The organism is Chitinasiproducens palmae (assembly GCF_900095735.1).
Lineage (GTDB): Bacteria > Pseudomonadota > Gammaproteobacteria > Burkholderiales > Burkholderiaceae > Chitinasiproducens > Chitinasiproducens palmae.
The window spans coordinates 1-111,175 of the sequence record NZ_FNLO01000016.1 but is presented as its reverse complement, the minus strand read 5'-3'; the positions used below and the strand labels follow the sequence as shown (position 1 = coordinate 111,175).

Genomic DNA, 111,175 nt, shown 5'->3' with positions numbered 1-111,175 from the left:
TCGGCGTGCAGCGGGTGACGCTCGATGCGGACCAGACCCTCGTCGAACGGCAGGTAGTGTTCGCTGTCGCCGGATTCCATCACGCCGCGACTGTCGGGCGACGACAGGTGTGCTGAATCAACGCGGTTGTCCAGCCAGTAACGCGGGATTGCGTCATGCAGGTGTCTGGAGAGATGGCGTGCCGCCGGCGGCGGCGCTTCGACGCGCCTTGCCAGAAATTCGACCGGCGCGCCGAACTGGAAGCGACCGTTCTCATCGATACGGACCGGGTAGCCGGCTTCGAGTGGCCGATCGATGTCGTACGCTTCGTAAGACACGCCGTCCCGCATCGAACGCAGCGCGACGTAACGGTGACCGATCCTCGCGAAGATGGACATGCCGCGAAGCTCGCTGAGTGGCGCCTGATAGAGCGTGTCGGATCCGTCAGGCGGCAGCAGCACGGGAGGCTCGTGTGCGACCGTAAGCCGTTCGAGGATGCGTGCATCCAGTTGCGCGCGCGTGCACGGCAGCGGACGCACCTTTAGTGCGTCGGCATCCGTCGCCAGGTCACTTGCCCGCCAGCCACCGGCATCACGAGCGTATTCGACAGGCATGGTGCGGCCGTCCAACGCCGTCGCCGTGAAGCGGCCCTCATGGACGCTCAGGTGCCAGGGCTCGCCATCGATTTCGGCGGTCGGCCCCGCGATCCCGAAACGGGTCTTGGCGGGCGGGGCGAGCTTTTCGACGATGACCTCGCCGGCGGCATTGCGCGGTGCCGCAGCGATCGCGGAACGCGCGAGGAAGGCCAGATTGGAAGTGGCATCGCTCACGATGCCGGGGCCAGGCGCGAGACCGTCCAGGTCGTCAGCGATCATCTGCAGCAGTGGCCCGACGAAATTCTGCGACAGGACGCTGGCCTGCGCTCCCGGCAGCAGCGAGACCAGTTGGCCGATCACCGAATCGATCGCCCCAAAGATCTGGCCGCACCGCGCTTGCTCGACAGGCGTCGGGCAGCGCCCCAGTCGGTAATGGAAATAGACGACTTGCGATTCGATGGCCATGACCGACAACGGGCTCTGCAAGGTTCTTCCGATCTGGCGCAGAACGCCCGCCGCCGACAGATGGGCGCGCTCCTCGATGCACGGAAAGTGCAACTTTTCGATCTCGACGTCGTCCGGCGGCGTTGGCTCGGTTGTCGTCGACGGGGCGGCGGGCAATACATGCGCATCGGGTCTCGGCGGCGCGACACGGTTGCGCTCGAATATGTCTCTGTGCCGGGCGCTCCATCGAGGTTGGGATGGCACGCTTGCGCCAGCATGCTGCCACGCTGGTGACGGAGGCGATGCAAGCAAACCAGTGAAAGCGTCTGGCGTGTCGGCGACCGTAGCCGAAAACGGAGGCCACCTCGTTGCTGCGAGCGCGCCGGCCGCGCCACCGAAAAGCAAGCCGAGGCCCAGCCATAAACCTTTTCCGCGATGGAAGCAGGGGGGCGCGGCGGGCCCGTCACGTTCGCTCGGTAACGGCAATGGCAAAGGCAAAGGCAGGTCGTATCGATCGAGCAGCGCCGCGGCGCAGCGATCACACGTGGCTGTTTCCGAAGCCGTCAGCCACCGCGCGTTCCATGCACGTTTGATCCGCGTCATCAGACTGGCTGGGGCGTCCGTTTCGGTCACGCGCCGATGCACAGTGCAGCCATTGCCGAGCTCCAACAGCGGAGCGTCGCGGCCATCGCACGGGCGATGCTGTTCTGTCGGCGGACGTCCACGGTAGTGTCGATGCGTCGCACTCGTATCGATCGGCATCACTGCGTTCTCGAAGGAAAGGGCGTTCATTCGAAACCGATACGCGTCGCAACACCGTCCGTTATCAACCAGATTGGCAGGTCCGCTCGGGCACCGCGCCGGCACGATTCGCATGCAGTCGACCGTGCGACAGCGACATCGTCGCGACCGGACAGAGGCGGCTTGGAAAGTTGCCGCCAATTTCGGCGAACGCCTCAGGGCTCAGCGCCGCATCGATGTGCCGGCGCGATGCAGTCACCGTCGATGCTGCATGCAGCCGGCGGCGTCGTAGCACGCCGCCGACCGGCGCGCGCGTGTCGTCGAGACGGTTGCGGGAACGATCGCGGGAGCAAGCGCAGGGACGGTCGCAGGAGTGGTCGCAGGAACGGCGCGGCGCGCCGGAGCGTCGCCGGACCGGGCTGATGTCCGCCAGCGACAAGTCGATTGCGCTACGGCAGCAATCCAATGCCGCGTGTGCTGCGGCAAACCGCGTGGGGCACGGTGTCGCGCTCGAGGTAGCGGCGACGTGTGCGGACACACTGGCCACCCGCGACGAGTGACTGCCCGGCGCGGCGCCGGGTGCGGGGCGGTGGGGCCTGGCAGCGCACCGCCGCGGCAGGCCTCACCGCCAGCGTCAGGCGCGCACCGTCGACGCCAGCAGGTCTTCGATGTGCACCGGCAGATCGCGCACCCGGATGCCCGTCGCATGATGCACGGCGGCGGTCACGGCGGCAGCGAACCCGGCCAGGCCGATTTCTCCGATGCCACGCGCGCCCAACTCGTTCAAAGCGTAGTCCGGGTAGTCCAGGAAGGTCACGTCGATGTCCGGCGTGTCCGCGTTCACCGCGACGATGTAATCGGCCAGATTGCTGTTGATCGGCGCACCGGTGCGGGCGTCGTAGCTGGTCTTCTCGAACATCGCCATGCCGATGCCCATCATGATCGCCCCCTCGATCTGGTTGCGGCCGGTCTTGGTGTTGATGACCTTGCCGCCGTCGATGAAGGTGACGACGCGGCGCACCCGCAGCCGCGCGATCGCCGGCTGCCAGCCGATCTCCACGAAATGCGCGCCGTAGGAGTGGATCGACACCTTGTCGGCACCGGGATCGGAACTGCTGTCGCCCGATTTGCCGCTGCCGCCGACGTGGCTGAGGCGCGCCGTCTGCAAGACCTTTTCGAACGGCAGGCCGCTGGCTGGATCACTGCCCTTGCGGTGCACGCGCCCGGCGGTGACGGTCAGGTCCTGCACCGACGCGCCGCTCAGGCTGCTGCGTTCCGCCTGGCTGGCGGCTTCCAGCAGCCGCGCGAGCGCCTGCTTGGCCGCCTGCGAGACGGCCGGGACCAGCGATGAGGTTGCCATCGAACCGCCCGACATCGGGCCGGACGGCAATTGCGAATCGCCGATATCGACCACCACGCGATCCAGCGGCACGCCGGTGTCGCGCGCGGCCATCTGCGCGAGCACGGTGTAGGTACCGGTGCCAATGTCCTGAGTTGCGCTCGACACCCGCAGCGTACCGTCCGCGTTGAACTGTACGTTCGCCTGCGCCGGAATGCGCTTGGCCATCCACGAGCACGAGGCAACCCCCCAGCCGAGCACTTCCTCGCCGTCGCGCATCGCGCCGACGCGCGGGTCGCGGCGCGCCCAGCCGAACTTGTCGGCACCGGCGCGCAGGCATTCGGCCAGGTGGCGCGAGGAGAACGGGACGCCCAGGCTTTCGTCGATCTTGGGCTCGTTGAGCAGGCGGAAGGCGACCGGGTCCATGCCCAGCGCCAACGCCATCTCGTCCATCGCCGACTCGACCGCGAACAGCCCCGGTACCGCCCCAGGGCCGCGCATCGAGGTGTCTGGCGCGATGTCGCGCCGCGCGTACGCGGAGGTCACGCGCAGGTTGGGCGTGCTGTAGAGGTAGGGTGTGGCCTCGCCGCAGTTTTCCTTGCGCTTGTCCTGCACGGGCGCATGCGTGATGTAGTCCTGCTGCAGCGAGGTCAGCCGACCCTCGCGCGTGGCGCTGAGGCGCATCCGCTGCTGCGTGTTCGGCCGGTGACCGACGGTCTCGAACATCATCTTGCGGCTCACGACCAACTTGATCGGCCGCTTCAGCTGTCTTGCCGCGGCCGCCGCCAGCACCGAGTGGGTCCACGGCCAGAGCTTGCCGCCGAAGCCGCCACCCAGGTACTCGGTGATGATGCGCACGCGTTCGTCCGGCACGCCCAGCATCTGCGCCATTGCGGAGCGATGGTTGACGATGGCCTGGGTGCATTCGTACAGCGTGAACGCGCTGCCGTCGTAGGCAGCGACGCTCGCATGCAGCTCGATCGGATTGTGCGTTTCGATCGGCGTCGTGTAGGTCGCGTCGAGGGTGACCGGTCCCGCAGCGAAGGCGGCGTCGACATCACCCCGCTTGCTGTCCTCTTCGGGCTTTTCCTGTGGCGACAGCTTCATCGACACGTTGGGACGCTCGCTGCGGTATTCGGCGTGGACGGCGGCGGCAGCGGCGCTGGCCTGCTCGAAGGTGTCCGCGACGACCAACGCGACGTACTGGCCGTAATAGCGGATCACGTCGTCTTCGAGCGGCGGCCTCGATTCGTCTATCTTGACCTTGCTGGCCTTGTTCACGCGATAGAGCGGACCGATGTTGCGCCGCGTGATGACGGCGCGAACGCCAGGCATGTGCTCCGCCGCCTGCGTGTCGAGGCGGATCAATGTGCCCTTGGCGATCGTCGCCGATACCGGTACCGCGGTCAGCATGCCAGGTAGGCGGCGGTCGGACGAATAGTGAGCGGCGCCGCTCACCTTCAGCGGCCCGTCGACGCGCGAATACGCGCCACCGATGACCGCCGAGATGTTCTTGTCTGGATTCTTCATCGTAGGTTCCTGCGGTGCGCGGTCAGGCGCTGGCTGTCTTGAGCGCGTGGATCAGGCAACGGCGTGCCAGTTCCACCTTGAAGCCGTTCTCGCTCTGCGGACGGGCGTCGCGCAGCGCGGCCTCGGCCGCGGCGGCAAAGCTGGCCTCGGTCGCGGGCTGGCCTCGCAATGCCGTTTCCGCGGCAGTGGCGTGCCATGGCTTGGTGCCGACGCCGCCGAGCGCGATGCGCGCGTCCCGTACCACGCCGTTCTCGATGGCGACAACGACGGCCGCCGAGGCGAGCGCAAACTCGTAGGAGGCGCGATCGCGCAGCTTCAAATAGGTACCGCGGCTGCCCGCTCGCGGCGGCGGCAGGACGACATGGGTAATCAGTTCGCCGGGCTGGAGCACGGTCTCGCGGTCCGGCGTCGTGCCGGGCAGCAGGAAGAAGTCGTCGATCGGTACGCGCCGCTCGCCTTGCGGGCCACTCACGACGACCGTCGCGCCGAGCGCGGTCAACGCGACGTTCATGTCCGACGGATTACTGGCGATGCAGTGCTCGCTGGTGCCCAGTATCGCCAGCGTGCGGTTGGCGCCGCCGATTGCGGGACACCCGCTGCCCGGTTGGCGCTTGTTGCATGGCATCGCCGTGTCGCGAAAATACATGCAGCGGGTGCGCTGCAGCAGGTTGCCGCCGGTGGTGGCCATGTTGCGCAACTGCGCCGAGGCGCCCGACTTCAACGCCAGCGAGAGCACCGGGTAATCGTTGCGCACGGTCGCGTCGTTGGCCAGGTCCGCATTGCGCACCAGGGCGCCGACCGAGAGCCCGCCGTCGGTTAGGCGCTCGATGCGGTTGAACGGCAGTTTGTTGATGTCGACGACCTGCGACGGCTGTTCGACGTCGAGTTTCATCAGGTCCAGCAGCGTCGTGCCGCCGGCTACGAAGCGCACCGAGGCGCCTTGCTGCGCGGTCGATGAGCGTGCGGCCGCGCCGATCGCCTGCGACGGATCGGTGGCGCGAAGGAAGTGGAAAGTGTGCATTGCCTTACCCCTTGCGGACGTGCTGTATCGCAGCGACGATGTTCTTGTAGGCACCGCATCGGCACAGATTGCCGCTCATCGCTTCCTTGACCTCGGCGTCGGACTGGCCCCACGGTTCGTTGAGCAGGCCGACCGCCGACATGATCTGGCCCGACGTGCAGTAGCCGCACTGGTAGCCGTCGTGTTCGACGAAGGCTTCCTGCATTGGATGCAGATGGTCGGGTTGGCCCAGGCCCTCGATCGTGGTGATCTCATCGCCCTCGTGCATGACCGCCAGGCTCATGCAGGCGTTGACCCGCCGCCCGTTGACGTGGACCGTACATGCGCCGCATTGGCCGTGGTCACAGCCCTTCTTGGTGCCGGTCAGCGACAGCGTCTCGCGCAGGCAGTCGAGCAACGAGGTGCGCGGGTCGATATCGACCTCGGTGTCGCGACCGTTGACCTTCATGTGAACCTTCACCGCGCCATCGGGCGCGGCGTCGTCACGCGGCGCGCCGGTGACCGCCGGCGCTTCGTGGACCGCGGGCAGCGCGGCATGGGCCGGACGGGCCACCGTGCCGGCGGCGACGCCGCTTGCGCCGACCCAGGTAAGGAAGGTGCGCCGGGTGACGGCGGTGCTGGCGGTATCAGCGGGAAGGGCGGTGATGGCGGAATCGGCGGGAACGCCGTGCCGCGGACCGCTGCCGGTCTGCTGGCAGGAATGTTTGGACATGGGGGGACCTGTGGGGAGAGCCGTCGAGCGCGGCCATGTCTCGAATCCAGCAAGATCGATGCCGCTGCTAGCCCCTTATTACCGCCACCACCGTCGCCGCCACCGTCGCCCCTACTGTGGCCAGCGCGACATGCCGCGCGAGCCCGTCCGATCGCAGACGGCGGCGCCAGACGCTGGCCGGCGAGCGGATGCCGCCCGTGGGCGCGGTGCATCGGATGTCGCCGGCGAGGCAGCGCGCCCGCCGCCGGAAGAGGGGGGGGCGGCCTGCCGCGGACACGCAGCGGGCCGCGCCGACGCGTCCACGCGCAGCCGTGAGGAACTCGTTCCGACGTGGCGCGTCTGAATGTCGGTAGCATCAAGCCCCGCCGCGCACCGGGCAGCGAAGCGTGGGGAGCGCCGCAGCGGAACGAAGGGGCGACCGGCGTCGCCCGCAGCAAGGCGCCGACGGTCGGCAAACGCCGTCGAACGGCGGCGGCTGCAGGGAAGAAGACGATTTTGCATCAAACACTTGCGCGCGCGTCGGCATTCGTTGTATAGTCGAAATCTTTTCCGTCCGCGCGACGGGAACGCCTAGCAAGTCTTGGCCGCTGGCGGCAGGGCGGGAACGCGGAACATCCCGGTCGACTGTCTCTCTTTTGCCTTTGTCGGCGGCACTGTGAAGTGAAAACGAAGTGGCCTGCGCTTTCCAAACCGGATTCGCGGGCGTTTTTTGTTGATGTTGTCTTTTAGCCCCGGCCAATCGCAGTCGGGAATGGAGAAAACAATGAGCCTTGGACTTGTCGGTCGCAAGGTTGGCATGACCCGTGTATTCACGCAGGACGGCGACTCGATCGCTGTCACCGTGGTGGACGTGTCGGACAACCGTGTAACGCAAATCAAGACCCTTGAAACCGACGGCTACACCGCCGTGCAGGTGACTTTCGGCAAGCGTCGCGCGACTCGCGTGACGAATGCGCTGAAGGGCCATCTTGCCAAGGCCGGTGTCGAAGCTGGTGAGGTGCTCAAGGAATTCCGCATCGATGCCGAGAAGGCTGCCTCGCTGAGCGCGGGCGCCACCGTCGACGTCGACCTGTTCGCGCCGGGTCAGCCCGTCGACGTGCAGGGCGTTTCGATTGGTAAGGGCTACGCCGGCACCATCAAGCGCTACAACTTCGCATCGGGCCGTGCGTCGCACGGTAACTCCCGTTCGCACAACGTGCCGGGTTCGATCGGTATGGCGCAGGATCCGGGTCGCGTGTTCCCCGGCAAGCGCATGACCGGTCACCTGGGCGACGTCACGAAGACGGTCCAGAACCTCGAAATCGTCCGCATCGACGGCGAGCGCAAGCTGCTGTTGATCAAGGGTGCCATCCCCGGCGCCAAGGGCGGCATCGTTTTCGTTACGCCGGCAGTGAAGGCGCGTCCGGCGGCGGAGGCGGCATAAGACATGGAACTTAAGTCTCTCAACGAACAAGGCCAGGCAGGCGCTGCCGTCAACGCATCGGACGTCGTGTTCGGTCGTGACTACAACGAAGCGCTGATCCATCAGATCGTCGTTGCCTACCAGGCCAATGCGCGTAGCGGCAATCGCGCGCAGAAGGACCGCGAGCAGGTCAACCACTCCACGAAGAAGCCGTGGCGCCAGAAGGGTACGGGCAACGCTCGTGCCGGTATGCGCTCGAGCCCGCTGTGGCGCGGGGGTGGTCGGATTTTCCCGAACTCGCCCGAAGAAAACTTCGCGCAGAAGGTCAACAAGAAGATGTTCCGCGCGGGTATCTGCTCGATTCTGTCGCAGCTCGCTCGCGAAGGCCGTCTGTCGGTGGTCGACCAGTTCTCGGTCGATGCGCCCAAGACCAAGCTGCTCGCAGAGAAATTCAAGGCGATGGGCCTCGACTCCGTGCTGGTGATCACCGACACGGTCGACGAGAACCTGTTCCTGGCGTCGCGCAATCTGCCGCATGTGTCGATTGTCGAGCCGCGCCACGCCGACCCGCTGTCGCTGATCCACTACAAGCAAGTGCTGGTCACGAAGGCGGCTGTCGCCAAAATCGAGGAGATGCTGTCATGACGGATGTTCGCAAAAACGACCATCGCCTGCTGCAGGTCCTGCTGGCTCCCGTTATCTCCGAGAAGGCGACGATGCTGGCCGAGAAGAACGAGCAAATCGTCTTCGAAGTCGCTCGTGACGCAACGAAGCCTGAAGTCAAGGCTGCGGTTGAACTGCTGTTCAAGGTTGAAGTGGAGTCCGTGCAGGTTCTGAACCGCAAGGGTAAGGCCAAGCGCTTCGGTCGCTTCATGGGTCGCCGCGCCAGCGAGCGCCGTGCGATCGTGAGCCTGAAGCCGGGCCAGGAAATCAACTTTGAATCGACGGAGGCCAAGTAATCATGGCGCTCGTTAAAGTCAAACCGACATCGCCCGGCCGCCGGGGGATGATCAAGGTCGTCAATGCCGACCTGTACAAGGGACGCCCGTTCGACGCGCTGACCTCGTCGCAGAGCAAGACGGCCGGCCGTAACCACAACGGCCACATCACCACCCGTCACAAGGGCGGTGGTCACAAGCAGCAATACCGTATCGTCGACTTCAAGCGCAACAAGGATGGCATCGTTGCGAAGGTCGAACGCATCGAGTACGACCCGAACCGTAGCGCGAACATCGCGCTGGTCTGCTACGCCGATGGCGAGCGCCGTTACGTGATCGCCCCGAAGGGCTTGACCGTCGGCCAGCAGCTGGTCTCCGGCTCGGAAGCGCCGATCCGCTCGGGCAACACGCTGCCGATCCGCAACATCCCGGTCGGTACGACGGTGCACTGCATCGAGATGATGCCGGGCAAGGGCGCGCAGATCGCGCGTTCGGCCGGTGCTTCGGCGATGCTGCTGGCCCGCGAAGGTCAGTATGCTCAGATGCGCCTGCGCTCCGGTGAAATCCGTCGCGTGCACATCGACTGCCGCGCCACGGTTGGCGAAGTCGGCAACGAAGAGCACAGCCTGCGCCAGATCGGCAAGGCCGGCGCGAAGCGCTGGCGCGGTATCCGTCCGACCGTTCGTGGCGTGGCCATGAACCCGGTGGATCACCCGCATGGTGGCGGTGAAGGCAAGACCGCTGCAGGCCGCGATCCGGTGAGCCCGTGGGGTACCCCGACCAAGGGTTACCGTACGCGTCGCAACAAGCGCACGAGCAATATGATCGTGCAGCGCCGCAACAAGAAGCGTTAAGGAGTAGGCAATGGCACGTTCAACTAAGAAAGGACCGTTTTGCGACGCCCATTTGCTGAAGAAGGTTGAGGCAGCTGCGTCGACTCGTGACAAGAAGCCGATCAAGACCTGGTCGCGCCGCTCGACGATCCTGCCGGATTTCATCGGCCTGACGATCGCGGTGCACAATGGCCGTCAGCACGTCCCGGTCTATATCTCGGAAAACATGGTTGGCCACAAGCTCGGCGAATTCGCGCTGACCCGGACGTTCAAGGGACACGCGGCCGACAAAAAGGCCAAGCGCTAAGGGGCTATTGAGATGGAAGTTAAAGCGATTCATCGCGGGGCCCGCATGTCGGCCCAGAAGACGCGTCTCGTCGCCGACCAGATCCGTGGCCTGCCGGTCGAGCGCGCGCTGAACGTCCTGACGTTCTCGCCGAAGGCTGCAGCCGTCGTGGTCAAGAAGGTCGTGCTGTCGGCCATCGCGAATGCCGAGCACAACAACGGCGCGGACATCGACGAGCTGAAGATCAAGTCGATCTACATCGACAAGGCCGGTTCGTTGAAGCGGTTCACGCAGCGCGCCAAGGGCCGCGGCAACCGCATCGAGAAGCAGACCTGTCACATCACTGTGACCGTCGGAGACTAAGGGGCCGATCATGGGACAGAAAATCAACCCGACCGGCTACCGGCTGGCCGTCACGCGTAACTGGGTCTCGCGCTGGTATGCGAGCAACGCCAACTTCGCGGGCATGCTCAAGGAAGACATCGACGTTCGCGATTACCTGAAGAAGCGTTTGAAGAACGCTTCGGTGGGCCGCATCGTCATCGAGCGTCCGGCGAAGAACGCCCGCATCACGATCTATAGCTCCCGTCCGGGTGTTGTGATCGGCAAGAAGGGCGAAGACATCGAGCAGCTGAAGGTCGAACTGCAACGTCGCATGGGCGTGCCCGTGCACGTGAACATCGAGGAAATCCGCAAGCCGGAAACCGATGCTCAGCTGATCGCCGATTCGATCACCCAGCAGCTCGAGCGCCGTATCGCTTTCCGTCGCGCGATGAAGCGTGCGATGCAGAACGCGATGCGTCTTGGCGCCCAGGGCATCAAGATCATGAGCTCGGGCCGTCTGAACGGCATCGAAATCGCCCGTACCGAGTGGTACCGCGAAGGCCGTGTGCCGCTGCACACGCTGCGCGCCGACATCGATTACGCGACGTCGGAAGCGCAGACCACCTACGGCCGTATCGGCGTCAAGGTGTGGGTCTACAAGGGTGACTACCTGGGTCGTCACGAAGCGCCGGCCGTCGAGGAAAGCGCCGACGAGAAGCGTGCCCGCCGCAATGCGCGTCCGGGCGGCGATCGTCGTCCGCGCCGTGACGGTGAAGGCGGTGGTCCGGGTGCACGTCGCGGTGGTCCGCGCCGAGGCGGCGACCGCCCGGCTGGCGGCGCGAAGACGGGAGAGTAAGACATGCTGCAACCGAAGCGTAGAAAGTATCGTAAAGAGCAGAAGGGCCGTAATACCGGTGTCGCCACGCGCGGCAACGCGGTCTCCTTCGGCGAATACGGCCTGAAGGCGGTCGGCCGTGGTCGTCTGACCGCGCGTCAGATCGAAGCCGCCCGTCGTGCGATGACCCGTCACATCAAGCGTGGCGGCCGCATTTGGATCCGGATCTTCCCGGACAAGCCGATTTCGCAGAAGCCGGCGGAAGTGCGGATGGGTAACGGTAAGGGCAACCCTGAGTACTACGTCGCCGAGATCCAGCCGGGCAAGATGCTCTATGAAATGGACGGCGTCTCCGAAGAACTGGCTCGCGAAGCCTTCCGTCTGGCTGCGGCGAAGCTGCCGATCCAGACGGTGGTTATCGCGCGACAGCTCGGCGCCTGATGGAGGAATGCAATGAAGGCATCTGAACTTCGCGCGCTGGACGACGCGGCCCTGAACAAGGAGCTGAGCGATCTTCTGAAGGCGCAATTCGGTCTGCGCATGCAGTTGGCGACGCAGCAACTCGCCAACACGAGCCAGATCAAGAAAACGCGCCGGGACATCGCCCGGGTACGTACCGTCATCAAACAGAAGGCTGACCAGAAATGAACGATACGGCAACTCAGTCGCTGAAGCGCACACTGGTCGGTCGGGTCGTCAGCAACAAGATGGACAAGACGGTCACGGTGCTCGTCGAGACCCGTGTCAAGCACCCGATCTACGGCAAGTACATCGCGCGCTCGAAGAAGTACCACGCCCACGACGAAAGCAACCAGTTCAACGAGGGCGACCTGGTGGAAATCCAGGAAACGCGTCCGATCTCGCGCACCAAGGCGTGGTCCGTGACGCGTCTGCTGGAAGAGGCGCGCATCGTCTAAGACGGCGCCACTGACTGGCCCGCTTCCCCAAAAGAAGAGGGCTTGCAAGGCCGCGAGTTAGATGCTAATATCGCGGTCTTTGCTTTTGCATGTGCGCCCACTGTTCTTGTGGGCGCAGTGAATTTAGGCGTTTTGGGTGCCGTGGCTCAAGCGGTGCCTGGAGCGTCAGGCGGCGACCGTCAGGTCGCAACCGTTCTAGCCCAAGCAGCCGGCAAGGCTGACGGGACCAAGACTGACCGCGCGCGTCATGGTGATGCAAGCGGATTAAGTTGGGAAAGTGAAATCATGATCCAGACCGAAACTCGGCTCGAAGTGGCCGACAACACCGGTGCGCGCGAAGTGATGTGCATCAAGGTGCTTGGTGGCTCGAAGCGTCGTTACGCCGACATCGGCGACGTCATCAAGGTCAGCGTTAAGGAAGCCACCCCGCGCGGTCGCGTGAAGAAGGGCGAAATCTACAACGCTGTGGTTGTACGCACCGCCAAGGGCGTGCGCCGCCAGGATGGCTCGCTGATCAAGTTCGACGGTAACGCCGCCGTGCTGCTCAACACCAAGCTTGAACCGATCGGCACGCGTATCTTCGGGCCGGTGACGCGTGAGCTGCGTAGCGAACGCTTCATGAAGATCGTTTCGCTTGCACCTGAAGTGCTGTAAGGAGTTGCGATGAACAAGATTCGCAAGGGCGACGACGTAGTCGTCATCGCTGGAAGGGACAAGGGCAAGCGCGGCACCGTGCTGGCAGTCGACAGCGAAAACAATAAGGTCGTCGTCGAAGGCCTGAACCTGGTCAAGAAGCACGTCAAGCCGAACCCGATGAAGGGAACCACGGGTGGCGTCGAATCGAAGGCGATGCCGCTGCACATCTCGAATGTGGCGCTGGCCGACGCCAACGGCAAGCCGTCGCGTGTCGGGATCAAGGTCGAGGACGGCAAGAAGGTCCGCTTCCTGAAGACCACCGGCGCGACGCTGGCTGCCTGACGCTCTGGAGTGACAAATGGCTCGTCTGCAAGAGTTTTATAAAGAAAAGGTCGTCCCCGAGTTGACCGAGAAGTTCGGTTACACCTCGGTGATGGAAGTGCCGCGTCTGCTCAAGATCACCCTGAACATGGGTCTGGGCCAGGCTGTGGCCGACAAGAAGGTGATCGAACACGCCGTTGGCGATCTGACCAAGATCGCCGGCCAGAAGCCGGTCGTGACGAAGGCTCGCAAGGCCATCGCCGGCTTCAAGATCCGCGAAGGCTACCCGATCGGCGCGATGGTGACGCTGCGCGGTGAGCGGATGTTCGAATTCCTCGACCGTCTGGTGACGGTTGCGCTGCCGCGCGTGCGTGACTTCCGGGGTGTCTCGGGTCGCGCGTTCGACGGCCGTGGCAACTACAACATGGGCGTGAAGGAACAGATCATCTTCCCGGAAATCGACTACGACAAGATCGACGCGCTGCGTGGGCTGGATATCAGCATCACGACCACCGCGAAGACCGATGATGAAGCGAAGGCCCTGCTTGCCAGCTTCAAATTCCCGTTCAGAAACTGAGGTTACCGTGGCTAAACAGGCACTGATCGAACGTGAGAAGAAGCGCGCACGTCTGGCAAAGAAATTCGAGCCGAAGCGCACGGCACTGAAGGCGATCATCGACGACACCAGCAAGTCCGAGGACGAGCGCTACGCCGCGCGCCTGGAGCTCCAGCAGCTTCCGCGCAACGCGAACCCGACCCGCAAGCGCAATCGTTGCGCGATCACGGGTCGTCCGCGTGGCACGTTCCGCAAATTCGGCCTGGCGCGTACCAAGGTGCGCGAGATCGCCTTCCGTGGCGAGATCCCGGGCGTGACGAAGGCCAGCTGGTAATAGGAGAACGAATATGAGTATGAGCGATCCTATCGCCGACATGCTGACCCGCGTGCGCAATGCGCAGATGGCGAAGAAGACGACCGTGCGCATGCCGTCGTCGAAGCTCAAGCTGTCGATCGCGAAGGTCCTGAAGGACGAAGGTTACATCGAGGATTTCGGTGTCGTCGCCGAGGGCGCGAAGCCGGAACTGGAAATCGCGTTGAAGTACTACGCGGGCGCCGCCGTGATCGAACGCATCGAGCGTGTCTCGAAGCCGGGTCTGCGCGTCTACAAGGGCCGCGACGACATCCCCCGCGTCATGGGTGGCCTCGGTATCGCGATCGTTTCGACCCCGCGGGGCGTGATGACCGACCGCGCCGCGCGTGCCGCTGGCGTCGGTGGCGAAGTCATCTGCTACGTCGCCTAAGGCAGGGAGAGAAACATGTCTCGAGTAGGTAAGAGTCCCGTTGCGCTGCAGGGCGCCGAAGTGACCCTGAACGACGACCAGATCGTCGTGAAGGGCCCGCTGGGCACCATCTCGCAGCGCCAGAACCGTCTGGTCACGATTGCGAACGACAACGGTACGTTGACGTTCCAGCCGGTCGACGAGAGCGTCGAAGCGAACGCGATGTCGGGCACGATGCGCGCACTGGTCGCCAACATGGTGACCGGCGTGACGAAGGGCTTCGAACGCAAGCTGACGCTGATCGGCGTCGGTTACCGTGCGCAAGTGCAGGGCGACAAGCTGAACCTGTCGCTCGGCTTCTCGCATCCGGTGGTGCACGCGTTGCCGGCTGGCGTCAAGGCTGAAGCGCCGACGCAGACGGAAATCATCATCAAGGGGATCGACAAGCAGGTCGTCGGCCAGCAGGCCGCCAAGATCCGCGGTTATCGTCCGCCGGAGCCCTACAAGGGCAAGGGCGTGCGCTATGCCGACGAGGTCGTGATCCTCAAGGAAACGAAGAAGAAGTAAGGGTGCCCATCATGGATAAGAAGCAGGCTCGCGCGCGCCGCGCACGCAGGACGCGTATCCTGATCGCCGACCGGGGCGTCCACCGCCTGGCCGTGCATCGCACGAATACGCACATCTACGCTCAAGTGTTCTCGCCGTGTGGCACCCAGGTGCTGGCCAGCGCGTCGACCGTCGAGGCCGAAGTGCGCCAGGAACTGGCCGAGAAGACCGGCCGGGGCGGCAACGCTGCAGCAGCGGCGCTGATCGGCAAGCGCATCGCCGAGAAGGCGAAGGCCGCCGGTATCGAGTCGGTAGCATTCGACCGTTCCGGTTTCCGTTATCACGGCCGCGTCAAGGCGCTCGCCGAAGCCGCCCGCGAAGCGGGGCTCAAGTTCTAAGGATTTGTCATGGCAAAGATGCAAACCAAGGTGCAGACGGAAGAACGCGATGACGGCTTGCAGGAAAAGCTGATCGCCGTCAACCGTACGACTTCCGTGACGTCCGGTGGCCGCCACATCCAGTTCTCGGCACAGACCGTGGTCGGCGACGGCAACGGCCGGATTGGCATGGGCAAGGGCAAGGCGAAGGAAGTGCCGCTGGCCGTCCAGAAGTCGCTCGAACAAGCACGCCGGAACATGTTCCAGGTGCCGCTGAAGGGCAAGACGCTGCAGCACGAAGTGCACGGCAAGCACGGCGCCTCGTCGGTGCTGCTGTTGCCGGCGAAGGACGGTACGGGCGTGATCGCCGGCGGTCCGATGCGCGCGGTGTTCGAAGTGATGGGCGTGCAGAACGTCGTCGCGAAGAGCCATGGCTCGACCAACGCGTACAACCTCGTGCGTGCGACGCTGGACGGTCTGCGCAAGCAGGCGACGCCGGCCGACATCGCTGCGAAGCGCGGCAAGTCGGTCGAAGACATTCTCGGCTAAGGAGTCAGTCATGGCTGAAAAGACCGTTACGGTCCAGCTCGTCAAGAGCTTGATCGGTACGCGCGACACGCACCGGGCGACCGTGCGCGGGCTTGGCCTGCGCCGCCTGAACTCGGTGAGTGTCCTGGAAGACACGCCCGCCGTGCGTGGCATGATCAACAAGGTCTCGTACCTTGTCCGCGTCATTGGCTAAGCGCCAGGGAACGACAATGGAACTGAACAATCTGAAACCGGCCGCCGGCGCGAAGCATGCGAAGCGTCGTGTCGGTCGTGGTATCGGCTCGGGGCTGGGCAAGACCGCCGGCCGCGGCCACAAGGGCCAGAAGTCGCGTTCGGGCGGCTTCCACAAGGTTGGCTTCGAAGGCGGCCAGATGCCGCTGCAACGTCGCCTGCCGAAGCGTGGCTTCACCTCGCTGACCAAGCGGTTCGTCGGTGAAGTCCGTCTGTCGGACATCGAGAAGCTGGGCACCGACGAAGTCGACCTGCTCGCGCTGAAGCAAGCGGGCGTGCTCGGTGAACTGGTGACCTCGGCACGCGTGATCGCCTCCGGCGAGCTGACCCGCAAGGTCGTGCTCAAGGGTCTGGTCGCGACCAAGGGCGCACGCGCCGCTATTGAAGCGGCCGGTGGTTCTGTCGGCGAGTGACGCGCGGGCCGCGGACCGGTCGATGACCGGTCCGCGCCGCGTTCACTGATTCGTCTCGGAGAAAGAGTTGGCCAACAGTCCGACTTTCGCTAAGACCGGCAAGGCGGGTCCGAAGTACGGCGACCTGCGTCGGCGGCTGGTATTCCTGCTGCTGGCGCTGATCGTCTATCGCATCGGCGCGCACATTCCGGTGCCGGGTATCGATCCCGACCAGTTGGCCAAGTTGTTCCAAAGCCAACAGGGCGGCATCCTCGGCATGTTCAACATGTTCTCCGGAGGCGCGCTGTCGCGTTTCACGGTGTTCGCGTTGGGCATCATGCCTTACATCTCGGCGTCGATCATCATGCAGTTGCTGGCGATCGTGTCGCCGCAGCTGGAGTCGCTGAAGAAGGAAGGCCAGGCAGGGCAACGCAAGATCACGCAGTACACGCGCTACTTCACGGTGGTGCTGGCGACGGTGCAGGCGTTTGGCATCGCGACCGTGCTGGAAAACCAGCCGGGTCTGGTGGTCGAACCGGGTCTGCTGTTCCGCCTCACGACGGTCATTACCCTGGTGACGGGGACGATGTTCCTGATGTGGCTTGGCGAACAGATCACCGAGCGCGGTCTGGGTAACGGTATCTCGATCATCATCTTCGGCGGTATCGCGGCAGGTTTGCCGAACGCGGTGGGTGGGCTGTTCGAGTTGGTGCGCACGGGTTCGATGAGCATCATCTCGGCGATCATCATCGTGTTCCTGGTCGCGGCGGTGACGTACTTCGTGGTGTTCGTTGAACGGGGTCAACGCAAGATCCTGATCAACTACGCGAAGCGGCAGGTCGGCAACAAGATCTACGGTGGGCAGGCGTCGCATCTTCCGCTCAAGCTGAACATGGCCGGGGTGATTCCGCCGATCTTCGCGTCGTCGATCATTCTGTTTCCGGCGACGGTGGCGAACTGGTTCAGCGCGGGGTCGGGCATGGGTTGGCTGAAGGACGTGGCGAGCACGCTGCGGCCGGGACAGCCGATCTACGTGATCCTGTATGCACTGGCGATAGTGTTCTTCTGCTTCTTCTACACGGCGCTCGTCTTCAACAGCAAGGAGACGGCGGACAACCTGAAGAAGAGCGGGGCGTTCGTGCCGGGGATCCGTCCGGGCGACCAGACGGCACGCTACATCGACCGGATCCTGACGCGACTGACGCTGGCCGGTGCGATCTATATCGTGTTCGTCTGTCTGTTGCCGGAGTTTCTGGTGCTGCGCTGGAACGTGCCCTTCTACTTCGGTGGCACGTCGCTGTTGATCATCGTGGTGGTCACGATGGACTTCATGGCGCAGGTGCAGTCGTATGTAATGTCGCAACAATATGAATCGCTGCTCAAGAAAGCCAATTTCAAGGGCGGCAACATGACGATGCGTTGAGCAACACAGGACTATGGCCAAAGACGATGTAATCCAGATGCAGGGCGAGGTGCTCGAGAACCTGCCGAATGCAACCTTCCGGGTAAAACTGGAAAACGGTCATGTCGTGCTCGGGCACATCTCGGGAAAGATGCGGATGCACTACATCCGCATCCTGCCGGGGGACAAAGTCACGGTCGAATTGACGCCCTATGACCTTTCGCGGGCGCGAATCGTGTTCAGGGCGAAGTGATTTCGAGGGAGTAAAATCATGAAAGTAATGGCGTCGGTGAAACGCATTTGTCGCAACTGCAAAGTCATCAAGCGCAACGGCGTGGTGCGGGTGATTTGCAGTTCGGATCAGCGCCACAAGCAGCGCCAGGGCTGACCTGGGCTCGACTCAAGTTTGAGGAAGAATAATGGCTCGTATCGCAGGGGTTAACATCCCCAACCACCAACACGTAGAAATCGGTCTGACTGCTATTTACGGTATCGGCCGCTCGCGTTCGAAGCTGATCCTTCAGTCGACCGGCATCCCGGCCGACAAGAAGGTGAAAGACCTGAACGACGCCGAGCAGGAAAAGCTGCGTGACGAAATCGGACGTTTCGTGGTCGAGGGCGACCTGCGCCGCGAAGTCACGATGAACATCAAGCGCCTGATGGACTTGGGCTGCTACCGTGGCGTGCGTCACCGCAAGGGCTTGCCGGTGCATGGTCAGCGCACGCGTACCAACGCTCGGACCCGCAAGGGCCCGCGCCGCGCCGCCGCTTCGCTGAAGAAGTAAGCTTGCGCATCGTCACAGGAAAAAGTAATGGCTAAGGCTTCGAACAGTGCTGCGAACCAACGCGTTCGCAAAAAGGTCAAGAAGAACGTCCCGGAAGGCGTGGCCTGCGTGCACGCGTCGTTCAACAACACGATCATCACGATCACCGATCGCCAGGGCAACGCACTGGCATGGGCGACTTCGGGCGGCCAGGGTTTCAAGGGTTCGCGCAAGTCGACTCCGTTCGCCGCTCAGGTGGCTGCCGAGTCCGCCGGTCGCGTCGCGCTGGAGTACGGCGTGAAGAACCTGGAAGTCCGCATCAAGGGCCCCGGCCCGGGCCGCGAGTCGGCGGTGCGTGCGCTCAACGCGCTCGGCATCAAGATCACCTCGATCGCCGACGTGACGCCGGTTCCGCACAACGGCTGCCGTCCGCCGAAGCGCCGTCGCATCTAAGGTGTGCATCATGACCGGCCGTCTTCGACGGTCGGCCTGAATCGCCTAAGTCCACCGTCCCCGTGCCGTGTGCCGGGGACTCGCGCGTAGACAGTACGCGCGACATCATCACGAAGGAAACGAACGTGGCACGTTATACCGGCCCCCGCGCCAAACTCTCCCGCCGTGAAGGCACCGACCTGTCGTTGCTCTCGTCGCGCCGCTCGCTGGCCGACAAGTGCAAGCTCGACACGAAGCCGGGCCAGCACGGCCGCACCTCCGGCATGCGCATGTCGGACTACGGCAACCAGCTGCGTGAAAAGCAGAAGGTCAAGCGCACGTACGGCGTGCTCGAGCGTCAGTTCCGCCGTTACTTCGCCGAAGCGGCGCGCCGCAAGGGCAACACCGGCGAAACGCTGCTGCAATTGCTCGAAAGCCGCCTGGACAACGTCGTCTACCGCATGGGCTTCGGCTCGACGCGTGCGGAAGCGCGTCAGCTGGTCAGCCATCGTGCGATCACGGTGAACGGCGTGGTGTCGAACATCCCGTCGATGCAGATCAAGTCGGGCGACGTCGTCGCGATCCGCGAAAAGGCGCAGAAGCAAGTGCGTATCGCCGAATCGCTGTCGCTGGCCGAGCAGGGCGGTCTGCCGACGTGGGTTGCGGTCGACGCGAAGAAGTTTGAGGGCACGTTCAAGCAGGCGCCGGAACGTTCGGACATCGCTGGCGACATCAACGAAAGCCTGATCGTCGAATTGTATTCGCGCTAAGGCACGCGAGCGGCCGCCCGCCTTGGTGCGGGCGGCCGCTCTTTTCGTTGTTTCGGGTGGTCACCGCTTAAGCCTTATCGGTGTAACGAGCCGAGGGTATTAGACAGGAAAAACCTATGCAAAACAGTTTGTTGAAGCCCAGCATCATCGTCGTGGAGCCGCTTGGCGACAACCACGCAAAGGTGGTGATGGAGCCGTTCGAACGCGGCTACGCACACACGCTGGGCAACGCGCTGCGTCGGGTGCTGCTCGCGTCGATGATCGGCTATGCGCCGACCGAAGTGACGGTGGCGGGCGTCGTGCACGAGTACTCGACGCTCGACGGCGTGCAGGAAGACATGGTCAACCTGCTGTTGAACCTGAAGGGCGTGGTGTTCAAGCTGCACAACCGCGACGAAGTCACGGTCACGCTGCGCAAGGAAGGCGAGGGCGTCGTCAAGGCGTCGGACATCGAACTGTCGCACGACATCGAGATCATCAATCCCGATCACGTCGTGGCTCACCTGTCCAAGGGCGGCAAGCTCGACATGCAGATCAAGGTCGAGAAGGGCCGCGGCTACGTGCCGGGCAACGTGCGTCGCTACGGCGAAGAGAATGCCAAGGTCATCGGCCGCATGGTGCTCGACGCGTCGTTCTCGCCGGTCAAGCGCGTCAGCTACTCGGTCGAGAATGCCCGGGTTGAGCAGCGCACCGACCTCGACCGTCTGGTGATGGTCATCGAGACGACCGGCGTGTTGTCGCCGGAAGAAGCGATCCGCCAGTCGGCTCGCATCTTGATGGAACAGATGAGCTTCTTCGCGGACCTGGAAGGCACCGAAGCCGTCGCCGAAGCGCCGTCGCGCGCGCCGCAGATCGATCCGATCCTGCTGCGTCCGGTCGACGACCTGGAGCTGACCGTGCGTTCGGCGAACTGCCTGAAGGCCGAGAACATCTATTACATCGGCGATCTGATCCAGCGCACCGAGAACGAGCTGCTGAAGTGCCCGAACCTCGGCAAGAAGTCGATGACCGAGATCAAGGAAGTGCTGTTCTCGCGCGGCCTCACGCTCGGCATGAAACTCGACAACTGGCCCCCTCCCGGGCTGGATAACAAGTAAAATGCCGGACCGGAACGGCGGCTCGCCGCCGTTCCGCCCGACTGACTTACCGACCGGACCGCGTCGCGCGCGACGATAGAAGAGCCGGATCAAGACTTTCAACAGGAAAACATCATGCGTCACCGTAACGGTCTGCGGAAACTGAACCGCACCAGCAGCCATCGCCTGGCGATGCTGCGCAACATGTCGAATTCCCTGATCGAGCACGAAGCGATCAAGACCACGCTGCCGAAGGCGAAGGAACTGCGCAAGGTCGTCGAGCCGCTGATCACGCTGGGCAAGACCGCCACGGTCGCCAACCGTCGTCTGGCGTTCAATCGCCTGCGCGATCGTGACTCGGTGACCAAGCTGTTCAACGAACTGGGCCCGCGTTACGCGACCCGTCCGGGCGGCTATCTGCGCATCCTGAAGATCGGCTTCCGTCACGGCGACAATGCGCCGATGGCGTTCGTCGAGCTGGTCGACCGCCCGACCGATGTTGAAGGCGAAGAAGTCAGCGACGCAGAGTAAGCGTTGCAGCGCGTCGCGGACGCGACGCGGCAGCGTTTGAAGAAGCCAGGCCATGCCTGGCTTTTTTCATTGTGTGAACAGGTACTGCGACGCCGGGCGGGCCACGCCGGCACAATGACCTCGTCCGTCGTCCGTCGTCCGTCGTCCGTCATCCGTCATCCGTCATCCGTCGTCTCGACGGCGCTGCGCGGCATGGCGCATCAGTCGATGCGCGCCCGGGCAATGCGCGATAAGACAGCAGCGGCACCGGTCGGATCGCACGCCGCGTTGCAAGTGCCGCGTTGCAAGTGCCGGTCAGGTTCGACACGGCACGGCGCCATCAGCGCGCGCGCCGGCGCGCCATTCAGTCGCTGCGTTTCGGCACGTTGCCTGGCAGCGCCTGCCAATAACGCGCGAAAAAGCCGCGCGCATCGAGTTGGTCCGCGTGCGCGGTGTCGGCCACGGCGCGGGTGCCGACGCAGCGCCATGTGTAAGGCGTGTCGTGACCGGTCGCATAGGCCGGAATCATGCCCGCATCGCGGTGATCGGCGCAGTAGGCGGCGATGTCCTTGCGCCGGGTGCGTTTGTCCGCCTTCCCGCATGGCAGGTTGGCCCCTGCATTGCAGACCATCGCGGTACCGTCCATGCAGCGCGCGAAGGTCGTACGGGTCATCACCGCGTCGGGCATCGCCAGGCCGAGCGCCTGACGCGCGGCAGGCGCCCAGGACGGCGGCAGCGGCATCAGACGATCGTCGGTACCGGCCTTCGCACACACTTGGGCGGGATCGCCAGGGTCAGCGGCGTGCGCCAGGGCATCGGAGGCAGCTGCATGGCCGAGCGACGGCAGCGCGCACAGCGAAAACACGAAGCCGCCAGTGGCCAGCCAGGCCGACCAGCGGCGACGCGGCAATGCGCGAAAAATCCTGAACTTCATGCGGCCAGTGCCGCGCATGAAGGAAGCGATGGAGCGCATACGAATCCTTGCTGAGAAGAGCTGGCGGTGCTGCGGCGGGGCGCCGCAGCGTTGACGCAATGAACTGCCGCTCTGCCAATGGCATCATAAGCCCGGCGCAGGCCTAACGGGCGATTCAACTGCGGACCGCCGATCGCCGGCACGATGCCCGCGCTATGCCGTTCGGTCAGCATGTGTTCCTCCCGCCACCTGCCTTTCTATAATCTGCTCTTCCGCAAGACGTTTTCGGTTCAATCATGGCAGCACATGAAATCTCGGTGGTTCGCGCGCGCCTCGGCGATCATCGGCGCGCGAGCGATGTGATCGACGAAGTTCTGACGTTGCGGCTCGCGGTATCCGCCAGCCGCGAGCCGACGCCGGCGCGTCTGGGGGCACCGGAACCGCCGTCCTGCGACGGAGAGATCGACATCGAATTCCGGACCAGCGCGTGCCAGTGCGACGCCCTCATGCAACTGCTGGATGCACGCTGCGGCGCCGCCGCGCTGAGCGAGTGGGCGTTGCCGTCGCCGGGTTGGCATGCGCGTTGGGTTGCCGCGGAGACACACGCATGAAGCGCGCAGGCTTGGCCGCGTCCGCGGCCGCGGCATCGGCATCATCGGGGCAATCGGGGCAATCGCATACCGACAGCCTGCATGACGCGGCACGGCTGCGCCGCTTCGCCGCGTCGGTGATGCTGTTTCTGTTGTTCGCACTGCTGGCCGGCCTGCGGGGCATCGGCGTGGCGCATGCGGACGAGGATTTCCTGCCTCCGGAACAGGCCTTCCGACTCGAGGCCCGCGCCCTGCCCGACGCGCTGCTGCTGACGTATCACATCGCGGACTCGTACTACATGTATCGCGAGCGCTTCGCGTTCGCGGCCGAAGGCGCGACGCTCGGCCAGCCGGTGTTTCCGAAGGGCGAGGTCAAATACGATCCCACCTTCGAAAAGGATGTCGAGGTCTATCACCATCAGGTCGAGATCCGACTGCCGCTGACCGCGGCAGCCGGCCATCGCGTGACGCTTCAGGCGACGTCGCAGGGCTGTTCCGACAAAGGCGTCTGTTATCCACCGATGACCCGGCGCGTCGCGCTGACGCTGCCTGAAGCCGCTGCACACGATACGCCGCCGGCCGCCAGCCTGTCGGACCGTCTGTACGATCCGGGCTATGCGCAGGGCATCCTGGCAGGACGCGGTCTGCCGGCGATCGTCGCCATCTTCTTCGTGATCGGCGTCGGCATGAGCCTTCTGCCGTGCTCGTGGCCGATGATCCCGATCGTCTCCTCGATCGTGCTCGGTGCCAATATGCGGGTGCCGTCGACAGGCGAGTCGCCGGCGTCGCGCCCCTCCCGACTGCGCGGCGTTGCGCTCTCCGTCAGTTACGTCGCCGGCATGGCGCTCGTCTACACCGCTCTGGGCGTCATGGCCGGGCTGGCCGGCAAGGGGCTCGGCGCGGCACTGCAGAATCCGTGGATGCTCGGCACGTTTGCGCTTCTGTTGACGGTCTTCGCGTTTGCTCAGATGGGCTGGTTCACGCTGCAACTGCCGCAGGCATGGCAGCACCGTGTCAACGCCCGCGCCGGCCGTCATACGGGAGGCCGGCTCGGTTCGGCATTCGCGATTGGCGCTTTGTCCGCGCTGGCCGTCGGCGCATGCATGACCGCGCCGCTGTTCGGCGTCCTGGCGTTCATCGCGCAGTCCGGCCGCGCTGCGATCGGCGGCGCCGCATTGTTCGCGATGGCGCTCGGCCTGGGACTGCCGTTGGTCGTGATCGGTGCCGGTGCGGGTGCATTGCTGCCGCGCGCGGGTGCCTGGATGAACGGCATCAAGCAGGCGTTCGGGGTGCTGCTGCTGTTCACCGCATGGTGGATCGTCAGCCCCGTGCTGCCAGGCACCGTGCGCCTGCTGCTGCTCGCGCTCCTGCTCAGCCTGTGCGGCATGCTGATGTGGCGTGCCGGCCGCGCAGGCGTACTGCGGCGTGCGGTGGCGCTCCCGTTGCTGTTGCAGGCCGCCTGTCTGACGGTCGGTGCCGCGGCAGGCAGTACCGACGCACTCGTGCCGCTCGCGGTGTTCGTGCGCGGTGGCGACGCGTCGGGCCAACCGGCCGGCGACAGTGCCGGAGATGCTGCCAGGGTGTCGCCGCGAGCACAGGCGGCGCGGCTCGAAGGCGCGATGCCTGTCGCCGATGCCACCCAGCTCGACGCAGCGCTCGCCGCCAGCGGCAAGCCGTCGATGTTGATCTTTCACGCCGACTGGTGCACCAGTTGCGTGGAGATGGAGAAACTGGTGTTCCCGAAGCCGGCGGCGCGTCAGGCGATGGCGCGCTTCTCGCTGTTCGAGGCCGACGTAACCCGCAACAGCGCTGCCGATCAGGTGTTGCTGCGTCGTTTCCGCTTGTTCGGGCCGCCGGCGATCGTGTTCTTCGACGCGGCGGGCAAGGAGATCCCCGGCACGCGCGTCGTCGGCTTCCAAGACGTCGCACGGTTCGCCGCCAGCGTCGAGACCGCGTGGCGGCGCGGCCAGACCGGCGCGCAAAGTGCAGACGGTGGAGGGAATATGGCGAGCGCAGGGAGCACTGGTCCGACGGGCGAGCGGGGCGAAGACGCCGCTGCGCTGTCGAGCGCCTTGGCAGCTTCGTCAGGCATCAGCGCGGCAGCCACCACGTCGGCAGCCACCACGTCGGCAGGCACCACGTCGGCAGACACTGCGTCCGCAGGCAAGGCTTCCGCGGCCAGCACTTCGGCGGCGACCGCGCGTCTGATGGAGGCACTACGCCGCTGACGCGGCAAATCGTCCGGTCCATTGGATGCGGGCAGCGGATCAGGCCAGGCGAGGCTGCCCGGCCGGTTCCGTCTGATTTCGGTCCGGTCGACTCTGTTCCGCTCGGAAACATGCGGCGGACCAGCGGGCGCGACGCCGCTCGCTTCCGTCGGTTGGATCGACCCCGTCAGTCCTGCTGGGCCAACAGCCGTGCTGCGTCCAGTGCGAAGTACGTCAGGATGCCGTTCGCGCCAGCACGTTTGAACGCCAGCAGTGCCTCCATTACCGCCTTGTCATGGTCCAGCCAGCCATTCTGCGCGGCCGCCTTGATCATCGCGTATTCACCGCTCACCTGATACACATAGGTCGGGAAGCGGAACTCATCCTTCACCCGGCGGACGATGTCGAGGTAGGGCATGCCGGGTTTGACCATCACCATGTCCGCGCCTTCGGCGATGTCCATTGCGACCTCGCGAAGCGCCTCGTCGGTGTTCGCCGGATCCATTTGGTAGGTCATCTTGTTGCCCTTGCCCAGATTGCTGGCTGAGCCGACCGCGTCCCGGAATGGGCCGTAGAACGCGGACGCATACTTGGCAGCGTAGGCCATGATCCGGGTATGGATATGCCCTTTCTCTTCGAGCATCCTGCGGATCGCGCCGATGCGACCGTCCATCATGTCCGACGGCGCGACGATGTCGACGCCAGCGTCTGCCTGTGCGGCGGCCTGTTCCAGCAACAGGCCGATGGTGATGTCGTTGATCACATAGCCGTCGTCGTCCAGCACGCCGTCCTGGCCATGGCTGGTGTACGGGTCCAGTGCGACGTCGGTGAGCACACCCAGTTCCGGGAAGCGAGTCTTCAGCGCACGCACGGCGCGCGGGATCAGCCCGTCGGGGTTGGTGGCTTCACGCCCGTCGGGCGTCTTGAGCGAGGGTTCGATCGCCGGGAACAGCGAGAGCACTGGAATTCGCGCCGCGACGCAGGCTTCCGCGACCCGCAGCAACTGGTCGATCGACAGCCGGTTGACGCCTGGCATCGAGGCAATGGGCTGCGTGATGTTGTCGCCTTCGACAACGAACACCGGATAGATCAGGTCGTCGGTGGTCAGCGCATGTTCGCGCATGAGCCGGCGGGAGAAGTCGTCACGACGCATGCGGCGCGGACGGTAATGCGGATAGATGGACATGGGATTCCCTGCACGAATACGGTCAAAGGCAATGTCGAGCGCGTACAGCTTGCCGACGCGCGGCGCGAGGTGCGCGGAAGCGCTGCGACGGCGGCAACCTGTCCACTGGGCAGCGTGTCGGTAGCGCTTAACTTCTCGCGCGCGCCATGGCCGAATGATACGCCGCTGTTCCGAACCGTCTCGCCGATGAGGCGGTCATCGCGTCTTCCGCGCGGCGGAAGCGTTCGTGCAGGGTAGGGCCGCGCAACGGCGATGCGGACCGCTTTGCGTTTGGCACGGCGCGGCAAGGCGTCGGCGGCGCGCTCCGCCGATGTGGCCGGCTGGAAGATGAGGGGAGCCCAGGTGACGCGGCCTACGACGGCGTCCGCCGAGCGTTGCCTGCCGGAGCGAACGCGGCATTCGCGGGAAGCCCGTGCCTACGCCGTCAGCCGCGGCCAGCCCGCCGCGCGGCACTCGTTCGACAGCGGCGGCCTGCCAGTGTCACGCCGGGGCCGCGTGTATGGCTGCCATCGGGGGCGATGGAGCGCTCAGTTGGCGTCCGGTTCGTCGACGCCGGGTGCCGGCGCATCAGGACTCGCGGCGGCCCGGGACGTCTCGCTCGCGTCCGCGTCCGAGTCGGCGTTCGAGCGCGCAGCATCGCCGCGTAGCCAGCCCTCTATCACCGCGTGCGCTTCCTCCAGGCCGACGCGCTTCAGCGCCGAGAACAGCTGGGCGCTCAGTTGGCGCGTACCGTTCGCCTCGTCATAACGCGCGATGGTGGCGCGCGCCGCGCGCAGCGCATTAACGCTTTCTTGCCGCGACAATTTGTCCGCCTTCGTCAGCAGAAGATGGATCGGGCGGCCGGTTGGTGCAAACCAGTCGATCATCTGCATGTCGAGATCGGTCAGCGGCCGCCGCGAATCGGTCAGCAGGATCAAGCCGCGCAGCGCGGCGCGCGTCTGCACATAGCTGCTCAGCAACTGGCTCCAGTGCGCCTTCGCCGCGCCGGGCACCTGCGCGTAGCCGTAGCCCGGCAGGTCGACGATGAAACCCTCGGGCGACTTCTCCGGACCGACGGTGAAGAAGTTGATATGCTGCGTCCGGCCCGGCGTCTTGCTCGCGAAAGCGAGCCGGCGCTGATTGCACAACACATTGATTGCGCTGGACTTTCCGGCGTTCGAGCGGCCCGCGAAGGCGACTTCGTGCCACGCTTCGCGCGGCAGGTCCTTCAAGTGGTTGACCGTCGTGAAGAAGCGCGACTGATGCAGCAGGAAGGACTTTGCAGCGCGTTTCTCTGCGTTGTCGTGGGCGTGCGATGACATATTTGAAAGGCCGGGTTGGGCGCCAGGGGAGGGGTCGACCGGCAACCGCGCCGAAGCGGGATTCGGCGGTGGGCGGATTCGGCGAGGGGCACGCATGCGTCATGCTGACGCGCGCTGCTTCGCCGTCGGCGCGACTGCTGCTGCACGGCTCACGCGTTCGACGCGTCGTTTGCGACGTGCCACAGGACGGCCGATGCGCCAAGCCGGGCATTGTACAATACCGCGCCAGTCGGTCCGTGCGGTCCGCAAGCGGACGGCACGGACCAACTGTGTCGCGTTGCTGGCCGAACGAGTGGCCCGAAACGACGCTGCCGGCGCGTGGCGCTGTCTGGGCAATGTCGCCAGCCTCGGTCACCGCGGCGCTGCTTCCAGGTGCAGGTCGCCTGTGTTGAATAGTGAGACAGCGGCGGCGCGTTCGCGCGGCGCTGGCTGCCACTCGTGTCCGCGGGCGCAACGGACCGCGCCCGCGCCGAGACGCGAGCGCAGTGTCGCAGGCGTGTCCCGGCCCTTGCCGATTTCAAGAAGGTTGTCCAACCTGATGAGCGTTTCCCCCGGCCCGAGCCCCAGGCATCGGCGCGTAGTAAAAGACACGGTCGAGCTGATCGGTTCGATGCGCTTCGCAATCGCGCTGCTGGTGCTGATCGCGATCGCCAGCCTGGTCGGCACCGTCGTCAACCAGCAGGAACCGTATCCGAACTACGTGAATCAGTTCGGGCCGTTCTGGGCCGACATCTTCCGCGCGCTGGGCATCTTCGATGTCTACAGCAGCAGCTGGTTCCTGCTGATCATGGCCTTCCTGGTCGTGTCGATCTCGATCTGCGTCTGGCGCAACGGTCCGAAGATGCTCGCCGATGCGCGCAACTGGAAGGACCGGGTGCGCGAGCAGAGCCTGCTGGCGTTCGGCCATCGCGACGCCTTTCCCGCTGCCCAGCCGCGCGGCGAGGCGGTCGGTGCGTTGCAGCGCCTGCTGACGCGGCGCGGCTACAAATTCGTGACGCGGGACAAGGACGCGAGCGAGACAGGCGGCGCCGGCGCGACGTTGATCGCGGCGAAGCGCGGCACCGCCAGCCGTTTTGGCTACATCAGCGCCCACCTTGCGATCGTTGTCATTTGCGTGGGCGGCTTGCTGGACAGCGGGCTCGGCATCCACCTGCAGAGCTGGATGTTCAACAAGACGCCGATCGCCGGCCAGCCGATGGTCGGCGGCGTCAGCGACGCGCACCGGCTGGCCACTTGGAACCCGAGCTTCCGCGGCTATGCCTGGGTGCCCGAAGGGCAGCAGGTGTCCACGGCGATCCTGAACCGGCCGAACGGCATGCTCGTGCAGGACCTGCCGATCACCATCCAGTTGAAGAAGTTCGTCGTCGACTACTACTCGACCGGCATGCCGAAGCTATTCGCGAGCGACATCGTCGTCGTCGATCACGCCACCGGCAAGACCACGCCGGTGCGCATCGAGGTCAACAAGCCGGCCACCTTCGACGGAATCTCGATCTATCAGTCGAGTTTCGAGGACGGCGGCACCACGCTTGCCCTGTCGCTGTATCCGATGCACGGCGCGGGCATGCAGCCGAAGCGCATCGACGGCAAGATCGGCGGCAGCTATGCGCTGGGCGACGGGCAAACGCTCGAATTCGTCGACTTCCGCGCGATCAACGTGGAGAACATGAGCAACGCGGACGGCCGCAACGACGTGCGCGGCGTGGCCAAGCGGTCGCTGGCCGAAGCGTTCGACGAGCGGCTCGGCTCCGGCGCCAAGACGTCGCGCCCGCAATCGCTGCACAACATCGGTCCGTCGCTGCGCTTCAAGTTGCGCGACGCCAGCGGTCAGGCCCGCGAGTTCAACAACTATATGGTGCCGACGACGATCGACGGCGAGTCGCTGTTCCTGGCCGGCATGCGCGCCACGCCCGACGCGCCGTTCCGCTATCTGCGGCTCCCCGCCGATGCGGACGGCAGCCTGACCGAGTGGATGCGTCTGCGCGCGGCGCTTGCCGACCCCAATCTCCGCGCGATCGCGGCAAGTCGCTTTGCCGAGCGGTCGGGCCGCGCCGGCGGCCCGGCGATGATCGAACAGCTTCGCCAGAGCGCGCTGCGCGTCCTGTCGTTGTTCGCGGGCGCCGACGCGCCGCCGGCGGCCGATGCGCAGGATCACGCATCCGGCGCATCCGGCGCACCCGGCGGCTTCACCGCGGTGGCCGGCTTCATCGAGCGTACCGTTCCGAAGGCGGAACAGGAGAAGGCGGCGGGCCTGCTGTTGCGCGTTCTGCAGGGCAGCGTGTGGGATCTGTGGCAGGCCGCGCGCGAACGCGACAGCCAACCGCCGCTGCAGCCGGACGAACATACCGGCCGCTTCATCGATACCTCGCTGAACGCGCTGTCCGACAGTTTCTTCTACGGTTCGCCGGTGTTCCTGCAGCTCGACAGCTTCAAGCAGGTGCAGGCGTCGGTGTTCCAGCTGACGCGCGCGCCGGGCAAGAAAATCGTGTATCTTGGCAGTCTCCTGCTGGTCCTTGGCGTGTTCGCGATGTTCTATATCCGCGAACGTCGCGTCTGGTTCTGGATCAAGGACCGGGATCAAGGCGCCCAGATACTGATGGCGATGTCCTGCACCCGCAAGACGCTCGACTTCGAGACCGAATTCCGCCAGCTGCGCGCCGCCGCGCGCGCCGAAGCCGGTGCGCCCCCCGCGCCCGATGCGCCCTAGCCGACCGCGACCATGCATTATTCCTCCGCCTCCGAGGCGCTGCCGACCTGGCGCCGTCTCTCGCCGTTCGATTACGTTTTCGCGCTGGCGCTGATTGCCGGCGGCGCGTTCGCGCTGCTGCGCTATCACGCGTACATGGACTACTACGAGCAAGCGGTTCTTGTCGCATCCGTGCCCACCGGCATCGCACTGGGCTGGTATTGGAAGCCGGTGCGTCCGTTGCTGTTCGGTATCGCGCTGGCGGCGCTTGCGAGCATCGGCCTGTATCACCACGACCTCGCACGCGCCGACAGCAACTTCTTCCTCAAGTACCTGCTGTCCAGCCAGTCGGCGATTCTCTGGATGAGCGCGTTGTTTGTGCTCTCGACGCTCTTCTACTGGATCGGCTTCCTGGGACGCTCGGAGACCGGCGGGCGTCTCGGCACGCGCCTGTGCTGGACCGCCGTGTGGTTCGGCTTCACCGGAATGATGGTGCGGTGGTACGAGTCGTACATGATCGGCAGCGACGTCGGCCACATTCCGATCTCGAATCTGTACGAGGTCTTCGTCCTGTTCTGCCTGATCACCTCGCTGTTCTATCTGTACTACGAGGGGCGCTACGCGACGCGCGCATTCGGCCCGTTCGTGCTGCTGGTGATCGCCGCGGCCGTCGGTTTCCTGATGTGGTATTCGGTGGCGCGCGACGCGCAGCAGATCCAGCCGCTGGTGCCGGCGCTGCAAAGCTGGTGGATGAAGATCCACGTGCCGGCGAACTTCATCGGCTATGGCTGTTTCTCGCTGTCGGCGATGGTCTCCGTAGCCTATCTGCTCAAGTCGAACGGCCGCTTCGTCGACCGCCTGCCGTCGCTCGAGACGCTGGACGACGTGATGTACAAGGCCATCACTGTCGGCTTCACCTTCTTCACGATCGCCACCATCCTCGGCGCGCTGTGGGCGGCCGAAGCCTGGGGCGGCTACTGGAGCTGGGATCCGAAGGAGACCTGGGCGCTGATCGTCTGGCTGAACTATGCCGCCTGGCTGCACATGCGACTGCTGAAGGGCTTGCGCGGCACGGTGGCCGCCTGGTGGGCGCTGATCGGGCTGCTCGTCACCACCTTCGCTTTCCTCGGCGTGAATATGTTCCTGTCCGGCCTGCATAGCTACGGACAACTGTAAGCGCCGGCGCTCGGCATCGCTCTTGCGTCAGTCGGTGGAATAAACCGGCGTTCCCGATGGTCCATGGTGTGCTGGCCGACTCGGCCGGCATCGGGTGCTGCCTGAGCCACTGACGGAGCGACGTAATGCCTAAGGACTGGGACCGCCGACTGCGCGGCGAACACATCGCCGCGAGCGAAATCACCCCGCAAGCCATCTTCGCGGACCGCCGGCGCCTGCTGCGCCTTGCCGGTGCCGCGACCGCAGCGAGCCTGCTCGGGCCGGCGGGACGCGCCAGCGCCGCGCCGGCGCCGAGCGGCGCCAAGCTCGCTGCCACGCCCAATCCGCAGTTTCGCCTCAACGAGAAGCAGACCTCGTTCGAGGACATCACCACCTACAACAACTTCTACGAATTCGGCACCGACAAGTCCGACCCGTCCCGACACGCGAACACGCTGGTCACGCGGCCCTGGCAAGTCAGCGTCGAAGGAGCCGTACAGAAGCCGGGCGTGTACGACATCGATCAACTGCTCAAGCTCGCGCCGCTGCAGGAGCGGGTCTATCGGCTCCGCTGCGTGGAAGGCTGGTCGATGGTCGTGCCGTGGATCGGCTATTCGCTGGCCGAACTGATCCGACGTGTCGGTCCGACCGGCAATGCCAAATACGTGCAGTTCGTGTCCCTGGCCGACCCGAAGCAGATGCCGGGCTTGTCGACGCCGGTGTTGGATTGGCCCTATCGCGAAGCGCTGCGGATGGACGAGGCGATGAATCCGCTCACCTTGCTGACCTTCGGGCTGTATGGACAGGTGCTCCCGAAGCAGGACGGCGCGCCCGTGCGGATCATCGTGCCCTGGAAATACGGTTTCAAGAGCGCGAAGTCGATCGTCAAGATCCGCTTCGTCGAGGCCCAGCCGGCGACCAGCTGGAACACTTACGCGCCAAGCGAATACGGCTTCTATTCGAACGTCAATCCGGACGTCGATCACCCGCGCTGGAGCCAGGCCACCGAGCGACGCATCGGCGAGGGCGGTTTCTTCGCGCCGAAGCGCAAGACGCTGCCGTTCAACGGCTATGGCGATCAGGTCGCGTCGCTGTATCGCGGCATGGACCTGCGCAAGCAGTTCTGAAGCGGCGCATGCGCTTCGGCTCAGGAGAGCGACAACGATGAAGTCCGGCATCCCCAGCAACCAGCGCAGTGCAGCGCCGGCCGGCGCGACCGTCAACGCGGCGCTGCTGCGCCGGATGGCCGTCATCAAACCGGTGGTGTTCCTGCTGTGCCTGTATCCACTGCTGCGGCTGGTCTGGTTCGGCGTCAACGGCGGTCTCGGCGCGAATCCGGTGGAGTTCGTCACCCGCTCGACCGGCCTGTGGGCGCTGGTCTTTCTCTGCATCACGCTGGCGGTCACGCCGGCGCGACGGCTGACTGGCTGGAGCGCATGGCTGCGGCTGCGCCGCATGCTCGGCCTGTTCAGCTTTTTCTACGCGGCGCTGCATTTCCTCACCTACGTCTGGCTCGACCAGTTCTTCGACGTGGCCGCGATTGCCCGTGACATCGCGCAGCGGCCGTTCATTCTGGTCGGCTTTGCCGCCTTCGTGCTGTTGGTGATCCTGGCCACGACGTCGCCGAAGGCAGCCGTGCGCCGCCTCGGACGACGCTGGCAACTGCTGCATCGTACGATCTACGCGGCGGCAGGCCTGGCGATTCTGCACTTCTGGTGGATGAAGGCCGGCAAGCACGACCTTGCGCAGCCACAGCTCTACGCGGTGATCGTCATCGTGCTGCTGCTGGCCCGTCTGCTGTGGCTGGCGATTGAACGGACCCGGCGCGAGGCGAGTCCGCGCTGATGGAATGACACTCGCGGGTGACGCGATGAGCGCGATGAGCGCGATGCCGTTTTACGGTTCGGCGTGTTCCGAAGAATGACGCAGCGCCTTGCGGCGGCGCGGTGTGCGCTGCCGAGGCAGGCGAAGGAAGACGAAGGAAAAGTGGCCGGCCGGCTGGCTCGGGCAACCGATCAGGCTGGATGGCCGAGGCGGTCCAGTGCAACACGCCTCGGCGGTTTCGGTGCCGCTCAGCCGGGCAGGATGTGCTCGCCGGCAAACAGCGACGCGACCGTTTCGCGCTGGCGCGCCACGTGGGCGTCGGCGCGGTCGACCAAGATCTCGGCGGCACGCGTGCGGGTGTTGTAGTTCGAACTCATCGCGAAGCCATAGGCGCCGGCCGAGCGGATCGCCAACACATCGCCCGGTTCGATCGCCAGCGTGCGATCGCGCCCGAGCCAGTCGCCGCTTTCGCACACCGGGCCGACCACGTCGTAGCGCGCGGGCGGCACCGTCTCGCGCGGGCGCACCGCTTCGATCGCGTGATAGGCCTCGTACATTGCGGGACGCGCCAGGTCGTTCATCGCCGCGTCGACGATCGCGAAGTTCTTCGTTTCGCCCGGCTTCAGATACTCGACGCGCGTGAGCAGCACGCCGGCGTTGCCGACCAGCGAGCGACCCGGCTCGAACAGGATTTCGCGGTGACCATGGCCGCGCTGCGCAATGTGGTCGAGCAGCGTCGTGACGAAACCACCGATGTCGGGCGGCGTCTCGTCGTTATATTGGATGCCCAGGCCACCGCCGACGTCCACGTGCGAAATCGTCGCGCCGTCCGCCTCGATGGCCTCGACGAGCGCGAGCACCTTGTCGGTCGCATCGAGATACGGCGCGATTTCGGTGATCTGCGAGCCGATATGGCAGTCGATGCCGACCACCTGCAGCGACGGCAGCGCGGCGGCGCGGCGGTAGGCATCGCGCGCGGCGTCATAGGCGACGCCGAACTTGTTCGATTTCAGACCGGTGGAGATGTACGGATGCGTGCCCGCGTCGACGTCGGGATTGACGCGCAACGAAACCGGCGCTCGCTTGCCGGCGCGCGCCGCGACTTCGGCCAGGCGTTCCAGTTCGGCGATCGACTCCACGTTGAAGCAGCGCACGCCGGCTTCAAGTGCCTCGTGCATTTCCTGTGCGGTCTTGCCGACGCCGGAAAACACCGTCCGGTCGGCCCGTCCACCTGCCGCCAGCACACGCGCCAGCTCGCCGCCGGACACGATGTCGAAGCCGGCGCCGAGACGCGCGAACAGGTTGAGGATCGCGAGGTTGCTGTTCGCCTTGATCGCGTAGTGGACCCGCGCGTGTCGACCGGCGCAGGCGTCCGCGTAGGCGCGGTAGGCGGTTTCCAGCGCGGCGCGCGAGTATACGTAGAGCGGCGTGCCGAAACGGTCGGCGAGCGAGGCGGCGTCGAGTTCCTCGACGTACAGCGCACCGTCGACACGGTGCAGCGGGGCATGCGGCATGATCAGTTGGGAATGGCAGTACGCCGTGAGGCGGCAGCGCCGCCCGTGTCGATGGAGCGATCGGTGGCGGCAGCCGCGGACGCGCCGGTGGCCCGGTCGGCGGACGTACCGGTGGCGGCGGACGACGCGGCGCTGGCGGGCAGCGGCGGCACCTTCGGCATGTAGAGGGGACCGCGCTGGCCACAGCCGACGAGACAGAAGGCGGCGGCCAAAGCCGCTACAATCGCGCTGGCCTTCGAGACGATTCGCATGGCTTGCAAGAGCGCCGTCGCCGTTGCGCTGTCAGGGCCTTGCCCAACGACATACGCTGCACGACAGGCTGTCTGGAATGGAACCGCGGAGTTTAGCATGACCGATAGCGAGTACCTGGCCCTTGCCGAGGCCGCCCTGAAGGAAATCGAGCGCGCGATCGATGCGAGCGATGCCGACATCGAATACGAGCGCAGCGGCAACGTGCTCACGCTCGAATTCGAGGATCGCAGCAAGGTGATCGTCAACCTGCAGGCCCCGATGCACGAGATCTGGATCGCCGCCCGAGCCGGCGGTTTCCACTACCGGCACGATGGCACCGTCTGGCGCGACACGCGCAGCGCAGACGAGTTCTTCGCGTCGCTGAGCCGTTATATCGAGCAGCAGGCCGGCGAGTCGATCAGTTTCGAGTGAGCGCGGGCGGGGCCAGCCGCCCCGCGCGAGCGCCGGAACGTGAATGAGCCGGTGACCACGGCGCTGGCGGCGCCGTGAGCGTGGCGGCAGCCCAGCGGCCGGGCCGCTGGCAGCGCCGCGTCATTCGCTGTCGAACATGTCCAGCACCTGCTGGCGTTCCTGCGGCGTGACTTCGATATCCTGCGCCGGCTCGCCGCCGAGGCTCACGCCGACGGCCGCGACGAAGCCGTTGCCCGGCGTCTTGTCCGCCAGATACAGTTCGCCGCCGATCGACGTGACGTTGTCCGGCACCGGCGCCTTGTACGACGGCACCCCCTTGAGCGCATCGCGCATGAAGTCGATCCAGATCGGCAGCGAGATGCCGCCGCCGGTCTCGCGGCTGCCCAGGCTGCGCGGCTGGTCGTAGCCCATCCATGCGACCGCCACCAGCGTGTGCTGATAGCCCGCGAACCAGGCGTCGAGCGAATTGTTGGTCGTGCCGGTCTTGCCGCCGAGGTCGTCGCGCCCGAGCGCGTTGCTGCGCGCGCCGGTGCCGCGCGAGGCCACCGAGTGCAGCATGTCGCCCATGATGTACGCGTTGCCCGGGTCGATCGCAAGCGGCGCATTGCGTCCGACCACCAGTGGCTGCGCCTGTGAGACGAGTGCGCCGTTGGCGTCCCGCACTTCGCTGATCAGATACGGATTGACGCGATAGCCGCCGTTCGCGAACACCGCGTAGGCACCCGCCATCTGCAGCGGCGTGACCAGGCCGGCACCAAGCGCGGTTGGCAGATATGGCGGGATCTTGTCCGCGTCGAAGCCGAAGCGCGTCGCGTATTCCTGCGCGTTCTTCGCGCCGACCTGCTGCATGATGCGGATCGTCACGAGGTTCTTCGACTTCATCAGCGCGGTGCGCATCGACATCGGACCATCGAAGCGTCCGCCGTAGTTCTTCGGCGCCCACGGCTTGCCGCCGGTCTGGTCCGCGCCGAAGAAGAGCGGTGCATCGTTGATGATCGTCGCCGGCCCAAGGCCCTTTTCGAGCGAGGCCGAGTAGATGATCGGCTTGAAGCTCGAACCCGGCTGTCGCCACGCCTGCGTGACGTGGTTGAACTTGTTCTTGTTGAAGTCGAAGCCGCCGATCAGCGCGCGGATCGCGCCGTCTTGCGGCGTCATGGCGACGAGCGCGCCCTCGACCTGCGGCAATTGCGTGATCTGCCAGCGGTCCTTGCCGTCCTGCGTCAGCCGGACGATCGCCCCGCGGCGGATCGCCCGCTTCGCGTCGGCGCGGCTGCTCAGCGCGCTGCTCACGCCGCGCAGGCCGTCCTTGCCGATCGTCACTTCGTCGCCGTTCACGCGGCTGGCGACCACTTCGGTGGGCGTCGCGCTCAGTACTACCGCGGCCACGATGTCGCCGTTGTCGGGATGCTTCAGCAGCGCCTGCTCGATGGCCTGTTCGCGCTCTTCCTTGTCGCCGGGCAACGTGATGTATGCTTCCGGCCCGCGGTATTCGTGCCGGCTCTCGTAAGCGAGAATGCCGGCGCGCACCGCGCCATAGGCACTCTCCTGGTCGCCCGACTGGATCGTCGTGGTGACTGCGAAGCCGCGCGTGTACGCTTCCTCCTTGTACTGCGCGAACATCATCTGACGCACCATCTCGGCGGCGTATTCCGCGTGCACGCTGTATTCGGCCGTCGATTGATGCACGTGAATGTTCTCGGCCAGCGCCTGCTCGTATTGCGACTGATCGATATAGCCAAGGTCGAGCATCCGTTTCAGGATGTAGCGCTGGCGGATCTTCGCGCGCTCCGGATTGGCCACCGGGTTGTAGGCCGACGGCGCCTTCGGCAGGCCGGCCAGCATCGCGGCCTGCGCCAGCGTGATGTCCTTCAATGGTTTGCCGAAGTAGACCTGGGCGGCGCTCGCGAAGCCGTAGGCCCGCTGGCCGAGGTAGATCTGGTTCATGTACAGCTCGAGAATCTGATCCTTGGTCAGCGCGTTCTCGATCTTGTACGCGAGCATCATCTCGTAGATCTTGCGGGTATACGTCTTCCGGCTCGACAGGAAGAAGTTGCGCGCCACCTGCATCGTGATCGTGCTCGCGCCCTGCGACGCACCGCCATGCATGAAGTTCGCGATGCCGGCGCGCAGCACGCCCTGGAAGTCGATGCCGCCATGCTGGTAGAAGCGGTCGTCCTCGATCGCGATCACCGCCTTCTTCATCACGTCGGGAATCTCGTCGAAACGCGCGATGCGTCGGCGTTCCTCGCCGAACTCACCGATCAGCACGTGGTCGGCCGTGTAGATGCGCAGCGGCACCTTCGGCCGATAGTCGGTCAGGGATTCCAGCGATGGCAGGTTCGGCGTCGCCATCAGGAAAGCGTATCCGAGCAGCAGCGCGCCGGCGAGGACCAAACCGCCGAACAGGCCCAGCAACCAAAGGAGAATCCTCAAGCCGAGCGAGCGTGACTTCGGCGGTGGCGGTTCCGCGTGCGTAGAAGGAGGCATGACTAGAACGAAATCGAGTTGACCGCGATTATAGCGGCCCCGTCCGGGCCGCCCGCCGAACCGTCTGGCCGACCGGCCGAATGTGCCGGCTCGCGGGCGCCGACGACAATCGTTCCATTGCCGCGATGGACGCGGCTGGAGGCGATCGATGGACCGGACAGTCACGCACGGCAACCGCTGGCGGCATCTCGCGGCTGCGCTGCAGGCGCCGCCGCCCCTTGTGCGTCGCTATGCGACAGGCGTCGAGATCGAGGCGGGCGTCGTGCGCTGCGTGACACTGGCATGCGGCCGTTCCGCGGTCGAGGTGGTCGGCGCGATCGCCGTGCCGCTGCCGGCCGGCGCGATCGACGGTCTGGACATCGTCGACCCGGATGCCGTCGTCGCCGCACTTGCCGCGGCGCTACCGGTCCGGCGCCCCGCCACGCGGGTCGGCGGCCGTTGGTTCGGCGAGGCGCCGCTGGTGCTGGGCCTTTGCCCTGCGTTGGTCGGCCGTCGCGTCTTCAGCGACGCCGCCCCGCGCCTGGCTGGCGCCGCGCATACCGGCGACTACACGGCACGGCCGGCGCGAGCGCGCTGGTCACCGGGGCCGGCCGCCGTGCGGCACGAGGTGGAGCGCGGCACCGGACTGGCCGCGGACACGCTGGCCGTGGACTGTGTGGACCAGCCCGATGGCCGACGCTGCGTCGTGTATGTCGACAAGCACCACTGGAGCGTCCGCGCGGACCTGTTCGCGGCGCTCGGGCATACGCTCACGGCGCTCGTCGATGGCGCGGCGGCGTCGATCAACGCGATGATCTGGCAGGCCAGCGAATGCGAGTGGATCGGCCTCTGGGCCGGTGCCCGCGCGTGCGCCGGCTGGCACGTCGACACGGCTACGCGCGCCGCGGCTGCCCGCCCGCTTTTTTCGATGATGGCGCGCGGCTCCAGCGAAGCGATGGCTGCGCTGCGCGGCTTGGCGGACGCGGGAATGCCGCCCGTGACGCTGGCCGGCCACCCTCAGGCGGTTGATGAAGTCGCCGTGGTGTTGGGCGAGCTGGGCGGGCTTCGACCCGGCCGGTGGCAGGTCCCGGCCGGCGCGCACGGGCCGGCGCTCGGGTGCGAGTTCGCCGTCGCCGCGGGTCTCGCGCTGGAGGGACTGCTGCGATGAGTGGCGCGCAGGAAGGTCTGCATTCATCGGACGGCAAGCCGCTGTCGCCGGCAAGCTTGCTTGCCGCAATGGTGCCTGCATTTGACCTTGCCCCTCATCGCGACGTTACGCTTCGGCACCGTCGGCGCGTGGCGCGCAATGCGCTTGCGGCGGGGCTCGCGCTCGGGCTGCTGGCGGGCCTGCTCGCCGACAGTCCGCCGGTGCGACGCCTGCGCATCGGCGACCGATCGTCGCCGTCGACCGCGCCATCCGAGCCAGCCACGCCGCACGCGCCACCATCGTTCCGAACCGGCAGCGGCGGACCGACCGATGCCGAGGCGATCGACGAGGCAGCGCGTCTCGCCGCGCAAATCGACGCCATCGAGGCACGCCGTCGCGAACAGGCACTGCAGGTGGCACGTGCGCAGCGCTTGCCTGCGCTGCTCGACGCACTCGCCGAACTTGCTGAATCGGCCCGTGCCCCCAGTCTGGTCACGCCGCGGTCGGCCGCCGCTTCACCAGGCAACGATGCACGACCGGTTTCGGCGAAGGCGCCCCGTGCCGCCCGTCATGCGCCGCACGTCCGAGTGGTCATTACGGCGCTGCGCTGGCGTGACGCCATTATCGAAATCGAGTGTGCCGCGACGACGGCTTCGCGACCGATCGACATGCGAGGGGGGCGTGCGATGCAGGTTGATGCGCAACGCGGGCCGGTCGGCTCGCACGGGGCGGGGTCCGTGGCCGGCGTTGGGCCGGCGCGCCGGTCCGGGCGACAGGCGTCGCTGGCCGCCGTGGTCGACGACTGGCTGACTGCCCTGCGGCATGCGTTGCCAGAGGCGGTCGTCACCGTTTCCGGCCTGCGTCTCTTACCGCGGCCAGCCATAGACGAGATGGTCTTCACGGTCCATGTCGGCGATGGGCAGGCGGAGGAGGCGTGGACGACGGAGGCAGGCGATGACTAGATCATGCCAACGCGGGCCGGCGCTGAGGTTGCGTGCACCGCTTTCGCTGTCACGCGTCGGCGGCGTGCTGGTTTGCGCGTCGCTCGGCCTGACGGTCGCCGTGCCGACGGGATGGCTGACCGAGCGCGTGCACCGGAGCCTGCGTGGCGAGCCGATGACCGGCTTGCGTACCGCTGTCACGCCACGTGGCAGCCAGGCAGCGCGGGCGCGCGCAGAGGCGGCACGCGCGGCGCTGCCTGCGCTGCGCGTGCGTCTGCTCGCCCTTCGGACAGGTGACGATTCGCAGGCGGACATTGCCGAGGCGGCGCTTGCGCCAGCGTGGTTCGCTTATCTGGAACTCGCCGCGCACGTTTCCGACGTATGCATCACCACGCTGGAACAGCGGGCCGATGCATCGCCGGCCGCCGATCGATCGTCCAGCGGGTCTCGCGACATCGGCGCGCTCGATCCCGGTTTCGAACTCGCCGGGACCGGGTCTTTCGCGTCGATAAGACGACTGGCGCAACTGCTCGCCGACGCGGCCCCTGGCTTGTCGATCGTCTCTCTGTCGATCGGAACCGAGGACAGTCGCCGCACGTTCGATGCGCAGCTTCGCGCCACGCACGTTGCACCGCCCCTCGCGGCATTGGATGGCGTCAACGGGGCCGACGGCAGCGTCGCGCGTGTTGTCGCTGCGGACCCTTTTGCGGGGCATGGTGCCGCGGACGCAATCGTCGGCACCGTCGAGCTGGGTGGCCGGCACGCCAACGTGGCGGCGGACGGCCGCCTCATCGATCTGGAGGACCGAACACATGATTAACCGCTCAACCGGTATTAACCGCTCAACCGGTACGGCGTGCCAGGCCAGGCCTCGCATGACGTCGCCGCCGTCTTCATTGCCATCTCTGTTGCCGCCGCGATGGCCATTGCGATCGTGGTTGCCGGTGTCGTTGAAAGTGCTGTCGCCACCACCGCCGCCACTGTCGGCGTCGGTGCGATGGCGGCAGTGGCGGCAGTGGCGGCAGTGGGTACGCACGGCGCCTGCGTTGAGTCTGTTGCTTGCATTGCCGGCCGGCGGGTGTCTGGCAAGGGCCGGCGAAGTGGACTGGGGCGCGGTGCCCGCGGCGGGCCAGCGATCGATCGCCGCGGCACCCTCGGACGCCCAGGCGACGCGGGCCTTCGATGGCGAGTTGGCGAGCCTGGCGCTCGGCGCAGCGAACAGCGCTGAAGAAGAGACTGCCGCTGCCAATCCGTCGGCCGTGGTCCCCGGTGGCCCGCCGCCGAATTTGGGCGCGCACCGCGCCGATGCAGCCAGCCTGGGTTCGCTGAGTCCGCTGGCAGGTGAGACGGCAGCGGGCAGCGCCACCGTCGCGTCTCCGTTCGTCGATCACTGCGACGAGCAGGATCCCGCGCCGCGCGAAACAACTGGCACGCCCGCGCTGGCTATCGGTGATGCGGTACTGAGCGAGGCGATCGTGGCCTCGCCCGCGGCGATGCAAGCAAGCGAAGCAACGCAGGCCGCCACCGAGCCACCCGCCGCGACGGCGACGGCGACGGCGACGGCGAGCCTGTGCAACAGCGCTGCGTTCCTGCGCGGCGCGTCCGCGCCACCCGGCGAACGCCTGTCGCTCGCATTGGACGACGCCGAGATCGGCGCGGCGCTGAAGGCGTTTGCCGGCTTCACCGGCCTCAACATGCTGATCAGCCCATCGATCAAGGGCCGCGTGTCCCTGCGTCTCGCCGACGTGCCGTGGTGTGACGCGTTCCAGGCGCTGTTGGATGCGCACGGCCTGCGGGCCACCGTGCAGGGCGGCGTGCTGTGGCTCGCGCCCGCGGCAGAAGTGGCCGCCCGTGAACGCGCGCGGCACGACGCGCTGGCGCGGGACGCGGCGGTGGAGCCATTGGCAAGCCGTATCTTCTCGCTGCGCTACCAACGCGCCGCGCTGGTTCGCGACCTGCTGGTCGGCGCCGGCGCTCAGCGGATGGTGTCGGGGCGCGGCGCCGTCACGGCCGACGAGCGCACCAACCAATTGTTCGTCACCGACGTGCCGGCGCGGCTCGCGCAGGTTGCGGCGATGCTCCTGGCGGTCGATCGCCCGGTCAAACAGGTGCTGATCGAGGCACGCATCGTCGAAGCCGAGGACGGCTTTTCACGCGATGTCGGGATGCGACTGTTCGCGGGCGCTGCTGGCGGCGCCGCCAGCAGCGGCGGCGCCGAGCCGGGCGAGAAGCAGCGTGACGGCGCCGCGCCGCGGCACCAGCAGCTGCAGCTGCCGAACGGCGTGTCGCTGCAATTGCCGGCCACCCCGAACATTGGCGCGCCGGCTGCCGCCGTTGCCCTGACGCTGCTGCGCAGCGGCGTCGGCGCGTTGTTGTCGCTCGAGCTCAGCGCGCTCGAAGCCGACGGGCGCGGCCGCGTGCTGTCGCATCCGCGGATCGTCACCGCGGATCGCGCCAAGGCGGTCATCGAGCAGGGCAGCGAGTTGCCTTACCAGACCAAGATTCGAAATGGCGTATCCGGCGTGCAGTTCCGCAAGGCGTCCCTGCGGCTGGAAGTCACCCCGCACGTGATGCCGGGCGACAAGGTGAGTCTGCAGGTCGACGTATCGAAGGACAGCATCGGCGCTGCCACCGATGCGGGCCTCGCGATCAATACCAAGCACGTCAGCACCGTGGTCGAGATCGACAGCGGCGGCACCGTCGCGATTGGCGGCATCCTCAAGCGCGACACGCGCAACGACGTCGCGCGGGTGCCGGTACTGGGGTCGCTGCCATTGGTCGGTGCGCTGTTTCGGCGTACGACCCGCAGTACGGCCAACAGCGAGCTGATCGTATTCCTGACGCCGACGGTGGTCCATGCCGATCTGGCCGACTCGACCCATTCGAGCCATGCCACCGATGCCGGCGCGGCGGGCCTGCGAGCGGCGGACGCCGGCGCGGTGGCCGGCGCAGGCTCCGGTTCGCATGAGCGCGACGGCGCGCCGCGCCGGGGCGCAGCAGACGGATGATGGCTGCCGCCAATCGGCCGGGGACCGCATGATGCATGTTCGATGGCGATGGCGATTGGGAATAGGCATGGGCATGGGCATGGCGGAAGGCGGAAGGCGGATCGTGGATCGTGGATCGTGGATCGTGGGGGCGGCGCATTGACCGGTGACGTTCGCTGGCCGGCAAGGCGTGCGCAAGCGCTGCCTGCTGGGGCCGGCTGCGACTGGCGGCGACCGGCTGCGCTTCGTCGCCGCCGCGTGCGGGCCACGGGCCGGGCGTCCGAACGGAGTCGGCGGACTTTGTACGCCCTAACCTCGTCCGTGTCGGATGTCTCCGCCCACTGGCGCATGTCGCCAACGCCAGACGTGCCAGCCCGGTCAGCCCGGTTAGCCCGCGCGGCACTGGTCGATCCTGCCGTCAGGCAGTCCCGCACTTCGGCTGGCGAGGTCTCGTCAGGTGCGGGATGGGCGGGGAAAGGGTCGGGAAAGGGTCGGGAAAGGGTCGGGACAGGGTCGGGACAGGGTCGGGACAGGGTCGGGACAGGGTCGGGACAGGGTCGGGACAGGGTCGGGACAGGGTCGGGACAGGGCGGAGAATGGGCCGGTGGCACGGGAAGGACGGGCGAGGGGCAGGCACGGTGTGGAAAGGGGGCGCAGGTACGAAAGGGGCGCGAAGCGCGGCGCATCGTAGAATGCAGCGTGCGGACAGAGTCACCGGGAAGACGGTGCGAACCAACGATGCAAAACGACGATGCCAACACGCGTGCGGCGAGCGCGGCCCGCGCCGACTCGACAAGCGGCGCGCAAGCCCGTAAGCTGCCAAGCCCCGGCCGCCGCCGCGGCCTCGACGACGCGGGCGTTCGGCCGTCCGTGCTATCCGGAGCTGACTTGCGCCAATCATCGTTCGGGCAGAACGTCTTCTTGATCGGCTTGATGGGCGCGGGCAAGACAACGGTCGGCCGCGCGCTGGCGAGAAGACTGGAACGCACGTTCTACGACTCGGATCTCGAACTGGAGACGAGGTTGGGCGTGCGCGTGCCGGTCATCTTCGAGCACGAGGGCGAGGCAGGTTTTCGCCAGCGCGAAGCGCAGATGATCGACGAACTGTCATCGCTTTCCGGCATCGTGCTCGCGACGGGCGGTGGCGCGGTGCTGCGCGACGAGAATCGCCAGCGGCTGCGCGAGCGCGGCGTGGTCGTCTACCTGCGCGCCAATCCGCATGATCTGTGGTTGCGCACCCGTCACGATCGCAACCGGCCGTTGTTGCAGACCGAGGATCCGCGCGGCAAGCTCGTTGCGCTGTTCAAGCAGCGCGATCCCATCTATCGGCAGTGCGCCGATTTCATCGTCGAGACCGGCCGGCCGTCGGTCAACAGTCTCGCCAACACCGTCCTGATGCAGCTCGAACTTGCCGGCGTCGTGGAGGCGCCCCAGGACGGCACGCAACCCACACGCTAGGCGAACAGCATGCTTTCTCTCCAGGTCGATCTCGGACAACGCAGCTACCCGATTCACATCGGCGTCGATCTGATCGATCGGGGCGACCTGATCGCCGCGCACGTCGCCGGACCGTCGGCCGTGATCGTCACCAACACGACGGTCGGGCCGCACTACGCCGGCCGGCTGGAAGCGGCGCTGCGCGCCGTCGGCAAGCAGGTGTCGACCATCGTCCTGCCCGATGGCGAACAGTTCAAGCACTGGGAAACGCTCAACCTGATCTTCGACGCCCTGCTGGCGGGACGCGCCGATCGCAAGACCACGCTGCTCGCGCTCGGGGGCGGGGTGGTCGGCGACATGACCGGCTTCGCGGCCGCGACCTACATGCGTGGCGTCCCGTTCGTGCAGGTGCCGACCACGCTGCTCGCGCAGGTCGATTCCTCGGTCGGCGGCAAGACGGGCATCAACCATCCGCTGGGCAAGAACATGATCGGCGCGTTCTACCAGCCCGAAGCCGTCTTCGCCGACGTCGGCACGCTGGCCACGCTGCCCTCGCGCGAGATTTCGGCCGGCATCGCCGAGATCATCAAGACGGCCGCCGTTGCCGACGCCGGCTTCGTCGATTGGGTCGAGGACGCGCTGCCGGATCTGCTGCGAGGCGACACGGACACGCTGGCCGAGGCGGTGCGCCGCTCGTGCGAGGTGAAGGCGCGCGTGGTGGCCGAGGACGAGCGCGAAAGCGGTCTGCGTGCGATCCTGAACCTCGGGCACACGTTCGGTCATGCGATCGAGGCGGGCCTGGGCTACGGTGAATGGCTGCACGGCGAGGCCGTCGGCTGCGGCATGGTGATGGCGGCCGACCTGTCGGCCCGGTTGGGTCTGCTGGCCGATGCCGACGGGGACCGCCTGCGTCGCCTCGTCGAGGCGGCAGGCCTGCCGAGCCGGGCGCCGAAGCTGGGCGAGGACCGCTACATCGAGCTGATGCAGGGCGACAAGAAGGCCGAGGGCGGCGACATCCGCTTCGTGTTGCTGAAGTCGCTTGGCGAGGCGGTCATCACGCGTGTTCCGGAGGACGAGTTGCGCGCCACGCTGGCCACCACCAGTTGACCCGGCGCCGCGCGCACGCCGCTGGCGCGCGGCTTGCACCGGAGAGTAACGGAGGATTCGCGCATTGAACGATCGAACCACGGCGCCATTGGCCGGCCTGCTTCCGGGCGCCACCTACGAAAGCCAGCTTGCGCCGTATGCGGCGCGTTCCGATGCCAGCCGCGGCCGGCGCCATGCCGAACCGCCGGCGCCTACCCGCACCGCGTTCCAGCGGGATCGCGACCGCATTATCCATTCGGCCGCCTTCCGGCGCCTGGAATACAAGACCCAGGTCTTCGTGAATCACGAAGGCGATCTGTTCCGCACGCGTCTCACGCACAGTCTCGAGGTGGCGCAGATCGCACGGTCGATCGCGCGTGGACTGCATGTCAACGAGGATCTGGTCGAGGCAATCTCGCTGGCGCACGATCTCGGGCACACGCCATTCGGGCATGCCGGGCAGGACGTGCTGAATGAATGCATGCGCGACCATGGTGGCTTCGAGCACAACCTGCAAAGCCTGGCGGTGGTCGACGAGCTGGAGGAGCGCTACGCGGCGTTCGATGGCCTGAACCTGAGCTACGAGACGCGCGAAGGCATTCTCAAGCACTGTTCGCGCGAGAATGCGCGCCGCCTGGGCGATGTCGCCGAGCGGTTTCTGCTCGGTCGGCAGCCGACGGTCGAGGCGCAGATCGCCAATCTTGCCGACGAGATCGCGTACAACAATCACGACATCGACGATGGCTTGCGCTCCGGCCTGCTGCGTCTCGAGCAGTTGGAAGCGGTCGATCTCTGGCGAGACCACTACACGCGAGCACGCGCGCAATATGGCGAGCTGCCGGGACGCCGGCTGATTCACGAGACGGTTCGCGCGATGATCAACACGCTGATCGCCGACCTGATCGCGGAAACGGCCACGCGCTTGCGCGAGCACGCGCCCGCATCGGTCGAGGCGGTGCGAGCGCTGCCGCCGGTCGTGGCGCACAGCGAGCCCATTGCCACCCAGGGACGTCAGTTGAAGCAGTTTCTGATGGCCAATCTGTATCGGCATTTCCGGGTGATGCGCATGACGAGCAAGGCGCGCCGCGTGGTGCGCGGCCTGTTCGACGCGTTCATCGACGATCCGCGCCTGTTGCCGCCCGAGTACCGTCTGGGCCACAGCCACATCCAGGGCGACCAGCCCAGGTTGATTGCGCACTACATCGCCGGCATGACGGATCGGTATGCGCTGAAGGAATATAGGCGACTGTTCGTCGTCGACAACGACTGATTCGCCGCCAGCGCCGCGGGCGCCGTGAGCATGAGTGGGGGCGGTGCCGTCACCATACGAAACGCGCGATAGAGGTCGGCGGCAGAGGTGAACGGGGCAGAGGCGGACGGCAGAGGCGGACGGCGGGGACGGTGGCGGACGCCAATTGCCTTGCGATACCGTCGCGATGCCGTCACCCCTCCGCCTCCAGGGCCCCCGCCAGCCCGTCCCCATCCCCGTTCTCCGTGCTTGCCGGTTTCCCGGTGAGAAACCGCCGGGCGCACTGTCTGTCCGCGTCCCCCTTTCGGTCCCAGACCGCCGAGGCCAGGCGCGCTGCACGGCCGGTGAAGAAGCCGCGAAAGTCCTCGCCTGCAAGCCTGGCCGTGGCATGCGGGGCCGCTGGCCCTGCTGCGCCCGCTGGACCGGCGCCATGATCCGAGGGCCGGCGCCGTTGCCGTAAGATGACGGCTTTCCCGCCATTCCGAGCCGACGCTCCGTTGCCATGGCCCGCCTGCCGCGTCTGTACATTCCGGGACTGCCACAGCACGTCGTCCTGCGCACACCCGACGGCAGGGCCGCCTTCATCGACGATGCCGATCGGCAGCGCTTTCTAGGCTGCCTGCGGGAGAGCGTGGCGCAGACACGCGTGGCGCTGCATGCTTATGTCCTGCTCGACGACTCGGTGCGGTGGCTGGGAACGCCGCCCGACGCGCGCGCGATGTCCGCGCTCGTGCAGGCGGTTGGGCGTCGCTATGTCAGCTACTTCAATCGTCGCCACGGGCGCGAGGGCTCGTTATGGGAGAGCCGCTACCGTGCAACCGTGCTGGAACCCGAGCGTTATCTATTGCTGTGCTCGCGTGGCATCGAGGCGGCTGCCGCCGAGCGCGGGCTTGCGGCCGAGGCTGCTGCGTATCGCTGGTCCAGCCATGCGCACCACGTCGGCCTGACGGTCGACCCGCTGGTCGTGGACCATGCGCTGTACTGGTCGCTCGGCAATACGCCGTTCGAACGGCAGCGCGCCTATCGTGACGCGGCGGAGCAGCCAGTCGACGCGGCAGCGCGGCACGAGATTGAGCAGGCGACGGAGAAAGGCTGGGCGTTGGCCAGCGAGGCGTTCCTGGCCCGCCACGGTCGCCAGGCAAGCCGCCGCGCGGCGCCGCTACCGCGCGGCCGCCGCCCCGGCGCCGCGCGCCGGGTATCGGGCGACGACGCTTAGACAGGCTCTCAGGCATGTTCGCGCGCCTGAGCACCCGGCAGGCACGCTCAAGCACGCTCAGCCGACGTCTCGCCTCGAACGGCGGCGCAGCGCGTCCGCTGCGTTCATGCGAACCCATTCGGACACCAGCGAACATCGGCGAACACGCATTGCGTCCGCCGTCGCTGGCAGGGTACCGCGACGGTTTGTTCGCCCGCCAAAACCATTCCGCAGCGTGTCGGCGGCGTCACTGCGAGACGCAACGAAGGCCGCTATGCCTTCGACCTCCAAAGCAGGCGATGATTGGCATCCGCCCGGCACTGACGCATATGGGCGCATGCAGGCGCGCGGCCGGGCGGCGCTTCCGATGGATCGCAAACCGTTTGTCGCCGCATTGATCCACGGCGCGGTCGATCGCTAGACGGGCGTATTGCCGATCATGCCGATCGTCGCGCGAAACAGCGCGGACTCCGGTTCGGCCAGTTCGCTGACCAGGTTGAAGTGATTGCAGTGCGTGTTGTCGACCAGTTGCACAGGCAGGCCCCGCGCACGCAGCCGCGCGTGGAAATCGAATGTCTGGTGGCGGAAACCGTCGGTTTCCAGTCCGCCCACGCAGAGCACGACGTCGGGGGCGGACGCCGGCAGGTGCAGCGCCGGGCTGAGCGCGGCGGCCTGCTCTACATGCAGCCGCAGCCAGTCGTTGACGCCGATGTCGCAGAGTGGCCGTATGTCGTACAGCCCGCTCAACCCGACGATGCCCTTGATGACGTCCTGCGGCAGGCGGTAGCTGGCCTGCCACGTGTCGGCCAGCAGCATCGCCGCGAGATGCGCGCCGGCGGAACTGCCGCAGACATGTATCCGCTCCGGATCGGCGCCATAGGTGCGCGCGTTGTGATACAGCCATGCCACCGCGCTGCGTATCTCGCGCACCACTTCGGCCAGCGTGGCCTCCGGCAGCAGCGTGTATTCGACCACCGCCACCGCCACCCCGGCGTGAGTGAAGGCGCGGACCATCGAACAGGCGTCTTCCTTGCGCTGCGAGCGCCAGTAGCCGCCATGCACGAAGACGAGCAGCGGCGCCGGCTGTCGCGCGGCTTGCACAGGAAACAGGTCGAGCCGTTCATCCCGCCCCATGCCGTATGGCAGGTCGAGGATGCCCGGACACGCGGCCCGGGCGCGCGCCGCCAACGCGGCATAGCTTGCCATCTCGGCGTCGAAGTCGGCGACCGAAGCGCGCGCGTTGTATTGCACCGCGCGCGCGGCGAGATCGGCGAAGGTCAGATCGAAAGGCATGGCGTGAACGCGAGGGGCGTGGCTAGATGCTGAGGTGGCTGCGCAGGCGCTCGGCCTGCGCCCGCAGTTCGGCGGACGTGCCGCGCCATGCCACGCGTCCCTTCGCCAACACGTAGTGACGATCGGCAAGCGCGAGCTGCGGCGCGAGGTGCTTGTCGATGCAGATGATAGCCAAGCCGGTCTGTTTGAGCTCGGCCAGGCAACGCCAGATTTCCTCCCGGATCAGCGGCGCCAGGCCTTCCGTCGCCTCGTCCAGGATCAACAGTCGTGGATTGGTCATCAGCGCCCGGCCGATCGCGAGCATCTGCTGTTCGCCACCCGATAGATTGGCGGCCAGGTTGCGTTCGCGCTCGCGCAGTCGCGGGAAGAAGCGGTAGACGCGTTCGAGCGTCCAGGGCGTCGTGCTGCGCTGCCGGTTGTGTGCCGTCGCCACCAGATTCTCGCGCACCGTGAGCGTCGGAAACACGTGGCGGCCCTCGGGCACCAGGCCGACACCGGCTCGCGCCACCACATGCGAGGCTCGTGCATGGACGGGTTGGCCGTCGAGAACGATGGTGCCGCGCGTCGGGCGCAGCAGTCCGGTCAGCGTCTTCACGGTCGTGGACTTGCCCATGCCGTTGCGGCCGAGCAGGGTCACGAACTGTCCTTCGTCGACGTCGAAATCGATCCCGAACAGGGCCTGGCTGGCGCCGTACGACGCTTCGACGTTCCGTACCGCAAGCAGTCGTGTCATGCGTGGGCTCCTTCGGCGTCGAGGACGGCTTCGTCCTCGCCCAGATAGGCGCTCCGCACGGCCGCGTCCGCCCGGATGGCCGCCGGCGTGCCGCATGCGATCGCCCGTCCGTACACCAGCACGGTAATGCGGTCGGCCAACGCGAACACGGCATCCATGTCGTGCTCGACCAGGACGATCGCGCAGCGTCCCTTGAGCGTGCGCAACAGCGCGGTCATCTGTGCCGATTCCGCCTGACTCATGCCGGCCATCGGTTCGTCGAGCAGAAGCAGCCGGGGCGAGCTGGCCAGTGCCATCGCCAGTTCCAGTTGGCGGTGTTCGCCGTGCGCCATCTCGGCAACGGGCACATGCGCACGTTCGCCAAGGCCGACCTGTTCGAGCAACGCCAGCGCGGGCCCGGCAATGGCGTGCGCTGCCGCCATCGGCTGCCAGCAGCCGAAGCGCTTGCCCGCCTGCGCGTTGACGGCGACCATGACGTTTTCCAGCGCTGTGAACTCGTGCAGGACCGAGGTGATCTGGTACGAGCGTGCCAGTCCGAGCCGGGCGCGCCGCCCGATCGGCAGCGCCGTGATGTCCCGTTCCTCGAACACGAGCCGGCCCTCGTCGGGACGCAATTCGCCTGAGATCTGGCCGATCAGCGTGCTCTTGCCGGCGCCGTTCGGGCCGATGATTGCGTGGATTTCGCCGGGCGCGACCGACAGGTCGAAATGGTCGGTCGCCGTCAGTCCGCCGTAGCGTTTGACCAGACCGCTGACATTGAGGATGTTCATCGGTGCGCTCCGTCGGCGGGGCGCGTCCGCGTGGCGCCGCGCGCGCGCCGTGCGTCGAGTTCCTGCAGCACGCCGATCAGCCCGCGCTTGCTGACGAGCACCACGACGACGATCAGCGGACCCATGTAGACCATCCAGTGCTCGGTGGCGGCCTTCAGGCCTTCCTCAACCAGTACCATCGCGAGTGCGCCCAGGACCGGGCCGGCAAACGTGCCGAGACCGCCGATCACGACCATCACGATCAGTTCGCCGGAAGTGGTCCAGGAAAGCGTCGACGGCGACACGAATTGCGTGAGATTTGCCAGCAGTACGCCGGCCAGCCCGCACAGGACGGCGGCCGAGACATACGCGGCCAGCGTGTAGTGCAGGGTCGCCACGCCAAGCGCGCGCATGCGGCGCGGATTCATCCGGATGCCGGCGAGCGTCATGCCGAAGCGGGCCTTCAGCATGCGACGGCCGAGCAACAGCAACAACGCGAGCATCGCGAGTGCGACGCAGTACAGCGTGACCGGGTCGGCCAGCGAAAGGCTGCCGAACCGGCTGGCGGCGGCGAGCGGCAGGCCGTCGTCGCCGCCGTAATCCTTCAGGCTCACTGCGAGGAAGTAGCCCATCTGCGCGAATGCCAGCGTGATCATGATGAAGGCGATGCCGGCGGTGCGCAGCGAGACCAGGCCGGTGACCAGCCCGACCGCCGCGCACATGCCCACCGCGACGCCGACGTGCACCCAGCCGTTGTCGATGCCGTGCTGCGCCAGGATGCCGGCCGCATATGCGCCGATGCCGAGGTAGAGCGCGTGGCCGAAGCTCACCAGGCCCGCCACGCCGAGGATCAGGTCCAGCGACAGTGCGGCGATCGCGAAGATCAGGACTCGCGCGAACAGAATCACGTAGAAGGGCTCGGCCTGTACGCGTGCATAGACCGGCACCATCGCGAGCAGCACGAACAGCAGCAGCATCGTGCCACCCTGGACGGTGATGCGCCGATGGCGCTGCGGCGCCGGCGCCGCATGCGGTGTATGCGGTGCATGCGAGGAAGATGAAGGTGTCAGCATCGGCGTCTATCCATGTTTGACGGGAAACAGCCCTTGCGGACGCAGCGCGAGCACGACGGCCATCAGGATGTAGATCAGCATCGAGGCCAGTGCGGGGCCGGCCATGTCGGCGGCGCCGCGCGTGAACAACTGGGCCAGCACGGCGGGCAGCAGGGTGCGTCCCAGCGTGTCGATCACGCCGACGAGCAGGGCGCCCAGGAAGGCGCCGCGAATCGAGCCGATGCCGCCGATCACGATGACGACCATGGTCAGGATCAGGATCGGCTCGCCCATGCCGGGCTGCACTGACAGAATCGGGCCGGCCAGCATGCCCGCGACGCCGGCCAGCACCGCGCCCAGCGCGAAAATCAGCGCATAGAGCAGCGCGATGTTCACCCCCAGCGCGCCGACCATCGTGCGATGCGTTGCGCCCGCGCGAATCAACATGCCGATGCGGGTGCGGTGCACCAGCAGATGACAGCCCAGCGCCACGGCGATGCCGGCCGCGACGATCAGCAGTCGATAGGCGGGATACGGCATGCCCAGCAGGTCGACGGTGCCGGACAGCGCGGCCGGCACTTCCATGTAGTACGGCGACGGCCCCCACCTGATGCGCATCAGTTCGTTGAAGAACAGGATCAACCCGAAGGTGGCCAGCACCTGATCCAGATGGTCACGCCGGTAGAGGCGGCGCAGCACGCAGGTCTCGAGCAGCATGCCGATCGCGACCATTGCGGGAATCAGCACAGCCAGCCCGAGCAGGAACGAGCCGGTCCGGTTGTAGACGAAGGCGCCGATAAAGGCGCCGACCATGTACAGCGAGCCGTGCGCGAGGTTGACGAAGTTCATGATGCCGAAGACCAGCGTCAGCCCGGCCGCCATCAGGAACAGCAGCACGCCGAGCTGCATGCCGTTCAGGCATTGCATGACGATGAGCGTCAGGTTCATGGCGATCGCCTCGCGTCAGTTCATCTTGCACTGCTGTGCCAGCGGGCTGCGCACCTTGGCGACGATCGCGCCCTTGCTCTCGAACGCCGCGCCATTGCTGGTCTTCACCACGTCGACGCGATAGAACGGCGCGCGTGGGAACTGGTTCGAGTCGAAGCTGAAGTCGCCGCGCACCGAAGCGAACCGCGCTGTCTTGAGCGCCTGCCGCAGGGCCTGCCGGTCGGCGGTGTTGCCCTTCACCGTGCTCAGCGCGGCGTCGAGCAGATTCGCGGCGTCGTAGGACTGCGCGGCGTAGAGCGACGGCTGCCGGTTGTAACGCTTGGCGTACGCGGCGGCGAACTGCGCGTTCTGGGCGTTTTTCAGATCCGGCGAGTAGGGCGCCGCCGTGATCGCACCCAGGGCGATCTCCTTCAACGCGGGCAGCGTCGTGCCGTCGATGGTCGAGACCGAAATCAGCGGCAGCTTGCCGAGCAGGCCGGCCTGGCGGTACTGCTTGACGAAGTTCACGCCCATGCCGCCCGGATAGAACACGTACACCGCGTCCGGTCGCGCGGCCTGCAACTGCGTGATCTCGGCCGAATAATCCGGCTGGTTGACCTGCGTGTACACCTCGTCGACGATGGTGCCGCGATAGTCGCGCTTGAAACCGGCGACCGCGTCGCGGCCCGCCTGGTAGTTCGGCGCCATCACCACCGTGCGTTTGTAGCCCAGATCGCTGACCAGTTGCCCGCCGGCCTCGTGCAGTTCGTCGTTGTTCCAGGACGTCGAGAAGAACCACGGCGAACAGCCTGCGCCGGCCAGCGGCGTGGGTCCGGCGTTCGATCCGATCAGCAGCACGCCCGCGCCCGTGATCGGCTTGTGGATCGCCATCATCACGTTGGAGAACGTCACGCCGGTGATGATCGGTACCTTGTCGCGCTCGATCAGCTTGCGCGTCGCCTGCACCGCGACGTCCGGTTTGAGCTGGTCGTCCTCGCGCAGCACCTGCACCGGCATGCCGCCGAGCTTGCCCCCTTTCTGCTCGATGGCCAGCATGAACGCGTCGTACTGGTCCTGGCCGAGCGCGCCGGCCGGTCCCGACAGCGTGCCGATGAAGCCGATCTTCAGCGGCGGCGTCTGTGCCACGGCCGGTGTCATGAGGCTCGCGCCGAGCAGCAGGCAGGCGAGCAAGCCGACGGCGCGGCCAACGGCGCGCCGGTGCGGTGCTTGTTTCGAGGGAGTGACCATCGCGAAATTCCTGCGGAGTGGAGAAGGGCCCTGCCGGTGTCGCGCGTTCACAGCGCAATGCCGAAGAAGTCGCACGCGTTGCCGGCGCAGATGCGGGCGCGTTGCGCGTCGTCGAGCCAGTCGCTGGCCGCGACCAGTGCGCCGATCTCCTGCTCGCCGAGCGGAAACGGATGATCGGAGCCGAGCATCACGCGCTCGACGCCCATCACGTCGACCAGGAGGCGCAGCGCGCGCGAATCGAACACCGCGCTGTCGACGTGGAAGCGGTCCAGGTAGTGCGATGGCGGCAACGGGCAGTCCTCGCGCACGATGTCGCGGCAGTGCCAGGCGTTTTCCGCGCGTCCGAGCAGGAACGCAAAGCTGCCGCCGCCATGTGCGAAGCACAGTTTCAACGAACGTGGGATCTGTTCGAACGCGCCCGACAGCACCAGCGACAGGATGCTCAGCTGCGTCTCGGCGGGCATCGCGACCAGCCATGGCAGCATCCACTTCTTCATGCGCCCGTCGGTCATCATGTCCCACGGATGCACCAGCACCGGAATGTCGTCGCGCGCGCAATGGCAGAGGAAGTCGATCAGTTGTGGGTCGTCCAGATCGCGCGGGCCGAGATGGTTGCCGATCTGCACGCCGACATGGCCGGCCGCTTTCGCGCGCGACGCTTCGCGGCAGGCAAGGTCGAGATCCTGCAGCGGCACCTGGGCGAGCGCCTTCAGACGCGTGGGCGCATACGCACAGTGTTCCAACGCGAGGTCGTTCATGCGGGCCGCCCACGCGGCGGCATCGGCCGCGTCGTAGCGATAGGCGAACATGATCGGTGTCGCGCAGACAATCTGCGCTGTCACGTTCTTCGCGTCGAGATCCGCGATGCGCGCGGCCGGATCCCACAGCGGCCGGTGCACCGGCCGAAAGGCGCGGTCGTCGACCATGATGTGGCCGCGTTCGCCGTCCGCGTCGATGCGCAACCAGGGCGAGTGCGCGGCGTCCAGGCGTGCGGCTTCCGCCTGCGTGACGCGCGGAAAGAAATGCGAGTGGATATCGATCTTGTTCATGGGGTCGCGGGTTGGGGCGCCGGTGTCTCGGCCTGGGCGCTGCGGCCCGGATGCAGCTTGCCGCAGGCCGGACAGCGCCGGAGCGTCTCGCTGCGATAGAAGGCGTCGAACAGCGGCGGCAAGTCGGTGACAATGTTTTTCAACTGGACCTCCGTGCGATGCACCAGATGCCCGCAGCCCTCCGCGCCTTCGCAGTACCACTCGAACGCATCGACCTCGCCCGGTGGGCGTTGACGCTCGATGACCAGGCAGGCACTGCCGGCTTCGGGGCGTTGCGGGGAATGGCGTACATGCGGCGGCAGCAGCATCACGTCGCCCTCGCGCAGGACGACGCGTTCGGCGGCGCCGTCGATCCACAATTTCAGGTGGGCGTTGCCGCGCAACTGGTAGAAGAATTCCTCGCCGGGATCGTCGTGGTAATCGGTCCGGTGGTTCGGACCGCCGACGATGGTCACGATGAAGTCCCGGTCCGACCAGAGCTGCTGGTTGCCGACCGGTGGCCGCAGCAGGTGAGCGTGCTCGTCGATCCAGCGCGAAAGGTTGAACGGCGGCAGGTAGGCTGACATGGTCGGGGCCTCGGCTGGTGGTTCAGCGGGGTTTGTAGGCAATCGCCTTGATCTCGATGGCGAGATGCGGATGCGGCAACTGATGGACGGCGACCGTCGTGCGCGCCGGTCCGTCGCTGCCGAAGAACTCGGCGTACACCGTGTTGTAGCCGCCGAAATCGTTCATGTTCACGAGATAGGCGCAGATTTCGACGACGTCCGATAGTGCCGCCTTCTCGCTGGCCAGGATGTCCTCGATGTGGCGCAGCACGGCGCGGGTCTGCGCCCGGATGTCGAGATGCATCGTGCCCATCGCGTCGGCATCGGCGCCTTCGATGGTGTTGTCCGCACGGCGCGAACTCGTGCCCGAGACGAACAGGAAATCGCCCGCGCGCTTCAGGTGCGGATAGGCACCGCGCGGTTTGGCCTTGTGGTCGATCAGGTGGCTTCGGACGGTCATGGCAGGCTCACAGCCGGATGCAGATGGTGGTGATTTCGGAATAGAAGTCGAGCGAGTGGCGCCCGCCCTCGCGGCCCAGGCCGGACAGTTTGGTGCCACCGAACGGCGTGCGAAGGTCGCGGGTGAACCACGTGTTCACCCATACCAGGCCGGTATGGAAGCGCCGCGACACGCGGTGCGCGCGCGACAGGTCGGTGGTCCAGACGCAAGCGGCCAGGCCATAGGCGCTGTCGTTCACGCGTCCGATGACTTCCTGCTCCGAGTCGAACGGCGCGATGTGGCACACCGGGCCGAAGATCTCCTCGGTCACGCAGCGCGCGTCGTCGGGCAGGCCGGTCAGGATGGTCGGTTGCACGAAGGCGCCGGCGTCCCGAATGTCATTGAAGAGCGGCGTGCCGCCGCCAGTGACCACCGTGGCGCCTTCCGCGACCGCCAGGCGGTAGTACGACAGCACCTTGTCGCGATGCTTGTGCGAAATGACCGGCCCCATGTCGACGCCTGGCGCGTCGGGGTAGTCGAGCCGCATGGTTTCCGTCCTGGCCTTGAGCGCCGCCACGAAGCGCTCGAAGATCGGGCGCTCGACATACACGCGTTCCGAACACAGGCACACCTGCCCCGCGTTGGTGAAGCTGGAGCGGCGCACGCCCTCCACCGCCGCGTCGAAATCGGCGTCGGCGAAAACCACCGCCGCGTTCTTGCCGCCCAACTCGAACGAGATCTCCTTCACGCCGTCGGCAACGGTCTTCATGATCTGGCTGCCGGTGCGTGACTCGCCGGTGAACGTGATCGCGGCGACATCGGGATGACGGGTCAGCGCCTCGCCAGCGGAGCCCGGACCGAAGCCGTGCACCAGGTTGAACACGCCGGGCGGCACGCCCGCGTCGCGCATGACTTCGGCAAGCAGCGTGGCCGAGGACGGCGACTCTTCCGACGGCTTCGCCACCACGCAGTTGCCCATCGCCAGCGCGGGCGCGACTTTCCACGTCAGGAGCAGCAGCGGCAGGTTCCACGGCGAGATGATGCCGACCACGCCGAGCGGCTTGCGGCTCACGTAGTTCAACAGCGTTGCGCCGTCCGGGCCCCGACTTTCGAAGAGTTCGCTGGGGGCGGTCTTGATCAGATCGGCGAAGGCGCGGAAGTTGGCCACGCCGCGCGCCACGTCGAGGCGCCGGGCCTGCTCGACGGGGCGGCCCGTGTCCGCCACTTCCGCGGCAACGAACGCCTCGAAGCGCGCCTCGATGCCGGCGGCAACGCGATACAGGATGGCCGCGCGATCCTCCACACTGGCTTCACCCCAGGGGCCAGCAAGCGCCCGCCGGGCGGCGGCCACCGCTCGATCGACTTCGGCGGGGCCGGCCTCGCAGACCGCGGCAATCAGCTGCCCGGTGACCGGGCTGCGATTCTCGAAGCGGGCGGCGGTCGCGACGAATTCGCCGTCGATGTAGTGCTGCAGCAGTGGAGGGTCGACATCGACGCTGACGGACGACGGCGCGCGCGTTGCAAGGGCGGTGGGCATGAAGGCTTCCTGCTCGGACTGAATGCCCCGAGTCTAAGAAGTCGTGCCCATAAAAAATAATAACGATTCAGCGCCCGGGTATTCCTAATGGTGATATCGGCGACGTTGCACCGCCGATCAGCTGGCGATTTCGCGGGCGCTGTCGCGCAGACATGCGATGAAGCGCTGACAGGCGGCGCTGACCTTGCGGTCGGCGCGAATCGAGAAACCCACGGCGCCGAAGTCGCCCGACTCGGCGACGTCGAGCACTGACAGCAGACCTGGCCCGACGAACTGTTGCGCTGCGGCGCGCGGCATCAGAGCGACGCAGGCCGTTTCCAGCAGCAGGCCGATGTTGGTCAGCATCGACAGCGATTCGATGCGGTTCTCCGGCAGCGCCAGCCCCGCATCCTGGAACAGGCGTTCGGCGCGCATGCGGGCCGGCGAGTCGCCAAGCGGCACGATCCACGGCAGATGACGAAGATCGGCGAGATGCGGTTGGGATGGCAGGTCGAAGCGGTGCCTGGCGCCAACCACGATGCACATCGACTCCTCGAACAGCACCTCGTGCTGGAGTGGAAAGGCGCTGGCGAGCGGCAGTTCCCGCTCCGGCAGGCGGCCGACCGCGATGTCGAGGTCGCCGGTGGCCAGCGCGGGAAACAGTTGCGGCGTCGACGCCTCGCGCACCGTGACGAGCACGCCGGGCGCCTGCGCTTTCAGCTTTGCGATGGTTAGCGGCAGCAAGCGCGCCGACGCGGAAATGAGCGTGCCGACGATCACGTGGCCGGCAGTGCCGCGCTGCAGGGCGTTGATCTCGTCGGTCAGGTAACGAAGCTCCGTGATCATCGACTTGGCGCGTTCGCCCAGCAGGCGGCCGAGCTCCGTCGGCACCACGCCCCGGTTGCTGCGCTCGAAAAGCGGCGCTTCGAGGAAGGCTTCGAGTTCCTGGACGGCCTTGGTGATCGCCGGCTGCGTCATGCCCATTTCGTTCGCGGCGCGCAGCAGCGAGCCGCTGTCGATCACCTTCGCGACGACGATCAGTTGCTGCAGCTTGAGCTTGCGGGACAGCGACAATTGCGAGATCGGGCTGGCCGGGCGTGCGGGGTCGGACATCATCGAGGGCATGGTCGGTCTCGGTGAATGGGAGCGCGATGGCAGGCCGCGGCGGGGCCACGCATCGCGGAGTCAATCAGCCGCAGCGCGCGCGAGGTCACCGGTGCGTTCGCATCGCATGCGGATGGCAGCCGCTGGGGAAAGTTGGCATCTGCACGAAAGCCGGCCGCGCAGTCGCGGATATTACCGTTAGGACTATCAGCACCGGGTTTTTTCATTATTTTTTCCACGCGTGCACTCCTACATTGGCGCTGCTTCGAAGTGTGCGCGGTTTGCCGGCCGGTACGGCGTTCGCCCGCAAGGCGCCGCGTCCCATCAATCGTGTTCGGCGAACCGACCAGACAGGAATGCAAACGAAAATAGGAAAAACGCTCGGGGCCTCATTCGTGACACTGAGCTGCGCGTCGCCCTGCCTTGCCCAGAGCGGCGTGACGCTTTACGGCGTGATCGACGAAGGCGTCACCTGGACCAGCAATCAGGCCGGCGGCCACGCCTACCAGATGCAAAGCGGCGTGACTCAGGGCTCCCGCTGGGGCCTGCTCGGCAAGGAAGACCTGGGCGGCGGCCTGCGCGCAATCTTCGCGCTGGAGAACGGTTTCGACCCGTCCGCGGGCGGTTTCGGCCAGAACGGCCGGCTGTTCGGCAGGCAGGCCTACGTTGGACTGAGTTCGAACGCCGGCACCCTGACGCTCGGGCGCCAATACGAATTCATGGCGGACTTCGTCGCTCCAGTGTCGGGACAGGGGCAATGGGGCACCTACTTCTCGCACGCGGGCGACGTGGACAATCTGAACGGCTCGTTCCGTGTCAACAACGCGGTCAAGTACACCAGCCCGACGCTGGGCGGCTTCAAGCTCGGCGCCCTGTATTCGTTCGGTGGTCAGGCCGGTGCGTTTTCGACGAACAGCGTGCTGAGTCTGGGCATCAACTACGGCTACGGACCGCTTTACGTTGCGGCGGCGTACACGCGCGTCAACAGTCCTTACGCGGCGGCCTATGATTCGCTGCCGAAGAACGTGCTCTACACGCGCTACCTGCCGTCGACGACCAGCGAGTCGATCTACGGGCTGGGCGCGAGTTATACATTCGGTGCCTTCAAGATGGGCCTCGATGCGAGCCAGGTGACCTTCCGTGCCGGCTTCAACGGTGCGAACGTCGACTTCCGCAATGTCGAAGGCTGGCTCAACTACGCGTTCGCGACGACGCTGAGCGGCGGGCTTGGCTATACGTGGACCGACGTCGACGTGCACGCGAGCGGCGCCAAGCCGCGCTATCAGCAGGTCAACCTGATGCTCGACTACGCGCTGTCGAAACGCACCGACGTTTACGCGATGGCGGCCTGCCTGTCGGGCAGTAGCGGCACCACGGCCCAGATCAACTACGTCACTGCCGCTTCGTCCAGCAATCGCCAGTCGTTGCTGCGGCTGGGCCTGCGTCACAAGTTCTGAACGCGCGCGGCACCCCGACGGCGGCCGCAGTGCCGCCGGGGCGGTGTCATCCGCTCGGCATCATCCGCTCGGTAACACGCGCTCGGTAGCGTGCATGCGCTATCCAGCCGGCGCTGTCGCCCTGACGGTGGTCGCCGTACCATGGCGCTCGGCTGCCGCTTGACCGACCCGGCGGGCACGCGGCGGTCGATACGCGCAAAGTGCTTCCGACCGGCGCTGCTCAGCGCTTCGCCTGCCGCCCGACCGTTGCCGGTCGGCCCCGGCTCGACTGCGGCCGATCGCGGTCGCGTTGCCCGTTGCGGGCAATCGGACAAGGAATGTAGCCCGGCCGAAGACCGCTCGTACATCGCCGCCGCCGCGGTCATGCGGCCGACCGGCAGCGCGGCGTTGCGGCTATGCCACCCGACTGCATGCCGCTTGCGTTTCGCTCCTGTCGCGGCCGGTTCACGTGCCACTTCGAAAGCGCCCCCCCCCCCCCGCGACGCGGCCATATTGCCGCGCGCGAGCGAGTCCCACTGCCGCTCACCGCCACTTACCGCCACTCACCGTCAATCATCACCACCTCCGAGGCCTGACCGGCGCATCGCAGGCACCGCGTCATTCTCCTCGGCAAGCGCTCTTCAGCAGGTGCATGACCAGTCGCGGTACCGCAAATTTCTATGGCCCCATTATCCAATGCACTTAAACGGTGCGTCGCATAAATTGGGGTCATAACGAGAGAAAATTTTGGTAAATCCTTGATCGGTCCCGTATATTCCGCCTTTGTGAGATCGGTCAGCGCTGTCCCCACGGCGCGGCGCGGCGCAGGCGAACGCCCGGCGCGCCGATCACTTGCAGCGCAAACAACACAAACGGTGTCCCCATGTCCGACGATCAGTTGCTGCCGGCCCCCGGCGTCCATATGCTGCCGAGCCCGCAGGGTTTGTATGACCCCGCCAACGAGCACGACGCATGCGGCGTCGGCTTCGTCGCGCACATCAAGGGCAAGAAAACCCACGAGATCGTCCAGCAAGGCCTGAAGATTCTCGAGAACCTCGACCATCGTGGCGCGGTGGGCGCCGATCCGTTGATGGGCGACGGGGCCGGCATCCTGGTGCAGATTCCCGACGCGTTCTATCGCGAGGAAATGGCCAGGCAGGGCGTGGCGCTGCCGCCGGCCGGCGAATACGGCGTGGGCATGATCTTCCTGCCGAAGGAGCATGCGTCGCGGCTGGCCTGCCAGCAGGAACTGGAACGGACGGTCAAGGCGGAAGGACAGGTCGTGCTGGGCTGGCGCGACGTGCCGATCGATCACGCGATGCCGATGTCGCCCGCGGTCAAGGCCAGCGAGCCGATCATCCGTCAGATCTTCATCGGCCGCGGTCCGGACGTGATCGTCACCGATGCGCTCGAGCGCAAGCTGTACGTGATCCGGAAAACCGCCAGCCACCGCATCCAGGCCCTCAAGCTCAAGCACGGCAAGGAATATTTCGTGCCGTCGATGTCGGCGCGCACCATCGTCTACAAGGGCCTGCTGCTCGCCGACCAGGTCGGCGTCTACTACCGCGACCTGCGCGACGAGCGCGTCGTGTCGGCGCTGGCGCTGGTCCACCAGCGTTTCTCGACCAACACCTTCCCGGCCTGGGAACTTGCCCACCCCTATCGGATGATCGCGCACAACGGCGAGATCAACACGGTGAAGGGCAACGTCAATTGGCTGTCGGCCCGCACCGGCGGCATCTCCAGCGCCGTGCTGGGCGAAGACCTCAAGAAGCTCTGGCCGTTGATCTACCCGGGCCAGTCGGACACCGCGTCGTTCGACAACTGTCTCGAACTGCTGGTGATGGCCGGCTATCCGCTGGTCCACGCGGTGATGATGATGATCCCGGAGGCATGGGAGCAGCATGCCGAGATGGACGACAACCGCCGCGCGTTCTACGAATATCACGCGGCGATGATGGAGCCGTGGGACGGTCCGGCCGCGATTGCGTTCACCGACGGCCGCCAGATCGGCGCGACGCTGGACCGCAACGGCCTGCGCCCGGCGCGCTACTGCATCACCGAGGACGACGTGGTGATCATGGCGTCCGAGGCCGGCGTGCTGCCGGTGCCGGAATCGAAGATCGTCAAGAAGTGGCGCCTGCAGCCGGGCAAGATGTTCCTGATCGACATGGAGCAGGGCCGCATCGTCGGCGACAAGGAACTGAAGGACACGCTTGCCAACGCCAAGCCGTACAAGAGCTGGATCGAGGCGGTGCGCATCAAGCTCGACCAGATCGCGAAGCGCCAGGACGGCGCGCTTGGCACGGCGCTCGGGGCGGCAGACAGTGTGGCGCTGCTCGATCTGCAGCAGGCCTTCGGCTATACCCAGGAGGACCTGAAATTCCTGATGGCGCCGATGGCGCGCGGCGGGGAGGAAGCGATCGGTTCGATGGGCAACGACTCGCCGCTGGCGGTGATGTCCAACAAGAACAAGACGCTGTATCACTACTTCCGCCAGCTGTTCGCGCAGGTGACCAACCCGCCGATCGACCCGATCCGCGAGAATCTGGTGATGTCGCTCGTCTCGTTCATCGGTCCGAAGCCGAACCTGCTCGACACGAACAACATCAACCCGCCGATGCGCCTGGAAGTCGCGCAGCCGGTGCTGGACTTCGACGACATCGCGACGATCCGCGACATCGACCGCTATACCGGCAACAAATTCCGCTCGTATGAGCTGGACATCTGCTATCCGGTCGAGTGGGGCAAGGAAGGCATCGAGGCACGCCTGGCGTCGCTGTGCGCCGAGGCCGTCGATGCGGTGCGTTCCGGCTACAACATCCTGATCGTCTCGGACCGCAAGATGGATCGCGATCAGGTCGCGATCCCGGCGCTGCTCGCCACCTCGGCAGTGCACAGCGAGCTGGTCCAGAAGGGCTTGCGCACCAGCACCGGCCTGGTCGTGGAGACCGGCTCGGCCCGCGAGGTGCACCATTTCGCGCTGTTGGCCGGCTACGGCGCCGAAGCGATTCACCCCTATCTCGCGATGCAGACGCTCGCGACGATGGCGCGCGACCTGCCGGGCGAGCTGTCGCCCGAGAAGGCGATCGCGAACTTCATCAAGGCGATCGGCAAGGGCCTGCTGAAGGTGATGTCCAAGATGGGCATCTCGACCTATATGTCGTACACCGGCGCGCAGATCTTCGAAGCGGTCGGTCTGTCGCGCGCGCTGATCGACCAATATTTCCGCGGCACGGCCTCGAACATTGGCGGCATCGGCATCTTCGAGGTGGCCGAGGAGGCGATTCGCCTGCACCGCGACGCATACGGCGACGATCCGCTGCTCTCGACGATGCTCGACGCGGGCGGCGAGTACGCGTTCCGCGTGCGCGGCGAAAACCACATGTGGACGCCGGATGCGATCGCGAAGCTGCAGCATTCGACGCGCAGCAACTCGTATCAGACGTACAAGGAGTACGCGAACCTGATCAACGACCAGAGCCGCCGTCACATGACGCTGCGCGGCCTGTTCGAATTCAAGGTGGATCCGGCCAGGGCGATTCCGCTCGACGAAGTCGAGCCGGCGAAGGACATCGTCAAGCGCTTCGCGACCGGCGCCATGTCGCTCGGCTCGATCAGTACCGAGGCGCATACCAACCTCGCGATCGCGATGAACCGCATCGGCGGCAAGTCGAACACCGGCGAGGGCGGTGAGGACGAGCGCCGTTATCGCAACGAACTGCGCGGCATCCCGATCAAGTCCGGGCAGACCGTCGCGGGCATCATCGGCACCGACGCGATCGTGCGCGACACGCCGTTGCGCGATGGCGATTCACTGCGTTCGCGGATCAAGCAGGTGGCCTCGGGCCGGTTCGGCGTGACCGCCGAATATCTCGCCTCGGCCGACCAGATCCAGATCAAGATGGCCCAGGGCGCGAAGCCGGGCGAAGGCGGACAGCTGCCGGGCCAGAAGGTCGACAACTACATCGGCCGGCTGCGCTATTCGGTGCCGGGCGTCGGCCTGATCTCGCCGCCGCCGCACCATGACATCTATTCGATCGAGGATCTGGCCCAGCTGATCCACGACCTGAAGAACGTCAACCCGGCCGCCGACGTGTCGGTCAAACTGGTCTCGGAAGTCGGTGTCGGCACCGTTGCAGCGGGTGTCGCGAAGGCGAAGGCGGATCACGTGGTGATCGCCGGGCACGACGGCGGCACCGGCGCGTCGCCGCTGTCGTCGATCAAGTACGCCGGCTCGCCGTGGGAACTCGGGCTGGCCGAAACCCAGCAGACGCTGGTGCTGAACCGCCTGCGCAGCCGTATTCGCGTACAGGCCGACGGGCAGATGAAGACTGGCCGCGACGTCGCGATCGCGGCGCTGCTCGGCGCCGACGAGTTCGGCTTCGCGACCGCGCCGCTGGTCGTGCAGGGCTGCATCATGATGCGCAAATGCCACCTGAACACCTGTCCGGTGGGCGTGGCTACGCAGGATCCGGCGCTGCGCGCGAAGTTCCAGGGCCAGCCGGAACACGTGATCAACTTCTTCTTCTTCATCGCCGAGGAAGTGCGGGAAATCATGGCGCAGCTGGGCTTCCGCACGTTCGAGGAAATGGTCGGCCGCGTGGACCTGCTCGATACCAAGCGCGGCATCGAGCACTGGAAGGCGCGCGGACTCGATTTCGCGAAGATCTTCCACGCCGCCGACGCCGCGTACGACGTGCCGCGCCGCCATCTCGAAGGCCAGGATCATGGCCTGGACAAGGCGCTCGACCACGTGCTGCTGGAGAAGTCGAAGGCGGCGATCGAGAGCGGCGAGCACGTCTCGTTCATCCAGCCGGTTCGCAACCGCAACCGGACCGTCGGTGCCATGCTGTCCGGCGAGATCGCCAAGCGGCACGGCCACGACGGCCTGGCCGACGACACGCTGCATATCCAGCTGAAGGGCACGGCCGGCCAGAGTTTCGGCGCCTTCCTCGCGAAGGGCGTGACGCTCGACCTGGTCGGCGACGGCAACGACTACGTCGGCAAGGGCCTGTCGGGCGGCCGCATCATCATCCGGCCGACCAACGATTTCCGCGGCAAGTCCGAGGAAAACATCATCTGCGGCAACACCGTGCTGTACGGCGCGATCGAAGGCGAGGCCTTCTTCCGCGGGGTGGCCGGCGAACGCTTCTGCGTGCGCAACTCCGGCGCCACCGCCGTGGTGGAAGGCACCGGCGACCACGGTTGCGAGTACATGACCGGCGGCACGGTGATCGTGCTCGGCGAAACCGGGCGCAACTTCGCGGCCGGCATGTCGGGCGGGCTGGCTTTCGTGTACGACCCGGATGCGGCGTTCGCGCAACGCTGCAACCTTGCGATGGTCTCGCTCGATCCGGTCCTGCCGCGCGGCGAGCAGGAGCGCACGGTCGACGAAGCGCTCTGGCACGCCGGCCAGACCGATGAAGGATTGCTCAAGGGACTGATCGAGCGTCACTTCCAGTACACCGGTTCGCTGCGGGCGAAGGCCCTGCTCGAAAACTGGGACGCGGCGCGTCGCCAGTTCGTCAAGGTGTTCCCGCACGAGTATCGGCGCGCGCTCGGCGAGCGCAGCGCGGCCCGCAAGGCCGCCGCGCAGAGCGCGTCGCAACCGGCGAAAACGCCGGCTGCGGTTGCCTGAGTCGTCCGTCCCCGTCATACAGAACAAGAGTCGAGCATCATGGGTAAGCCAACCGGTTTCATCGAATTCGAACGGCAGCACGAGCGCTACGAAGCGCCGGTCGCCCGGCTGAAGCACTACAAGGAATTCGTCTTCGCTTTGTCCGACGAGGCGGCGGGCGTGCAGGGCGCGCGCTGCATGGACTGCGGCATCCCGTTCTGCAACAACGGCTGCCCGGTGAACAACATCATTCCGGACTTCAACGACCTGGTGTACCGGCAGGATTGGCGTCAGGCCATTGAGGTCCTGCATTCGACCAACAACTTTCCAGAGTTCACCGGCCGCATCTGTCCGGCGCCGTGCGAAGCGGCCTGCACGCTCGGCATCAACGAGGACCCGGTCGGCATCAAGTCGCTCGAACACGCGATCATCGACAAGGCGTGGAGCGAGGGCTGGGTCAAGCCGCAGCCGCCCGCCCACAAGACCGGCAAGCGGGTTGCGGTGGTGGGCTCCGGCCCGGCCGGGCTGGCGACCGCCCAGCAACTGGCGCGCGCCGGCCACGACGTGACGGTCTTCGAGAAGAACGATCGGATCGGCGGGCTGCTGCGCTATGGCATTCCCGACTTCAAGCTCGAGAAGTGGCTGATCGACCGGCGCGTGCGCCAGATGGAAGCCGAAGGGGTGACCTTCCGCACCAGCGTGTTCGTGGGCCGCGAGGCGACGCCGTCGTTCGTCAACAACGCCGCGCGCGAGACGGTCACGCCGGACCAGTTGCTCGGCGAGTTCGACGCGGTCGTGATTGCCGGCGGTTCGGAAACACCGCGCGACTTGCCGGTGCCGGGCCGCGAGCTGGCCGGCGTGCACTATGCGATGGAATTCCTGCCGCAACAGAACCGGGTCGACGCCGGCGATTCGTTGGCCGACCAGATCAAGGCGACCGGCAAGCGCGTGGTCGTGATTGGCGGCGGCGATACCGGCTCGGACTGCGTGGGCACCTCGAACCGCCATGGCGCGAAGAGCGTGATGCAGTTCGAATTGCTGCCGCGCCCGCCCGAAGCGGTCGACGTGCCGCTGGTCTGGCCGTACTGGCCGACCAAGCTGCGCACTTCGTCGTCGCACGAGGAAGGCTGCGAGCGCGACTGGTCGGTTGCAACCAAGCGCTTCGAAGGCAAGAACGGCAAGCTGGAGAAGCTGGTCGCGGCGCGCATCGAGTGGAAGGACGGCAAGATGCAGGAAGTGCCGGGCTCGGAATTCGAGATCAAGGCGGACCTGGTGCTGCTGGCGATGGGCTTCGTGGCGCCGGTGGCGACGGTGCTCGATGCGTTCGGCGTCGACAAGGACCCGCGCGGCAACGTGCGCGCCAGCACCGAGGGCGACAAGTCCTACGCCACCAGCGTCGACAAGGTGTTCGCGGCCGGCGACATGCGGCGTGGCCAATCGCTCGTCGTCTGGGCGATCCGCGAGGGCCGCCAGTGCGCGCGCGCGGTCGACCAATACCTGATGGGCAGCACGGTCCTGCCGCGCTGAGCGGACCACGCCGTCCGGTGATCCGGACGGGCGGCCCCGCCGGGTCGCGCGCGCGTCCGCGCGGGCCTGTCATCGGCGCCGGCGGCGGTCCCGGCGGCTCTACCCTCAACGGCTCCCTCGCCAGCGGCGACGGGAGCCGTTTGCTTTTCGGTCATCGGCCGCGCCACGGTTTGCTGCTACGCTGTGAACGGACATTCATGCGGTCGGCCGACAGCGGGCCGCGACAGCGGGCCACGACTGCGGGGAGAAAGATTATGGCAGGCATCGGCATTGCGCTGCTGGCGCTGGCCGCCGTGCTGTGCGGCTGGCGCGGGCTTCGTGCTCCGCGCAACGTGCTGGCCGGGCTGGCCGTCGCGGCCTTGTTGCTGTGCGGAAGCGGACTGGCGCCGTGGTTGTTGCTCGACAAGCTGCAGGATGGCTATCGCGGCGTCCACCGGATTGCCTGGCGCGCCGACAACGTGATCGTCCTGCTGGGCGCCGGCAATGTCCGCTCGCCGGTCGCGGGCCAACCGTTGCCCGGCACGATGGCCTATTCACGCATGCTCGCCGCGCTCGCGCTGTATCGGCAGTGCACCGCCGGCCGTGCCGGCCCGGCGGGCGGCGCAACGTCCGCGACGACTGCGCCACCCGCTTCCGCAACGACTGCCGCGGCGGCCCCGGTCGTTGCCGCGTCCGAGACCAATGCGCTCGGCCGGGTGCCGTCCTCCCAGATTGCCGCGGCGCTCGAAGCATCGGCGGCAAGCGGCGCCGAGGCGGCGGATGCCGCGAGCGGCGCGAGAGATGCCAGAGACGCGAGAGACGCGAGCGGCGCGAAAGACGCGAAAGGTGCCGCCGCGCGCGCGGGCGCCGCGCCGACCGATGCCGCGATACCGGGCGAACTGCCGGGCGCGATGAACGCGATGCGCATGGCGGCGCGCAAGCCGGCGGCCACAGGCGCGGCGTCCGCGCCGCGGCGCTGTACGGTCATGGTCAGCGGTGGCGACCCGCAACGCCTGGGACGCAGCGAGGCCGCCGTTTACGCGGACTACCTGCTCGCCGCGGGCGTCGCGCCGGCGGATCTCAAAACGGAGCCGACCAGCCGCAATACGCGCGAGAACGCCCACCACGTCGCCGCGCTGCTGGCACGCGACACGGCTGTGCGCGAGTCGCACGACGCCAACCGGCCCGTGGCGGCGCCGCGCAACGGCGCCGATGCCGCGGTGGATGCGAACGCGCCGCAACTGGTGCTGGTCACCTCGGCCTTCCATATGCGCCGGGCGCTGCTCGACTTCGCGCATTTCGGTGTCGGTCCGATTCCGGTCGCCAGCGACCGGGTCGGGCCGCGCGCCTCGCCGCTGGCCTTCGACTGGAACCTTGCGATGACCGACGTCGCGCTCGTCGAATACCTTGGCATCGCGCGCTATTTCGTCTACGGCGCGCTCGGATGGAACCCGCCGCCAGGGCCGCCCGCGGTGGACGACGCTGGCGCGCGCTGATCGACCGAACAGCGACCGGATACCGGTCGAATACCGGTCGATTGACCATCGAGCAACCGCCGATTAGGCGTCAATCAACCGACGATCAAGCCCTGCGGCCGTCGGGGCTGTGCGCGATGACCTGCGTCGTGCCGCCGGTTTCGCCGATCTCGACCAGCGTGTCGTGGAACGCGTAGAGCGCTTCCCGATGCGCGACGCTGACGATCGCGGTCTGCGGCAGTCGTTCGAGCAGCAAGGTATACAGCCGCTGTTCGCTCACCGGATCGAGCGAGCTGGTCGCTTCGTCGAGGAACAGGTAATCGGGCCGCTTCAACAGCACGCGCGCGAACGCAATGCGTTGCTGCTCGCCCGGCGAGAGCCGGTTGGCCCAATGCTCCTCGCGATCGAGCAGTTCGCCGAGCCCATCGAGGCCGACGGCGTGCAGTGCGTCGCGGCACGCCGCGTCGTCGTGGGCGGAAGCCGGGCTCGGGTAGGCGAGCACCACGCGCAGGCTGTCGATCGGCATGTACGGCCGCTGCGGCACGAACATCAGTTGGGCATCGACCGGAATGTCGATGGCGCCCGCGCCGAACGGCCAGAGGCCGGCGAGCGCGCGCAGCAGGGTGCTCTTGCCGCTGCCGGAGGGGCCGCGGATCAGCCAGCGCGAGCCTCTCTCGATCGCGATGTCCGCAACGGCGCTGAGCGTGCGTCCGTCGGGGCGTGCCAGCACCAGGCCGCGCGTCGCGACCGCGGGCGTCGGAGCGCGATGCAGGTGGATGCCGCCGTGCTCGGTGGCCGGCGACACGCGTTCGGCGAAATGCTGTCCTTCCAGCACGCGTTCGAACTCGCGCAACCGGTTCACCGTGGCGCGCCAGCCGGCCAGCGTATCGAAATTGTTGATGAACCATGACAGCGAGTCGCTGACCGTGCCGAACGCACGACTGATCTGCATCAGCACGCCGAACGTGTAGGCGCCCGCGAAGTAGCGCGGCGCGGCGACGGCGATCGGGAAGATGATCGCGATCTGGCCATAGAAGGACGAGACGAAGGAAAGGCGACGCGTGTAGCGCATCACCATCTTCCAGTTGTCGCGGATGCGCGAGAACAGCGTGCGGGCATGGGCGCTCTCGACCGCCGTGCCGTCGTACAGCGCGATCGGTTCCGCGTTCTCGCGGACCCGGATCAGTCCGAAGCGGAAATCCGCCTCGACGCGCTGCTGCTGGTAGTTGATCGACACCAGCGGCCGGCCGAAGCGCTGGATCACCAGCGAACCGAACACCGCGTAGATGGCGGCTGCCCAGACCATGTAGCCGGGAATCACGAGCTGATGTCCGGCGACGTTGGCCAGCAAGGGGCCGCTGATCGCCCACAGGATCGTCACGAACGATGCCAGTGTGACGAGGGTCGAGATCAGGTCCAGCGTCAGGCCGAGCGTCGTGCTCGCCAGCGACTGAAGGTCGTCGCTGATCCGCTGGTCGGGGTTGTCGGCCAGCCGGTCGCGCTCGATGCGGTAGAACGCGCCGCCACCCAGCCAACGGTCGAGGTAGACGCCGGTCAGCCAGCGCCGCCACCGGAAACTCAGCATCTGACGGAAGTACAGCGCGTACACGGTCATCAGGATGAACGCGAAAGCGAGCACCGTGAAACGTGTCAGCAGCTCACCGAATGCCGCGATGTTCTTGCCTTGCAACGCGTTATAGAAATTGGCGCTCCACTCATTGATCTGGACATTGACATAGACGATGGCCAGATTGAGGGCGATGATCAATGCCAGCAGGCCGCGCGCGACCCAACGATCCTCCGACACCCAGTACGGCTTGATCAGCGACCAGGCGGATATTTTCTTTTCTTCCACGCAATCATCCTGTGTGATGTGACGGCGGGTATGCGACCCGCCAGGCGCGATGCGCGCGCCAACGAGGGACGGCGCGCGAACGGCAGATGCTTCGGACACGCGTGACCGGCAAGCGTTCGATCGGAATGGTCCGTGCCCGATACTGCGGGGCACGTCTTAAACGCGCCTTAAGGATAAGCCGGCTGACACGCGCCGCGCTGTGGCGCGTCGCGCCGAGCGTCGCGAGCGGTCTCGAACGCGGTGCTGGCTGCTTAACAGGGGCGACGATCTATGTTGTAATCCAGTCGACGAAACAGGGGTGTCTGCCGCGCACCGGTACGATCCGGCGCGCGCTTCGTGCAGGCTGAGAGAGACTCTTCGGACCCGATCCGGATCATGCCGGCGTGGGAAGTTTCGATGGCCCGTCCGGGTCGTCCTGCTCCATGCCGGCCCGCGCGCGCGTCCTTGGCCATTCTCCCCCAGTCCTGCCCCCATCCGTACAACCGGTGACGTCGGCGCCGCCCCGTGCGCGCCCGAGCGTCGAGCAAGAGATGACTTTCCGATTCGATTATGCGGTGCTGGGCGGCGGGCTCAGTGGGCGTCTGCTGGCCTGGCGGCTGGCCGGCGGCGGCGCCCGCGTCGCGCTTTACGAGGCCGGCGCGGCCGATGGCAGCGGTGCCGCCGCGTGGGTGGCCGCGGCGATGCTGGCGCCGCTGGCGGAAGCGGCGGTCGCCGAACCGCTGATCGCGGCGCTTGGCGACGCCTCGCTGGCGGCGTGGCCCGGCGTGCTCGCCGCGCTGCCGAGGCCGGTGTTCTTCCAGCGGGAGGGCACGCTGGTCGTCTGGCATGCGCGCGATCGCGCCGAGGCCACCATCTTCCGTCAGCGGCTGACCAACAATGCACCGCCGGCGCTCCTCGCCGGCGGCATCGAGCCGCTGGACGCGGCGCGGCTGGCAAGCGTCGAGCCGGCGCTGAGCGGCCGCTTCGGGCAGGGCCTGTTGCTGCCGCACGAAGGCCAGCTGGACAATCGGCAGTTGTTGGCCGCGCTTGGCGCCGGCCTGGCCGAGCGCGGCGTCGCGTGCCACTTCGGTCAGGCCGTCGCGCACGCGCCGGTCGAGGCGGCGCTGACCCTTGATTGCCGCGGGCTGGGCGCACTGGGCGCCATTGCCGGGCTGCGCGGCATCCGCGGCGAAGTGGCCCGGGTGCGCGCACCGGGCATCGGGCTGCGTCGCCCGGTGCGCATGCTGCATCCGCGTTATCCGATCTACATCGCGCCGAAGCAGGACGACGTCTACGTGATCGGCGCCACGGAGATCGAGGGCGACGACCGTTCGCCGGTCAGTGTCCGGTCCGCGCTCGAACTGTTGTCGGCGGCGTTCTCCCTGCATCCGGCCTTCGGCGAGGCGCGCATCCTGGAGCTGAACAGCCAGAGCCGGCCGACGCTGGCCGACCATCGGCCGGCCATCTTGCTCGAAGGGGGGCGCATGATCCGTCTCAACGGCCTGTATCGCCACGGCTACATGCTCGCGCCGGCAGTGACGGAGCTGGCGGCCGGGCTCGCCCAGGCAGTGCTGGCCGGGGACTGTCACAATGCCGAGACGTTCTCGGCCTGGCGCGCGCGCAGCGCATGGCCGGCGCTGCTTCACCGCGCCGAGGCTCAAGCGGCGTGAGCAGGCGAGGCGGGTGCCCGTCCGCGAGGCCCATGCCGAATCGTTCTATCGTTCCCAGTACATCGTCAGTATGGAAATCCTGATCAACCAACAGCCGGTCGAGGTGTCCGAGCCGGCCAGCGTGGCCGACGCGCTGCGCGCGTTCGACGCGAAGCCGCCATTTGCGGTCGCCTTGAACGGCCGCTTCGTCGCGCGAGCCAACCATGCCGACGCGAAACTGGCCGCGGGCGACCGGCTCGAGATCGTGCAACCTGTCGCCGGAGGCTGAGATGGCACCCGCATTTCCGGATTCGCTCCGGCTGTATGACCAGTCGTTCGACAGCCGCTTGCTGCTCGGCACGTCACGGTATCCGTCGCTGCAGTCGCTGACCGAAGCGATCGCGGCCGCCAGGCCGGCGATGGTGACCGTCGCGCTGCGCCGGCAACTGGCGGGCGAGGGTAGCCACGTCGGCCTGTTCGAGGCGCTGAAGGCGCAGCAATGCGTGCTGTTGCCGAACACCGCGGGCTGTCATGCCGTCGAGGAGGCGTACACCACCGCGCAGATGGCCCGGGAGGTGTTCGAGACCGACTGGATCAAGCTGGAGCTGATCGGCGACGACTACACGCTGCAGCCCGATCCCTTCCAGTTGGTCGAAGCGGCCGGCCGCCTGATTGCCGATGGTTTCAAGGTGCTGCCGTATTGCACCGAGGACCTGGTCGTCGCCCAGCGGCTGCTCGACGCCGGCTGCCAGGCACTGATGCCCTGGGGCGCGCCGATCGGCACCGGCAAGGGCGTGGTCAACCCCTACGGCCTGCGCGTTCTGCGCGAACGCCTGCCGGCAACGCCGTTGATCGTCGACGCGGGGCTGGGCCTGCCCTCGCACGCTTGCCAAGTGCTCGAATGGGGTTACGATGGCGTGCTGCTCAACACGGCGGTATCGCAGGCAAACGACCCGGTGAGAATGGCCGGCGCCTTTGCCGGCGCGGTCACGGCGGGTCGGGCCGGCTATCTGGCCGGGCCGATGCCGGAGCGCGACGCGGCGCATGCATCGACGGCGGTCGTCGGTACCCCTTTCTGGCACCAGGCGGAGGCCTTATGAATCGCATGAAGCTCGACGAGCGCATCGTCGGCGTGGACGATACCGGTCTGCGCGAGGCGGCGCGCGCATTGCGCGAGCAACTCGGCGTGTGGCCGGTGCCGCAGCCCGACGCGCCGCGCTGGCGCGTGTGCGCCGAACCTGCGTTGGTCGCCGGCCCGCATGACATCGCGCTCGGCGCGCTCGTGTTGAGCGAGCCGGCGGGCGCCGCGCTCGCGATCGACGAAGGCGTGACCGCGCTGACGCTGGGCGAGGCACGCTACCGGTTCGCGGGCGAGCGCCCGGCCGATTGGCTGGCGGCGTTCGTCGCCTATCTCGACTGCGACTTCGAGCCGCAGGATGCACTGTGCGCGGCGCTCAGCGGCGAGCGCGGCGCTGGCTGGCCGCTGTCGCTCGACGCACTGCCGCGGATCGACGGCCTGCCGACCTTCGCCGCGTCGTTCCCGGGCTGTCCGGAGAAGCTCGGCCTGTATCCGGTGGTGCCGAACGCCGAATGGATCGACCGCCTGGCGGCCCTTGGCGTCAAGACCTTGCAATTGCGCATCAAGGCGCCGGTCAACGCCGATGCGCTGCGCGGCGAGATCGATGCGGCCGTGGCCGCCGGTGCGCGGCATGGCGCGCACGTCTACATCAACGACCACTGGCGCGAGGCCATCGACGCCGGCGCCTACGGCGTGCACCTGGGCCAGGAAGACCTGCTCACCGCCGACCTCGGGATGATCGCCTCCGCCGGTCTGCGGCTGGGCCTGTCGACGCATGGCTTCTACGAGATGAAGGTGGCCGACCACTTCCGCCCCAGCTATCTCGCGATCGGCTCGATCTTCGCGACCCCGACCAAGGTTGTCGCGACGCCCCCGGTAGGGTTGACGCGGCTGGGACGTTACGTCGACACCGTGGCGGGACGCTACCCGACCGTGGCGATCGGCGGCATCGATCGGGTCGCGCTGCCCAGCATTCTGTTGACCGGGGTTGGCGGCGCCGCCGTGGTGCGCGCGGTGACCGCGCCAGCCGATACCGCGGCGGCCGTGGCGCAGTTGCAGGAGGCGTTCGACGCGCTCTGACGTCCGCCGAAGCGCTTGGATGTCTTCGGACCGGCGGCGCGCGGCTGCGCCATGGCGGCCGGCGCGCTGCCCGTCGCCGGTCTCGCCCGGTCGTCTGCGGATCAGTGTCTCGGGGCCAGCGGCTTCCGCCGCCGTTCGACCGCCAACGCGCGATATCGGTCGCCATCCGCGCCAAGCAGCGCGTACGGCCGACTTTAACGCGTGAAAGCAAACCCCTTTATAATCCCCGGTTGCTTACCCCTCATCACCGGGAATCGTCCTCGTAAGGGCTGCATTCATTCGGGTTCGCGCGGCGCCAGCCGCGTTCATGCGTCCCCGCCGATGCCGCTCGCGACCTCGATTCGGTCTCCAATGAACCGTGCCTAGTCCAGATACCCTGCTCGAATTACGAGACGTCGATTTCGGTTATGCCGAGCGTCTGGTGCTCTCCGGGCTCAATATGCGCTTCCGGCGCGGGCAGGTCGTCGCGGTGATGGGCGGTTCCGGCTGCGGCAAGACCACGGTGCTGCGCCTGATCGGCGGCCTGGTCAAGGCGCGCTCCGGCACGATCGATTTCGACGGCCGCGACATCGGCACGCTGGACCGCAAGGGTCTGTATGAAGTGCGGCGTCGGATGGGCATGCTGTTCCAGTTCGGCGCGCTGTTCACGGACCTGAGCGTGTTCGAGAACGTCGCCTTCCCGTTGCGCGAGCACGCCGACCTGCCGGAGCCGGTGTTGCGCGACCTGGTGCTGATGAAATTGAACGCGGTCGGGCTGCGTGGCGCCCGCGACCTGTTGCCGTCCGAGATTTCCGGCGGCATGGCGCGCCGCGTGGCGCTGGCCCGGGCAATCGCACTGGACCCGCAGGTGATGATGTACGACGAACCGTTCGCGGGCCTGGATCCGATCTCGCTGGGCATCACGGCCAACCTGATCCGCACGCTGAACGCGGCGCTCGGCGCGACCACGATCCTGGTGACGCACGACGTGCCTGAATCGTTTGCGATCGCCGACTACGTCTACTTCATCGCGAACGGCCACATCGCCGCCGAGGGCACGCCCGACGAGCTGCGCCAGACCAGCGACCCGGCGATCCGCCAGTTCATCGACGGCGCGCCGGATGGCCCGTTCCGCTTCCACTATCCTGGCGCGGCGCTGGCCGACGACTTCGGCCTCGCCGCTTCGGCCGACAGGAGACTGCCATGATCAGCGCACTCGGTCGCTGGACCGTCGATGCGCTTGGCGCGCTCGGCTACGGCGCGCGGATGTTCGTGCGCCTCGTGCTGCTGCTGGGCACGGCGGTCACCCGCCCGCGCCTGGTCATCAAGCAATTGAATTTCGTCGGCAACTATTCGTTGCTGATCATCGCCGTGTCCGGCCTGTTCGTCGGCTTCGTGCTCGGCCTGCAGGGCTATTACACGCTGGTCCGCTATGGCTCCGAGCAGGCGCTCGGCATGCTGGTCGCGCTGTCGCTGGTGCGGGAACTGGGGCCGGTGGTCACGGCTCTGCTGTTTGCCGGCCGCGCGGGCACGTCGCTGACGGCGGAGATCGGTCTGATGAAGGCCGGTGAACAGCTCTCGGCGATGGAGATGATGGCGATCGATCCGCTGCGCTATGTGCTCGCGCCGCGATTTCTGGCCGGCATCATCGCCATGCCGTTGTTGGCGGCCATCTTCAGCGCGGTCGGCGTGCTCGGCGGCTACGTCGTCGGCGTGCTGCTGATCGGCGTGGATCCAGGCGGTTTCTGGTCGCAGATGCAGGGTGGCGTGAGCGTGCTGGCGGATGTCGGCAATGGCGTGCTGAAGAGCGTGGTGTTCGGCGTGGCCGTCACCTTCATTGCGCTGTATCAGGGCTACGAAGCCAAGCCGACGCCGGAAGGGGTGTCCCGGGCGACCACGCGCACGGTGGTGTACGCGTCGCTCGGTGTGCTCGGGCTGGACTTCCTGATGACAGCACTGATGTTCGGTAATTGAACGCTGAAGCGCACGCGGGATTGCAACGCGGGCGCGCACCCATGACGCACGATCGCCACATGAAGCGCGTTCGTGGCGAAAACGATTCGCAATAGGAAGCGAAATGAAAAAGAACTCCCTCGATTTTCTGGTCGGCGTGTTTGTGCTGATCGGCTTTGCGGCGCTGCTGTTCCTGGCGCTCAAGGTTGGCAACATGAGCGGCCTCAGCTTCCAGCCGACATACGCGGTGAAGATGCGCTTCGACAACGTCGGCGGGCTGAAGGCGCGCGCGCCGGTCAAGAGCGCGGGCGTGGTGGTTGGGCGCGTCACCTCGGTCGGCTTCGACGACAACGCGTATCAGGCGCTGGTCACCGTCTCGATCGACAAGCAGTTCCAGTTCCCGAAGGACTCGTCGGCGAAGATCCAGACGTCGGGCCTGCTCGGCGAGCAGTACATCGGGCTGGAGCCGGGCGGTGACGACAAGATGCTGGCCAACGGCGACACGATCACGATGACGCAGTCGGCGCTGGTGCTGGAGAATCTGATCGGGCAGTTCCTGTATGGCAAGGCGGCGGACATGGGCGCCGCCAACAACGGCGCGTCCGCTGCGGGCGCGGGCACAGGTGCCGCGGCCACGCCGGCGGCGCCGGCCGCCAACCCCGCCCTCGCCGGTGCAGCAAGCGGTACGGCCGGCGCATCGGCGCCGACACCCTGACACGGAAAAAACAATGAACAATACTTTGCGGCTCACGATCGCCACGGCATCGCTCGCCGTTGTCGCGGGATGCACGACGGTGCGCGCGCCGAGCCCGGCCGACCCGTTCGAAGGCTTCAACCGGGGCGTGTTCGCGTTCAACGAAGGGGTCGACAAGGCGGTATTGCGCCCGGTCGCAAAGGCCTACGTGTGGGCCTTGCCGCAGCCGGTGCGGACCAGCGTCTCGAATGTCTTCTCGAATATTGGCGACGTGCCGGTCGCGGCCAACAAGTTCCTGCAGGGCGACATCGCCGCGGGCGCCGAAAGCCTAATGCGCGTGGTCATCAACACGGTGTTCGGCGTCGGCGGCCTGTTCGACGTCGCGACGCTGGCCAAGTTGCCGAAGCATCAGGCGGACTTCGGTACCACGCTGGGACACTACGGCGTGCCGCCGGGCCCCTATCTGATGCTGCCGCTGCTCGGCCCGAGCACCGTCCGCGACGCGGTGGCCCTGTACCCGGACTGGTACGCGACGCCGACCTCGTACATCGATTCCTGGCCGATCAAGGCGACGCTCACGGGCGTGCACATCGTCAGCCTGCGCGCTTCGCTGCTGGATACGACGGACCTGCTGTCCGACGCCGCGCTCGACAAGTATTCGTTCCTGCGTGACGCCTACCTGCAACGTCGCCAGTACCTGATCAAGGGACCGAACGCGGAACTGCCGAACTACGACGATCCGGAGGCCGACGGTGACGCGGCCGCCCCGGCGACCGGCACGACGCCGGCACCGGTCGGTGGCGGCGCGGGGGTGGGCGGCGCGGACGCGATCACGAACTCGCCGCCGGGCAACGCCGCTCCCGCGCGTTGAACGATGAGCGGCCGGGCGCCTGAATCGGGCGTCCGCGGCTGGTCTGGCGACCTGGCGACGGCCAAGCGTTGCCACGCTGCGCCGACGCCGGGTCGCCGCAACCATGCGTTGCGCTGCGTTGCGTTACGTTAAGGCGGCATGCAAGCCATCGGGCCGGCCTGTCCTCCGCACCATGTGCCGCATCGGCGTGGCCTTCGCGCCGACCGGTGCCGCCGGCGGGTCCCATCGTTGCGGAAGGTTGGCGATGGTGGCGGAAGGTTGCCGACCGGCAAGCCGCGGTCGCGCTGCATCGGCCGGCAAGCCGGCGCTTCATCGTAGAACGCCGGTCAATTAGAAAGGAGGAGCGGGCGCGATTCGTGCTCACCGTTCCCCATTGCCCCAGAGCAGAGGATTGTTTAAATGAAGAAGATGATGATGGCGCCATTGCTGGCGTGCATGATGGCGTTCACCAGCGTCGGTGCGTACGCGCAGGCGGTCGACAGCAGCCAGCCGGACGCGCTGATCAAGACCGTCACGACGGAAGTCATGAACGAGGCCAAGTCGGATTCCTCCGTTCAGTCCGGCGACATCGGCCGCATCACGCAGCTCGTCAACCAGAAGATCCTGCCGTACACGGATTTCGAACGCACTACGCAACTGACGATGGGCCGCTACTGGCGCCAGGCGACACCGGCGCAGCGCCAGCAGGTCACCGAACAGTTCAAGACGCTGTTGATCCGCACGTATTCGGGCGCGATCGCGCAGATCCGCAACCAGACGGTGCAGTATCTGCCGTTCCGCGGCCAGGATGGCGCGAGCGACGCGGTCGTGCGCACGCAGGTCAACAACAATGGCCAGCCGGTCGAACTCGACTATCGTCTGACGAAGACGGCGCAGGGCTGGCGCGTCTATGACATCAATGTTCTCGGTGCCTGGCTGATCCAGGCGTACCAGCAGCAGTTCGCGCAACAGATCCAGCAGAACGGCATCGATGGTCTGATCCGCTTCCTGACCACGCGCAATCAGCAGCTGGCCAACGGAAACGGTTGACCATGTATCAGGTAGGCAACACGCTGACGTTCGCGTCGGTGCGTGGGGCGCTGGCCGACGGGCTGGCGCACATTTCGAGCGGTGACGAGTCGTTTCACCTCGGTCAGCTCGCCGAGTACGACTCGGCCGCGCTGGCGGTGCTGATGAGTTGGCGCCGCGCGGCCGCCGCGCGCACGCAGCCGTTGACCTTCGTGGCCCCGCCGGCGGGCCTGCTGAGCCTCGCGCACGCCTACGGCGTAGCCGACCTGCTGTTCGCGCCGGCCGGCTGATTTCGCGAAATCGCCTATAATCGGCGGCTTCCCAATGGCGCGCGGCTGCGCGCCAGCACTGCCTGCTGCCATGTCCGCCATCGAAATCAGTCAGGTCAAAAAGCGTTACGGTACGCTGCAGGCCTTAAAGGGCATTTCGCTGACGATCGAGGAAGGCGAATTCTTCGGTCTGCTCGGCCCGAACGGCGCCGGCAAGACGACGCTGATCAGCATTCTTGCCGGACTGGCCCGCGCCGATGAAGGCCGCATCGCGGTGCGCGGCCACGACACGGTCGCCGATTTCCGCAACGCCCGCCGCATGCTCGGCGTGGTGCCGCAGGAACTGGTATTCGATCCGTTCTTCACCGTCCGCGAGACCTTGCGTATCCAGTCGGGCTATTACGGCCTCAATGCCAACGACGACTGGATCGACGAAATCCTCGAAAACCTCGGCCTTGCCGACAAGGCGAGCGCGAACACGCGCGCACTGTCCGGCGGCATGAAGCGCCGCGTGCTGATCGCGCAGGCCCTCGTGCACCGGCCGCCGGTGATCGTTCTCGACGAACCGACCGCGGGCGTGGATGTCGAGCTGCGCCAGACGCTGTGGCGCTTCATCTCCCGTCTGAACCGCGAAGGGCACACGATTGTCCTGACCACCCATTACCTGGAAGAAGCGCAGGCGCTGTGCAACCGCATCGCGATGATGCGGCGAGGCGAAGTCGTGTCGCTCGAAAAGACGGGCGACCTGCTGCGCCGCTTTGCCGGCCTGCAGTTGAACCTGTCGTTCGCAGCTGGCGACCTGCCTGCCGTCCTGCGGCCGCGCGTGATCGGAACCGGCGCGGAAACGACGGGCTCGGCGGCGGCCGCCGTCTCCGGCAGCGCGCGCTATGCGCTTCGTCTGAACAGCTATGACGATGTCGAGCCGATCCTCGCGCAATGCCGCGAGGCGGGTTGTCGACTGGAAGACATCGAAATCAAGAAGGCCGACCTGGAAGACGTATTCCTGCAATTGACCAGCGAGCCACAGATCAACGGGGCGCGCGCATGACCGGCTTCAGCACACTGCTTTACAAGGAACTGCTTCGCTTCTGGAAGGTGGCGTTCCAGACGGTCTGCGCGCCGGTGATCACCGCGCTGCTCTATCTGACGATCTTCGGCCATGCGCTCGGCTCGCAGGTCCGGGTCTACCAGAACGTCGGCTACGTCAGCTTCCTGGTGCCGGGCCTGATCATGATGAGCGTGCTGCAGAATGCGTTCGCGAACAGCTCGTCGTCGCTGATCCAGTCGAAGATCACCGGCAACCTGGTGTTCGTGCTGCTGGCCCCGCTCGCGCATTGGGAGATGTTCGGCGCGTACGTGATCGCCTCGGTGGTGCGGGGGCTGGTCGTCGGTCTCGGCGTCTTCATCGTCACGCTGTTCTTCGTGCCGATCGCGTTCGCGGCACCGCTCTACATCATTTTGTTCGCGCTGCTCGGCTCGGCGATCCTCGGCACGCTCGGCCTGATCGCCGGCATCTGGGCGGAGAAGTTCGATCAGCTCGCGGCCTTCCAGAACTTCCTGATCATGCCGCTGACGTTTCTGGCCGGCGTATTCTATTCGACGCATTCGCTGCCGCCGCTGGCGCGTACCGCGTCGCACTTCAACCCGTTCTTCTACATGATCGACGGCTTCCGCTACGGCTTCTTCGGCGTGTCGGACGTGGCGCCGACCACCAGCCTGGCGATCGTCGCGGCCTTTTTCACGATCCTCGCCGCGATCGCCGTACGGATGCTGGCGACCGGCTACAAGCTGCGACATTGACCCGCCGGCGGCGCGGTCGTCGCGCGCGGCGCCGGCCGCCGCCGCCCTCAGGCGGCTGCCTTGGCCGCGGCGCCCGCGTCACCACCGTCCGAACGCCCGAAACGTCCAAAACGTCCAAAACGTACCCAACGTCCCGCCGTACAGGAGTCAGCCATGCTGCCTACCCCAGAACAGATCAAGGAATACATCGCCGCCGGTTTGCCGTGCGATCACATCGAGCTGGAAGGCGACGGCCAGCATTTCTTCGCGACCATCGTCAGCGCGGCCTTCGAAGGCAAGCGCCCGATCGCCCGTCACCAATTGGTCTATGGGGCGCTGGGCGACCGCATGCGCGAGGAGATCCACGCGCTCAGCATGAAAACCCTGACGCCTGCCGAATGGCAGGAGGCGCAGAAGTCCGCTTGAAAGCGGGTAAGCTGCGCGTGATGGCGAACCGAACAACGCGCGTGCCGCCGGCTCCCTCGGGCCGGCCCGCGCAGGAGAAACTCTAGAGATGGACAAGCTGTGCATCGTCGGCGGGCGACGGCTCGAAGGCGAGATCGTCGTTTCCGGCGCAAAGAACGCGGCGCTGCCGATCCTGTGCGCGTCGCTGCTGTCGGCCGAGCCGCTCAGGCTGAGCAACGTTCCCGACTTGCGCGACGTCGGCACGATGCTGTGCCTGCTCGAGCAGATGGGCGTCACGGTGACGCGCGACGGCAACGTGCTGGTGCTCGACGGCAGCCGCGTCGACAACCCGGTCGCACCGTATGAGCTCGTCAAGACGATGCGCGCGTCGATCCTGGTGCTGGGTCCGCTGCTGGCCCGCTTCGGCCACGCGCGCGTGTCGCTGCCGGGCGGCTGCGCGATCGGCGCGCGGCCCGTCGATCAGCACATCAAGGGGCTGCAGGCGATGGGCGCCGAGATCAGCATCGAGCACGGCTACATCGAAGCGCGCGCGCCCCGCCTGAAGGGCGCGCTCGTCGTCACCGACATGATCACCGTGACCGGCACCGAGAACCTGCTGATGGCGGCCGCGCTGGCCGACGGCGAGACGGTGCTGGAAAACGCGGCGCGCGAACCGGAAGTCACCGACCTGGCGCAACTGCTGGTCGCGATGGGCGCGCGCATCGACGGCATCGGCACCGACCGGCTGGTCGTGCACGGCGTCGAGCGGCTGAACGGCGCCGAGCATTCGGTGATCCCGGACCGCATCGAGGCTGGCACCTTCCTGTGCGCGGTGGGCGCCGCCGGCGGCGACGTCACGCTGCGCCGTGTCTTGCCGGGGCACCTCGACGCGGTCGTCGAGAAGCTGCGCGAGGCCGGGGTGACCGTCGAAAGCGGCGAGGACTGGATGCGCGTCGCGATGTCCGGCCGCCTGAAGGCCGCCAGTCTGCGCACGTCGGAGTTTCCGGCGTTCCCGACCGACATGCAGGCGCAGTTCATGGCATTGGCGTGCGTTGCCGAAGGCGCGTCGCAGGTCGTGGAGACGATCTTCGAGAACCGCTTCATGCACGTGCAGGAGCTGAACCGTCTCGGGGCGAACATCTCGGTCGACGGCAATACCGCGCTGGTCACCGGCGTCGAGCGCCTGTCGGGTGCCACGGTGATGGCGACCGACCTGCGCGCGTCGGCGTCGCTGGTGGTGGCGGGCCTGGTGGCCGATGGCGAAACGTTCATCGACCGGATCTACCATCTCGACCGCGGCTACGACCGTATCGAGGACAAGCTGCGCGGCGTCGGTGCCAACGTGCGCCGCATCAGCGAAGCAGGGGAGGAAGCATGACGCCGACGCCCGCTGCCGGCGCACCGGCGGCAACGCGCGGTACGCCGTTGACGCTGGCCCTGTCGAAGGGCCGGATCTTCGAGGAGACGCTGCCGTTGCTGGCCGCCGCCGGCGTCACCGTGAGCGAGGACCCGGAAGCGTCCCGCAAGCTGATCCTGCCGACCAGCCAGCCCGACCTGCGCGTGATCATCGTGCGCGCCAGCGACGTGCCGACCTATGTCGAGTACGGCGCGGCCGACTTTGGCGTGGCCGGCAAGGACGTGCTGCTCGAACATGGCGGCAACGGCCTCTACCAGCCGATCGACCTGAACATCGCGCGCTGCCGGATGGCGGTGGCCGTCAAGAATGGCTTCGACTACGAGAACGCAGTCCGGCAGGGCGCCCGCTTGCGGGTCGCGACCAAGTACCTACAGACCGCGCGCGAGCACTTCGCCGCGAAGGGCGTGCACGTCGACCTGATCAAGTTGTACGGCTCGATGGAGCTGGCGCCGCTGGTCGGCCTGGCCGACGCCATCGTCGACCTGGTCAGTTCCGGCGGGACGCTGCGCGCGAACGACTTGCTGGAAGTCGAGGAGATCATGCCGATTTCGTCGCGGCTGGTGGTCAACCAGGCCGCGCTCAAATTGAAGCGCCATGCGCTGGCGCCGCTGCTCGAAGCGTTCGAGCGCGCCAGCGCGGCACGGTGAACGGAGGCGTCATGCCACTGAATATTCGCAAGCTGGATGCGTCGGCGCCCGATTTCGCCGCGTCGCTGCGCGCGGTACTCGCGTTCGAAGCCGAGGACGACCGGGCGATCGATGCGGCCGTCGCCGACATTCTGCTCGACGTGCGCAAGCGCGGCGACGCGGCAGTGCTCGACTACACGCGCCGCTTCGACCGCATCGACGCGGCCGACATGGCGGCGCTCGAGATTTCAAGCACGGAACTCGATGCGGCGCTGGAGGGGCTGGAACCGACCCGGCGCGCCGCGCTCGAAGCGGCGGCCAGCCGCGTGCGGGCTTTCCACGAGAAACAGAAGATCGAGTGCGGCAGCCACAGCTGGCAGTACGCGGAGGCGGACGGCACCGTACTCGGGCAGCGCGTGACGCCGCTGGACCGCGTCGGACTGTACGTGCCGGGCGGCAAGGCTGCCTATCCGTCGTCGGTACTGATGAACGCGATTCCGGCGCAGGTCGCGGGCGTGAGCGAGATCATTATGACGGTGCCGACCCCGGGCGGCGCGCGCAACCCGTTGGTGCTGGCGGCGGCGTCGCTGGCCGGCGTCAATCGCGTGTTCGCGATCGGCGGCGCGCAGGCCGTCGGCGCGCTCGCCTACGGCACGGCCACCGTCCCCGCCGTCGACAAGATCGTCGGACCGGGCAACGCCTACGTGGCGTGCGCGAAGCGCCGCGTCTTCGGCACGGTCGGCATCGACATGATCGCCGGTCCGTCGGAAATCCTCGTGATCTGCGACGGCACGACCGATCCGCACTGGATCGCGATGGATCTGTTCTCACAAGCCGAACACGACGAACTCGCGCAGTCGATCCTGCTGTGTCCGGATGAGGGCTTCATCGGCCGCGTCGAAGCCGCCGCCAATGCCTTGCTCGGCGACATGCCGCGCAGCGCGACGATTCGCGCCTCGCTCGAAGGGCGTGGCGCTTTCATCAAGGTCCGCGACCTGGCGGAGGCGTGCCGGATCGCCAACGACATCGCGCCCGAGCATCTCGAGATCTCGACGCAGGATCCGCAGCAGTGGGCGGCCCGCATCCGCCACGCCGGTGCGATTTTCCTCGGCCGCTTCACCAGCGAGAGCCTGGGTGACTACTGCGCGGGTCCGAACCACGTGCTGCCGACGTCGCGCACCGCGCGTTTCTCGTCGCCGCTTGGGGTCTACGATTTCACGAAGCGTTCGAGCATCATCGAGGTGAGCCGTGCGGGCGCCGAGACGCTCGGCGAGATCGCGGCCGAGCTGGCCTATGGGGAAGGTCTGCAGGCGCACGCCCGCAGCGCCGAGTTCCGCATGCCGGCGCGCAACGCCGATTTCGAGGACCAGGTCGAAGGCGACCGCAACGGCGCCAGCGCCGGAGAGCAGCGATGAACCAAGGTTTGCCGAAGGGGCGCGCGCTCGCCGCGACGATCCGCCCCGACATCCAGGCGATGTCCAGCTATCCGGTGCCCGACGCGACCGGCCTGATCAAGCTGGATGCGATGGAGAATCCCTATCCGCTGCCGCCCGAACTGGCCGACGCGCTGGGCCGGCGTCTGGCCGAGGTGGCGCTGAACCGCTATCCGTCGCCGCGTCCGGTCGCGTTGCTCGACAAGCTGCGGCGCGCGATGAAGGTGCCGGACGCCTGCGCGCTGCTGCTCGGCAACGGCTCGGACGAACTGATCTCGATCATGTCGCTGGCCACCGCGCGCCCGGGAGCCAAGGTGCTGGCGCCGGTGCCCGGTTTCGTGATGTACAAGATGGCCGCGCAGTTCGCCAACCAGACGTTTGTCGGCGTGCCGCTGCGCGCGGACCTGTCGCTCGACACCGAGGCGATGCTCGCGGCGATCGAACGCGAACGCCCGGCGTTGATCTATCTCGCCTATCCGAACAATCCGACGGGTGGCCTGTTCGACGACGCGGCGATGGAAACTCTGATCGCGGCCGCGCCCGACAGCCTGGTCGTGATCGACGAGGCCTATCAGCCGTTCGCGGAGAAGACGTGGATCGATCGCGTGCCCCGCTACGAGAACGTGGCGGTGCTGCGCACCGTGTCGAAACTCGGGCTGGCCGGCATCCGTCTCGGTTTCCTGGCCGCCGCGCCGGCCTGGATCGCCGAATTCGACAAGGTGCGGCCGCCGTACAATGTGAACGTGCTGACGCAGGCCGCCGCCGACTTTTTGCTGGACCATGTCGCGCTCTTCGACAGCCAGGCCGAGACCCTGCGCGCGGAACGTGCCCGGCTCGCCGAGGCCGTCGCCGCGCTGCCGGGTACCACCGTGTTCCCGAGCGCCGGCAATTTCCTGCTGGTGCGCGTGCCGGATGCGAAGCAGGTGTTCGACGCGCTGCTCGGTGCCGGCGTGCTGATCAAGAACGTCAGCGCGATGCACCCGCTGCTGGACAGCTGCGTACGGCTGACCGTCGGCAGCCCGGACGAGAACCAGCGGCTGGTCGCCGCGCTGCGCGACGCGCTCGCCGAATGAAGCGACGCCGGCTTTGGCCGGCGTCCCGCCCCCAACGAACAACAGAACATGCGAACCGCAGAAGTCGTCCGCAATACCAGTGAGACGCAGATCCGCGTCCGCCTCGACCTCGACGGCACTGGCCGGCAGAAGCTGGCCAGCGGCGTGCCGTTCCTCGATCACATGCTCGACCAGATCGCGCGGCACGGCCTCGTCGACCTGGACGTCGAGGCGACCGGCGACGTGGAGATCGACGATCACCACACGGTCGAGGACGTCGGCATCACACTGGGCCAGGCGGTTGCGAAGGCGCTCGGCGACAAGAAAGGCATCCGCCGGTATGGCCACGCCTATGTGCCGCTGGACGAGGCGCTGTCGCGCGTCGTGATCGACTTTTCGGGCCGGCCGCTGCTCGAATTCAATGTGCCGTTCACACGTGAGCGGGTCGGCAACTTCGACGTCGATCTGACCATCGAATTCTTCCGCGGCTTCTGCAACCATGCGGGCGTCACGCTGCACATCGACAATCTGCGCGGCGTCAACGCCCACCATCAGGTCGAGACCGTCTTCAAGGCGTTCGGCCGGGCATTGCGCATGGCGGTTGAACTCGATGCCCGTGCCGCGGGTCAGATTCCTTCGACCAAGGGCAGTCTCTGAACGCGCGGCGGCGGACCGGTCCCGACGCCGCGCGCCTTCCTGCCGCCCACCTGCATCCTTACGTTCTTCCGCCGGACAGGCTCTTTCAATGAAAAACGCGATCGCCATCGTCGATTACGGCATGGGCAACCTCCGCTCCGTTTCGCAGGCCCTGCAACACGCCGCGCCCGAGGCCTCGGTATCGATCGTGTCGTCGCCGCAGGCCATTGCGGACGCGCATCGCGTGGTGTTGCCGGGCCAGGGCGCGATGCCCGACTGCATGCGTTGCCTGCATGAATCCGGCCTTTTCGACGCGGTGATCGCCGCGTCGCGCGACAAGCCGCTGCTCGGTGTGTGCGTCGGCGAACAGATGCTGTTCGACGCCAGCGACGAAGGTGACACACCGGGGCTCGGACTGCTGCCGGGGCGCGTCGTGCGCTTCGATCTCGCCGAGCAGCGCCAGGACGACGGCTCGCGCTTCAAGGTGCCGCAGATGGGTTGGAATCGTGTGCGGCAGGCGCGTCCGCATCCGCTGTGGGATGGCATTGCCGACGACGCTTACTTCTATTTCGTCCATAGCTATTACGCGGTACCGGCCGACCCCGCGCACACGGTGGGGGAGACCGATTACGGCCGTCCCTTCACGTCGGCGGTGGCAGCCGGCAATGTGTTCGCGACGCAGTTTCACCCGGAGAAAAGCGCCGAGGCGGGCCTGCGCCTGTATCGGAACTTCGTCGACTGGCAGCCGTGAAGTGCGCGGCGACCCCGCGGCGCCGGGCAGGCCGGGGCGGTGCGCCGAAATGCGCATGGACGACAAAAGGTTTGTAATACACTAGCAACGCCGCGCCGGCGCCTGTCAGGCGCCGGACTGTCAGCCGGGCGCCACAGGCGGCCCGGCCTCTCAACCTCTCACCCCACTCAAGTAATCATGCTGCTCATCCCGGCCATCGATCTCAAGGACGGTCAGTGCGTTCGTCTCAAGCAAGGTGATATGGAGCAGGCGACCGTGTTCGCCGACGATCCCGCGGTACAGGCTCGCCATTGGGTCGAGCAGGGCGCGCGGCGCTTGCATCTGGTGGACCTGAACGGCGCGTTTGCGGGCAAGCCGCGCAACGAGGCGGCGATCCGCGCCATCGTGCAGGCGGTGGGCGAGGACATTCCGGTACAACTCGGCGGCGGCATCCGCGACATGAACACCATCGAGCGCTACCTGGACGACGGCGTGTCCTACGTGATCATCGGCACGGCGGCGGTGAAGAACCCGGGGTTCCTGAAGGAGGCGTGCAGCGCGTTCGCCGGTCACATCATCGTCGGCCTCGACGCGAAGGACGGCAAGGTCGCGACCGACGGCTGGAGCAAGCTGACCGGCCACGAGGTGGTGGACCTGGCGAAGAAGTTCGAGGATTATGGCTGCGAGTCGATCATCTACACCGACATCGGCCGCGACGGCATGTTGCAGGGCATCAACATCGAAGCGACCGTGCGGCTGGCGCGCGCGGTGCGCATCCCGGTGATCGCCTCGGGCGGTCTGGCCGGCGAAGCCGACATCGATGCGCTTTGCGAGGTCGAGCCCGAGGGCATCGAAGGCGTCATCTGCGGGCGCGCGATCTACTCCGGCGATCTCGACTTCGCCGGCGCGCAGCGGCGCGCCGACGCGTACGGCACGTCGAACGAAGAGGCCGTCTGACGGCAGCGCGCCCATGCCGGCCGGCGCCGAGCCGCGCCCGGCCGCGGCTCGGCGCCGATCGCGTCGTCGCCGCCATTCCATTGCGCCGGCCCCGGGCCGGCCTGTTTCCGAGAAGAAGATGGCTCTCGCAAAACGCATCATCCCCTGCCTGGACGTGAACGCCGGGCGGGTGGTCAAGGGCGTCAATTTCGTCGAACTGCGCGACGCCGGCGATCCGGTCGAGATCGCGCGTCGCTACGACGCCGAAGGCGCCGACGAGTTGACCTTTCTCGATATCACCGCGACCTCGGACGCGCGCGACCTGATCCTGCCGGTGATCGAATCGGTGGCATCGCAGGTGTTCATTCCGCTGACGGTCGGCGGTGGCGTGCGCAGCGTCGACGACGTGCGCCGCCTGCTCAATGCCGGTGCCGACAAGATCAGCATGAATTCGCAGGCGGTGGCGCACCCCGAACTGGTGGGCGAAGCGAGCGCCAAATACGGCGCGCAGTGCATCGTCGTCGCCATCGATGCGAAGCGGGTGCCGTCGGATGACGACACGGCCGCGCCGCGCTGGGAAGTCTTCACGCACGGCGGCCGGCGTGCGACGGGGCTGGACGTCGTCGAGTGGGCGAAGCGGATGGCCGGGCTTGGCGCCGGCGAAATCCTGCTGACCAGCATGGATCGGGACGGTACGCGGCAGGGCTTCGACCTGGCGCTGACCCGCTCGGTATCCGACGCGGTCAACGTGCCGGTCATCGCCTCGGGCGGGGTCGGCGGACTTGGCGACCTCGCCGCTGGCGTGCTCGAAGGACACGCCGACGCGGTGCTCGCGGCCAGCATCTTCCACTACGGCCAGCACACCGTCGGCGAGGCGAAGCGCTACATGGCCGAGCGCGGCATTCCGGTACGGCTCTGACCGACGGCGCGCGCGTTGCAGCGCGGCAATGGGGCGGCGGTGCGGCACGGTTGGGAAACAGGAGAAGCAGATGGAGCAGCAGACCACGGGCGGCGACTGGCTCGACCACGTGCGCTGGGACGCGAACGGACTGGTGCCGGCGATCGCCCAGGAAAAGGGCAGCAACGACATCCTGATGTTCGCCTGGATGAACCGCGAGGCGCTCGCCGAAACCGTGCGCACCGGCCAGGCCGTGTACTGGTCCCGTTCGCGCAACCGGCTCTGGCGCAAGGGCGAGGAGAGCGGGCACGTGCAGCACGTGCACGAGATCCGGCTGGACTGCGACGAGGACGTGGTGCTGCTCAAGATCGACCAGGTTGGCGGCATCGCCTGCCATACCGGCCGGCACTCCTGCTTTTTCCAGAAATTCGAGGGCGATGCGGCCAACGGTACGTGGGTTGCCGTCGAGCCGATCCTGAAAAATCCGGAACATATCTACAAATGAACGAGTCTAGTGCGTTATCGGATACGCTCGCGCGGTTGGGGGCCGTCATCGACGGCCGTCGCGGCGGCGATCCGGAGCGGTCCTATGTCGCGCGCCTGTTCCACAAGGGCGACGACGCGATCCTGAAAAAGATCGGTGAGGAAGCCACCGAGGTCGTGATGGCGGCCAAGGATTGCCGGCATGGTCTGCCGGCCAGCAAGCTGGTGGGCGAGGTCGCCGACCTCTGGTTTCACTGCCTGGTCCTGCTGTCCCACTATGAACTGTCGCCCGGCGACGTCGTGGCCGAACTCGAGCGGCGCGAAGGCCTGTCGGGCATCGAGGAAAAGGCGATGCGCAAGGTGCTGGACCGGGAGCGGTCCGGCGACTGAGCCGCGCGCTCGCCTCCCTCGCAACCGGAGAGGTGCATGAACTGGCAGGAAGGGCGGCAGGAAGGCCGCGCGCAACGGCGCAAGGCCGACGTCAGCGATGTGGTCGATGGACGGGTGATCGGCAATGTCGAGGACCGGCTGCGTGTCATCATGCATGTCATTTATGCGCTGTATGCTGCGTCCTGGCTGACGGGTGGCGTGTCCACGCTGGTCGGCGTGATCATCGCGTACGTCAAGCGTCGCGATGCGGCGGGGACTGTCTATGCCTCCCACGCGACCTGGCTGATCCGGACGTTCTGGGGCAGCCTGTGGGTTGGCCTGGTCGGCTTTGCGCTGATGATGGCGGGCGTCGGCCTGGTGGTCCTGCTGCTGCTGGGCGTCTGGATGATCTATCGGATCGTCAAGGGCTGGCTGTATCTCGTCGACCGGCGGCCGCTATATCGGCAAGCCAGCTGAGGCCGTGGCTGCGACCGTTGCCACGGCGGCTGAAGCAGATTGAAGGCGGCACGCCGGCGCCAGGGAATGTTCCCTGTGTGGCCTGCCGCACCGGACTGTTAGAATGGCGCTGACCGGCGCTTTTGAGATGCGCCGCATGCCGGCGCACACTGGAGATTCGCAATGGGTTCGTTGAGTATTTGGCACTGGCTGATCGTGCTGGTGATCGTCGCCCTGGTGTTTGGCACGAAGAAGCTGCGCAACATGGGCAGCGACCTGGGCGGCGCGGTCAAGGGCTTCAAGGAGGGCATGCGCGACTCCGAAGCGGAGGAAGCGGCGCGCAAGGAGCAGATCGCGCGCAACCAGGCGGTCGACGTCGAGGCGCGCGAGCGCACCGAGCACCGTTGAGCCTCGCGGCCGCGGCCTGCCGCGGCGCGACCTTCATCGCATGGCGCGGCCGACGTGCCGTGCCCACCTTGATTCTGCCGCATGCTTGACCTCGGCTTATCGAAGCTCGCCGTCATCGGCGTCGTGGCGCTCGTGGTCATCGGACCCGAGCGCCTGCCGCGCGTGGCGCGCACGGCTGGCGCCCTGCTGGGCCGCGCGCAGCGCTACATCAACGACGTGAAGTCGGAAGTCACGCGCGAGATGGAACTGGACGAATTTCGCTCGATGAAGAGCAAGTTCGAGCAGTCCGCGCAGGACTTCAACCAGTCCATGAACGACGGACTGCGGCGTCACGAGGACGAGCTCAACGACGCCTGGCGTGCCGGTACGCACGTCGATGGCGTCGATCCGGCGCCTGAAACCGCGATCGACCATGCGCCGCCCGGGGAGACCCTGGCCGACTTCGGCACCGTTCACCGCCACACGCCGCCAAAGCGCTCGAAGACGGCAAATTGGCGGCAGCGGCAGGGTGCGTTGCCAGGCTGGTATAAACGGGCCAACGCGAAGCGGTCGCGCGTACAGTCGGGCGCGGCACGGGTGGCGAGCATCGCGCGGCGCGGCGGCGACAACGCCGAGCGGCGCACTTCATTTTTCTGAACGGCATTGACACCCGGCCAGGGCCACGGCTGCCACGTGGCCAGACCGGAGCGGCGGGCATGATGGGACGGACGGCGTGAGCGAACAAATCGGTACCGAAGACACCTTCATTTCGCATCTCGTCGAACTGAGGAACCGGATCGTGCGCGCGGGTCTGGCCGTGATCGTGGTCTTCGTTTCGCTGGTCTACTGGGCGCCGGACATCTTCCGGCTGCTGGCGCGGCCGCTGCTGCAGAACCTGCCGGCCGGCGGCAAGATGATCGTGACGGACGTCACCGGCTCCTTCTTCGTGCCGATGAAGGTCACGCTGATGGTGGCCTTCGTGATCGCGTTGCCCATCGTGCTGTACCAGATCTGGGCGTTCGTGGCGCCCGGCCTGTACCAGCACGAGAAGCGGCTGGTGACGCCGCTGGTCTCCAGCAGCTACGTGCTGTTCCTGGCCGGCATGGCGTTCGCCTACTACGTCGTGTTCCCGACGATCTTCCGGGTCATGGCGCACTACAACGCGCCGCTCGGCGCGGAGATGTCGACCGACATCGACAACTATCTCAGTTTCACGCTGACGATGTTCCTGTGCTTCGGCATCACGTTCGAGGTGCCGATCGTCGTCGTCCTGCTGGTGCGGTTGGGCTTTCTGACCGTTGCCAAGCTCAAGGAGATCCGCCCGTACGTGATCGTCGGCGCGTTCGTGATCTCCGCGGTGGTCACACCGCCGGACGTTGTTTCGCAACTGATCCTGGCCGTGCCGCTGGTCGTGCTGTACGAAGTCGGCCTGATCGCGGCGGCGTTGCTGAACCGCCGCGCGGCGAAGGCTGAAGTCGAGGCCGAAGTCGAGGCAGAAGCAGCGGCGAAAGCAGCAGCGAACGCGGAGAGCAAGGCCACCGCGGCGTCGACCGGCAACGTCGACGACGGACCCGCTGCCAGCTGACGCTGCTCGGCAGGAGTCGGCGCAGGCGGCGCGCCTGACGCTGACAGTGGGATGCGGGTGGCGCGCTGCGTGACGCAGGGCGGATGCAACCCCGCCGCAGATCCGTCGCTAGCCCGCCGCAAACCCGTCACATCCTTGCCGCAAGCCCGCTGCCATTTCCCGCAGATGCGTCGTCACGCGGGCAGTGCGAGCGCGACCGGCGATCCGGCGGCGCATACGCCCGCGCGTCCGGACGATCGCGAACCCGCATTGGGGTTCGGAGACGTCCTCGCATTGCCTATCATCGCGCCGTCCCAGCACCACCGTATCGGTGCCGCAATGGCGACGATGGCCGGAGTGGCCGGAGTGACGGCCGATCGCGCTTCCGTATCGCAGTTGGCTGGCGGCCGATCGGGCCCCGCCTTGGCGCGGACCCGGCAAGCCGCGTGCCGGCACCGGACAACCACGGCTCCGGGTGACCGCAAGCGGCAGGTGCCTCGCGCGAAGAGACGCGTTGCTTTGCCGGGAATGACTCGCGCGGACTGCGCCGCCCGGTTTCCCGCAGTCCACCGGCCGAGTGCTTCAGCTGGCTGCGGGACCGGGCCGCATCACTCCTCGTCGTTGCGGCTGGCGCGTCGCGACGGCATCGGGCGACGTCCGATCTTGATCGTCAGGTCCACCGGCTTGTTGCGACGGATGATGTGAAGGATCGCATCGGTTCCGGGCGCGATCTTCGCAATCGTGTTCAGCAGCCGGGTCGTCTCGTCGATCTTGTCGCCATCGACTCCGACGATGATGTCGCCCGGCTTGACGCCCGCCTTGTCGGCCGGACCGCCTTGCAACACCCCCGCGACGATCGCGCCGCTGGTCTGGTCCATCTTGAACGACTCGGCAATCTCGGGCGTCAGATCCTGCGGTTCGACCCCGATCCAGCCGCGCGTCACCGTGCCGGTTGTCAGCAGGCTGTGCAGCACCGCGGTGGCGGTGGAGACCGGCGTGGCGAAACCGATGCCCAGCGAGCCACCGCTGCGCGAGTAGATGGCCGTGTTGATGCCGATCAGGTTGCCCTTCACGTCCACCAGCGCACCACCGGAATTGCCCGGATTGATCGCCGCATCCGTCTGGATGAAGTCCTCGAACGGGGTAATACCAAGATGGTTGCGGCCCAGTGCGCTGATGATGCCCATCGTGACGGTCTGCCCGACACCGAACGGATTGCCGATCGCCAGCACGACGTCGCCGACGCGCGGCGGATCCTTGCGGTCGAGCGAAATCGTCGGCAGGTCCTTCTCGTCGATTTTCAGGACGGCCAGATCGGTGTCCGGGTCGACGCCAATCAGCTTTGCGCGCTTCTTGCGACCGTCCGCCAGCGCGACTTCGATCTCGTCGGCGCCGTCGACGACGTGCTGGTTCGTTAGAATGTAGCCGTCGGAGCTGACGATCACGCCGGAGCCGAGATTGGAGACCGGCGAATCGTCCTGCCGCTGGCCCTTCTTGCCGTAGTAATAGCGATACATCGGATCGTTCGCGTTGCGCTTGCCGCGCCGCGGACGGTCCTTGCTGGAAAACACGTTCACGACGGCAGGCATGGCGCGCTGTGCCGCATCGCTGTACGAGTCGAGGCACTGCGTGCACGCAGGCGCGATCGGCAGCGCCGCGCGCCCCGGCCGGACGCGCTCGGTGCCGGCGGGCTTGCCGGTCAAATGACGCCAGTTCAGCCATTGCGGTTGCAGCGTCGCGACGATGAACAGCAGCGCCAGCGCGACCGTCACAACTTGCGCGAACAGCAGCCAAAGGCGTCTAAGCATCCGAATATCGAGACCGAATATGGACAGGAACGAACTGGAATTGTATCTGAACAATCTGCTTGAAACCGGACGGTTCAGAGACTACTGCCCGAACGGGCTGCAGGTGGAAGGACGGCGGCAGGTGGAGAGAATCGCGACGGGCGTGACCGCGTCGCAGGAATTCCTGGAAGCCGCGCTGGAATGGGGCGCCGATGCGGTGCTGGTCCACCACGGGTATTTCTGGAAGAACGAACCGGCGCCGATACGCGGCATCAAACACCGGCGGTTGCGCACGCTGCTGACCAACGACATCAACCTGTTCGCGTATCACCTGCCGCTGGACGACCATCCCGAATTCGGCAACAACGCGCAGCTTGGCAAGCAACTGGGCTTTATCGCCGACGCCCGGTTCGGCGACAACAGCCTGGGCTGGCAGACCTCCCTTGCCGTGCCGCTCAGCGTCGAGGCGCTGCGGCGGCATATCGAGAACGTGCTCGGTCGCACGCCGCTGGTGCTTGGGCCCGACGACGTCGACCTGCGCCGCATCGGCTGGTGCACCGGCGGTGCCCAGGGGTATTTCGCCGATGCCATCGAAGCCGGCGTCGATGCCTTCATCAGCGGCGAGGTGTCGGAGCAGACCACGCATCTGGCGCGCGAGACCGGCGTCGTCTATTTCGCCGCCGGCCACCATGCGACCGAGCGCTACGGGGTGCAGGCACTGGGCGATCACCTGGCCGACACATTCGAGATCGAACACAATTTCTTCGATATCGATAATCCGGTCTGACGTCGCGCGCACCGGTCCGGGCAGATCAACGCGCCGGCCATGCGCGCCGGACAATATTCTGTAAACTGCCGACGCGCCGAGGCAGCGTCTTTTTACGCGAATTTCGCCGTAGTTCCGCTTGAAAGCGGCAGCCTGCGTGCGAACTTGAACCGCTTCGAACCGGCGGGGGCTGTGTATTGCCTGCGCGAAAGGGCATAATTATGCCTGTTGCGCCAGACTGCCGAGCGTGATAGCCGGCTCGCCCGACTACCGGGTGGTCTGGATCGTCCAAGAGGAAAACGTCATGATGGTTTTGTATTCGGGCACGACGTGCCCGTTCTCCCAGCGCTGCCGCCTGGTTTTGTTCGAAAAGGGCATGGACTTCGAGGTCCATGATGTCGACCTTTACAACAAGCCGGAAGACATCGCGGTAATGAACCCGTACGGTCAGGTGCCGATTCTCGTCGAGCGCGATCTGATCCTGTACGAGTCGAACACCATCAACGAATACATCGACGAGCGCTTCCCGCACCCGCAGCTGATGCCGGCCGATCCGGTCCAGCGCGCCCGTGCCCGGCTGTTCCTGATCAATTTCGAGAAGGAACTGTTCTCGCACGTCGGCAATCTCGAAAACGAGAAGGGCAAGGGCGCCGAGAAGCTGCACGAAAAGGCGCGGCTGGCGATCCGTGACCGGCTGACCCAGCTGGCACCGATCTTCCTGAAGAACAAGTACATGCTTGGCGACGAGTTCTCGATGCTGGACGTCGCGATCGCCCCGCTGCTGTGGCGCCTCGACCATTACGGCATCGAACTGTCGAAGAACGCCGCGCCGCTGCTCAAGTACGCGGAACGCATCTTCAGCCGCCCTGCGTACATCGAGGCACTGACGCCGTCGGAAAAGGTGATGCGCCGCTGAAACGGGCGCGACTTACCCGGCCATCCCGCAAGGGATCGGCCCGCAGTCAAGGAGAAAGGGCGCACGGCGCCCTTTCGCTCGAAGCGCTCCGTGGGAGTGAGCAACCGTCCGAGGGAGGACAGCATGGCGGAGACATCGACCAAGCCTTACATGCTGCGCGCGCTGCATGAATGGTGCACCGACAACGGCTACACGCCGTATATCGCGGTGCGCGTCGACAATCGCACGCAGGTGCCCCAGCAATTCGTCTCGAATGGCGAGATCGTGCTGAACGTCAGTTACGATGCGACGGGCCAACTGCAGATCGACAACGACTGGATCCAGTTCAATGCCCGCTTCGGCGGCACGCCGTACAAACTCGAAATCCCGGTCAGCAATGTGCTCGCGATCTACGCGCGCGAAAACGGCCAGGGCATGGCCTTCCCGGTTGAAGAGGGCGAAGCCGGCAACGAGGCGGAAGCGCATCTCGACGACACCCCGATCGCCCCTCCGCCGTCTGAGCGGCCGAGCGTGCATCTGGCCGAAGTGCCGGGTACCGGCGATGGCGGCGATGGCGGCGATGGCGGCGATGGCGGCGACGGCCCGCCGAGCAGCGATGGTCCACCCGACGGCGAGCCGGCCAAACCAGGCGGCCGGCCACATCTGAAGGTAATCAAATAGGGTAGAATCCTCGACTCAGCCGGCTTAGCTCATCTGGTAGAGCAGTTGATTTGTAATCATCAGGTGGCGGGTTCGAGTCCTGCAGCCGGCACCAAACACGAGACGGGTTACGCGATATTCGCGTAACCCGTTTGCTTTTATAGGTGGCGAGCATTATCACTGCGGCATCGCGCCGAGATTTCGATGCTGCTTGCCAGCGGCGGCGCGCATGTCGCTGGTGCGAGGCCGATCACCTTCGTCGGCACCCTGCCGTGCTTGATGCCAGGCGATCCGACGCTTCCGCCGCCCCGGCGGTGCGTCCCTCGCATGAGCCTACCTTGTTCGCGACGAAGGCCCCGGTCGCCACGCTGTCCACTGCGTGACGTCATCTGTCGTCCGCTTGCTCATCGGTGCTTCCGCGGGGACAACGTGAACGGGCGGTCAGCGGCGTCTTGCAACAGCAAGATATGCTAGAGTTGAAAGAGGAGATGGCGTTCCTCCTTCAACCGCAGCCTTTACCGGCTGCTGATGACGCCTACAGACACCTGATCTCGGTCGGGGCTGTAGGCACTCGCTCCCGCATCCCCTGCCGTTGGTCAGCACGATTCACTCGAGCAGACACGACCAATGCGCGGATTTCGCCGACTCGAACAACTTGAGCTATTGCCCTACATCGGCAAGTGGCTCGTCATCGCCAGCGTTGTCGCCTTTCTGGCAGGCACCGCCTCCGCCTTCTTTTTGGTTTCCCTCGATCACGCCACAGCTTGGCGAGAAGCGCACCACTGGGTCGTTTGGCTGCTGCCGGTCGCCGGTTGCGGTGTCGGGTGCATCTATCATTTATTGGGCAAGACAGTCGATGGCGGCAACAACCTAATCATTGACGAGATTCACGACCCGAAGAAAGTCGTGCCCTTGCGCATGGCGCCGCTGGTCCTGGGTGGTACGGTCGTTTCACATTTGTTCGGGGCATCGGTCGGCCGCGAAGGGACCGCCGTGCAGATGGGCGGCGCACTGGCCGACCAGCTCACCCACGTGTTTCGCATGAAGCACGCCGATCGCGGCATCCTCTTGATGGCCGGCATCAGTGCGGGCTTCGCATCGGTGTTCGGTACGCCGCTGGCAGGGGCGGTGTTCGGCCTCGAAGTCCTCGCTATCGGGCGCATGCGTTATGACGCACTGTTCCCATGCGTCCTTGCCGGCATTCTCGCCGATCAGGTCTGTCTGGCCTGGGGCGTTCATCACACGCATTACGCAATCCGCGAAATCGTGCCGGTCCGCGTGTGGAGTGTACTTGCCGTGGTTGCCGCCGGCATTGTGTTCGGCCTCGTTGGCATGGTGTTCGCCAACGCCACTCACAAGCTCAGCGGGTTGGTCAAACGCCACATCACTTATGCGCCGCTGCGTCCCGCCGCTGGCGGCATCGTCATCGCCACGGCGGTGTGGGCGCTTGATGCTTACCGCTACATTGGCTTAGGCATTCCTGACATCGTGCGCTCCTTCGAGAAACCGATGGCACCGTGGGACTTTCTCGGCAAACTCGGATTTACGGTCGTCTCGCTTGGCACGGGCTTCAAGGGCGGGGAAGTTACGCCGTTGTTCTACATCGGCGCAACGCTGGGCAATGCGTTGGCGCCGCTGCTGCATCTGCCGTTCGCCATGCTCGCTGGCATCGGCTTCGTCGCTGTGTTCGCCGGGGCTGCCAACACGCCCGTCGCCACGACACTCATGGCGATCGAGCTGTTCGGCGCAGAAGTTGGCCCTCTTGCCGCCATCGGCTGTTTTACGGCGTATTTGTTCTCAGGGCACACCGGCATCTATCACGCCCAGCGCGTCGGCCATGGCAAACACAGCCGATATCGGCGCAGCTCTCCCGAAGCGTTACGCATTGCCGATCTGGCGCATGTCGACAAGCGAAGGAACGGGCCGGCGGACGCGTCGCCGCCCACTCCGGCGGATGAAACCGGATCGGCTGTCATGCGCAAGAAAGACCTTCGATGATCTCGCAAATGAATCCGTTGCACGTTGCCGCATTGCGGCTGTATTTTCCGGTCGCCACCAAAGCCAAGGCCACGCGCTTCTGGCATCACTTGAACGCGCCGGCACTGGCGCACCATCTCCTAACGGTGGCCAAGGCAGCCAACATCCAGCAAGCCGTGCTGCATCAGGTCAGCTCTGGCTACCTGCCTGGGGAACGGCTGTCGCATCTTCACCCGGAATTGACCGGCATGCGGCATCCGCAATGCCTGGAATTGTTGGACACCGAGCAGCGCTTGCGCGAGTTCATGCTTGAACATGCCGACGAACTGCGCAAGGTTCATGCGGTTCTGTTTCTGTGCGAGTTGCCGCTCGGTCACGATCGAGCTATGCATGCGGCTCGTGCGCGCAAGGCGAGCTGATTGTGAATGGCCGCGCATGTACCCGCTGCCCGGCCAGCCGGTGGCGGACGGCGCTGAAGCGCATTCGCGTCAACCGAGGATGCCGACATAAGCGGCGCGGCGGCCCCGGGAGACGAGAATGACACGGAAGGATCCGAGATCGAGCCGGTCCCGTCAGGCATCGAGCGTGCTCGTCGCGTGGCTGTCGTCGTGCGCTCCGTACGCCTGCAGGGAACGTTTAGGATGCCGGACGCATGCAGTCCACCGAGCTGAGCTAGCGCGCCGAGGTTCAATCGCCGACGACTGACTCCGGGTGCGTCAGCAATGCCTGAGCGGTGCGGCGCCGACCGCTCTGGCGTGCCGCACGTTCAGATCAACCTTTCCCGCGAACGCGCGATGCGTGGGCGGCGGCGCGGTGGCGGCGAAGGGGTGCGGCATGCCTCGTCAAGCTGTCGAAGCGCCTCTGCCACGCGGGCATTCAGCTTGGCATCCGGACTCGCCGTAAGCCATGGCGACAGCGCCTGGGCCGGGGCCGGCGGCTCGTCGCCGAGCGCGTGGCGCCTGCTTGCATCCATCGCTGCACCCATCGTTGCATCCATCACCGCAGCCGCGCCCGTGGCATCGACACGCTTCGCATCGCGCGACGCGCCCGTCGCGTCTGTCTCGCCACGCATGCTCGGCATCGCAGGATTGGTATTGACGGAGTGGCGCGTCACATGTCCCGCGGCCGATGCGGCCGATGCGGCCGACCGAGCCGGATCGTATGGGTGCCCGTCCGCTGACACGCCGGAGGCCGACGTGCCGACCGCGGTATCGTCAGCTCCGGCGTCAGCGTTACCGTCAGTGTTACTGTCAGTGTTAACGTCAGCGTCGCTCGCTTCGGTGCGCGAGCCGAGGCCGCGCGTGCGCACGGACGCGTCGCTCGTCAGCGTCTCGAAATCGACCTTGTTCCAGCTGAGGCCCCGGCACCGCCGCTCTTCCCGGTCGAAGGCAGTACGACGCCTGCCTATGCCGAGCGCCGTCAGCAGGCGGTCTGACAGGCGACGGATCGTCGACGTCTCGCCCTCGTCTTGCGGGGCGCAATCGACGCCAGCGCGACGCTCGCTCGCACGTGGCCGGGCGCCGGGTTTGTCAGCCACGATGACTTTGTCGCACGCACTTCCCGCAGCAGGCGCGGTCGTATAGGACGACGCACCCGAAGGTGCGGCCGACGCGGAGTCGGGCAGCGTGGAGGTCGATGTCGCGAGCGACGTGGACCCCGACGCCATCGGCGTAGTCGGCTTGATCGGGAAGTGCTCGAAGCGCAGCGAGGCCTGCAGCGCGGCGTCGCCGGCGTCCTGGGCGAGCGCGCCCATCCTGTCCAGCGTCGGGCATGAAACGGTAGCCGCTGCACGTCCGGCAAGCGGGGCGCGGAGCCACTCATCGTCGTGGGCGCGCGGTGTCGCATGCGCCGCTGCGCGAGCTTCCGAATCAGCCTTCGGACGAGCCCCCGAATGAGTTGCCGAATGAGTCGCCGAATGAGTTCGCGAAGATGCCGCCGCGCATGCTCCCGAATGAGCCGCGGCGTCAGCCGGCGCGTCGGTCATCCGCGGCGCGACATTCGGTGACGCGACGCGGACAGCCAGTTCTCGCAGCAGCGCGTGCTTGTGCGCCAACCGCCCGGCATGCTGAACGATTGCGATACCCGCCAGATAGTCGATCTGGCGCATCGCGTCGGCAGCGTCGGCGCCGTCCGACGGTCCGGACCATCCCGCCGCTTCGGAGGGCGCATTGCGCGCGGCCTGGATCGCGTTGGCCAGGTCGCGCCGGCGAACGCCACCCTTGACTTGCGCGAGGCCGTACAACCACGCCACCGATCCGACTGCAGAACTTTCCATGCCGATTGCTTCCTGTCTTGCTATTGAATGGGCGCGTCGGCGCGGCGCCATGGCGGGGTCTGCGGCCGCCGCCGCGCGTGGATGGCTGTTTATATCCGTTGGGCGTATGTCCGGCTACGGCAAAGCGGCTAGCGTCGACGAGGCAAGCGGCGGTGCGCGGTCGGCGAGGCGTGCCACGCCGGCGCCGCGCCGCCTTGCTGGCGCGACTGACAGTCGATCCGCACGTCGCGTTCGCACGCCGCGTTCGCACGTCCGCCGCATCCTCTGCGGCGCGCGGCTGCCGATCGCGCCGTTGCCGTCGTTTCCGATCGATTACGTCGTCTCACGCGCCTATAATCGCTGGCAACAAAAAAACCTAGGAAGGTCCATGGCAGTCGCATCTCTCCTGGCCGGCTTGTCGATCCTCTTGATTGGGGACAGCCATCTGGCCCAGCCGAACTACCTGATTGGCTCGCTGCACGACGCCTTGACTCGACAGGGCGCGAAAGTCCACAGCATCGGTGTCTGCGGCGTGCAGCCGGCGGACTGGACCGTCCGCGTCAACGGTGAGTGCGGCAGTGCCGAACGCGTCGGCAACCGTCCGGCAACAATGACGTCGGGTGCGCAAGCCCACACCGTGCCGGTCGCGCAACTGATCGATGCGGAGCACCCGAATCTTGTGCTGGTCGTGATGGGCGATACGATGGCTGCCTATCAGCAAGTTGATTTCCCGATGAACTGGGCGTGGCAGCAGGTTTCCACGTTGACCGGTGCGATTGGCAAGACCGGCACCCAATGCGCATGGGTAGGACCGGCCTGGGGGCAGGAGGGCGGCAAGTTCGGCAAGACCTATGCGCGTGCCGAGGTCATGAGCCAGTTTCTCGCCGCGAATGTTGCGCCATGCACCTTCATCGACTCGCTGAAGATGTCGCGCCGCGGCCAGTGGCCGACGATCGATGGCCAGCATTTCACCGCGGCTGGCTATCGGGCCTGGGGCGATGCCATCGCGCATGCGGTGGTCACGTTGCCGTCGGTCGCGCGTCGATGAACCACACCGCCGCTCGCCGTGGACCCGGGACGCCGACCCCGGCGGTCGGCGCAAGCCGCGCACCCGCGCGCCGGGTGGGGCGCCGCGTGTCGCACACCGCTGCGCTGCTGTTGTGCAGCCCGCTGGCGGCGACCGCCGCACCGCAGCTCTACGAGACAGGGCCGGCGCGCGACGTTGCGCTGGTGCGCTTCGTCAATGCGGATGCGCAGACCCTCACGGTGACCAGTGCGAACGGCGCTTCCCTCTCATTGTCGCCTGCGGCGCCGATCGGCGACTACCAGCCGGCGCGTGCCGATGCACCGATGAACGGCGCATGGCGCGATGGCACGCAGCGCAGCGCGATCGGCCTGACGCTCCGCGCCGGCGCACTGGCATCGTCGGTGGCGTGGCGCGCGGCCGACGGCGGCTTGCGCAGCACGTCGTTCGTGGAGGCCGGCGTGCCGTTCGACGGCCTGCACGCATCGTTGGCGTTCTACACGGTCGCGGGATGCGAACAGGCAGGGTTGACTGCCGTGCCGGGACAACGCGCCGTTTTCGACAAACAGGGGCCGGGCAGCGTCGCGAGACGGGCGGTGAACCCGGTGCGTCTGACCGTGCAAGCACGTTGCGACGGTCGTGCCGTCGGCGCACCGCTCGATCTCGGCCAATTGCAGGCGGGGCAGCGCTACAGCGTGTTTCTGATTCCGGGGCGAGACGGTGCGACGTTGATCGGCGGACGCGACGGGATCGCGCACTGACCGTGGTCTTTGCGTCGCTGCCCTTCCTGACGGTTTTCCTGCCGCTGGCGCTGCTGGCCTATGCGCTGACGCCGGCTCGCCAACGCAACCTGACGTTGCTGCTGTCTAGCTGGCTGTTCTACGGCTGGTGGCATCCAGCGTTTCTGCTGCTGTTCGTCATGCTTACGGTGTGCGCGTGGCTGTCGGGACTTGCGCTCGACCGGGTCTGCCGGGCCGAGCGCGAAGCGGGTAGCGCAGGCAGGTCGGGAGTGGGCTCGCGCCGACGCAGCGGCGTGCTGCTCGCGGCGCTGATCGTAGCGAACCTGGCCGTGCTCGCGTGGTTCAAGTACGCGAACATCGTGATGGAAACGGTGGCGCGGCTCGCGACGCTGCATGGCGCGGCGCCGCTTGCATGGCAGCGTATCGTGCTGCCGATCGGACTGTCATTCACGGTGCTGCAGATCATTTCGTATCTGGTCGACATCCGGCGCGGGCGATTTCGCGCCGAGCGTCGGCCGATCGCTTTCGCCACCTATCTTGCAATGTTCGGGCATCTGGTGGCCGGCCCGATCATCCGCTACGACTGGATTCGCCGTCGGTTGCGGCATCGCAGGCTGCGCTGGCGCAACCTGTGTGCGGGCTCGCGCCGCTTCATGGTCGGACTGGCGATGAAAGTGCTCGTTGCCGACACGCTCGCACCGGTGGTCGCCCAGGTTTTCGGGATGGATGCGCCGCGTTTCGCGGATGCCTGGCTTGGTTGCCTTGCCTACACGCTGCAGCTGTATTTCGACTTCGCGGGCTATAGCGCGATGGCCATCGGCATTGGCACGATGCTGGGGTTCCGATTCCCCGAGAATTTCGCGGCGCCCTATCTGGCAGCCGATCTGGCAGGTTTCTGGCGGCGCTGGCACATCTCGCTGTCGAGCTGGCTGCGCGACTATCTTTATATCCCGCTGGGTGGCAGTCGGCGCGGGCCGATACGAACCGCCGCGAACCTGCTCGCGACGATGGCGCTGGGCGGCCTGTGGCATGGCGCGGACAGCTGGAATTTTCTGTATTGGGGCGTCGCGCACGGTCTCGGACTGATCGTCGTGCACGGCTGGCGCGCCAGCGGCCTGCGCTTGCCGACACTGTGCGCCCATGCGTTGACCCTCCTGTTCGTGATGATGTGCTGGACCCTGTTCAGGTCTCCCGACCTGCACACCGCGCTGGCCTTGCTGGCTGCGCAACTGCATGTGGAGGCTGTACCGCCAAGCGTGTCGCTGCAGGATGCGCTGCGCACCCCCGTGGTGTTGGCCTACGCGGCCGGTATCGTGGGCGTGCTGCTGCCAGCGTTGCGCCGCCCCATGCGCCGCCCGGCATGTGCAAGACAGGCACGAGCCGATGGCGCGTCGTTCCGGGCGGTCGCGGCGTTGGCTGGACGCACGACCATGCGCTGCCGCACGTTGCTGACCTGCGCGGCCGCGCTGCTTTCGGTCGCGCTGGTCGCAAGCCGCGGCACGGTGCCGTTTCTCTATTTTCAGTTCTGAGCACGCATGGACCCATTGGCCCCGCACAAGCTTCGCAGGCGCGCTTGGCGTGCACTGCCTGCCGTCGTGCTCGGCGCGATGATGGCAGCCGGGCTGTTGGGCGCCGTCGGGGCGTTGCCGGCCGCGTGGCGGGCGCACGGGCGCAACCTCATCGACGACGCCGCGCGGGCGCAATTCAGTGCCGCGCTGGTGGCAACGCCGTTTGCCCAGCGACTGTCTCGCTATCAGCGGGAAGTAAGCTGGTTGTTGCTGCGCGATCTCGGTCCGGCAGTGGCGCGTGGCGACGAAAACTGGCTGTTCCTGCGCGAGGAATGGCAGTTGTTTCCGGGGCGCACCGAGCACGCGCGCCAGCGCGCGGATGCCGTGCTTGCCCTCGACCGTACGTTGCGTGCAGCCGGCATCGCACTGATCGTCGCCGTCGTGCCGGACAAGAGCCGAAGCGTGGCGGCACGACTTGGCGGCCTGCGTCGTCCGCCCGAAATCGCCACGCGGGTCGAGGACTGGACGCGCCATCTGCACGACGGCGGCGTCGATGTGCTGGATCTCACGGCCGTCTTGCAGGGCGAGCAGCGTTTCCTGCACACGGACACGCATTGGAACGAAGCAGGGAGTCGGCTGGCGGCGGACACGATTGCGGTGCGGTTGCGCGCGCGGCAGACGCTCGGCGGCCCATCCGCCGCGACCGTCGCAAGCCGGCAAGCCGCCGTGAGCGAGTGGGGCGACCTGGTGCGGCTGGCGGGCATCGAGCGCCTGCCTGGATGGTTGAAGCCCAGGCCCGACGAAGCGATGCGAACCACTTTCGAGACGCAGGCCGCGGACGACGATCTGTTCGGCGAGGCGGGGACGCCGACCCTGGTCGTGGTGGGTACGTCGTTCTCGCATCGTTCGCAATTCCTACCTTGGCTGCAACACGCTACTGGCACGCCGGTCGCCGACTTCGCGCAGGACGGCGGCGGCTTCGCCACTGCCGCGCGCGCCTACTTCGACAGCGCCGCCTTCGCCGAGCACCGGCCGCGTGCGATCGTGTGGGAGATACCGGAACGCGCGCTCGAAGCGCCGCTCGACTCGGTCGAAGCGGCATGGCTGGACATCGTCTCGCGCCGGCAGCGGGCGGCCACCGAGGCAAGCCGCGCAGCCTCGGCGAAACCGTAGCGCGACCCATCGCTGCAACGCAGTCGGTCGCGGCAGCAACAGCGGTCAACGGCCGCAATGTCACGCATTTTGTCTTGAGCGGCCGACCCTAGGGCATAATCGCGTGATGGGTGGCCGCGTCCCTCTGTTGCGCGCGGTATGCGGCCCACCTCTGCACGATGGCTCACGCAGGCGTCGCGATCTTCTTGGATGCCGTCTTGCGGCCAGACCTGCACTCCGATCTGCGCGCGCAGTTGCAGCCGCGACCGCGACGCGATTGAAGCGTGCTGGCTGGCCTGCCGCGCATGCATGATGCGACGCATGATCGGTGAAAGTGCGGGCGGGTCGCCGCGCGGGGGGCGGAAACGCCATTACAGCGTGCCGCGGTTGCCGCGGTTTCCGCATGGTTGCCGCGTTGCCATCCATTGCTTTGTCTCCAGCCTGACCGCCGCTCCGCTGCCCTCGATGTCCGTCCTGTCTTTTATCCGTCCCGCCTCTGCTGCCTCGGTTCCACCTGCTCCGTACACTGCGCAGCGTGCGTCGCGATCGGCGCTACCGATCTGGCTGTTGGCTGCCGCGATCCTGCTGTCGCTGCTGCTCTCGCCATCGCGGCTCGCGCATGCTGCGTTTGCGCGCCCGGCGTTGACCTCGCGCGCGGCCTTCGTCGTCGACATGAACAGTGGCCGGACGCTTTATGCGAAGAACGCCGATCGCGTGTATCCGCTTGCATCGCTGACGAAGCTGATGACAGGCATGGTCGCGCTCGATGCCAAGCCGACGATGTTTGCGCCGTTGAAGGTGACCAACGACGACGTCGACCGGCTCAAGTGGTCGAAGTCGCGCTTGCCGGTGGGGTCGATCCTGATGCGGCGCACGCTGCTGCACATCGCGCTGATGTCGTCGGAGAACCGCGCCGCGTCCGCGTTGAGCCGCCATTACCCGGGCAAGCGTCCAGCCTTCGTGCGCGCGATGAATCGCAAGGCGAAACGCCTGAAGATGACGCGCACGCGTTTCGTCGATCCGACCGGACTGTCGCCGCGCAATGTCTCGACCGCTCGCGACGTCGCCAAGATGGCCCGCGCCGCCTACCGCTATCGGACGATCCGGCGCTATTCGACCGACAAGCAGCAGCGCGTGCTCGGCGGCAACGGCCCGCTGCTGTATCGAAATTCCGACGCGCTGATCCATGCGCATCCGTCCTGGCGGATCGGCCTGCAAAAAACCGGCTTCACCAACGAAGCCGGCCATTGTCTCGTCCTGGCGATGCCGGTGCGCGGCCACGATTATCTGATCGTGCTGCTCGGTGCCCCCGGTCAGTACGCGCATTTCCAGGACGCGATCACGCTGCGGCGCTGGCTCGGCCGGGTTGCCTGAGCGGCGGCCCCGGCAGGCGCGGCCTCAATGCAGGTGCAGCGATCCGATCAGTTCCGAGACGCCCAGCCAGAAGATCTGCACGCCGATGCAGAAGATGATGAAGGCGAACAGCCGCATCGCGACCTGCGTGCCGACCGTGCCCAGCAGCCGGTTCAGATGGCCGGCGAAGCGCATGCAGACATAGATGCTCGCGGACAGGATGGCCAGCGCGACGACCACGCCGATCAGATGGCCCATCGACAGGCCGCTGCGTGGCAGACCCGTGCCGAGCGCGATCGCCACCGCGATTGCGCCGGGACCGACCGTCACCGGCAGCGTCAGCGGGTAGAAGGCCTTGGCGCGCAGCGATGCGGTATGCGCCGCGCTGGGCGCGGCTTCCGTCTGGTCGTCCGCCGGCGACTGCAGCAGCGTCCAGCCTGCCATCGCGATCACGACCCCGCCGGCCACGCGCAGCACCGGGATCGAAATGCCGAAGAACGACAGCACGTACGCCCCGACCGACAGCGACACCAGCAGCAGCACCAGGCTGTTGAGGGTGATTCGCCGCGCCAGCTCGGCGCGCTCGGCGGGGCTGGCGTGCGGCACGATGCTGAGCACGATGAAGGCGGCGGCCGGCGGGTTGATGATGGGAAACAGGCCGGCCACGATCAGCAGGACGGTGGTCGAGAATTCTTCCAGCATGCGTCTGGTTCCCCTGGGCGCCTGCCGCTGCGGCGTGCGCGGCATGTCGAGCCGCGTATTGTGTCGCGGCGAGGGAATTTCGGGAAGGCTTGACGACGCGGTGACGCATGGCCTCATGCCGGGACCGCGCCGACCGTGCCTCGTCAGCCCACAGCCCTGGGCAGCCCACAGCCAGCCTGGCGCCGCTTGCGCGCCGGTGGCGGAGGGGTCAGCGCCCGCTGCGCTTGTGGAGTGCGCTGGCGCGATGCACGGCGTGCTTGCCGCTCTTCGCGCTTTGCACTTCGTAGGAGGGTGCCTCCGGCGAGGCGGCGACGTGCCGGCCGCGCACGGTGGTGGCGTGCTTGATCACGCGGGTGACCTGACCATGGGTTTCGCCCTGCGGCGTTTGCCAGGCGACCGGATCGTGGGGCTTCAGACGTTGGTTCATCGCATCCTCTGGGTGGCGTGGACGGCCTGCCGGCCGGCGCGTTCGAACGACGCGGCTTTCGAGACGAGTGGCCGCAAGCGGCGTTCCCGCGCGGGCAGGGTGCCTCCCTCTTGCGCGTCATCTGCGGACAGGTCATCCTCTGTCTATCTTTCCGGAGCGGCTCATGACCGTCGCAGACGTACCGCGCAGCATTCCCGACGTGGCAGGCGCCGCGCCAACCGGCTATGAACTCGTTTCGGATGAAACGTTCGGCCGGCGCCGCCTGTTGCGCGCACGGCCCACGTCGCCCGGCGTGGCCGGTGAGCGCGCCTACCTGCATGTCGGCTCGGGCATGTCGGTCAGCGCGTCGGCGCTGCACCACGTCGAGCCCGGCGTCGAGACGATACTGGGCGGCGGCGTCCTGAAAATGCACGTGCGGCTGGCGGGCGAGAGCATGGTCGGCGTTGGACGTTGCGACCGGTCGATCGCCGCGCAGACCTGCTCGGCGCTGATTCACCCACGCGGCGAACGAAAGCTCGAACGCTTCGACGGGGCGGTCAGCGAGCAGTCGGTGACGGTAGCGTGCTCGGCGGCGTTTCTTGCCGAAGAGTATGGCCTCGACCGGACCCCGCAGCCGGCGCCGCTGGCGCGCTTCCTCGCCGGCAGCGACGATGCCCGCTGCGATCTCGACCTGCAATTGCGGCTGGACACGCGCATCGCGGCACGCGCGATTCTCGACGACTTCTTCGGCGCCCGTCCCGAGCCGATGCTGATCGAGGCGCGCGCGCTGGAACTGTTGGGCCAGTTCTTCTCGCAAGTGCGGGATTCGACCGGCACCGAGACGGTACGGCCGTACGATCGGCGCCTTGCGGCGCAGGCCCGTGAGGCCCTCGATGCCTCGCTCGAAGAGCCGCCGGCGCTGGCCGCGCTGGCACGCAGCGTCGGCACGCATCCGGCCAAGCTGATGCGCGTGTTCAAGGCGGTGCACGGGCTGACGATCAGCGAATATGTCGAGGCCGCGCGGATGGCGCGCGCCCACCGCCTGCTGGCCGACGAGAATGTCTCGGTGACCAGTGTCGCGCTGGAAGTCGGCTATCGCCATCCGGGCAATTTCGCGACGGCGTTTAAGCGCCATTTCGGCATCTTGCCGAGCGCCGTGCGGCACGGCCGCTGATTCCTGGCCGGCGCGCCGCGTCCGTTCGACGATTGTCACGCTGCCGGTGCGCATAAGCGATGGCGCGCTTGCGCAAAGGCCGGCCGGCGGCGTTGCTTGCAAAATGAGCGGTCGTTGCCTTGCCGACGGCGAGGCCGTTGCGCGCCACAGCGGAGCAGGACGCACGCGCGGCGGTCGCCGCCGGTGTCCAATCGTGTCACTCCGCCGCTCCGGTGGTCGCCGCTGCGCCATCCTTCGGCCGCTGCAGTCCCGCCAATCACCTCCTTTCCGATGCCGCTCATGACCGCCGCCCCATCCGTGCAGAACACTGTCCCGCGCCGCATGCCCCGGTTCTCGCCCACCCGCGAAGCCGCCGGCTTGGTCTTCGTGTCTGGACAGATGGCGTTCGACGACCAGTTTCAGATCATCGGCGCGGATGTCGTCGAGCAGACCCGTGTATGCCTGAAGCGCATCGAGGCCATGCTCGGCACGCAAGGCTTGTCCCTTGCCGACCTCGTGAAGACCACGGTCTGGCTGAGCCGGGTCGACGATTTCGCCGCGTTCGACGCGGCCTACGGAGAGGAACTGCGCGGGCTGACGCTGCCCAGCCGCTCGACCGTGCGCGCCGACCTGATGGTGCCCGGCGCGTTGGTTGAGATCGAGGCGGTCGCACAGCGCCCGCTGGCTGCCATTTCCAATGCCTGAGGATCCTGTCATGACCGATACGCTTGCCGCCACTGACGCCGCCATCAGCGCCGCCATCAACGCCGACACCATCCGTGAGACCGCGCAGGCCCTGCGCGGCCGCATCGTCGACACGCCGGTCGCGCCGCTGTCCGGGCGCCACGTCGAAAAACTGCTTGGACCGGATGCCGACGTGTGGATGAAGCTCGAACTGTTCCAGAAAACCGGCACGTTCAAGGCGCGCGGCGCGCTCAACGTCGCGAGGCATTTCACCGACGAGGAGCGCGCCCGTGGCGTGACCGCGGTCAGCGCCGGCAACCATGCGGTGGCCGCTGCGTTCGCGGCGCGCGAGATCGGCGCCAGCGCGAAGATCGTCGTGCAGGCCAGTGCCAATCCGCAGCGGCTCGCCGCGGCGCGCAGCTATGGCGCGGAACTCATCCTGCAACCGGACGGCCAGTCGGCATTCGCCGAGATGGAGCGTTTGATTGCCGAGGAAGGGCGAACGATGATCCATCCGTTCGAAGGCCCGCGCACCTCGCTGGGCACGGCCACGCTTGGTCTCGAATTTGTCGAGCAGGTTGCCGATCTCGATGCGGTGATCGTGGCGATCGGCGGCGGCGGGTTGGCGAGCGGGGTGGCCGCGGCGACCAAGATCTTCCGTCCGACCTGCGAGGTATTCGGGGTGGAACCGGAAGATGCCGACGTGATGCGGCGCAGTTTCGACGCCGGTGAACCGGTGCGGATGCCGCGTCCGTCGACCACCATCGCCGACAGCCTGGCGCCGCCGATGACGTTGCCGATGTCGTACGCCCTGTGCCGGCGCTACCTGGACGGGCTGGTCACGGTCTCGGACGACGAAATCCGTCGTGCGCTGGCCGTGCTGTTTCAGGATGGCAAGCTGGCCGTCGAGCCCGCCGCCGCCGCGGCGCTTGCAGCGCTGCTGGGACCGCTGCGCGAGCGGTTGGCGGGCCGCCGGGTTGGGGTGATCGTCTGCGGCGCCAACATCGATCGTGTGACGTTCGGCACGCTTCTCGAACGCGGCACCGCCCTGCTCGACTGAGGCCTGGCGCAGGAGGGGCGCACCGCTCGCGGCGGCCCCTTGGTCCCAGGCGCCACCGGCGCCGCACGAGGTACCGGCCAGAGGCCGGACGTCGTCCAGACAAGCGAACGAACCGACGGGCACTTCGCCCGTCAGTCTTCACTTGCCGCGCCGCCTCTTATCTCAGGGCTGGCGCGTCAGCCAGCCGGTGCGGCCGATCGCGGCCACCGCGAGGGCGCTGATCACGGCCGCGGCGATCACGTAGAAGCTCGGCGCGAGCGCGTTGCCGGTGGTGGCGATCAGCCAGGTGATGATGAACGGCGCGAAGCCGCCGAAGATCGTCACCGACACGTTGTACGCCAGCGACATGCCGGTGGTGCGGGTACGCGTCGGGAACAGCTCCGAGAGCAGCGCCGGCAGCGGTCCGAAGTACGCGCTCAGCACCACGCCGAGGATCACCTGCACGAACAGCAGCGTGCCCAGGCTCGGATGGTTGTGCAGCAGCGCGAACATCGGATAGACCAGCACCAGCAGTACGATGGCCGCGGGCAGCATGATGCGCGTGCGGCCGTGCGTGTCCGAGAGCCGCCCGGCGATCGGCGAGCCGATCATCTGCACCAGTCCGGTGGCGAGCGTGGCGGCGAACGCGACGCTGGCCGGCAGGCCGAGCTGGCGCACCGCATAGGACGGCATGTACAGCACCAGATAGGTTGCCACGGTCGCCAGGATCACCGCGCCCACGCCGTACACGATGCGTCGGCCGTTGTGCGAGAGCGCCTCGCGCAGCGGCGCCTCGCTGCGCTCGCTTGCCAGGAAGGCCGGTGTCTCGGTGGTGTGGCGTCGGATGTAGTACGCCACCGGGCCGATGATCAGGCCGAAGAAGAACGGCACGCGCCAGCCCCAACTGGCCATCTGCGCGGCGTCGAGGTTGCTGGTGAGCGTGACGCCGAAGAGCGCGGCGAGCAGCGTGGTCAGGCCCTGGCTGGCGACCTGGAAGCTGGAGAAGAAACCGCGGCGGTGCTGGGCGTGCTCGGCCATGAAGGCGGTGGCGCTGCCGAACTCGCCGCCG

General features: G+C 66.8%; 112 protein-coding genes, 1 tRNA gene, 3 pseudogenes and 2 riboswitches (1 of these 118 cut by a window edge). Of the genes and pseudogenes, 89 read left to right on the top strand and 27 right to left on the bottom strand.

Annotated features, from left to right (window positions below; translation table 11 throughout):
- The 4 genes from BLU54_RS21640 to BLU54_RS24055 form a co-directional block, all read right to left on the bottom strand.
- A protein-coding gene (locus BLU54_RS21640; RefSeq protein ID WP_091912973.1) for a hypothetical protein crosses the window boundary here: on the bottom strand, positions 1-1,196 show its 5' portion. It extends 1,177 nt beyond the left edge of the window; 1,196 of the gene's 2,373 nt are visible here — the first part of the coding sequence; its start codon is at positions 1,194-1,196; its stop codon lies off the left edge, out of view.
- A gap of 1,198 nt (positions 1,197-2,394) precedes the next feature.
- The gene (locus BLU54_RS21630; protein ID WP_091912967.1) at positions 2,395-4,629 is read right to left on the bottom strand and encodes a xanthine dehydrogenase family protein molybdopterin-binding subunit; all 2,235 of its coding nucleotides are present in this window, start codon (positions 4,627-4,629) and stop codon (positions 2,395-2,397) included.
- 22 nt (positions 4,630-4,651) lie between these two features.
- Positions 4,652-5,650 carry an FAD binding domain-containing protein gene (locus BLU54_RS21625; RefSeq protein WP_091912965.1) on the bottom strand — a complete coding sequence of 333 codons (999 nt, stop codon included), beginning with the start codon at positions 5,648-5,650 and terminating at the stop codon, positions 4,652-4,654.
- A gap of 4 nt (positions 5,651-5,654) precedes the next feature.
- The gene (locus tag BLU54_RS24055; RefSeq protein WP_091912962.1) at positions 5,655-6,362 is read right to left on the bottom strand and encodes a (2Fe-2S)-binding protein; all 708 of its coding nucleotides are present in this window, start codon (positions 6,360-6,362) and stop codon (positions 5,655-5,657) included.
- A 763-nt stretch (positions 6,363-7,125) separates the two neighbouring features.
- Between BLU54_RS24055 and rplC the strand changes: the two genes are divergently transcribed.
- The 28 genes from rplC to rplQ all read left to right on the top strand — a co-directional run bounded on the left by rplC (position 7,126) and on the right by rplQ (position 21,202).
- Positions 7,126-7,785, top strand: coding sequence for a 50S ribosomal protein L3 (gene rplC / locus BLU54_RS21610; RefSeq protein ID WP_091912956.1), 660 nt, complete (start codon positions 7,126-7,128; stop codon positions 7,783-7,785).
- Positions 7,786-7,788: 3 nt separating this feature from the next.
- Positions 7,789-8,409 carry a 50S ribosomal protein L4 gene (gene rplD, locus BLU54_RS21605; protein ID WP_091912954.1) on the top strand — a complete coding sequence of 207 codons (621 nt, stop codon included), beginning with the start codon at positions 7,789-7,791 and terminating at the stop codon, positions 8,407-8,409.
- The gene (rplW, locus tag BLU54_RS21600) at positions 8,406-8,723 is read left to right on the top strand and encodes a 50S ribosomal protein L23 (protein WP_091912951.1); all 318 of its coding nucleotides are present in this window, start codon (positions 8,406-8,408) and stop codon (positions 8,721-8,723) included. Before rplD ends, rplW begins: the two co-directional genes overlap by 4 nt.
- A 2-nt stretch (positions 8,724-8,725) precedes the next feature.
- Positions 8,726-9,556: a 50S ribosomal protein L2 gene (gene rplB / locus BLU54_RS21595; RefSeq protein ID WP_091912949.1), complete on the top strand. Its 831-nt coding sequence runs from the start codon at positions 8,726-8,728 to the stop codon at positions 9,554-9,556.
- Positions 9,557-9,566: 10 nt separating this feature from the next.
- The gene (gene rpsS, locus BLU54_RS21590; RefSeq protein WP_091912947.1) at positions 9,567-9,842 is read left to right on the top strand and encodes a 30S ribosomal protein S19; all 276 of its coding nucleotides are present in this window, start codon (positions 9,567-9,569) and stop codon (positions 9,840-9,842) included.
- A 12-nt stretch (positions 9,843-9,854) separates the two neighbouring features.
- Positions 9,855-10,184 carry a 50S ribosomal protein L22 gene (gene rplV, locus BLU54_RS21585; protein WP_091912944.1) on the top strand — a complete coding sequence of 110 codons (330 nt, stop codon included), beginning with the start codon at positions 9,855-9,857 and terminating at the stop codon, positions 10,182-10,184.
- Between the two features lie 10 nt (positions 10,185-10,194).
- The gene (gene rpsC, locus BLU54_RS21580) at positions 10,195-11,001 is read left to right on the top strand and encodes a 30S ribosomal protein S3 (protein WP_091912941.1); all 807 of its coding nucleotides are present in this window, start codon (positions 10,195-10,197) and stop codon (positions 10,999-11,001) included.
- A gap of 3 nt (positions 11,002-11,004) precedes the next feature.
- Complete coding sequence (gene rplP / locus BLU54_RS21575) at positions 11,005-11,421, top strand: 50S ribosomal protein L16 (RefSeq protein ID WP_091912938.1); 417 nt, start codon at positions 11,005-11,007, stop codon at positions 11,419-11,421.
- Positions 11,422-11,433: 12 nt separating this feature from the next.
- Positions 11,434-11,628: a 50S ribosomal protein L29 gene (rpmC, locus tag BLU54_RS21570; RefSeq protein ID WP_091912935.1), complete on the top strand. Its 195-nt coding sequence runs from the start codon at positions 11,434-11,436 to the stop codon at positions 11,626-11,628.
- Positions 11,625-11,897: a 30S ribosomal protein S17 gene (gene rpsQ, locus BLU54_RS21565; RefSeq protein WP_091912933.1), complete on the top strand. Its 273-nt coding sequence runs from the start codon at positions 11,625-11,627 to the stop codon at positions 11,895-11,897. The genes rpmC and rpsQ overlap by 4 nt, the downstream gene beginning before the upstream one ends.
- Before the next feature lie 285 nt (positions 11,898-12,182).
- On the top strand, positions 12,183-12,551 hold the full coding sequence (gene rplN, locus BLU54_RS21560) for a 50S ribosomal protein L14 (RefSeq protein WP_091912931.1): 369 nt from the start codon (positions 12,183-12,185) through the stop codon (positions 12,549-12,551).
- 9 nt (positions 12,552-12,560) lie between these two features.
- Positions 12,561-12,875, top strand: a complete 315-nt coding sequence (rplX, locus tag BLU54_RS21555; RefSeq protein ID WP_091912929.1) for a 50S ribosomal protein L24 — start codon at positions 12,561-12,563, stop codon at positions 12,873-12,875.
- Positions 12,876-12,891: 16 nt separating this feature from the next.
- Complete coding sequence (gene rplE, locus BLU54_RS21550) at positions 12,892-13,431, top strand: 50S ribosomal protein L5 (protein ID WP_091912927.1); 540 nt, start codon at positions 12,892-12,894, stop codon at positions 13,429-13,431.
- 7 nt (positions 13,432-13,438) lie between these two features.
- Positions 13,439-13,744 carry a 30S ribosomal protein S14 gene (gene rpsN, locus BLU54_RS21545; RefSeq protein WP_091912924.1) on the top strand — a complete coding sequence of 102 codons (306 nt, stop codon included), beginning with the start codon at positions 13,439-13,441 and terminating at the stop codon, positions 13,742-13,744.
- Positions 13,745-13,757: 13 nt separating this feature from the next.
- Complete coding sequence (gene rpsH, locus BLU54_RS21540; RefSeq protein ID WP_091912922.1) at positions 13,758-14,153, top strand: 30S ribosomal protein S8; 396 nt, start codon at positions 13,758-13,760, stop codon at positions 14,151-14,153.
- Positions 14,154-14,168: 15 nt separating this feature from the next.
- Positions 14,169-14,699, top strand: a complete 531-nt coding sequence (rplF, locus tag BLU54_RS21535; protein WP_091912919.1) for a 50S ribosomal protein L6 — start codon at positions 14,169-14,171, stop codon at positions 14,697-14,699.
- Positions 14,700-14,710: 11 nt separating this feature from the next.
- Positions 14,711-15,076, top strand: a complete 366-nt coding sequence (gene rplR, locus BLU54_RS21530; protein ID WP_091912916.1) for a 50S ribosomal protein L18 — start codon at positions 14,711-14,713, stop codon at positions 15,074-15,076.
- Positions 15,077-15,085: 9 nt separating this feature from the next.
- Positions 15,086-15,604, top strand: coding sequence for a 30S ribosomal protein S5 (rpsE, locus tag BLU54_RS21525; protein WP_091912913.1), 519 nt, complete (start codon positions 15,086-15,088; stop codon positions 15,602-15,604).
- Between the two features lie 10 nt (positions 15,605-15,614).
- On the top strand, positions 15,615-15,797 hold the full coding sequence (gene rpmD, locus BLU54_RS21520) for a 50S ribosomal protein L30 (protein WP_091912910.1): 183 nt from the start codon (positions 15,615-15,617) through the stop codon (positions 15,795-15,797).
- Between the two features lie 16 nt (positions 15,798-15,813).
- A complete protein-coding gene (rplO, locus tag BLU54_RS21515) occupies positions 15,814-16,248 on the top strand; it encodes a 50S ribosomal protein L15 (protein WP_091912908.1) in 435 nt (144 codons plus the stop codon).
- 67 nt (positions 16,249-16,315) lie between these two features.
- Entirely contained in the window at positions 16,316-17,650 is a 1,335-nt protein-coding gene (secY, locus tag BLU54_RS21510; protein WP_091912905.1) for a preprotein translocase subunit SecY, read from the top strand.
- 13 nt (positions 17,651-17,663) lie between these two features.
- Positions 17,664-17,882 (top strand): translation initiation factor IF-1, encoded by a 219-nt coding sequence (infA, locus tag BLU54_RS21505; protein WP_003264140.1) that lies wholly within the window; start codon positions 17,664-17,666, stop codon positions 17,880-17,882.
- 18 nt (positions 17,883-17,900) lie between these two features.
- Complete coding sequence (rpmJ, locus tag BLU54_RS21500) at positions 17,901-18,017, top strand: 50S ribosomal protein L36 (RefSeq protein ID WP_091912903.1); 117 nt, start codon at positions 17,901-17,903, stop codon at positions 18,015-18,017.
- Between the two features lie 31 nt (positions 18,018-18,048).
- Positions 18,049-18,414 carry a 30S ribosomal protein S13 gene (rpsM, locus tag BLU54_RS21495; protein ID WP_091912901.1) on the top strand — a complete coding sequence of 122 codons (366 nt, stop codon included), beginning with the start codon at positions 18,049-18,051 and terminating at the stop codon, positions 18,412-18,414.
- 27 nt (positions 18,415-18,441) lie between these two features.
- Positions 18,442-18,846 carry a 30S ribosomal protein S11 gene (gene rpsK, locus BLU54_RS21490; RefSeq protein ID WP_091912898.1) on the top strand — a complete coding sequence of 135 codons (405 nt, stop codon included), beginning with the start codon at positions 18,442-18,444 and terminating at the stop codon, positions 18,844-18,846.
- Between the two features lie 125 nt (positions 18,847-18,971).
- The gene (gene rpsD, locus BLU54_RS21485; protein ID WP_091913000.1) at positions 18,972-19,595 is read left to right on the top strand and encodes a 30S ribosomal protein S4; all 624 of its coding nucleotides are present in this window, start codon (positions 18,972-18,974) and stop codon (positions 19,593-19,595) included.
- Between the two features lie 116 nt (positions 19,596-19,711).
- Complete coding sequence (locus BLU54_RS21480) at positions 19,712-20,692, top strand: DNA-directed RNA polymerase subunit alpha (RefSeq protein WP_091912896.1); 981 nt, start codon at positions 19,712-19,714, stop codon at positions 20,690-20,692.
- 114 nt (positions 20,693-20,806) lie between these two features.
- Positions 20,807-21,202, top strand: coding sequence for a 50S ribosomal protein L17 (rplQ, locus tag BLU54_RS21475; protein ID WP_091912895.1), 396 nt, complete (start codon positions 20,807-20,809; stop codon positions 21,200-21,202).
- 343 nt (positions 21,203-21,545) lie between these two features.
- On the opposite strand, the gene BLU54_RS21470 is transcribed toward rplQ, so the two are convergent.
- Complete coding sequence (locus tag BLU54_RS21470) at positions 21,546-22,154, bottom strand: hypothetical protein (RefSeq protein ID WP_211435389.1); 609 nt, start codon at positions 22,152-22,154, stop codon at positions 21,546-21,548.
- A gap of 236 nt (positions 22,155-22,390) precedes the next feature.
- Here BLU54_RS21470 and BLU54_RS21465 point away from each other — a divergent pair, with 236 nt between their 5' ends.
- Positions 22,391-22,705, top strand: coding sequence for a hypothetical protein (locus BLU54_RS21465; protein ID WP_091912892.1), 315 nt, complete (start codon positions 22,391-22,393; stop codon positions 22,703-22,705).
- The gene (gene dsbD / locus BLU54_RS21460) at positions 22,702-24,912 is read left to right on the top strand and encodes a protein-disulfide reductase DsbD (RefSeq protein ID WP_235838074.1); all 2,211 of its coding nucleotides are present in this window, start codon (positions 22,702-22,704) and stop codon (positions 24,910-24,912) included. The genes BLU54_RS21465 and dsbD overlap by 4 nt, the downstream gene beginning before the upstream one ends.
- Before the next feature lie 166 nt (positions 24,913-25,078).
- Here the strand turns inward: dsbD and hemB are convergent, their stop codons facing one another.
- Both hemB and yihA read right to left on the bottom strand, forming a co-directional pair.
- Complete coding sequence (hemB, locus tag BLU54_RS21455) at positions 25,079-26,077, bottom strand: porphobilinogen synthase (protein WP_091912889.1); 999 nt, start codon at positions 26,075-26,077, stop codon at positions 25,079-25,081.
- Between the two features lie 527 nt (positions 26,078-26,604).
- Positions 26,605-27,378 carry a ribosome biogenesis GTP-binding protein YihA/YsxC gene (gene yihA / locus BLU54_RS21450; RefSeq protein WP_091912886.1) on the bottom strand — a complete coding sequence of 258 codons (774 nt, stop codon included), beginning with the start codon at positions 27,376-27,378 and terminating at the stop codon, positions 26,605-26,607.
- Between the two features lie 538 nt (positions 27,379-27,916).
- Here yihA and BLU54_RS21440 point away from each other — a divergent pair.
- From BLU54_RS21440 to BLU54_RS21425, 4 genes are all read left to right on the top strand, one after another.
- Positions 27,917-30,085 (top strand): cytochrome c biogenesis protein ResB, encoded by a 2,169-nt coding sequence (locus tag BLU54_RS21440; protein ID WP_091912881.1) that lies wholly within the window; start codon positions 27,917-27,919, stop codon positions 30,083-30,085.
- Between the two features lie 12 nt (positions 30,086-30,097).
- Complete coding sequence (ccsB, locus tag BLU54_RS21435) at positions 30,098-31,240, top strand: c-type cytochrome biogenesis protein CcsB (protein ID WP_091912879.1); 1,143 nt, start codon at positions 30,098-30,100, stop codon at positions 31,238-31,240.
- 125 nt (positions 31,241-31,365) lie between these two features.
- Complete coding sequence (gene msrP / locus BLU54_RS21430) at positions 31,366-32,346, top strand: protein-methionine-sulfoxide reductase catalytic subunit MsrP (protein WP_091912877.1); 981 nt, start codon at positions 31,366-31,368, stop codon at positions 32,344-32,346.
- Positions 32,347-32,383: 37 nt separating this feature from the next.
- Complete coding sequence (locus BLU54_RS21425; protein ID WP_091912875.1) at positions 32,384-33,064, top strand: protein-methionine-sulfoxide reductase heme-binding subunit MsrQ; 681 nt, start codon at positions 32,384-32,386, stop codon at positions 33,062-33,064.
- Between the two features lie 227 nt (positions 33,065-33,291).
- Here BLU54_RS21425 and lysA read toward each other — a convergent pair whose 3' ends face one another.
- Positions 33,292-34,557 carry a diaminopimelate decarboxylase gene (lysA, locus tag BLU54_RS21420; RefSeq protein WP_091912873.1) on the bottom strand — a complete coding sequence of 422 codons (1,266 nt, stop codon included), beginning with the start codon at positions 34,555-34,557 and terminating at the stop codon, positions 33,292-33,294.
- A gap of 12 nt (positions 34,558-34,569) precedes the next feature.
- Here lysA and BLU54_RS24320 point away from each other — a divergent pair, with 12 nt between their 5' ends.
- Entirely contained in the window at positions 34,570-34,722 is a 153-nt protein-coding gene (locus BLU54_RS24320) for a hypothetical protein (protein ID WP_235838078.1), read from the top strand.
- A gap of 20 nt (positions 34,723-34,742) precedes the next feature.
- Here BLU54_RS24320 and BLU54_RS24590 read toward each other — a convergent pair.
- A pseudogene (locus tag BLU54_RS24590) lies at positions 34,743-34,808 on the bottom strand (hypothetical protein); the annotation flags it as partial.
- Positions 34,809-34,905: 97 nt separating this feature from the next.
- On the opposite strand from BLU54_RS24590, the gene cyaY reads away from it, so the two are divergent.
- Positions 34,906-35,220, top strand: a complete 315-nt coding sequence (gene cyaY / locus BLU54_RS21410; protein WP_091912868.1) for an iron donor protein CyaY — start codon at positions 34,906-34,908, stop codon at positions 35,218-35,220.
- A gap of 120 nt (positions 35,221-35,340) precedes the next feature.
- Here cyaY and BLU54_RS21405 read toward each other — a convergent pair whose 3' ends face one another.
- Positions 35,341-37,707, bottom strand: a complete 2,367-nt coding sequence (locus tag BLU54_RS21405) for a penicillin-binding protein 1A (RefSeq protein ID WP_091912866.1) — start codon at positions 37,705-37,707, stop codon at positions 35,341-35,343.
- A gap of 148 nt (positions 37,708-37,855) precedes the next feature.
- Between BLU54_RS21405 and BLU54_RS21400 the strand changes: the two genes are divergently transcribed.
- From BLU54_RS21400 to BLU54_RS21370, 8 genes are all read left to right on the top strand, one after another.
- The gene (locus tag BLU54_RS21400) at positions 37,856-38,854 is read left to right on the top strand and encodes a hypothetical protein (RefSeq protein WP_091912864.1); all 999 of its coding nucleotides are present in this window, start codon (positions 37,856-37,858) and stop codon (positions 38,852-38,854) included.
- Entirely contained in the window at positions 38,851-39,795 is a 945-nt protein-coding gene (locus BLU54_RS21395) for a hypothetical protein (protein WP_091912861.1), read from the top strand. The genes BLU54_RS21400 and BLU54_RS21395 overlap by 4 nt, the downstream gene beginning before the upstream one ends.
- The gene (locus BLU54_RS23895) at positions 39,788-40,594 is read left to right on the top strand and encodes a hypothetical protein (protein ID WP_170845261.1); all 807 of its coding nucleotides are present in this window, start codon (positions 39,788-39,790) and stop codon (positions 40,592-40,594) included. Before BLU54_RS21395 ends, BLU54_RS23895 begins: the two co-directional genes overlap by 8 nt.
- A 226-nt stretch (positions 40,595-40,820) precedes the next feature.
- Positions 40,821-42,782, top strand: a complete 1,962-nt coding sequence (gene pilQ / locus BLU54_RS21390; protein WP_170845260.1) for a type IV pilus secretin PilQ — start codon at positions 40,821-40,823, stop codon at positions 42,780-42,782.
- An 867-nt stretch (positions 42,783-43,649) separates the two neighbouring features.
- Positions 43,650-44,219, top strand: a complete 570-nt coding sequence (locus tag BLU54_RS24310; protein ID WP_268874554.1) for a shikimate kinase — start codon at positions 43,650-43,652, stop codon at positions 44,217-44,219.
- Positions 44,220-44,228: 9 nt separating this feature from the next.
- The gene (gene aroB, locus BLU54_RS24305; protein ID WP_091912855.1) at positions 44,229-45,305 is read left to right on the top strand and encodes a 3-dehydroquinate synthase; all 1,077 of its coding nucleotides are present in this window, start codon (positions 44,229-44,231) and stop codon (positions 45,303-45,305) included.
- 64 nt (positions 45,306-45,369) lie between these two features.
- A complete protein-coding gene (locus BLU54_RS21375; RefSeq protein ID WP_235838073.1) occupies positions 45,370-46,554 on the top strand; it encodes a deoxyguanosinetriphosphate triphosphohydrolase in 1,185 nt (394 codons plus the stop codon).
- Between the two features lie 481 nt (positions 46,555-47,035).
- Positions 47,036-47,749: a transposase gene (locus tag BLU54_RS21370; protein WP_091912851.1), complete on the top strand. Its 714-nt coding sequence runs from the start codon at positions 47,036-47,038 to the stop codon at positions 47,747-47,749.
- A gap of 396 nt (positions 47,750-48,145) precedes the next feature.
- Here the strand turns inward: BLU54_RS21370 and BLU54_RS21365 are convergent, their stop codons facing one another.
- The 11 genes from BLU54_RS21365 to BLU54_RS21315 form a co-directional block, all read right to left on the bottom strand.
- Entirely contained in the window at positions 48,146-49,021 is an 876-nt protein-coding gene (locus BLU54_RS21365; protein WP_091912849.1) for an alpha/beta hydrolase, read from the bottom strand.
- A gap of 22 nt (positions 49,022-49,043) precedes the next feature.
- Entirely contained in the window at positions 49,044-49,754 is a 711-nt protein-coding gene (locus tag BLU54_RS21360; protein WP_091912847.1) for an ABC transporter ATP-binding protein, read from the bottom strand.
- Positions 49,751-50,524: an ABC transporter ATP-binding protein gene (locus tag BLU54_RS21355; protein ID WP_091912845.1), complete on the bottom strand. Its 774-nt coding sequence runs from the start codon at positions 50,522-50,524 to the stop codon at positions 49,751-49,753. Before BLU54_RS21355 ends, BLU54_RS21360 begins: the two co-directional genes overlap by 4 nt.
- Positions 50,521-51,576 (bottom strand): branched-chain amino acid ABC transporter permease, encoded by a 1,056-nt coding sequence (locus tag BLU54_RS21350; RefSeq protein ID WP_328586147.1) that lies wholly within the window; start codon positions 51,574-51,576, stop codon positions 50,521-50,523. Before BLU54_RS21350 ends, BLU54_RS21355 begins: the two co-directional genes overlap by 4 nt.
- A gap of 6 nt (positions 51,577-51,582) precedes the next feature.
- Positions 51,583-52,503 (bottom strand): branched-chain amino acid ABC transporter permease, encoded by a 921-nt coding sequence (locus BLU54_RS21345; protein ID WP_091912843.1) that lies wholly within the window; start codon positions 52,501-52,503, stop codon positions 51,583-51,585.
- A gap of 15 nt (positions 52,504-52,518) precedes the next feature.
- Positions 52,519-53,730, bottom strand: a complete 1,212-nt coding sequence (locus BLU54_RS21340; protein WP_091912841.1) for an ABC transporter substrate-binding protein — start codon at positions 53,728-53,730, stop codon at positions 52,519-52,521.
- Between the two features lie 47 nt (positions 53,731-53,777).
- On the bottom strand, positions 53,778-54,779 hold the full coding sequence (locus tag BLU54_RS21335; RefSeq protein WP_091912839.1) for an amidohydrolase family protein: 1,002 nt from the start codon (positions 54,777-54,779) through the stop codon (positions 53,778-53,780).
- The gene (locus BLU54_RS21330) at positions 54,776-55,345 is read right to left on the bottom strand and encodes a 3-hydroxyanthranilate 3,4-dioxygenase (protein ID WP_091912837.1); all 570 of its coding nucleotides are present in this window, start codon (positions 55,343-55,345) and stop codon (positions 54,776-54,778) included. The genes BLU54_RS21335 and BLU54_RS21330 overlap by 4 nt, the downstream gene beginning before the upstream one ends.
- 22 nt (positions 55,346-55,367) lie before the next feature.
- A complete protein-coding gene (locus BLU54_RS21325; RefSeq protein ID WP_091912835.1) occupies positions 55,368-55,784 on the bottom strand; it encodes a RidA family protein in 417 nt (138 codons plus the stop codon).
- A gap of 7 nt (positions 55,785-55,791) precedes the next feature.
- Entirely contained in the window at positions 55,792-57,300 is a 1,509-nt protein-coding gene (locus BLU54_RS21320) for a 2-hydroxymuconic semialdehyde dehydrogenase (RefSeq protein WP_091912833.1), read from the bottom strand.
- A gap of 117 nt (positions 57,301-57,417) precedes the next feature.
- Positions 57,418-58,404 carry a LysR family transcriptional regulator gene (locus BLU54_RS21315; protein WP_091912830.1) on the bottom strand — a complete coding sequence of 329 codons (987 nt, stop codon included), beginning with the start codon at positions 58,402-58,404 and terminating at the stop codon, positions 57,418-57,420.
- 335 nt (positions 58,405-58,739) lie between these two features.
- On the opposite strand from BLU54_RS21315, the gene BLU54_RS21310 reads away from it, so the two are divergent.
- The 4 genes from BLU54_RS21310 (at position 58,740) to BLU54_RS21295 (ending at position 68,441) form a co-directional block, all read left to right on the top strand.
- The gene (locus BLU54_RS21310; protein WP_170845259.1) at positions 58,740-59,840 is read left to right on the top strand and encodes a porin; all 1,101 of its coding nucleotides are present in this window, start codon (positions 58,740-58,742) and stop codon (positions 59,838-59,840) included.
- A gap of 901 nt (positions 59,841-60,741) precedes the next feature.
- Complete coding sequence (locus tag BLU54_RS21305) at positions 60,742-65,460, top strand: glutamate synthase-related protein (protein WP_170845262.1); 4,719 nt, start codon at positions 60,742-60,744, stop codon at positions 65,458-65,460.
- Positions 65,461-65,499: 39 nt separating this feature from the next.
- Positions 65,500-66,966 (top strand): glutamate synthase subunit beta, encoded by a 1,467-nt coding sequence (locus BLU54_RS21300; RefSeq protein WP_091912824.1) that lies wholly within the window; start codon positions 65,500-65,502, stop codon positions 66,964-66,966.
- Between the two features lie 254 nt (positions 66,967-67,220).
- The gene (locus BLU54_RS21295; protein WP_091912822.1) at positions 67,221-68,441 is read left to right on the top strand and encodes a YdcF family protein; all 1,221 of its coding nucleotides are present in this window, start codon (positions 67,221-67,223) and stop codon (positions 68,439-68,441) included.
- 85 nt (positions 68,442-68,526) lie between these two features.
- On the opposite strand, the gene BLU54_RS21290 is transcribed toward BLU54_RS21295, so the two are convergent.
- Positions 68,527-70,275, bottom strand: coding sequence for an ABC transporter ATP-binding protein/permease (locus tag BLU54_RS21290; protein WP_235838072.1), 1,749 nt, complete (start codon positions 70,273-70,275; stop codon positions 68,527-68,529).
- Between the two features lie 284 nt (positions 70,276-70,559).
- Positions 70,560-70,682, top strand: a riboswitch (TPP riboswitch).
- A gap of 123 nt (positions 70,683-70,805) precedes the next feature.
- On the opposite strand from BLU54_RS21290, the gene BLU54_RS21285 reads away from it, so the two are divergent.
- From BLU54_RS21285 to tatC, 27 genes and pseudogenes are all read left to right on the top strand, one after another.
- Complete coding sequence (locus BLU54_RS21285; RefSeq protein ID WP_091912820.1) at positions 70,806-71,924, top strand: FAD-dependent oxidoreductase; 1,119 nt, start codon at positions 70,806-70,808, stop codon at positions 71,922-71,924.
- 13 nt (positions 71,925-71,937) lie between these two features.
- Entirely contained in the window at positions 71,938-72,192 is a 255-nt protein-coding gene (gene thiS, locus BLU54_RS21280) for a sulfur carrier protein ThiS (protein WP_407919449.1), read from the top strand.
- Between the two features lies 1 nt (position 72,193).
- Positions 72,194-73,003 carry a thiazole synthase gene (locus BLU54_RS21275; protein WP_091912816.1) on the top strand — a complete coding sequence of 270 codons (810 nt, stop codon included), beginning with the start codon at positions 72,194-72,196 and terminating at the stop codon, positions 73,001-73,003.
- Positions 73,000-74,061, top strand: coding sequence for a thiamine phosphate synthase (locus tag BLU54_RS21270; RefSeq protein ID WP_091912814.1), 1,062 nt, complete (start codon positions 73,000-73,002; stop codon positions 74,059-74,061). The genes BLU54_RS21275 and BLU54_RS21270 overlap by 4 nt, the downstream gene beginning before the upstream one ends.
- Positions 74,062-74,419: 358 nt before the next feature.
- Positions 74,420-75,247 carry an ABC transporter ATP-binding protein gene (locus BLU54_RS21260; RefSeq protein WP_091912810.1) on the top strand — a complete coding sequence of 276 codons (828 nt, stop codon included), beginning with the start codon at positions 74,420-74,422 and terminating at the stop codon, positions 75,245-75,247.
- Positions 75,244-76,014: a lipid asymmetry maintenance ABC transporter permease subunit MlaE gene (gene mlaE, locus BLU54_RS21255; RefSeq protein ID WP_091912808.1), complete on the top strand. Its 771-nt coding sequence runs from the start codon at positions 75,244-75,246 to the stop codon at positions 76,012-76,014. Before BLU54_RS21260 ends, mlaE begins: the two co-directional genes overlap by 4 nt.
- Before the next feature lie 103 nt (positions 76,015-76,117).
- Positions 76,118-76,708 (top strand): outer membrane lipid asymmetry maintenance protein MlaD, encoded by a 591-nt coding sequence (gene mlaD, locus BLU54_RS21250; protein WP_091912806.1) that lies wholly within the window; start codon positions 76,118-76,120, stop codon positions 76,706-76,708.
- 13 nt (positions 76,709-76,721) lie between these two features.
- Complete coding sequence (locus BLU54_RS21245) at positions 76,722-77,558, top strand: MlaA family lipoprotein (protein ID WP_091912804.1); 837 nt, start codon at positions 76,722-76,724, stop codon at positions 77,556-77,558.
- Positions 77,559-77,957: 399 nt separating this feature from the next.
- The gene (locus BLU54_RS21240) at positions 77,958-78,587 is read left to right on the top strand and encodes an MlaC/ttg2D family ABC transporter substrate-binding protein (RefSeq protein WP_091912802.1); all 630 of its coding nucleotides are present in this window, start codon (positions 77,958-77,960) and stop codon (positions 78,585-78,587) included.
- Between the two features lie 2 nt (positions 78,588-78,589).
- Positions 78,590-78,856, top strand: coding sequence for an STAS domain-containing protein (locus tag BLU54_RS21235; protein ID WP_091912800.1), 267 nt, complete (start codon positions 78,590-78,592; stop codon positions 78,854-78,856).
- 70 nt (positions 78,857-78,926) lie between these two features.
- Positions 78,927-79,653, top strand: a pseudogene (locus BLU54_RS21230) (ABC transporter ATP-binding protein); the annotation flags it as partial.
- 226 nt (positions 79,654-79,879) lie between these two features.
- Positions 79,880-80,635, top strand: a complete 756-nt coding sequence (locus BLU54_RS21225; protein WP_091912798.1) for an ABC transporter permease — start codon at positions 79,880-79,882, stop codon at positions 80,633-80,635.
- A 153-nt stretch (positions 80,636-80,788) separates the two neighbouring features.
- Positions 80,789-81,040, top strand: a complete 252-nt coding sequence (locus tag BLU54_RS21220) for a BolA family protein (RefSeq protein ID WP_091912796.1) — start codon at positions 80,789-80,791, stop codon at positions 81,038-81,040.
- 88 nt (positions 81,041-81,128) lie between these two features.
- Positions 81,129-82,397 carry a UDP-N-acetylglucosamine 1-carboxyvinyltransferase gene (gene murA / locus BLU54_RS21215; protein ID WP_091912794.1) on the top strand — a complete coding sequence of 423 codons (1,269 nt, stop codon included), beginning with the start codon at positions 81,129-81,131 and terminating at the stop codon, positions 82,395-82,397.
- On the top strand, positions 82,394-83,083 hold the full coding sequence (gene hisG, locus BLU54_RS21210) for an ATP phosphoribosyltransferase (RefSeq protein WP_091912792.1): 690 nt from the start codon (positions 82,394-82,396) through the stop codon (positions 83,081-83,083). Before murA ends, hisG begins: the two co-directional genes overlap by 4 nt.
- Before the next feature lie 11 nt (positions 83,084-83,094).
- A complete protein-coding gene (hisD, locus tag BLU54_RS21205) occupies positions 83,095-84,477 on the top strand; it encodes a histidinol dehydrogenase (protein ID WP_091912790.1) in 1,383 nt (460 codons plus the stop codon).
- Positions 84,474-85,568 carry a histidinol-phosphate transaminase gene (hisC, locus tag BLU54_RS21200; RefSeq protein WP_091912788.1) on the top strand — a complete coding sequence of 365 codons (1,095 nt, stop codon included), beginning with the start codon at positions 84,474-84,476 and terminating at the stop codon, positions 85,566-85,568. The genes hisD and hisC overlap by 4 nt, the downstream gene beginning before the upstream one ends.
- A 48-nt stretch (positions 85,569-85,616) precedes the next feature.
- A complete protein-coding gene (gene hisB / locus BLU54_RS21195) occupies positions 85,617-86,204 on the top strand; it encodes an imidazoleglycerol-phosphate dehydratase HisB (protein ID WP_091912786.1) in 588 nt (195 codons plus the stop codon).
- A gap of 88 nt (positions 86,205-86,292) precedes the next feature.
- The gene (hisH, locus tag BLU54_RS21190) at positions 86,293-86,934 is read left to right on the top strand and encodes an imidazole glycerol phosphate synthase subunit HisH (protein ID WP_091912784.1); all 642 of its coding nucleotides are present in this window, start codon (positions 86,293-86,295) and stop codon (positions 86,932-86,934) included.
- Between the two features lie 177 nt (positions 86,935-87,111).
- Entirely contained in the window at positions 87,112-87,870 is a 759-nt protein-coding gene (gene hisA, locus BLU54_RS21185; RefSeq protein ID WP_091912782.1) for a 1-(5-phosphoribosyl)-5-[(5-phosphoribosylamino)methylideneamino]imidazole-4-carboxamide isomerase, read from the top strand.
- 118 nt (positions 87,871-87,988) lie between these two features.
- Positions 87,989-88,768 (top strand): imidazole glycerol phosphate synthase subunit HisF, encoded by a 780-nt coding sequence (gene hisF / locus BLU54_RS21180; protein WP_091912986.1) that lies wholly within the window; start codon positions 87,989-87,991, stop codon positions 88,766-88,768.
- Positions 88,769-88,838: 70 nt separating this feature from the next.
- A complete protein-coding gene (hisI, locus tag BLU54_RS21175; RefSeq protein WP_091912985.1) occupies positions 88,839-89,252 on the top strand; it encodes a phosphoribosyl-AMP cyclohydrolase in 414 nt (137 codons plus the stop codon).
- Positions 89,249-89,620 carry a phosphoribosyl-ATP diphosphatase gene (locus BLU54_RS21170; RefSeq protein WP_091912780.1) on the top strand — a complete coding sequence of 124 codons (372 nt, stop codon included), beginning with the start codon at positions 89,249-89,251 and terminating at the stop codon, positions 89,618-89,620. Before hisI ends, BLU54_RS21170 begins: the two co-directional genes overlap by 4 nt.
- A 36-nt stretch (positions 89,621-89,656) precedes the next feature.
- Positions 89,657-90,076, top strand: coding sequence for a DUF4870 family protein (locus tag BLU54_RS21165; RefSeq protein WP_235838071.1), 420 nt, complete (start codon positions 89,657-89,659; stop codon positions 90,074-90,076).
- 162 nt (positions 90,077-90,238) lie between these two features.
- Positions 90,239-90,463, top strand: coding sequence for a Sec-independent protein translocase subunit TatA (tatA, locus tag BLU54_RS21160; protein ID WP_091912778.1), 225 nt, complete (start codon positions 90,239-90,241; stop codon positions 90,461-90,463).
- 81 nt (positions 90,464-90,544) lie between these two features.
- Positions 90,545-91,099 carry a Sec-independent protein translocase protein TatB gene (tatB, locus tag BLU54_RS21155; RefSeq protein ID WP_091912776.1) on the top strand — a complete coding sequence of 185 codons (555 nt, stop codon included), beginning with the start codon at positions 90,545-90,547 and terminating at the stop codon, positions 91,097-91,099.
- Between the two features lie 76 nt (positions 91,100-91,175).
- A pseudogene (gene tatC, locus BLU54_RS21150) lies at positions 91,176-91,937 on the top strand (twin-arginine translocase subunit TatC); the annotation flags it as partial.
- Positions 91,938-92,614: 677 nt separating this feature from the next.
- On the opposite strand, the gene BLU54_RS21145 reads toward tatC, so the two are convergent.
- Positions 92,615-93,814, bottom strand: a complete 1,200-nt coding sequence (locus BLU54_RS21145; protein ID WP_091912772.1) for a Do family serine endopeptidase — start codon at positions 93,812-93,814, stop codon at positions 92,615-92,617.
- 19 nt (positions 93,815-93,833) lie between these two features.
- On the opposite strand from BLU54_RS21145, the gene BLU54_RS21140 reads away from it, so the two are divergent.
- The 6 genes from BLU54_RS21140 (at position 93,834) to BLU54_RS21115 (ending at position 98,510) form a co-directional block, all read left to right on the top strand.
- Entirely contained in the window at positions 93,834-94,580 is a 747-nt protein-coding gene (locus BLU54_RS21140; RefSeq protein WP_091912770.1) for a Nif3-like dinuclear metal center hexameric protein, read from the top strand.
- 283 nt (positions 94,581-94,863) lie between these two features.
- Positions 94,864-95,475 (top strand): glutathione S-transferase N-terminal domain-containing protein, encoded by a 612-nt coding sequence (locus tag BLU54_RS21135; protein WP_091912768.1) that lies wholly within the window; start codon positions 94,864-94,866, stop codon positions 95,473-95,475.
- Positions 95,476-95,598: 123 nt separating this feature from the next.
- Positions 95,599-96,135, top strand: coding sequence for a ClpXP protease specificity-enhancing factor (locus tag BLU54_RS21130; RefSeq protein ID WP_091912766.1), 537 nt, complete (start codon positions 95,599-95,601; stop codon positions 96,133-96,135).
- Positions 96,136-96,153: 18 nt separating this feature from the next.
- Positions 96,154-96,229: transfer RNA gene (locus tag BLU54_RS21125), tRNA-Thr, on the top strand.
- Between the two features lie 360 nt (positions 96,230-96,589).
- Positions 96,590-96,659, top strand: a riboswitch (Fluoride riboswitch).
- 82 nt (positions 96,660-96,741) lie between these two features.
- Positions 96,742-98,112 carry a voltage-gated chloride channel family protein gene (locus BLU54_RS21120; protein WP_091912764.1) on the top strand — a complete coding sequence of 457 codons (1,371 nt, stop codon included), beginning with the start codon at positions 96,742-96,744 and terminating at the stop codon, positions 98,110-98,112.
- On the top strand, positions 98,109-98,510 hold the full coding sequence (locus tag BLU54_RS21115) for a hypothetical protein (RefSeq protein ID WP_235838070.1): 402 nt from the start codon (positions 98,109-98,111) through the stop codon (positions 98,508-98,510). Before BLU54_RS21120 ends, BLU54_RS21115 begins: the two co-directional genes overlap by 4 nt.
- A 347-nt stretch (positions 98,511-98,857) precedes the next feature.
- On the opposite strand, the gene BLU54_RS21110 is transcribed toward BLU54_RS21115, so the two are convergent.
- Positions 98,858-100,366, bottom strand: a complete 1,509-nt coding sequence (locus BLU54_RS21110; protein ID WP_091912760.1) for a hypothetical protein — start codon at positions 100,364-100,366, stop codon at positions 98,858-98,860.
- A 367-nt stretch (positions 100,367-100,733) separates the two neighbouring features.
- On the opposite strand from BLU54_RS21110, the gene BLU54_RS21105 reads away from it, so the two are divergent.
- The 5 genes from BLU54_RS21105 to BLU54_RS21085 all read left to right on the top strand — a co-directional run bounded on the left by BLU54_RS21105 (position 100,734) and on the right by BLU54_RS21085 (position 106,143).
- Positions 100,734-101,393 carry an SGNH/GDSL hydrolase family protein gene (locus tag BLU54_RS21105; RefSeq protein ID WP_091912983.1) on the top strand — a complete coding sequence of 220 codons (660 nt, stop codon included), beginning with the start codon at positions 100,734-100,736 and terminating at the stop codon, positions 101,391-101,393.
- Between the two features lie 86 nt (positions 101,394-101,479).
- The gene (locus tag BLU54_RS21100) at positions 101,480-102,130 is read left to right on the top strand and encodes a cell division protein FtsQ (protein WP_139169790.1); all 651 of its coding nucleotides are present in this window, start codon (positions 101,480-101,482) and stop codon (positions 102,128-102,130) included.
- Positions 102,131-102,132: 2 nt separating this feature from the next.
- Positions 102,133-103,638, top strand: coding sequence for an MBOAT family O-acyltransferase (locus BLU54_RS21095; RefSeq protein WP_091912756.1), 1,506 nt, complete (start codon positions 102,133-102,135; stop codon positions 103,636-103,638).
- 6 nt (positions 103,639-103,644) lie between these two features.
- Positions 103,645-104,790, top strand: coding sequence for an alginate O-acetyltransferase AlgX-related protein (locus BLU54_RS21090; RefSeq protein ID WP_091912754.1), 1,146 nt, complete (start codon positions 103,645-103,647; stop codon positions 104,788-104,790).
- 546 nt (positions 104,791-105,336) lie between these two features.
- Positions 105,337-106,143: a serine hydrolase gene (locus tag BLU54_RS21085; protein ID WP_235838069.1), complete on the top strand. Its 807-nt coding sequence runs from the start codon at positions 105,337-105,339 to the stop codon at positions 106,141-106,143.
- Positions 106,144-106,167: 24 nt separating this feature from the next.
- Here BLU54_RS21085 and BLU54_RS21080 read toward each other — a convergent pair whose 3' ends face one another.
- Both BLU54_RS21080 and BLU54_RS21075 read right to left on the bottom strand, forming a co-directional pair.
- A complete protein-coding gene (locus tag BLU54_RS21080) occupies positions 106,168-106,824 on the bottom strand; it encodes a MarC family protein (RefSeq protein WP_091912752.1) in 657 nt (218 codons plus the stop codon).
- Between the two features lie 208 nt (positions 106,825-107,032).
- On the bottom strand, positions 107,033-107,251 hold the full coding sequence (locus BLU54_RS21075; RefSeq protein ID WP_091912750.1) for a hypervirulence associated TUDOR domain-containing protein: 219 nt from the start codon (positions 107,249-107,251) through the stop codon (positions 107,033-107,035).
- A gap of 163 nt (positions 107,252-107,414) precedes the next feature.
- Here BLU54_RS21075 and BLU54_RS21070 point away from each other — a divergent pair, with 163 nt between their 5' ends.
- The 3 genes from BLU54_RS21070 (at position 107,415) to BLU54_RS21060 (ending at position 110,127) form a co-directional block, all read left to right on the top strand.
- Positions 107,415-108,404 (top strand): helix-turn-helix transcriptional regulator, encoded by a 990-nt coding sequence (locus tag BLU54_RS21070; protein WP_091912748.1) that lies wholly within the window; start codon positions 107,415-107,417, stop codon positions 108,402-108,404.
- 270 nt (positions 108,405-108,674) lie between these two features.
- On the top strand, positions 108,675-109,088 hold the full coding sequence (locus BLU54_RS21065; RefSeq protein ID WP_235838068.1) for a RidA family protein: 414 nt from the start codon (positions 108,675-108,677) through the stop codon (positions 109,086-109,088).
- Between the two features lie 10 nt (positions 109,089-109,098).
- Positions 109,099-110,127 (top strand): threonine/serine dehydratase, encoded by a 1,029-nt coding sequence (locus BLU54_RS21060; protein ID WP_091912980.1) that lies wholly within the window; start codon positions 109,099-109,101, stop codon positions 110,125-110,127.
- A 162-nt stretch (positions 110,128-110,289) separates the two neighbouring features.
- Here the strand turns inward: BLU54_RS21060 and BLU54_RS21055 are convergent.
- On the bottom strand, positions 110,290-111,175 hold an 886-nt coding region (locus tag BLU54_RS21055; protein ID WP_139169789.1), incomplete at its 5' end, for an MFS transporter.

Excerpts from the sequence above, each read along its gene's own strand:
- BLU54_RS21630 (WP_091912967.1), bottom strand. The coding sequence starts at position 4,629 with ATGAAGAATCCAGACAAGAACATCTCGGCGGTCATCGGTGGCGCGTAT.
- BLU54_RS21625 (WP_091912965.1), bottom strand. The coding sequence starts at position 5,650 with ATGCACACTTTCCACTTCCTTCGCGCCACCGATCCGTCGCAGGCGATC.
- BLU54_RS24055 (WP_091912962.1), bottom strand. The coding sequence starts at position 6,362 with ATGTCCAAACATTCCTGCCAGCAGACCGGCAGCGGTCCGCGGCACGGC.
- rplC (WP_091912956.1), top strand. The coding sequence starts at position 7,126 with ATGAGCCTTGGACTTGTCGGTCGCAAGGTTGGCATGACCCGTGTATTC.
- rplD (WP_091912954.1), top strand. The coding sequence starts at position 7,789 with ATGGAACTTAAGTCTCTCAACGAACAAGGCCAGGCAGGCGCTGCCGTC.
- rplW (WP_091912951.1), top strand. The coding sequence starts at position 8,406 with ATGACGGATGTTCGCAAAAACGACCATCGCCTGCTGCAGGTCCTGCTG.
- rplB (WP_091912949.1), top strand. The coding sequence starts at position 8,726 with ATGGCGCTCGTTAAAGTCAAACCGACATCGCCCGGCCGCCGGGGGATG.
- rpsS (WP_091912947.1), top strand. The coding sequence starts at position 9,567 with ATGGCACGTTCAACTAAGAAAGGACCGTTTTGCGACGCCCATTTGCTG.
- rplV (WP_091912944.1), top strand. The coding sequence starts at position 9,855 with ATGGAAGTTAAAGCGATTCATCGCGGGGCCCGCATGTCGGCCCAGAAG.
- rpsC (WP_091912941.1), top strand. The coding sequence starts at position 10,195 with ATGGGACAGAAAATCAACCCGACCGGCTACCGGCTGGCCGTCACGCGT.
- rplP (WP_091912938.1), top strand. The coding sequence starts at position 11,005 with ATGCTGCAACCGAAGCGTAGAAAGTATCGTAAAGAGCAGAAGGGCCGT.
- rpmC (WP_091912935.1), top strand. The coding sequence starts at position 11,434 with ATGAAGGCATCTGAACTTCGCGCGCTGGACGACGCGGCCCTGAACAAG.
- rpsQ (WP_091912933.1), top strand. The coding sequence starts at position 11,625 with ATGAACGATACGGCAACTCAGTCGCTGAAGCGCACACTGGTCGGTCGG.
- rplN (WP_091912931.1), top strand. The coding sequence starts at position 12,183 with ATGATCCAGACCGAAACTCGGCTCGAAGTGGCCGACAACACCGGTGCG.
- rplX (WP_091912929.1), top strand. The coding sequence starts at position 12,561 with ATGAACAAGATTCGCAAGGGCGACGACGTAGTCGTCATCGCTGGAAGG.
- rplE (WP_091912927.1), top strand. The coding sequence starts at position 12,892 with ATGGCTCGTCTGCAAGAGTTTTATAAAGAAAAGGTCGTCCCCGAGTTG.
- rpsH (WP_091912922.1), top strand. The coding sequence starts at position 13,758 with ATGAGTATGAGCGATCCTATCGCCGACATGCTGACCCGCGTGCGCAAT.
- rplF (WP_091912919.1), top strand. The coding sequence starts at position 14,169 with ATGTCTCGAGTAGGTAAGAGTCCCGTTGCGCTGCAGGGCGCCGAAGTG.
- rplR (WP_091912916.1), top strand. The coding sequence starts at position 14,711 with ATGGATAAGAAGCAGGCTCGCGCGCGCCGCGCACGCAGGACGCGTATC.
- rpsE (WP_091912913.1), top strand. The coding sequence starts at position 15,086 with ATGGCAAAGATGCAAACCAAGGTGCAGACGGAAGAACGCGATGACGGC.
- rpmD (WP_091912910.1), top strand. The coding sequence starts at position 15,615 with ATGGCTGAAAAGACCGTTACGGTCCAGCTCGTCAAGAGCTTGATCGGT.
- rplO (WP_091912908.1), top strand. The coding sequence starts at position 15,814 with ATGGAACTGAACAATCTGAAACCGGCCGCCGGCGCGAAGCATGCGAAG.
- infA (WP_003264140.1), top strand. The coding sequence starts at position 17,664 with ATGGCCAAAGACGATGTAATCCAGATGCAGGGCGAGGTGCTCGAGAAC.
- rpmJ (WP_091912903.1), top strand. The coding sequence starts at position 17,901 with ATGAAAGTAATGGCGTCGGTGAAACGCATTTGTCGCAACTGCAAAGTC.
- rpsM (WP_091912901.1), top strand. The coding sequence starts at position 18,049 with ATGGCTCGTATCGCAGGGGTTAACATCCCCAACCACCAACACGTAGAA.
- rpsK (WP_091912898.1), top strand. The coding sequence starts at position 18,442 with ATGGCTAAGGCTTCGAACAGTGCTGCGAACCAACGCGTTCGCAAAAAG.
- BLU54_RS21480 (WP_091912896.1), top strand. The coding sequence starts at position 19,712 with ATGCAAAACAGTTTGTTGAAGCCCAGCATCATCGTCGTGGAGCCGCTT.
- rplQ (WP_091912895.1), top strand. The coding sequence starts at position 20,807 with ATGCGTCACCGTAACGGTCTGCGGAAACTGAACCGCACCAGCAGCCAT.
- BLU54_RS21470 (WP_211435389.1), bottom strand. The coding sequence starts at position 22,154 with ATGCGCTCCATCGCTTCCTTCATGCGCGGCACTGGCCGCATGAAGTTC.
- BLU54_RS21465 (WP_091912892.1), top strand. The coding sequence starts at position 22,391 with ATGGCAGCACATGAAATCTCGGTGGTTCGCGCGCGCCTCGGCGATCAT.
- dsbD (WP_235838074.1), top strand. The coding sequence starts at position 22,702 with ATGAAGCGCGCAGGCTTGGCCGCGTCCGCGGCCGCGGCATCGGCATCA.
- hemB (WP_091912889.1), bottom strand. The coding sequence starts at position 26,077 with ATGTCCATCTATCCGCATTACCGTCCGCGCCGCATGCGTCGTGACGAC.
- yihA (WP_091912886.1), bottom strand. The coding sequence starts at position 27,378 with ATGTCATCGCACGCCCACGACAACGCAGAGAAACGCGCTGCAAAGTCC.
- BLU54_RS21440 (WP_091912881.1), top strand. The coding sequence starts at position 27,917 with ATGAGCGTTTCCCCCGGCCCGAGCCCCAGGCATCGGCGCGTAGTAAAA.
- ccsB (WP_091912879.1), top strand. The coding sequence starts at position 30,098 with ATGCATTATTCCTCCGCCTCCGAGGCGCTGCCGACCTGGCGCCGTCTC.
- msrP (WP_091912877.1), top strand. The coding sequence starts at position 31,366 with ATGCCTAAGGACTGGGACCGCCGACTGCGCGGCGAACACATCGCCGCG.
- BLU54_RS21425 (WP_091912875.1), top strand. The coding sequence starts at position 32,384 with ATGAAGTCCGGCATCCCCAGCAACCAGCGCAGTGCAGCGCCGGCCGGC.
- lysA (WP_091912873.1), bottom strand. The coding sequence starts at position 34,557 with ATGCCGCATGCCCCGCTGCACCGTGTCGACGGTGCGCTGTACGTCGAG.
- BLU54_RS24320 (WP_235838078.1), top strand. The coding sequence starts at position 34,570 with ATGGCAGTACGCCGTGAGGCGGCAGCGCCGCCCGTGTCGATGGAGCGA.
- cyaY (WP_091912868.1), top strand. The coding sequence starts at position 34,906 with ATGACCGATAGCGAGTACCTGGCCCTTGCCGAGGCCGCCCTGAAGGAA.
- BLU54_RS21405 (WP_091912866.1), bottom strand. The coding sequence starts at position 37,707 with ATGCCTCCTTCTACGCACGCGGAACCGCCACCGCCGAAGTCACGCTCG.
- BLU54_RS21400 (WP_091912864.1), top strand. The coding sequence starts at position 37,856 with ATGGACCGGACAGTCACGCACGGCAACCGCTGGCGGCATCTCGCGGCT.
- BLU54_RS21395 (WP_091912861.1), top strand. The coding sequence starts at position 38,851 with ATGAGTGGCGCGCAGGAAGGTCTGCATTCATCGGACGGCAAGCCGCTG.
- BLU54_RS23895 (WP_170845261.1), top strand. The coding sequence starts at position 39,788 with ATGACTAGATCATGCCAACGCGGGCCGGCGCTGAGGTTGCGTGCACCG.
- aroB (WP_091912855.1), top strand. The coding sequence starts at position 44,229 with ATGCTTTCTCTCCAGGTCGATCTCGGACAACGCAGCTACCCGATTCAC.
- BLU54_RS21370 (WP_091912851.1), top strand. The coding sequence starts at position 47,036 with ATGGCCCGCCTGCCGCGTCTGTACATTCCGGGACTGCCACAGCACGTC.
- BLU54_RS21365 (WP_091912849.1), bottom strand. The coding sequence starts at position 49,021 with ATGCCTTTCGATCTGACCTTCGCCGATCTCGCCGCGCGCGCGGTGCAA.
- BLU54_RS21360 (WP_091912847.1), bottom strand. The coding sequence starts at position 49,754 with ATGACACGACTGCTTGCGGTACGGAACGTCGAAGCGTCGTACGGCGCC.
- BLU54_RS21355 (WP_091912845.1), bottom strand. The coding sequence starts at position 50,524 with ATGAACATCCTCAATGTCAGCGGTCTGGTCAAACGCTACGGCGGACTG.
- BLU54_RS21350 (WP_328586147.1), bottom strand. The coding sequence starts at position 51,576 with ATGCTGACACCTTCATCTTCCTCGCATGCACCGCATACACCGCATGCG.
- BLU54_RS21345 (WP_091912843.1), bottom strand. The coding sequence starts at position 52,503 with ATGAACCTGACGCTCATCGTCATGCAATGCCTGAACGGCATGCAGCTC.
- BLU54_RS21340 (WP_091912841.1), bottom strand. The coding sequence starts at position 53,730 with ATGGTCACTCCCTCGAAACAAGCACCGCACCGGCGCGCCGTTGGCCGC.
- BLU54_RS21335 (WP_091912839.1), bottom strand. The coding sequence starts at position 54,779 with ATGAACAAGATCGATATCCACTCGCATTTCTTTCCGCGCGTCACGCAG.
- BLU54_RS21330 (WP_091912837.1), bottom strand. The coding sequence starts at position 55,345 with ATGTCAGCCTACCTGCCGCCGTTCAACCTTTCGCGCTGGATCGACGAG.
- BLU54_RS21325 (WP_091912835.1), bottom strand. The coding sequence starts at position 55,784 with ATGACCGTCCGAAGCCACCTGATCGACCACAAGGCCAAACCGCGCGGT.
- BLU54_RS21320 (WP_091912833.1), bottom strand. The coding sequence starts at position 57,300 with ATGCCCACCGCCCTTGCAACGCGCGCGCCGTCGTCCGTCAGCGTCGAT.
- BLU54_RS21315 (WP_091912830.1), bottom strand. The coding sequence starts at position 58,404 with ATGCCCTCGATGATGTCCGACCCCGCACGCCCGGCCAGCCCGATCTCG.
- BLU54_RS21310 (WP_170845259.1), top strand. The coding sequence starts at position 58,740 with ATGCAAACGAAAATAGGAAAAACGCTCGGGGCCTCATTCGTGACACTG.
- BLU54_RS21305 (WP_170845262.1), top strand. The coding sequence starts at position 60,742 with ATGCTGCCGAGCCCGCAGGGTTTGTATGACCCCGCCAACGAGCACGAC.
- BLU54_RS21300 (WP_091912824.1), top strand. The coding sequence starts at position 65,500 with ATGGGTAAGCCAACCGGTTTCATCGAATTCGAACGGCAGCACGAGCGC.
- BLU54_RS21295 (WP_091912822.1), top strand. The coding sequence starts at position 67,221 with ATGGCAGGCATCGGCATTGCGCTGCTGGCGCTGGCCGCCGTGCTGTGC.
- BLU54_RS21285 (WP_091912820.1), top strand. The coding sequence starts at position 70,806 with ATGACTTTCCGATTCGATTATGCGGTGCTGGGCGGCGGGCTCAGTGGG.
- BLU54_RS21275 (WP_091912816.1), top strand. The coding sequence starts at position 72,194 with ATGGCACCCGCATTTCCGGATTCGCTCCGGCTGTATGACCAGTCGTTC.
- BLU54_RS21270 (WP_091912814.1), top strand. The coding sequence starts at position 73,000 with ATGAATCGCATGAAGCTCGACGAGCGCATCGTCGGCGTGGACGATACC.
- mlaE (WP_091912808.1), top strand. The coding sequence starts at position 75,244 with ATGATCAGCGCACTCGGTCGCTGGACCGTCGATGCGCTTGGCGCGCTC.
- mlaD (WP_091912806.1), top strand. The coding sequence starts at position 76,118 with ATGAAAAAGAACTCCCTCGATTTTCTGGTCGGCGTGTTTGTGCTGATC.
- BLU54_RS21245 (WP_091912804.1), top strand. The coding sequence starts at position 76,722 with ATGAACAATACTTTGCGGCTCACGATCGCCACGGCATCGCTCGCCGTT.
- BLU54_RS21240 (WP_091912802.1), top strand. The coding sequence starts at position 77,958 with ATGAAGAAGATGATGATGGCGCCATTGCTGGCGTGCATGATGGCGTTC.
- BLU54_RS21235 (WP_091912800.1), top strand. The coding sequence starts at position 78,590 with ATGTATCAGGTAGGCAACACGCTGACGTTCGCGTCGGTGCGTGGGGCG.
- BLU54_RS21225 (WP_091912798.1), top strand. The coding sequence starts at position 79,880 with ATGACCGGCTTCAGCACACTGCTTTACAAGGAACTGCTTCGCTTCTGG.
- BLU54_RS21220 (WP_091912796.1), top strand. The coding sequence starts at position 80,789 with ATGCTGCCTACCCCAGAACAGATCAAGGAATACATCGCCGCCGGTTTG.
- murA (WP_091912794.1), top strand. The coding sequence starts at position 81,129 with ATGGACAAGCTGTGCATCGTCGGCGGGCGACGGCTCGAAGGCGAGATC.
- hisG (WP_091912792.1), top strand. The coding sequence starts at position 82,394 with ATGACGCCGACGCCCGCTGCCGGCGCACCGGCGGCAACGCGCGGTACG.
- hisD (WP_091912790.1), top strand. The coding sequence starts at position 83,095 with ATGCCACTGAATATTCGCAAGCTGGATGCGTCGGCGCCCGATTTCGCC.
- hisC (WP_091912788.1), top strand. The coding sequence starts at position 84,474 with ATGAACCAAGGTTTGCCGAAGGGGCGCGCGCTCGCCGCGACGATCCGC.
- hisB (WP_091912786.1), top strand. The coding sequence starts at position 85,617 with ATGCGAACCGCAGAAGTCGTCCGCAATACCAGTGAGACGCAGATCCGC.
- hisH (WP_091912784.1), top strand. The coding sequence starts at position 86,293 with ATGAAAAACGCGATCGCCATCGTCGATTACGGCATGGGCAACCTCCGC.
- hisA (WP_091912782.1), top strand. The coding sequence starts at position 87,112 with ATGCTGCTCATCCCGGCCATCGATCTCAAGGACGGTCAGTGCGTTCGT.
- hisF (WP_091912986.1), top strand. The coding sequence starts at position 87,989 with ATGGCTCTCGCAAAACGCATCATCCCCTGCCTGGACGTGAACGCCGGG.
- hisI (WP_091912985.1), top strand. The coding sequence starts at position 88,839 with ATGGAGCAGCAGACCACGGGCGGCGACTGGCTCGACCACGTGCGCTGG.
- BLU54_RS21170 (WP_091912780.1), top strand. The coding sequence starts at position 89,249 with ATGAACGAGTCTAGTGCGTTATCGGATACGCTCGCGCGGTTGGGGGCC.
- BLU54_RS21165 (WP_235838071.1), top strand. The coding sequence starts at position 89,657 with ATGAACTGGCAGGAAGGGCGGCAGGAAGGCCGCGCGCAACGGCGCAAG.
- tatA (WP_091912778.1), top strand. The coding sequence starts at position 90,239 with ATGGGTTCGTTGAGTATTTGGCACTGGCTGATCGTGCTGGTGATCGTC.
- tatB (WP_091912776.1), top strand. The coding sequence starts at position 90,545 with ATGCTTGACCTCGGCTTATCGAAGCTCGCCGTCATCGGCGTCGTGGCG.
- BLU54_RS21145 (WP_091912772.1), bottom strand. The coding sequence starts at position 93,814 with ATGCTTAGACGCCTTTGGCTGCTGTTCGCGCAAGTTGTGACGGTCGCG.
- BLU54_RS21140 (WP_091912770.1), top strand. The coding sequence starts at position 93,834 with ATGGACAGGAACGAACTGGAATTGTATCTGAACAATCTGCTTGAAACC.
- BLU54_RS21135 (WP_091912768.1), top strand. The coding sequence starts at position 94,864 with ATGATGGTTTTGTATTCGGGCACGACGTGCCCGTTCTCCCAGCGCTGC.
- BLU54_RS21130 (WP_091912766.1), top strand. The coding sequence starts at position 95,599 with ATGGCGGAGACATCGACCAAGCCTTACATGCTGCGCGCGCTGCATGAA.
- BLU54_RS21120 (WP_091912764.1), top strand. The coding sequence starts at position 96,742 with ATGCGCGGATTTCGCCGACTCGAACAACTTGAGCTATTGCCCTACATC.
- BLU54_RS21115 (WP_235838070.1), top strand. The coding sequence starts at position 98,109 with ATGATCTCGCAAATGAATCCGTTGCACGTTGCCGCATTGCGGCTGTAT.
- BLU54_RS21110 (WP_091912760.1), bottom strand. The coding sequence starts at position 100,366 with ATGGAAAGTTCTGCAGTCGGATCGGTGGCGTGGTTGTACGGCCTCGCG.
- BLU54_RS21105 (WP_091912983.1), top strand. The coding sequence starts at position 100,734 with ATGGCAGTCGCATCTCTCCTGGCCGGCTTGTCGATCCTCTTGATTGGG.
- BLU54_RS21090 (WP_091912754.1), top strand. The coding sequence starts at position 103,645 with ATGGACCCATTGGCCCCGCACAAGCTTCGCAGGCGCGCTTGGCGTGCA.
- BLU54_RS21080 (WP_091912752.1), bottom strand. The coding sequence starts at position 106,824 with ATGCTGGAAGAATTCTCGACCACCGTCCTGCTGATCGTGGCCGGCCTG.
- BLU54_RS21075 (WP_091912750.1), bottom strand. The coding sequence starts at position 107,251 with ATGAACCAACGTCTGAAGCCCCACGATCCGGTCGCCTGGCAAACGCCG.
- BLU54_RS21070 (WP_091912748.1), top strand. The coding sequence starts at position 107,415 with ATGACCGTCGCAGACGTACCGCGCAGCATTCCCGACGTGGCAGGCGCC.
- BLU54_RS21065 (WP_235838068.1), top strand. The coding sequence starts at position 108,675 with ATGCCGCTCATGACCGCCGCCCCATCCGTGCAGAACACTGTCCCGCGC.
- BLU54_RS21060 (WP_091912980.1), top strand. The coding sequence starts at position 109,099 with ATGACCGATACGCTTGCCGCCACTGACGCCGCCATCAGCGCCGCCATC.